Raw genomic sequence first — 115343 nt, forward strand, 5'->3', positions numbered from 1 at the left:
TCCGGCTGCACCCCCAGCGACAGCAGATGATGCGCAAGCTGATTCGCCCGCGCATTGAGCTCGCGATACGAAACCTGCTGCGCTTCAAACACCGCAGCCACGGCCTCGGGCGTCGCCTCGACCTGCTGTTCAAACAGCGCATGCACAAACGTGTCGCGCGGATAATCGACAGCCGTGTCATTCAACCCAACCAGCAAGCTTTCCCGTTCCTGCTGGTCGATCAGCGGCAACAGGCCGACCGGCACATCGGCCATCTCCAGCACGGTGGCGAGCAGCAGCGCCACGCGCTGCTGAATCTGCGCGGCCTCGTCGAACGTCAACGCTGCCGTATTGAAGTTGAAATCCACCACCACGTCTTCATGCGGATGATAATCGCGCACGAAAATCGACAGCGGCGTCTGCTCAGCGCCGTTATCGAGCGCTACCACGCGGCTCAACGCGCTACCGTACATATGGTCGCCATCGAGGCTCTCGAACGACAGCCGCACGTCGAACAACTGCTTGCGTCCCGCATGCGCGAGCTTCAGATCGCGATTGAGCTGCGCGATCGGAAAGCGTTGATGCCGGTAGCACGTGCGCAGCTCCGCGCCCACCTCGCCGATCAGATCGACGATGGTGGCCTGCTGGTCCACGCGCAGCCCAACCGGGCTGACCGACGAAAACATGCCGAAGGTGCGCTTCGCGCGCGCACTGCCGCGGTTGTGCACCGGCAACCCGATCACCACTTCGTCGACGTGGCTCGTGCGCGAAAAATACACGCCGAGCACCGCCAGAAACAGATTGGCGATCGACGAATCGTGGGCGGCGGCGAATGCCGCCAGCGAATCGAACAACTCGCGCGCAATACTCCAGCGCAGTTGCGCGCTCGGTGCAAACGCGCCGAGTGTCAACGTGCCGCTTCGCTCGAGCAGCGGGGGCGGCAAACTGGCGAAACGTTTGCCCCAGAACTCGCGGTCGCGCGCGAAGCGAGGCGACGCCAGATAAGCCTGATCGTCCGCGACCAGATCCAGATACGACGGACCCGTTTCGAGCGTAGCCGTCGGATCCTGTTGCAAGCGGTTATACAGGTCCGCGAATGCCAGACCGGTCAGCGACACGCCGATGCCGTCGGTAACCAGATGGTGATACCGGTGCAGCCAGTAGTAGCGCGTCGCGCTGACCCGCACCAGCTGGGTGTCCCACAGCAGTTCGCCGAGCTTCGTAAACGGGCGGCGGAACGCGTCCTTCACGAACGCGAGGGCGCGCGCATCGGCATCCGGTTCAGCCGAAAAATCCAGCAGCGGAATGCGGATCCGCACCGCCGGCAAGCGCTTTTGCCGCGCCAGCCCGTCGCCGTCGCACATCACGAGCCGCAGCGCATCGTTGGCCGCGACGACCTGATTGACGGCCTGTTCGAGTGTGACGAGATCGAGCTCGCCGTCGATCTGCAGCGCCATGCCGATGTTGTACAGCGGTGCATCGGGATGGGCCATCTGATCGATCCACACGACCTGCTGGGCCGACGACAGGTCGTAAATTTCACCGTTGTCCGGCGACGGATGAACGGCTGCGAAGACCATGCTGGGCGATGCCATATGCGATACCTTTCGACGATTGGGGCCAGCGGACCGCGTCGGCGTGGCGAGACGGCCTGCTGCACGAATGAGAATCACGGGTTGATGCGGGGTGGTACGAATGGGTGCAGGTTGAAACGGGTTGGCGCGATCGTCGCGGCACACGCGGTGCGCGCCCCGTGACGATCGTCTGCGCCTAACCGCGATCGACTGCGCGCAGGGCCTGCTCGAAGCGGTCGAGCACGTTGCCGGCATCCGCTTCGCTGATGATCAGCGGCGGCAGCATGCGCAGCACCGCGCCGTGGCGTCCGCCGGTTTCGAGAATCAGGCCGCGCTGGAAGCAGTCCATCTTGATTGCCTTGGCGCGTGCGCCGTCGGCGGCGCCGACACGGCCGTCGGTGCCCGGCCGCACCACTTCGACGCCGATCATCAGGCCGCGGCCGCGTACTTCGCCGAGGAACGGGTAGCGCTGCGCGAGCGCTTTCAGCCCGCCGACCAGCAGTTCGCCGATCTTCGCCGCATGCGCCGCGAGGTTGTCGCGCTGGATGATGCGCATCGTCTCGAGGCCCGCGACCATGCCGATCTGGTTGCCGCGGAAGGTGCCGGCATGCATGCCCGGCGTCCACGTATCGAGATGCTTGCCGTACACCACCACCGACATCGGATAGCCGCCGCCGATCGCCTTCGACAGCACCAGCGCATCCGGCTTGATGCCGGACTGTTCGATCGCGAACAGCGTGCCGGTGCGGGCGAAACCGGTCTGCACTTCGTCGATGATCAGCGGCACTTCATGCGCGAGCGTCAGCGCCCGCAGCTCGCGCAGCCATTGCGCGGAAGCGGGAATACAGCCGCCTTCGCCCTGGATCGGCTCGACGATCACCGCGGCCGGTTTCGCCACGCCGCTTTCCGGATCGGACAGCACGTTGCGGATGTAGTTGATCGACAACTGGTCGGTTTGCGAGCCGTCGGTGCCGAACGGGCAGCGCAGCGCGTACGGGAACGGCAGGAAATGCACGCCGTGGGTGGTCATGCCCGGGCGCGACTTCGGGCCGAGGTTGCCCATCGCCGCGAGCGAGCCGGCCGTCATGCCGTGATAGGCGCCATGAAACGCCATGATCGACGGGCGGCCGGTGTAGTGCTTGGCGAGCTTGAGTGCCGCTTCGACCGCATCGGAGCCGGTCGGGCCGCAGAACTGCAGCTTCGACGTGGTGCCCATATCGCCCGGCAGCATCGACAGCAGCTGCTCGACGAAGCCGAGCTTGGCCGGCGTCGCGAGATCGAGCGCCTGCTGCAGCTGGTCGGACGACAGGAACTGCAGCACCGCTTCCTTGACTTCGGGATGGTTGTGTCCCAGCGCCAGCGTGCCGGCGTTCGCGAGGCAATCGAGATACTCGCGGCCGTTGGCGTCATGCATGCGCATGCCGGTGCCGCGCGTGAACACCACCGGAAAATTCCCCGCGTAGGTGCGGGCGTTCGATTCGACAGACTGCAGATATCTGACCTGATCCATGAGGCGCTCCCGGGAACGAAAGACGAAACACGTTGAGTGGGCCGACCTCGTCTGAGCGGCGCCGCAGCGTCGAAGGCAGCGCGGGGCAAGGTCGATTGGGGCTTTGCGTGAACGGATTAAAGCAGCGGCACAAGCGAGCGTCTGTCACGGTAAAACCGGACATGGCAGCGTTTTTGCCCGGTTGGCTCGCGCCCGGCAGGCGGGACGCGTCTGCACGGCCCCCTATGAAAAATGAGGGTTGCGTGCGCGCCGCTTCGTATGAGCGAAATCCGCATTTGTCCCGGATAGGCGTGACAGATTTCCTCAGGACCCCATGCTTAAATCGGCTTACACCATCGCAAGCGGCGCAGCAGCGTGCCGACGCGACTCCGGTGATCCAACTTCACGTGACGTCCTCGATTGGGAGATCCCGTATGGCTATGTGGTTATGTCAGCTCGCACTGGTGATCAGCGCCTGCGCGCTGTGTGGATGGTTGGCCGAACAGGTCGGCCAGTGCCGGGTGGTCGGCGAAATCGTCGCGGGCATCGTGCTCGGTCCGTCGGTGATCGGCGCGCTCAGCCCTTCGTTCTATGGCCTGATGTTCAGTCCGGCTGCATCGGCCGGCATGGCGCAGCTCGGTGAAGTGGGTGTGGTGTTTCTGATGTTCGAAATCGGGCTGCATCTGGAGCTCGGCGCACAGCGTGGCGTCGGCGCGCTGAAAGCGCCGCTCGCGGTCGCGGCCGGCGGCATGGTGCTGCCGTTCGCGGTGGGCCTGGTCGCGTTCTATCTGTCGCATGCGCTGCTCGCGCCGGAAATTCCGCTGCTGCGCTATGTGCTGTTCGGCGGTGTCGCGCTGTCGGTGTCCGCCGTGCCGGTGATGGCGCGCATCGTCAAGGACATGCGCATCACGCAGTATCCGGCCGTCAAGCTCGCGCTGTCCGCGGCGATGCTGACCGATCTGGCAGGCTGGCTGATGCTTGCGGTGATCGCGTCAGTCGCGGCGGCCGACGGCAGCGCATCGACGTTGTGGCGCACCGTGATCGGGCTTTCTGCGTTCGTCGTCGTGTCGCTGGTCGCGATGCGCGTCGCCGTGCGCCCGTTTGCCGAACGCGCGGTGCGGGCCGGATCGATGGGCAAGCTGATCGCGGTGGTGGTGCCTTACATGCTGGTGTCCGCATGGGCCACCGCGGACCTCGGTTTGCACAGCGCGTTCGGGGCGCTGTTCGCAGCGGTCTTGTTGCGCAGCGTGCCGGGATTGAAGCAGCAGTGGGACAAGCATTTCGACGGCTTCGTGCGGGTCGTGCTGCTGCCGGTGTTCTTTGCGTATGCAGGCCTGCATGTGTCGATCAGTTCGCTCGACGGCCTCACGTCGTGGCTGTGGTTCGCGATCTTCCTGTGCATCGCGTTCGTCTGCAAGTTCGGCGGCTCGTATCTCGGCGCACGCTTTAGCGGCATGAACCGGCAGGACTCGGCCGTGGTCGGCTCGCTGATGAATACGCGTGGCCTGATGGAGCTGATCGTGCTGTCGATCGGTTTGCAGATGCATGCGCTGTCGCCGGGCGTCTACGCGATCCTCGTGTTCGTCGCGCTGGTCACCACGTCGATGACGGTGCCGTTCATCCGTCGCTGGGGCGGCATGGAAGTCGCGGCCGGCGAGCGTCAAGCGGCTGCAGAAAGAACCTGATGAAGCACTTGCCGTCTGGTCTGAACCTCCACCCGATGCGCTTCGCCAGCCATCCGCACCATCCGCACCATCCGCGCCGTCTGCAGCGCGGTGCGCTCGCGGCACTGGCGATGCTGCTGTCGGGCTGCATGCTCGGCCCCACCTATCACCCACCGTCGGCGCGCTCGCTCGGGGTGCCCGACGCGTGGCACGCGAGCCTGCCGCACGACGGCAGCGTCGCGGAACTGGCGCACTGGTGGCAGCAGTTCGACGACCCGGAGTTGACTGTCTTGATCGAAACCGCACAGCAGAACAGCCCGACCATCGGCATCGCCGCCGCACGGCTGCGCGAGGCGCGCGCCGTGCTCGGCAACAGCCGCGCCGCGCTGCTGCCGAAAGTGGACGGCTCCGCGTCGTTCAACCGCTCGAACGCGAACACCACGGCGGTCACGTCGGCCGACGTCAATCAGCCGGCTCAGGTGCAAAGCGGTGAATTGAACACCGGCTCGGCGCTCGCCGAAGCGTCGTGGGAGCTCGACCTGTTCGGCAAGCTGCGCCGTCAGAACCGCGCCAGCGAAGCGCGCGTCGCGGCGGGCGTGGCGGGTTGGCACGATGCGCGCGTCAGCGTCGCGGCGGATGTCGGCGATGCGTATGCGCGGCTGCGCGCCTGCCAGGCGCTGCTGCGCGTCCAGCAAAGCGATCAGCAGTCGCGCCAGACCGTGCAGGCGATCACCGCGCACAAGGTGCAGTACGGCTTTGCGTCGAGCGCGGATGCGGCGCTTACGCACGCGTCGGTGGCGGAAGCGGTCGATTCGATCGAAGACCAGCGCAGCCTGTGCGAGCAGGATGCGAACGAACTGACCGCCCTGACCGGTGTGAGCCGCGCCCAGCTCGATGCGCAGCTTGCGCCGGGCTTCGCGCAGATTCCGGTGCCGCGCGGCACGGCGCTGTCGAGCGTGCCCGCGGAGTCGATTGCGCAGCGGCCCGATGTGCGCGCGAGCGAACGCGAGCTGGCCGCGGCGAGTGAGGAAATCGGCGCGGCGATTGCCGCGCGTCTGCCGACGTTTTCGCTGACCGGGTCGATCGGCGTGAACCACTACCAGGCGGACGGCCAGACGCTGACGCTGCGGCCATGGGCCTTCGGGCCCGGCGTGACGGTGCCGCTGTTCGACGGCGGCAGCGGCGCGGCCAATGTCGAGAATGCGCGCGGGCGTTTCGACGAAGCGCGTTACACGTACCAGAAGCAGGTCCGCGAAGCGGTGCTCGAAGTGGAGAACGCGCTGACGCGGGTAGACAGTTCGGTGCGTCGCGAGGACGCGGCATCGCAGGCCGAGCAGAACTACCGCGTCTACTTCGAGTCCGCCGAGCGGCAGTATCGCGGCGGCACGCGCGACGCGCTCGATCTGGAAACCTCGCGGCGCCAGTTGCTGGATGCGCAGCAGCGCGTCGCGGCCGCGCAGCTGGAGCGCGCGCAGGCGTGGATCTCGCTGTATCGCGCGGTCGGCGGCGGCTGGGGGGATATTCCGGTGGCCGCGAACGCGTGTGGCGCCGCCGATTGCACCGATATGCACGACGCAGTGGCCAGCATTCCTGGCGCTGCACCCGCCAATACACCTGGCGTCGTACCAGCCGATAAACCTGGCACTGCACCCGAACCGGTCGAACATTGATGATGAACGCACGAAATCCATCACGAGGGGGCGCCGCGATCGCGGGGCTCGCGCTCGTGTGCGCCGTGGTTGGCGGCTGTAGCGAACGCGGCGGGGTCGCGCTCGCGGCGCCGGCCCCCGCGAGCGCCGAACTCAGCGTGTTCGCGGTCGAGCCGCACACGAAACAATGGGACCGGCGCATTGCCGCGAGCGGCAGCGTGCTGCCGTGGCAGGAGCTGACGATCGATGCCGAGATCGGCGGCTTGCCGGTCGAGCAGGTCGAGGTCGAGGTCGGCGAGCGTGTGCGCAAAGGGCAGTTGCTGGCGCGCATGGACGCGGCCAGCACGCGCGGCGACATGGCGCAGCAGCAGGCCGCGCTCGCCGAGGCGCAGGCCAACGACGAGCAGGCGCGCAGCACGCTCGCCGGCGCGCAGGGTCTCGCGGCGTCGGGCTCGATCAGCGGCCAGCAGCTGGCGCAGGCGCAGACCCAGGCCAAGGTATCGGCCGCGCGGTTGGCCGCCGCGCGCGCACAGCTGGCTGCCGTGCAACTGCAGCTGCGCCGCACCGCGATCGTCGCGCCCGACGACGGCGTGATCTCCGCGCGGCTCGTGACGCCTGGCACCGTCCTCAATGTCGGTACGCATCTGTTCAGGATGATCCGGCAGCAGCGGCTCGAATGGCACGCCGAAGTCGACGGCCGCGATCTGGCGCACGTGCAGAGCGGCCAGAGCGTGCGGATCCAGCGTGGCGACGGCACCTCGGTGACCGGTACGGTCCGCCAGGTCGCGCCGCTGATCGACAGCACGACGCTGACCGGCATCGTATTCGTCGATCTGCCGGCCGACGGCGGCATCGCGGCGGGCAGCTTCGTCAGCGGTTCGATCGGCATCGGCCACGGGCAGGCGCTGGCAGTGCCGCAGGCGGCGCTGGTCGCGCGCGACGGCTTCCAGTACGTGATGAAGATCGGCGCCGATCACCGCGTGCATCTGACCAAGGTGACGCTCGGCCAGCAGCAGGGCGGCGAAGCGGAAGTGCGTGCCGGACTGGCCGGCACCGACCGCATCGTCGCGGCCGGCGCGGGCCTGTTGCACGACGGCGATCTGGTCAACGTGCTGGCCACGCCGCCGCAGAGCAGTCACACCGATACAGGAGAGACGTCTTGAATATTTCTGCATGGTCGATTCGCCGTCCGCTGCCGGCAATCCTGTTTTTCGCGTGCCTGTGCATCGGCGGCGTGGTCAGCTTTCGCCTGCTGGGTGTGACCGATATGCCGGAGTTCGAGGTGCCGGTGGTGTCGATCGACGCGACCTTGCCCGGCGCGTCGCCGTCGCAGCTCGAAAGCGAGGTGACCGGCAAGCTAGAGAACAGTGTTGCGAGTCTCGGCTCGGTGAAAAGCCTCGTGTCGACGATCAGCGGCGACACGTCGAGCACCACCGTCGAATTCGAACTCGGGCAGGACCCGCGCGATGCGCTCGAACGGGTGCGCGCGGCGGTTGGCCGCACGCGCGCGCAGCTGCCGGCGGCGCTGGAGACGCCGGTCGTCGCCCCCGTCACGTTGCCCAATACGCTGCTCACTTACGCGGTGTCGTCGCCGGGCATGGATGCGCGAGACCTGTCGTGGTGGGTCGACAACCAGTTGACCAAGACCTTGTCGGCGGTGCCCGGTGTCGGGCGCGTCGAACGGGTCGGCGGCGTGGAGCGGGAGATTCATATCGATCTCGACGCGGTCCATCTGCGCGCGCTGAAGATCACCGCGACGCAGGTGTCGCAGCAATTGCGCGCGATGCTGGCGCGAGACCCCGCCGGCAAGCTGCGCAGCGTCGATGGCGGCGAGCAGCCGGTGCTGCTCGCGGACCGCGCGACCAGCCTCACGCAGATCGCGGCACTGCTGCTGCCGCTGGGCGACGGTCACACGGTGGCGCTCGGCGAGCTCGGCAAAGTGAGCGATACGAGCGCGCCGCAACGGCAGATCGCGTTGCTCAACGGCCACGAGGTGATCGCGGTGCGCGTCTATCGTGCGCCGGGCCGCGACGAGGTGTCGACTGCGGCCGGCGTGCGCGCCGCGATGGCCGCGGCGAGCCACGCGAACCCGCAGGTGCGCATCGCGCTGCTCAACGACCATGCGCGTCCGATCAAGCAGGTGCTCGACAACGTGATGCGGGCCTTGTACGAAGGCTGTCTGCTGGCGGTGCTGGTGGTGTGGCTGTTCCTGCGCGACTGGCGCGCCACCGCGGTGGCGGCGCTCGCGCTGCCGCTGTCGATCCTGCCCACCTTCCTTGCGATGTCGCTGCTCGGCTTCACGCTGAACCAGCTGACGCTGCTTGCGCTGGTGCTGGTGATCGGCGTGCTGGTCGACGATGCGATCGTCGAGGTGGAAAACATCACGCGTCATCTGCAGACCGGTAAATCGCCGCGCGAGGCGGCCATCGATGCGGCCGGCGAGATCGGTATCGCGGTGATCGCGACCTCGCTGACGCTGGTTGCGGTGTTTCTGCCGACCGCGTTTATGGGCGGCTATATCGGCAAGTATTTTCGGGAATTTGGCTGGACCGTCGCGCTGGCGGTGCTCGCGTCGCTGCTGGTGGCGCGGCTGCTGACGCCGATGCTGGCCGCGCAGATGCTGCGCCGCGCGCCCCGGCACAGCACGCGGCGCGCGCAGCCTGCGCAGGGCACGCAGCAGGCACTGTTGCGGCGCTATCTGCGCGGTGTCGAAGTGTGTCTGGCGCGGCCGCGCGTCACGCTGCTGGCCGGCGCGGCGTTCTGCTGCGGCTCGATGGTGCTGCTCGGCGCGTTGCCGAAGTCGTTTATCCCTTCCGACGACCGCTCGCGCATCGTGCTCGACATGACCACTGCGCCGGGCAGCGGACTCGACACCGCGCGCAACGCCGCCGAGGCGGCGCGCCGCACGGCCTCCGGTGTGCCTGAAATCACCTCGAGCTACGCGACGATCGGCACAGGTGCAGCAGGCGCAGGCTCGGCGGGCGGCGAACCGCACGCGGCAACCCTGAGTTTCGTGCTGCAGCCGCTGGCTGAGCGTCAGCGTAGCCAGGCGCAGATCGAAGCCGATTTGCGGCGGCGTCTGGTCGCGATACCCGGCGCGCGTTTTTCGAGTGCGGCGGAAGAAAGCGGCAAGACCGCTTCGCTGGTGCTGTCCAGCGACGATCCGGCACTGCTCGAGCGCACCGCGCGTGAGGTCGAGCAGCAGATGCGCGGGCTGCGCAATCTTGGCAGCGTCAGCTCTTCGGCGAGCGCGCTGCGCCCCGAACTGATCGTCAAGCCGGATGAGGCCCGCGCGGCCGCGCTAGGCGTGACCGATCAGGCGCTCGAAGAGGCGCTGCGCATGTCGCTGGAAGGGGACTATCTGGCGAACCTGCCCAGCTTGCATCTGCCGGCACGGCAGATTCCGATCCGCGTGCAGGTGGCGCAGCCTGGCGGCAGCAGCGGCGACTGGCCGGGACTGTTCGGCCAGCTGCTGGTGCCGGGCCGTAACGGCAACGTGCCGCTTGCGAATGTCGCCGATCTGACCAGCGGCAGCGAACCGGCGCGCATCGACCGCCAGGACCGCCGCCGCAGCGTGACGCTGAATGCGGAGATCGGCAACCAGCCGCTCGGCGACGTGGTGGCCGCGATCGACCGGCTGCCGGCCGTGCGCCATCTGCCGGCCGGCGTGGAGCGCGCGGCAAGCGGCGATGCGCGCTCGCTCGCGGATCTGTTCGGCAGTTTCGCGTATGCGATGGCGTTCGGCATTCTGTCGATCTACGTGATGCTGGTGCTGCTGTTCGGCGGCTTTATGGTGCCGGTGACGATTCTCGTCGCGTTGCCGCTGTCGCTCGGTGGTGCCGCGGCGGCGCTGCTCTGCATGAGTCTCGATCTGTCGCTCGCGTCGCTGATCGGCATCCTGATGCTGATGGGCATCAGCACCAAGAACTCGATCCTGCTGGTCGAATATGTGGTGGCCGCGCGGCGCGCCGGACAGCTATCGCGCGCCGACGCGATTCGCGACGCGTGCCGCAAACGGGCACGGCCGATCGTGATGACCACCTTCGCGATGCTGGCCGGCATGCTGCCGCTCGCACTCGAGTCGCGCGGCGACGGCTTTCGCACCGCGATGGCGGTGACGGTGGCCGGCGGCCTGATCACGTCGACGCTGCTCAGCCTGTTTCTGGTACCCGCTGCATACGTTGCCTTCGACGATCTGCAGCACTGGTTGCGCCGCCGCTTCGCCGCGGTCGCGCGCACCCGTTTGCCCCTGGCGCCAGGGGCAGCGCGGAAAACCCGGCGCACGCACCTGGAAAGCCGATGAACATGAACTTCCCGAACTACGCTCCGTATCCCGTCCCGCACCCTGCTGGACGGCAGGCCGAACGCAACGCCGTCGTACTCATGCGCGAGGGCAGTGTGAAGCGTTCGCTGTTTCTGATCGACGCGCATGACGAGGTCGAGCCGTGGCTGGCCTCGCTCGTGCCGTACCTCGAGCCCGGCATGTCGATCTATGGACTCGCGTGCCCGTTTCTCGGCGACCCCGCGTTGCCGACCGTCGAGGCGCTTGCGGCACGCCTCGTCGAGACGTTGCGCGACGTGCAGCCGGTGGGACCATACCGTATCGCCGGCCGGGGCTTCGGCGGACTGCTTGCGTACGAGGCGGCGATCCAGCTGACGGGTCTCGACCAATGGGTGCAGTTTGTCGGGCTGATCGATCCCGATCTGCCGGGCTTGCCCAGTTTGCCGAGTTTGCCTGAGCTGGCCGGCAGCAGCGCGCCGCGCCGTGCCTCGTGCGACGCCGCACGGCAGCCTGCCTGCGATCATGCGCGCGACCACTACGCGGTGTTTCCGCTGACGGTGCCTGTGCATCTGCTCAGTCTGCATGCCGGGCCGGTTGACGCGCAGTCCGCCCGGCTCGACGGCTGGCAAGGCTGGGGGGCGGTGATGACGGGCAACAAGGTCGAGCGCGTGTATCCGCCGCGCGGCGAAGGGCGCGTCGAGGCGGACGTCGCTGTGCACGGCGGCGCGCACATCAAGGCTGAGCGCACAAGCCACGTCAATGCGGACATCAATGTGCGCGCCGACGCGCACGCTGCCGTCGAGACCGCGCTTGCCACCGACGGTGCTGCTGAAGTTGCCACCGACGTTGGCGCCGAGGTTGCCACTGAAATTGCCACTGAAATTGCCACCATCGGCACGCTGCTCGCGAAGCTGTTGCGCGACGAAGCCGACGCGCGCCGCAGCCTGCCGCCCGATCTCGACTATCGTGCGCTGATGACGATCCAGAGCGGCGCGCTCGACGAGCTGTCGTTGTTCTGCATGCCGGGCGCCGGCGACAACGTGATCAACTTCCTGCCGTTCGCGGATGCCCTCGGACCGGTGTGGACCGTGCACGGCCTGCAACCGCGCGGGGTCGACGGCGAGCTGGCGCCGTACACGAACGTCGAGACTGCTGCCGAAGCCTATCTGCGCGGCATCGATGCCGCGCAGATGGCGCCGTCCGTGCCGCTGCATCTGGTCGGCCACTCGTTCGGCGGCTGGGTTGCGTTCGAGGTTGCGTTGCGGCTGCAGGCGCGCGGCCGCCGCATCGCATCGCTGACGCTGCTCGACAGCGAGGCGCCCGACGGCGACGGCATGCTCGGCCTGCCGTACACCTTCACCGAGGTGGTGAGCCGGCTGATCATCGCGCTCGAACACGGCACCGGCAAATCGCTCGGCGTGCCGGCGCAGAGTCTCGAACAGGCGGACGAGGCGGGCCAATGGCGTCTGCTGCACGACGGCATGAAGCGCATCGGACTGATGCCGGCGCGCTCGAAGCCCTCCGACGTCGCCGGCCTCGTGCGCACCTACGGTACCGCGCTGCGCACCGCCTACCTGCCATTGCGCGCCTACCAGGGCCCGGTGCGCCTTGCGTGGGCCAGCGACGATGCACTGGACGAGCTCGCGAACATGCGCGCACATCTGAAAACCTGCGCGCAGTGGCGCCGCTTCGCGCCGCAGCTGAGCAGCTGGCGCAGCCCCGGCAATCACTACACGATGCTCAAGCGGCCGCATGTCGCGGCGCTGGCCGAGTGGTGGCGCGACGCGCAGTGAAGCTTGCATGAGGGCGGATAGTCGGTGCATGGCGCAGGCGGCGTTCAGGCGAACTCGGGCAGCGGTTCGGCCATCATCCAGCGCGCGAGGCCGTGACGGCCGCGTACGTCGAGCTTGATCGCGGCCCGCTTGATGTAGGTTTCGACCGTGTTGGCGCGCAGTTTCAGTTCGGCCGCGATTTCGGGCACGGTATTGCCGGTCAGCAGTAAAAGGCAAACCGACATTTCGCGCGGCGACAGCACCAGCCCGGCACGTTGCAGGCGATCCGTGAAGTTCTGCCGCACCTGCTCGAACGCGGGTTGGGCGGTCTTGCCGGCCGCGATGATCTGCGGCACGGGCCGCTCGATGCGGCGGCGCGTCAGCGCGTGCCATTCGACCACCGGCAGCAGGATGTCGGACAGGTCCTTCAGGAACGCAAGCTCCTGCAGCGAAAAATCGCGGTCGCGCAACGGCCGGTACAGCGAGATCAGATAGCGGTGCGGCGCGCGCGGAAACACCAGGTTGCACTGCGCGAGCGCGCGGGCAGGATCGGCATCGGCGATGAACGGGGCACCGTCCGGCGTGTTCAGCACGATTGCCAGAATCAGTTGGGCATCCTGTGCATCGAGAATCTTGCGGACCGTCGTGTGGGCCGCCTGGTAGTCGCCGTACAGCGCGGGAACGCGCGCCGCCAGCTGGCCGGCGGCCGGCCCCGCGCTGCCCAGACCCAGCACGGTGGCAATCTGCTCGCCGGCTTCGTCGGTGGTCCACGCTTCGATCGACAGAAAATCGGCCGGCACCGAGCGGGCGATCAACTCGTGCATCGAAACCGGAAAGCTCGGTTTGCCCGCATTGGCAACCAGATTTCCCAAACTCGAAAACAGCGTTCTCAGATCCATCGTTTGCTCCTGTACGCGCTGTGCTGCACGGACTTCATGCAGTGACGTCATGGTCGTGCAAAGCGCGTCGCGCGAATACTCTAAGAATTAACAGGCGCTGCGACGGAATAGGTGATGGGGAGGAGATCCGGAGTGCGGATGCAAAACTGCCGGCAAGCCCGTGCAGGCTTGCCGGCAGGCGGCGCGGTCCGACGTTGCGTCAGGCGTTCGTGCGGTACGCGCTGCCGCTGCCGCTGGCGGTGCCGGTGGCGAGCGGCGCGTCGCTGCCGCTGGCGGGCTGCTGCGCCTCGTCGGGCACGCGCAGATCCAGTTGGCGCAGCGGCCGGCAGGCGAGCGCAATCGCGCACAGTACCAGCCCGATTGCGCCGCATCCGATAAACAGCAACGCGATGCCACGGCCATGCCCGGTGCCGAGCCATTGGCCGACCGAATGCGCGAGCGCGCCATCAGTCGCCAGCGCCGGTTCGAGCAGATGATCCACCGCAAAGCCGCCGCCGAGCATCATCGCCGTCATCATCGCAAGCGTCAGCGTGCCGACCAGCGAGAAGATGCTGGCGCGAAAACGCTCCGGCATCTTGCGCATCCACAGCGCATTCACGCAACCTTCCGCGGCACTCGCGCAGGTCAGCGCCATGAACGCCAGCGCGCAATAGGCCGCCATCGAATTCGCAAGGCCGATGCCCAGCACCGCAATCGACAGCAACACGTTGGCTGCAATCACGATCGGCATCAGCCGCTTCGGATTGCGCATCATGATCAGCAGCGCCGCGCCGGATGCGCCACCGAGCGCACCAAACGCGCTGATCAGACCGAGCTGCTCGATGTTGTGGCCGGCCAGCACCAGCGGCGTGACCATCAGGATGGCCAGGGAATTCAGCGAGCTTTGCACGGTTGCGTATACCAGCAGGCCGATCATCAGCGGTTGCAGGCGGAAGAACGCGGCGCCGGCCGCGAGATTTTTCAGCACCGCGCTGGTGAGCAGCGTCGGCTGCGCGCCGCTGCTGACGGCCCGCCGCAACGTCGGCAGGCGGGCGAACGATTTGAGCACGAACAGCGTGCCGCAGGTGAAGCAGATCAGGTTGATCGTCAGCACGCCGCCGAGCCCGACCGCGGCGACCAGCACGCCGCCGAGCAGCGGTGCGACCAGCCCCGACATGCTCCGGCTCAAACCCATCAGGCCGCTGGCGCGCGTGAATTTGTCCTTGGTCAGCAGGTCCGTGACCGCCGCCTGATAGGCCGGCTGCCGGAACGACGCGGCAATCGACGCGACAAAGTTGAACACGTACAGATGGATCGGCTGCAGCAGGTCGGCGGCGTACAACAGGATCAGCGCGACCACCAGCAGATCGAGCACGAGATCGGCGCCGACGATGATGTACTTGCGCTCGATGCGGTCGGCGAGGCCGCCGGCGATCAGCAGGAACAGGATCGGCGGCCATGTGGCGGCGACCAGCACGCCGGCGAACGCCGTGACCGAGCCGCTGTGCGCGTAGACCCAGGCGCCGAGCGCGAATTCCATCAGCGCGGTGCCGGCACTCGTCAGAGAATCGCCGATCCACAGCAGGTTGAAGCGCGAACCGGGTGCGATGCCGGCGACGCGGGTATTCATGGCGCAGCTCCTGAAAGTGCGCGAGCGAGCGGCCATGCGCAGGATGCGTCGGGCATCGCACGGGCTTGATGGACAGAGGTTGGGGGAAGCGGGGCTGCCGCAGGGCTGAGAGCGCCGGGCCAATCCCGCTGACGCTATTGGAGCATTCGGGCGGGGGCGACGTCTGTCCCGGGAAAATGGGACAGGCCCCTCCAACCGCGAGGGGCCTGTCGATGCCAGCCGCAGCGGGCTGCGATGCTAGCGGAAGCGTTTGATCAGGCTCGAGCTCGAACTGGAGCTCGAGCTATCGGGCGAGGCTCAGGCGTCGATCGTGCCCGGCACGTCCTGCATCACGATGGCCGTCGGCGACGACGTGATCGATGACGGCAGTTCCGTCACGACTTGCGTAGCGGCCGGATCGCTGAAGCTGGTCTTGCCCGTTTCCACGTGACCGGCAGCGCGCCATGCGAACGCGGCACCGTCGGACACCGTCAGGTCGTACCACGCGTGGCTGTGCTTCAGGGTCCACACTTCTTCGACGAAGCCTTCCGACGGCAGCGAGAAATGACGCGTCTGCGCGCCATACGCGTTGTCCACCACCGACAGCTTCACGGCCTTCGCGCCGTTGTTGGTGATCTTCAGCATCACGTTGCCGTTGGCTGCGTCGTAACCCACCACGACGACCGGCTTGGCGGACTTGTTCTGGGTCTTCTTGTCTTGCGGGATCGCACCGACGAACTGGCGCACGAAGCCGTTAGGACCATAGACCAGGAAGTTGTACACGCCGTCCGTACCTTCCAGGTTGAACGTATCGGCGATCGCCTTGCCGGCTTCGACCGTATAACGCCACGGACCGTCGGTACGGTTGGTCGAGTACACATAGAAGCAGGCGCCGACCGTGCCGGTGTTCGAGAAGTTGATCTGGAACTCGTTGTCCTTGGTCACTTCCTTGCCGTTCGCGTGCAGTTCGTACGGCAGTGCACGTGCGGCACGCACGCCGGCTTCCTGCGCCTTGATCGACTCGATGCTCGGCACGGCGGGAACCATCGCCTTCGGGTTCATGCACGATGCGTCGGACAGCGCCTGGAAGTTGGTCGTGTTCGGCAGCGTCGGGAACGCGGTGTCCGGCGTGCTGAAGTCGAAGCAGCTCAGCAGGTCGCCCGACACGGCACGGCGCCACGGGGTGATGTTCGGTTCCATCACGCCGAAACGTTGTTCGATGAAGCGGATCACCGACGTGTGATCGAACACCTGCGAGTTGACGTAGCCGCCCTTGGTCCACGGCGAGATCACCATCATCGGCACGCGCGGGCCCATCCCGTACGGCAGGTTGTCGACGGTGTAGGTGCCGCCGCGCAGCGGGTTCACGACGGTGTGGATTTCAGCGCTGACGTCGATGGTCGACAGACCCTGGTCGCGGCTTGCCGGCGGTTGCGGCGGCGCGATGTGGTCGAAGAAGCCGTCGTTCTCGTCGTAGTTCAGGAACAGCGCCGTCTTGCTCCACACATCCGGGTTCGACGTCAGTGCGTCGAGCACCTGGGCGATATAGGTCGCGCCGTAGCCCGGCGTCGCGCTCGGGTGCTCGGAGAAGTTGCCCGGCACCAGCAGCCACGATACCTGCGGCAGCTGGTTGGCCAGCACGTCGTTCTTCAGATCGACCAGGGTGCGCTGCGAGTTGCCGCGCGTGATCAGCGGCGAGCCGGCCGGTGCATTGATGTACTGGGTGAAGTTCATCAGCATGTTGGTGCCGAAGTTGCCGTTCACCGGGTCGCTCGTGCTCGTGCTTTGCTGATACACCTGCCACGAAATGCCGGCAGCCTGCAGACGCTCCGGATACGTGGTCCACGACAGCAGGTCCCACTTCGGCGGCAGGTCGCTGTCCACCGCATCGTTGTTGTCCAGCAGCGGGCCGCCTTGCTTGCCGGTCGGATCGACCATGCCGCTCATCAGATACGTGCGGTTCGGGTGCGTCGGGCCCGGCATCGAGCAGAAGTAGTTGTCGCAGATCGTGAAGGCGTCGGCCAGTGCGTAGTGGAACGGGATGTCCGCACGCACGTGATAGCCCATCGTCATGTCGGTCTTGTTCGCGGGCCACGCGTCCATGCGGCCGTTGTTGATCGCAAAGTGCGTCGGGTACCAGCTGTGGTCGAGGTCGCCCAGGCACTCGCTGACCTTGTTGACGTTGTAGCGGAACGGCAGCACCGGCGTCGCCGCATTTTCCTTCGACGGCTGGAACCACACCGGCTGGCCGCTGGCGAGCGGGATCGGGAAGCGGTCGTTATAGCCACGCACGCCGCGCAGGTGGCCGAAGTAGTGGTCGAACGAACGGTTTTCCTGCATCAGCACGACGATGTGCTGGACGTCCTTGATGGTGCCCGTGCCGGACGCGGCCGGAATGGCCAGCGCCTTGCGGATCGCATCAGGGAATACCGTCATTGCAGCAGCTGCGCCGGCCGTCGAAGCGGCGGTTTTTAGAAAGCGTCGGCGATCAAAAGTAGACATGAGTAACCCTCTCGTGAGAGATATAGGTACTGCGTTGGGGGGAGGCAATCTTCTTCTACTGCGAACTGCGGAGTGGCTCAGTTGCCGTTATGTGCCGTCAGTTGCTGGAGTCAGCAGGAGGCTCTGGCGGGTAATGAACGACAGGGGTGAGTTGCTCGGAGACAACCGACGCGGGTTCGGCGTTGGTTGGGGCAATGGTTTGCGCCAGCGCAGGGGACGCGCCCGGCGGATCGACCGTTTCCGTCACGCCTGCCGACATCGAAATGGGCGCGGAGGGGGGATCGATTGGGGGAGTTTGTAATGTATTGGTCACGCTTTGCTGGGCAACGTCCGGGGTGGATGCGGCGTTGTCGGGACTTGCGCTGATCGTGTTGTTCGTTGCCGGACTCGCGGCGGTCAGAGGCGATGCGGAACCTTGTTGCGCTGAAGCGTCGGTGCTGGTGGGTGCGGAACCCGCGCTGCTTGCGCCGCCATCGCCACAGGCAGCGATGACAAGCGTACTGCTTAATATCACAAAAAACACGGGTGATTTCATTTAGCCAACCTGTCGTTATCAGTGAATCTGCGATGGCGACATCATGATTGAATGGGGAGTCAGGTTCGTGAATGAAATCAAACAATTTCTGAATATATTCCTTTCGGAATTATGAATACGGCACGCCAATTCGTCTGGAATTCATCCGGCATGGTTTATTGGAAATTGGCATGGCCAATTCCGGCAGCAATGCCCTCTGGATAAGCGATCCGTGCGAAGCGATCCATTGTTGAATTGGTCTTGATCCTGATTGGCGATTTAATTGCCGGTCATTTGGATTGTTATAGTTTTTTGCGTAATTTTTTCCATAAAGATAAAAGAGAAGGTAAATAAACAGGGCGGCTCCCCGTGTTTTCCCTGATGCAGTCCTGGGTGAGACTTGCAGCAACTTCGGCGAAGTGATTGAGCATCACGCCGTGGATGCCATCACCGCTAAAGCTTGCCGTCGGGTTGGGGGCCAAAAGGCATTCGCGTGAATGCGATCCATCGTTCGCCGCGATCCTTGCTCCTGCGCGGCACTCACGAACTCGGCGCATGCGAGTGCCGCCTGCCTCTTGTAAGAGTGCGCAGAATCTGCGCTCTGTATATTTGCCCGTCGCACACTTCGCAGGCCGATTTCCCCCTCAAACCCATACGGGATAAGGATTACGCCGTGGCGAACGCGTGCACCGAAGATGGGCTTGAAGTATTATTTTTACAAGCATATAATTTAGCCCGTAAGCCCTGAAATCGACAAGAAGCGCGGGTCTGCGAGTCGCCCACAGTCGGAACTACAGCCTCGCCAAAGCTACGGAGGAGTGGAGTATGGAAGATCAGCTTGAAAGCATGCGTGGCCAGATTCTTGGTCTCGTCGGTGCCCTCAACGTCATCGCCGCGGTCTTGCCCGACAGCGCGTCGGCGGATGCGGCAGAAGTTCTGGAGGACATGATTGCTGCGACCAAAGATAGCGGATTAACGCCGGCAGCCACAGAGGGAATGCACTCTGCGATGCAACAGATCAAGGCGGCCTTGCAGGTGTCGCTGCATCGTTGAAACAGTGCGCTGTAACGGCGTTGCTTAAAGGTAAAGGCCAGGTGTCGCCTGGCCAGAGCGACTTGCAGGACGCCTGCGCCCATCCTGCACCGGCATTGCCGATATCGACGGGATCTTCGGTTTTCCGGTGGCGGTTGATTTGAACCATTTGGACTGTCGGAATGAAAGGCAAATTTCTCGCAGTTCAATTTAATTGTCTGGCCAAATAGTCTGTGTGACATGGCTGATTCGGGTCAAGCATTCAGCGGAGAGTAAAGAATGAGCAGAAAACTTCGGATTGGTGTGGTGGGTGGTGGCATCGGAGGCGTCGCCCTCACCACGGCGCTCGCGCAGCACGGGATCGAGGTGCGCACCTTTGAGCGCGCGAGCGCGTTCGGTGAAATCGGCGCGGGCATTCAGGTCACGCCCAATGCGGTCAAGGTACTGGAGGCGTTGGGGCTGGGTGAAGCACTACGCAACGTCGCGTTCGTGCCGCAAGCCATCGTCGGCCGAAACTGGGATACCGCCAACGAAATCTTCCGTATCCCGTTGGCAGAAGAGTGTCCACGCCTGTACAACGCGCCATTTTTCCACGTGCATCGCGCCGATCTGCATCAGCTGCTGGTCGAATCGCTGCCGGATGGCGTGGCAACGCTTTCGTCGGCATGTGTCGATATCCGGCAGTCGCAGAACAGCGCCGTCGCCATCTTCGAAGATGGTTCGGAGTTCGAGGCAGATCTGATCGTGGGCGCAGACGGTGTGCGATCCACCGTGCGCAGCAAGCTGTTCGGCGACGATGCGCCGAAGTTCACCGGCAACATGTGTTTCAGAGCGGTGGTGCCGGTCGCCGGGCCGTTTGATTTCGTGAGTCCGGACTCGTCGTTCTGGCTCGGGCCGAAGTCGCATATCGTGACCTACTACGTACGGCGTGGACAGGCGGTCAATATCGTTGCCGTGAACGAGACCGCCGAGTGGGTCGAGGAATCGTGGAATGCGCCGAGCAGCCGCGAAGAACTGCTCGCCGCTTTCGCCGGCTGGCATCCGAACATTACCCAACTGTTCGAACGCGTCGACTCGGTATTCAAGTGGGGGTTGTTCGACCGCGATCCGATGACGACGTGGTCGAAAGGGCGGGTCACCTTGCTCGGCGATGCGTCCCATCCGATGCTGCCGTTTCTCTCTCAGGGCGCGGCGATGGCCATCGAGGATGGCTACGTGCTGGCACGGTCTCTGGCCGCGCACGGCTCCGATGTGGCCGCCGCTTTGCGCGACTACGAAGCGGAGCGGATCCCGCGTACCAGCCGCGTGCAACTGCAATCCCGCGAGCGCGGCCGGACGTATCACCTGCCGACGCTTTTCGCCCAGCGCAAACGCGACCTCATCTACAAGTTCAAGTCCTGGATCAATCCGCATTCTTCGGGCATTCAGGCGGACTGGGTGTACGCGTACAACGCAGCGGATTTCCAGCCAAAAATCGCAGCGGCAGCTTAACGCGCAAGCATATCCACGGATTGAGGTCATTTCACATGAGCAAAACTTATCGCATCGGCCAGATCGTGCCGAGTTCGAACACCACGATGGAAACCGAGATTCCCGCCATGTTGCGACTGCGGGAGACCATTCGCCCGGAGCGCTTCACGTTCCATTCGAGCCGGATGCGAATGAAGAAGGTGGTCAAGGAAGAACTCGCCGCGATGGATGCCGAATCCGATCGCTGTGCGCTTGAGCTTTCCGATGCGCGCGTCGACGTGCTCGGGTATGCGTGTCTCGTCGCGATCATGGCGATGGGCCACGGCTACCACCGCACATCGCAGAAGCGGTTGACCGCGCATACCGCGGATAACGGCGCGGAAGCGCCGGTCATCACCAGCGCTGGAGCGCTGATCGATGCGCTGGGCGTGATCGGCGCGCGGCGCGTCGTTGTCGTGGCGCCCTACATGAAGCCGCTCACCGAACTGGTGGTCGACTACATCCGTAACGAAGGCTACGAGGTGCTCGACTATCGCGCGCTCGAGATCCCGGACAACCTCGAGGTTGGGCGCCACAATCCGGATCTGCTGCCGGGCATCGTTGCGCAGATGAACACGCTGCAAGCCGATGCAATCGTGCTGTCGGCCTGTGTGCAGATGCCGTCATTGCCTGCCGTCGCGAAGGTCGAAGCCATGACCGGCAAGCCGGTGATCACCGCCGCGATCGCGACGACCTACGCGATGCTGCGCGCGCTCGATTTGGAAGCGATCGTCCCCGGTGCCGGTGCGCTGCTCTCGGGCGCCTATTGACCATCGGCATTTCCCGCTGCAGACACCGGCTATCAACGGAGCTCCAATGTCCAGTACCTTCCTCTACGGCGCGAATGTCGCCGCAAACGGCATCCGGCAGCACTATCTGCGCTATGGCGGCACGGGCGGCGAGCGCGTCGCGCGTCCGGCCGTCATGCTGATTCCAGGCATCACGAGTCCCGCTGTCACATGGGGTTTCGTCGGCGAAGTGCTAGGTGCGCATTTCGACACCTACTTGATCGATGTGCGCGGTCGCGGTTTGTCCGAGGCTTCGCCGACGCTCGATTACAGCCTGGCCGCGCAGGGTGACGACGTGGTCGCGCTCGCGGCCGCGCTCGGCCTGAAGCGCTTCTCGCTGGTCGGTCATTCGATGGGCGCGCGCATCGCCGCGCGCGCGGCGCTGCACCAGCCGGCCGGCCTCGAACGCGTCGTCCTGGTGGACCCGCCGGTGTCCGGCCCTGGCCGCCGCGAGTATCCGGGCAAGACGCCGTGGTACGTCGACTCGATGGCGCTTGCGCGCGACGGTACGGATCACGAAGCGATGCGCGCCTTCTGCCCCAGCTGGACCGATCACGATCTGCGGTTGAGGGCAGAGTGGCTGCACACCTGCGACGAGCGCGCAGTACTCGAATCGTACAAAGGTTTCCACACCGACGACTTCCACGCAGATGCCGCGCAACTGCATGTGCCGTCCCTGTTGATCACGGCTGAGCGGGGCGACGTGGTGCGCGACGAGGATGTCGCGGAACTGCGCGGCGCGACACCGTCGATGCTGCATATACGCGTGCCGGGCGCCGGGCACATGATCCCATGGGACAACGCGGAAGGTTTCTACGCGGCATTTGGCGAGTTCCTCGGTGCACCGCTTGTCTAAGACCGTCTTTTTCTTCATGCCTTAAAGGAGCTGTTCATGCCTGTCAGCGACTATCAAATGGTGCAAGCGTGGAAGGAGGTGCTCAAGCTGTCTCGCCTCGAACGTGGACACACCGTCACGATTCTGACGAGTTCGTCGACCCATCCGCAGACGCTTGCCACTGCGCTTATCGCCACGCAGACCATGGGTGCCATCGTCAACCGGCTCGATCTGCCGCCGGTCAATGGTGAGAAAGCGTTCAGCCGCGACTCGCTCGCGTATCTGGGCACGACACCGCTGACGGGCAACCGCGCGGCCATCGCGGCGCTGAAAGAGAGCGATCTCGTGCTCGACCTGATGACGCTGCTTTTCTCGCCGGAGCAGCACGACATCCTTAAGTCGGGCACCAAGATCCTGCTTGCCGTCGAGCCCCCCGAAGTGCTGGCCCGACTGGTGCCGACGGAGGCTGACCGCGTACGTGTGCTCGCCGCCGCGAAAAAGATCGGTGCCGCGCGCGAGATGCGTGTCACGTCGCGGGCCGGCACGTCGCTGGTGTGTCCGCTGGGCGAATTTCCGGCTATCGCCGAATACGGATTCGTCGACGAACCTGGCCGTTGGGATCACTGGCCGAGCGGTTTCGCGTTGACCTTCCCGAACGACCAGACGGCCAGTGGCACGATCGTGATCGACCGCGGCGACATCCTCCTGCCACAAAAGCGCTACGTCAACGAGCCGATCGTGCTCACGGTGGAAAAGGGCTACGCGACGAAGATCGAAGGTGGGGTCGACGCAGCGCTGCTGCGCGATTACATGGAAACCTTCGAAGATCCCGAAGGCTATGCGATTTCTCACATCGGCTGGGGGCTGCAAGCTCGCGCGCGTTGGTCCACGCTGGGGCTCTATGACCGGGAAGCCACCATTGGAATGGACGCGCGGGCCTTCGAGGGTAACTTCCTGTTCTCGCTCGGGCCGAACAACGAAGGCGGTGGCAGTCGTACGACCACTTGCCACATCGATATTCCACTGCGTCACTGCACCGTAAGACTCGACGACGAGCTTGTCGTCGCCGACGGCCACGTGACGGATAACGTCCGACAATGAAGGGCTGCCATGACCGATATTTCGCATCATGCCGAGGTGGGCGTATACCACAGGCAAGGCTTCGGAACGCCGCTGCCAGTTCATGGCAACGTAGGCTTCCTCATCATCGACTTCGTGGCCGGCTTCGCGAATCCGAACGTGTTTGGCGGCGGTAACATTGGGCCGGCAATCGCACGTACGGTCGATGCCCTTGCGCTCGCGCGCCGTAATGGCTGGCCGGTTGCCCATAGTCGTATCGTCTATGCCGGCGATGGGAGTGACAGCAATGTCTTTTCGCTCAAGGTTCCGGGCATGGCGACGCTCACGGAGGACAACCCGGATAGCGCGATCGTAGACGAGCTCACGCCCGAAAAAGGTGAAGTGGTTGTACGGAAAACGGTCCCGTCAGCATTTTTCGGCACCCAGCTCGCCCCTTGGCTCACCGAGCGTGGCGTGCAGACGTTGCTCGTCGCGGGTGCCGTAACGAGCGGCTGCGTGCGCGCTAGCGTCGTGGATGCCATGTCGTACGGTTTCCGGCCGCTCGTACTTGCCGATTGTGTGGGCGATCGTGCAATTGCGCCGCATGAGGCGAGCCTGTTCGATATGGAGCAGAAATACGCAGCAGTCATGCCACTCACCGATGCAATCACGGCTATTGAAAAAAGCATCGGCAAGTGCGTTCGCTGACCTTTCGCTGGACAATCTGATACGTTTCCATCTGTAAGACGGGCCGGCCGCGCGGAGGCCTTCATGCGCGCCCGGCCGATTCGCTTCAAAGTCGCCCAAGGCTCTGGCGCACGACCTCCATGATCGCGGCAAGCTCAGAACCGATGCCGTATGCCGAAATTGATATTGAACTGCTTGTCGGTTGAAGATGCCGGCAGTTGACCGATCTGCATCTGGGTCGCGCCACCGCCTGCCGTTCCGTAGATGGCCCACATGTACAGGTCGGTACGCTTGGAGAGATAGTAGTCGGCAACCAGATTGTATTGCAGGTACTTGGGATGCTGGTTGACCGAGCCGATGCTGCCATTGATCACATCCACCGCAGCAGCGACACGCAAAGCCGGATGCACCCAGTAGTCAAGCTGCGCCATATAGATGTTGAACTGGGCATCGGCCCCGTTGATCGATTCGGTTAGATCCGAATGCGACATCGCAACGCGAGCGGTCAGCTTGCCGAATGTGTAAGCAACACCGCCGGCGGCAATATTCAAGTCTCGCGCGGTGGGCAAATACTTACCAAAGATCAATATGCTGGATGCTCCAGTGCTGTCAAACCACACGGCGTAGGGATCGCGCACAGACGTGTAGGCGGCACCGATCTGCAATGGGCCGTCTTTATAACCGGCGCCCACGCTGACCACGCTGTTCGTGGAAACCTGACCGGGAACCCCGCCAAACGCATACAACGCCGCCACCGAAAAGCCCCGGTAAGTCGGGCTGGTGTACTTGACCGCGTTGTTGGTAGTCCAGTCGTTGCCTGTATTGTCGATGTCGTAGACAGGCGCCGTGCCTCGACCATTCGCCATGATCGGTCCGACATAATCGACTATCTCGTCGTATTGCCGACCGAAGGTCAGGGTGCCATAGGGGCTGCCAAGTCCAACGAACGATTGCCGGCCGAATTCGCGGCCACCCTGCCCAAGCTTGCCAGTATTCAAATCGAAACCGTTCTCGAGGCGGAAGAACGTCCTGTAGCCGCCGCCGAGATCTTCGGTGCCGATCAATCCCCACTGCGAACCGATCCACGTCCCGCTTCGCATCCGATACGACGCACCGCCGCCGGCGTTATTAATGTACGCAATTGCCTCGTCGATCTGACCGAATAGCGTGACCGAGCTTTGTGCGCTGGCGTAACCAGTGGCGAGGCACAAGCCAAGCGCAACCAATGATTTAGTCATAGGTAATCCTAATTATGTGGAGAGCGATCCCGTAGCAACGGACCTGTTTACCGATCAAACTTCCTCGAGTAATTCTGGATGGGGAGTGGACCCCGGGAGGACAGGACCTCTCGCGTTCGCCTCTTCAGATGCACCACCACGGTGATGCAGGAAGAGGGCGATCGCTCGCAATGCGCCGTCTGGTCTTGCGGCGCTTGTCACCAGCGAGACGGTGTACGCCAGTGCCAGTCTGCTGCCCTGTACTCAGCTGGCGTTGTGCGCGGGCCTTTGAGCTCGGCCTGACTCACGCTCAGACGTCCCCAACGACGACCGAGGGCTGCAGCGATCTCGTGCCGCTGTACCGCCAGCCCATCAGGCCAACGCAGATCGCGGCAACGACGGCGGGTGCTGCCGCCACGCGAAAGATCGCATCGGGTGCCCAGTTGGCGGCATACAGCACGCCGGCGAGGTACGTGCCGGCGGCGCCACCGAGACGGCCCACTCCGTATGCCCATGCGACGCCCGTCGCGCGAAGCCCGGCCGGATAAAAAATAGAGCCGAGGGCGACTACACCTTTTTGGCCACCGCTGACGCAGAAGCCGCAACAGAACACCGTGAGCACGAGTATCCAATGCGCTGTGCCGAATGCGGCGGAGATTGCCAGCATGGATATGCTGCCGAACAGATACAGCACGGACAGGATCATGTACGGACCAATCCGGTCCATCAACGGGCCCATGGCGAGACCCGCGACCATGCCGCCGATGGTGCTGACCGCGGTTGCCCAGACGATGAGGTCGGGGGTGTAGGAGAGCGAGTGGAGTACCGTCGGCAACCAGCTTTGCAGGAAATAGAATTCCGCAAGGTTGATGACGAATACCGCCCACAGCAGAAAGGTGCCGACGCGCAGACGCGCAGAGAACAGCCCCTTGATTTTCGTTTCGCCTGTCTGGCCTTCGTTGGAGGTCAGAATCGCGCCGTCCGGCAGCGCAAACTTGGGAAAGAACCGCTGCGCCATTTGCAGCAGGTGGATTTGCGAGCGCCGGCGCGCAAGATATGAGGCTGACTCAGGCAGGAAGGGAATGAGCAGCAGCGTCAACGCAATGGGGCCGAGACCACCTACCCAGAGCGGACCGACCCAGCCAAAAGTCGGGATCATCGCGCCGCAGCAGAAACCTGCGATCGTGAAGCCGAGCGAGTACCCGACATAAATCAACAACACGAATGTTGCGCGCGTGCGCTGTGGACTGAATTCGGACGTGAGGCCGATAGCGCAGGGCGCGGCGGCGCCCAGGCCGATCCCGGTGAGGAGCCGGAGCACAATCAGCTGCGGCGCGTTAGTCACAAAGACGGTCAGGAGTGTGAAGAGGCCAAAGAGCGCGGTCGACAAGACAGTCATTTTTTTGGGGCCGAACCGATTCGCAAGTGGCGAGATGCCGAAATTTCCAATCAGCAGCCCCACGAAGGCCGCCGAAAAGATGGTGCCGAGGATCGACTTGGGAAGGTGCCACTCGTTCGCAAGGACGGGCACGATGTAGCTGATCGTCTGCGTATTGAAGCCGTCGAATAACATCAGCAATGCGCAGAGGCCGAGGCCGACGTACTGCGTTCGGCCGATGCGGTGACGGTCTATCACCTCGTGGATATTGATTTTTCGTGCTTCCATGACTTCTCTCTCCAGTGCGACGGGCTCGATCGATCTGTAGACCAAACGGGTTTGTTCAAATAGGTGGCCGTATAGCGGGGCTGCACGATCCGGAGCGAGCGAGGAGGCAGGTCGACTGTAGGATATTTGTACAGGAAACCGAAAGCTCTACGCCGTAAAAAAATATTATATGGCCATAAAATTACTTAAAGCTATGGTTTACCCTGGGGTGTTGTTGAGCTGACGGACGCAGCGTTCCCGTAAGCGTCGAGTGGGCTAGATGTTCCTCACGATCCACTTTCTACTGGTCGGTCTTATAATTAAGCCTTTCCGTCGGCTTGGTAGAGACGTGCCACGGTCGGTCCAGCCACAGATGGAGTTCAGAACTCACTGTTATGAATAGACAACCAGAACGCGCTCAGGGCGCTTTACGGCGTCGCGGGGCGCTCGGTCGGCCTGCCGGCGCCACCGAGAACCAGAAAGAAAGCATTCTGGACGCAGCAGAGGTCGACTTTTCTCATCGGGGGTATGCGGGCACGACGCTGCGTGAGGTCGCATTGTCATGTGGGGTGACGCAAGCGCTGATCACCTATTACTTCGGCACCAAGCAGCAGCTCTTCGAGGAAGTATTTCTACGTCGGGCGACGAAGATATCGGATGATCGGGTCAAATTCCTCGCGCAGATAGAATCGCGTGGCGCGGATGTCGACCTTGAGGAAATCGTCCGCTCGTTCCTGAAACCAATCATTGCGTTGCGCGCGACGGTCTCGGGGAGAGCTTTTATCCGGCTGCAGGCGCGCCTGCATACGGAACCGCCGGAGGTGTCGTACAAACTGCGCAATCTGGCTTATAGCGAGTCGACCAAGGCGTATGTGGACGCCATGCGCCGTGCGCTGCCGGGATTGCCGGAAAAGGATCTGTACTGGCGTGTGACACTGATGATCGGCGCCTATCTGTACGCATTCTCAGATAGTCACCGACTCGACGTGCTCGCCAAGGATATATGCAACCCGGCAGATTCTGCCGAGGTGCTCGAGCAGTTGACCGCCTTCGTGGTCGGCGGCCTGCAGGCTGCGGCTGCGAAGTGATCGCGCCGGGATAACTGCTTGCTAGGCAGGCGCGCCGGTCGCCGCCGTTTGCGCCAGCCCCGCATGGGTGAGCAGCTGGGCGCCGACGCCGAGCAGGTGGGCGCGCGCAAGCGCGAACGCGCGCTCGGGTTCGCCGTCGACGATCGCCCGCATGATCTCCTGGTGCTCTTCGCCGGTGCCCGCTTCGCGGCTGAACGGGCGGTCACGGTTGATTGAGTGCCGCACGCGATGCACGTGCCACATCAGGTGCTCGTGCATCTGCCGCATCACCGGGTTGTTGGCACCTTCGATGATCGCGTAGTGGAAATCGTCGTTGAGTTCGAAGTATCGGCGATGGTTGCCTTTTTCCAGCGCGATCTGCATCAGTTCAGACGTCTTGCGCAGTTTGCGTAGCGCTTCCGGGGCGTGGCTACGTGCCATGGTCTCGGCAGCCGCCGCCTCGAGCAACGCCAACACCTCGAACGCACCGATGATGTCCGACGCATCGGGCGCCGTCACCACCGCGCCGACGTGCGGAATCATCTCCACCAGCCCCTCGGTTTCGAGAATCCGGAACGCGTCGCGCAGCGGCGTGCGCGAGACGCCAAACTCCTCGCAAAGGAGCGGCTCGGGCAGGCGCTCGCCGGCCTGCCAGCGGCCTTCGACGATATCGAGCCGAAGCTGTTCCAGGATGGCGACATGCATCGACTCTCTGCGCACCAGCGCACGTCCCAACCGGGTTTTCACGGGCATTTCTCGCAATTGGACCTCGAGATGTTTCGTCGCGCGGAGCATGAAATGCAGCGACGGGACGGTGCGAAATTATACGGACTTGTTTCCTCACACGGAACCTGTGTTCTTCTGCTGACGCAGGCGATCTTGCCCGGCACCTGCTTGCCCGAGCCTACCGCTCCAACCAGTAACCGGGCTGCTTCTCCGGGGTGAAATCTTTATTTGTACATTCGTACAAATAAGCCGGCACCCCAATCGAAAGCATCGGATTTCACGGTTTCATGCGGGTTTAAGGCCTATTCTAGCGCACCCCGAAGGCTCGCGACGCTGAAATATCTTGCGATTCATAAAAATGCGATATACGATTTGTCGCAAGGTGGCAGCGCAAATCGGATGAGGTGTCGCTGCCGTTACGTCATGTTTGCCGCTACGCGGCTTTCTGGAGAGAGGTCAACGTGTCCTGGCTTAACGTAGCGAGACTGTCCGATCTGACGCCTGAGTATCCGGCGGCGTGCAGCGTAAGCGGGCATCGAATCGCGGTCTATCTCGTCGATGGTGCGGTCTATGCAACGTCGAACATCTGCACGCATCAGTTTGCTTTGCTAAGCGATGGATATCTGGAAAACGGAGAGATCGAGTGTCCGTTGCATCAGGGGCGCTTTGATGTCCGATCCGGTAAGGCGCTTTGCTCGCCGCTCACCGTCGACCTCGCGACCTATGAGGTGGAAGTACGGGGCGACGAGGTGTGGATTCGCATTCCGCACGCGGTCAATCAGGCATAAGGTCGGGCACTCACCAGCGAGTGCGCGACAGCACTATCGTGGGCGCGGATATCGTGGGGAAAGTCCGTGCTCAACGTAACTTCAGGAGGCGAGGATGAGCGACGTAGATTTTCAAGGCCAACATATCAAATGGCCGGAAGCAGGAGTGAGCCGGGTTCCGTTCGAGATCTATACGGACGCGGCTCTTTACGACGAGGAGCAGGAGTCCCTGTTCAAGGGGCCGATCTGGAACTTCGTTGGCGTCGACGTGGAGGTGCCTTCAGTCGGCGATTTCAAGACCAATTTTGTCGGCGACACGCCGGTCGTGGTCGTAAGGAGTTCGGCCGAGGCTTATAGTGCGTTCGTGAACCGTTGCGCGCATCGTGGTTCGACACTCTGCTATGAGAAAACCGGCAATCGCGATGCGTTTACGTGCGTCTACCATAACTGGTCGTACGATCTGGAGGGCAACCTCAAGACAGTCGCGTTTCACAAGGGCGTGCGCGGCAAGGGTGGCCTGCCGGACGATTTCCGCACCTGCGATCACAATCTTCAGAAGCTGCGTGTCCAGGAGCTGTGCGGACTTCTGTTCGTATCGTTCGATGAGGCCGCGCCGGATCTCGAGGAATTCCTCGGCCCCAAAATGTGCGCGCACATCCGTCGCATCTTTGCGAAGAAGATCCGGATTCTCGGCACATTTTCGCAGTACATGCACAACAACTGGAAGTTGTACATGGAGAACGTAAAAGACTCGTATCACGCGAGCCTTTTGCATACGTTCTTCACGACGTTCAAGCTGAACCGGCTTTCCATGCAGGGCGGCCTGATTCTCGAGGGGGACGGTGGCCACCACATCAGCTATTCGAAAATGGCCACCGACTCGGGCACGGGCACCGATTACGAAAGTGGTGCCATTCGCGCGCAAAACGACGAATTCGCATTGCACGACGGCCGGATTCTCAAAAGCTGGCCGGAATTCGAAGACGGCATCACGCACGCCATTCAAGGCATTTTCCCCAATCTGATCGTCCAGCAGATCCAGAACTCGCTCGCGTTGCGCCTGCTGATTCCGCGCGGCGTCAACGGTTGCGAGCTGGTGTGGATCATGTTCGGTTTCGAATCGGATACGCAGGAACAGACCGATATCCGCGTCGCGCTGAGCAATCTGGTTGGACCGGCGGGGCTCGTATCGATGGAAGACGGTGTGATCGGCAGCTTCGTGCAGCGTGCGATCGTCGGCAACCAGGGTCGTGAGACGGTGCTCGAGATGGGCGGGCGATCGGTCGAGAGCCAGGAATCGCGCGTCAGTGAAGCATCGGTTCGTGGGTTCTGGCAAACCTACCGCAAGTACATGCAACTGTGACCCAGCCATAGTGAGTTCTATGGTGCGCGTGGCGATGCTATGGCGCGCTGCGGATATAAAACCTGTTTAACCAAGGAAGACCACCGTGTCCGGATCTACCGAACTTTTCCATCGCGTGAGGCCGCTATACGATGCCTACGCCGACTGCATCGACGAAGAGCGCTATGAAGAATGGCCCAGCTTTTTCGAAGATGAATGTTTCTATCAGATTACGACGCGAGAAGCGCGTCTCAAATCGCTGCCCATCGGCATTATCCAGTGCAACAGCAAGGGTATGCTGATCGACCGGATCAACTCGATGAAGCGGGCCAATATCTTCGAGCCGCAACGCTATCGGCATCTGCTCGGCGCGCTCCATGTGGAACCCGCCCAGAATGGGGCGATCCGCGCCCGGATGGGATTTAGCATCGTACGCAATCTCGAAAGCGGAGACAGCATGTTGTTCCTGTCTGGCGTGTGGCATGACGAGATCGTCGAGACGCCAGACGGCTTGCGGTTTCGCGAGAAGATCGCCGTACTCGATTCGAGTCGCGTCGACACCTTGATTGTCATACCTGTCTAAGAGGGCAACACGATGACCCGCGGCACCGAATACCCTGTCGTTATCGTTGGCACCGGCTTCGCGGGTTACACCGTTGCCCGTGAACTGCGGCGCCGCGACCGGAATATTGGTCTGTTGATGCTCAGTCTCGACGATGGCAACCAATATTCGAAACCGATGTTGTCGAACGCTTTCGCTCAAAAGATGAGCGCTGCACAACTGGCGGGTACGCCGAGAGAGCAGATGGCGAAGCGGCTGAATGCCGAGATCGAGTCGAATCTTGGTGTCGAATGGATCGACCCGGTTGCGCACTGCCTGCATCTGTCGGACGGCAACGAAATCCGGTACGGCAAACTGGTGCTCGCGGTCGGCGCGCGCGCGCGGCTTCCCCAGTTCGGTGGAAATGCGGCCGGCCGGCTGCTATCCGTCAACAGTCTTGCGGAATACGAGGCGTTGCGCGCCGCGCTCGACGGCGCATCCAGGGTCGCGGTCATCGGAGCGGGGCTCGTTGGCTGCGAACTCGCGAACGACTTGCTCGCTGGTGGCTATAGCGTGGATTTGCTGGATGTGTCGATGCGTATGCTCGAACGCTTCCTGCCTCCTGATGCAGCTGATATCGTGACACAAGCCCTGGTCGCCGAGGGCGTGCGTTGGCATCCCGGCGCACGTATCGAGTCCATCGATACGGTGGGGGAGGACGGTCGAAAGTTGACGATCACAGGCGCCAACGGCCTTCAGATCGCGTGCGACGTGGTGATCACAGCAATAGGACTTGAACCGCAGACGGTGCGCGCTGTGCCGTCATTCGAGACACATCGGGGCATTGTCGTAGACCGCTATTTGCGGACCTCCGCACCGGACATCTATGCAATCGGAGACTGCGCAGAAATGGACGGCAGCGTGCTTCCATTTCTCGAGCCGATTCAACATGGTGCGCGGGCATTGGCCGCAACGCTCACTGGAGCGGCTACACCTGTGCACTATCCGCCGATGCCGATCGACGTCAAGACGCCAGCGCATCCGGTGCGCGTACTGTTGCCGCCTGCCGGTACGCGCGGCGGTTGGCAGGTGCAGAACAGCATGAGCGCAGGCGTATATGCAACGTTCGTCGATGAAGGTGGCGTTATCGCTGGCTACGCATTATCCGGCGATCAGATAGGCCGGGAGAATGAGCTAACCCACGTGCTGGAGCCGCACGCGGCCGGCTGACCGTGAAGCTCAACGCTCTCATCTCCGATCTGAATGCTGATGCGGGCGATCGGCCTGTTATGGCGATGCGCCTCGCGGTTAAAGAATACGAAGAAGAGATCCCGGTGCATCGACATAGCCAGGGCCAACTGGTTTTTGCGCTACACGGGGCAGTGACGTGTCAGGTGGAGGACGCGCTGTGGATGGTTCCTCCTCATTGCGGCGTATGGATTCCCGGTGGTTTGCTGCACAGCAACCGTGCGACTGCAAACGCAAAACTCTACTATCTGTTTGTCGAGCCTGGCGCGGTTGTTTTGCCCAGGCAATGTTGCACGCTATCGATCTCTCCGATGCTGCGGGAGATGATCCTGCACCTCGCGAGCGTTCCTCAAAACTACGAAATAGATGGGCATACCGACCGTCTGGCCCGCGTGCTGCTGCAAGAGTTAGCGTTAATGCCAATGGAAAGGCTTTGCTTGCCGGTCAGTAACCATCCAAAAATACTTCAGATCGAGCATTCGTTGCGCGCCGATCCGGGCGATCGCAGTACGATCAGGCAGTGGGCGAGGCGCGTGGCGATCAGCGAGCGGTCATTGTCCCGGCTGATCGTCGCGGAAACCGGGCTGACGTTCGGGCGTTGGCGCCAACTGTTCCAGCTGCTTTTCGCCATCAGAGAGCTTGCGGGCGGGGCATCGGTACAGCGGGTATCGGACGATCTCGGCTATGAGTCTGTGACCGCTTTCATCACGATGTTCAAGAAGGCGCTTGGGCAACCCCCTGCACGCTACTTCGCGTCGCTGTCGCGAAGGCAGGATGCTGAGTCGCTGATGAGGAAATAGCCGCTGTTCTGCTCGGCGCACGGTAATCACTCGCCACGGGCTGGCATCGAATTTGTGCTGGCAGAATCTGGAGATAAATTGGCAAACTAACGAAATCTTTCGAACTTGTCGATGAGTAACATGCGCAAACGGCAGCCGCGAAGGCGATAGCAATCGAGAACGGCGTCCGCGGTGCATGGAACACTCAACCTCTTCAAGTGATCTCGTGAAATTTCCCTTTCAAATTCTTGCTATCGCTGTTGCCATTGGCGCTCCTGTTGCTTCGTTCGCTCCGCCGTTAAATCAGCCGCTCCCGAAAGTCGAATCGACCACACAGAACCAGGCTGCAGATCAATGCTTCGGCATGAAAGCGAATGCAGGCGGCTACGGCGCGAGTATCAATGGCGGCACATGGGAGGCAGGCCATACCGGCAGCGGCACAATCAGCGCTTATTCGCCGCCCGCCCTCAAGTCAAAGTAAGCGCTATGCCCACACCTTTCTCACGGACCACACCGGTGCGTTCGTTCACTGTGCTCTGCTCGGCCATCGGCGAATGGTCGCGTACCGACGGGCTTACGTGGCTTTATCTGATCAAGGCGCTGGCCGCGTGCTTTCTGGCGCTGGGTGTCGCGATGAAGCTTGATCTCCCGCAACCGCGCACGGCAATGATCACCGTGTTTATCGTGATGCAACCGCAAAGCGGCATGGTGCTGGCTAAGAGCTTTTACCGCATTTGCGCAACGCTTGTGGGGCTCGCCGTGACGCTAGCTTTGGTTAGTGTGTTTTCACAGAATCCTGAAATGTTCGTCGCCTCGACTGCAATATGGGTTGGCATTTGCACGATAGGCGCGGCGCGTAACCGCAACTTCAAATCGTATGGCTTTGTGCTCGCAGGTTATACCGCTGCACTGATCGGCATCCCGGCGTCGCAACATCCGGACAGCGCGTTTATCGGTGCGCTCACACGGGTGGCCGAGGTGATCGTCGGCATCCTCAGTTCGGGATTGGTCAGCGCACTGGTTTTTCCGCGTCACACCGGCGATCAACTGCAGATCACCTTGCAAGATAGATTCGTGGCTTTCACGGAATACGTTTCCGTTGCGCTCTCTGGCCGTATCGAACGTCAACAGGTTGAGGCAACGAACGCGCGCTTGATAGCCGAGGTGGTCGGTTTCGAGTCTATGCGTAGCGCGGCAATTTTCGAAACACCGGACGTGCGCATGCGCGGCCGCCGACTCGCACGCCTCAACAGTGAGTTTATGACGCTCTCGACGCGTTTTTATGCCCTCTATCAGTTGATCAACCGGCTGCGTAGTGCACGCACGCGCGAGGCAAACTTCGCGATAGAACAACTGCAGCCGTATCTCCAGCAGATGTTGCCCCTGCTTGCCAAAGCGGGCGAGCCGGATGCGAACTCCGGGAGTGCGATGCATGTGGCCGCGCAACTCGAAGCGTACGAGGCACAACTACTGCAACGCATAAACGAGACACACGCCATCCTTGAAAATCGACGGCTTGAATTCGACACGGGAGTAGAACTGCTCTATCGCTTCATCAAAGAGTGGCGCGCATACACGGCGACCTATGCATCGCTGTCATTCGATACGCACGAGCGCGAACACTGGATTGAACGCTACGAGCCAAAGACCAACCTGATCGGAGCGGCGGCGGCCGGGTTGCGCACGATCGTGCTGACCATGTTGCTTGGAGCCTTCTGGATCGCTACCGCGTGGCCGAGTGGTTTGACCTTGACTGTCGGCGCGACGACCGTTACCGCGCTGATTTCGTCGTCGCCGAATCCAAAGCGAACTGCATTCCAGATGACCTGCGGGGCATTGCTATCGTCGATCACCGGCATGATCACAGTATTTGGCGTGTATCCGCATATCGACGGCTTTCCGCTGCTGTGCGCCGCGCTTGTTCCATTCCTGTCGATCGGCATTTGGCTGACGACCCGACCCGGGCTGGCTGGCTGCGGTTTGGGATACCTGATCTTCTTCTCTTTCCTGGCCGGACCGGACAACGTGATTCATTACGATCCAGATGCTTTCGTGAACGACGCGCTAGCGCTCGTGCTTTCGATGGCCGTAACGACGATCGCGTTTGCCGTGATGTTGCCGCCATCGACCCCGTGGTTGCGTGACCGCTTGCTCGTCGACCTCCGTCGCCAGATCGTGATGGCGAGCCGAGCCGGTATCCGGCAAGTGCGCTCGCGCTTCGAGAGCGGTACGCGCGATCTTGCCATGCAGATCCATGTCCTTGCCCAGACGGAACCAGAGTCGAAACGGGACGCGCTGCGCTGGCTTCTTTTCGTGCTCGAGGTGGGCAACGCTGTGATTGATCTTCGCAAGGAGATCGCGTCGCTGCCTGCCCACCTTCGGCATGCCGAGTCGATGCCGTGGCGTGTCTCCCTGCGCGCCGTGCGGGACGCGCTGACTGCGTTATTCGTTGTGCCGGGTTCCGATCGCCTCGATCGTGCGCTGAACGCGACTGTTGAAGCGGTCGCCGTCATTCAGCACAGCATTGCCGTCTCTGCACATCCGCGTGAGGAGGGACATCGGTTGCAACGCATCGTGAGCCAATTGCATTTCATTCGCACAGCACTCGTCGATCCGCAATCGCCGCTTGGGCCGTATGCGAATGAAATTGACGCAGCAATCTGATCCGCTGGCGCCCGATCCCGGCGATCTGCCATGGGCGCGGCTCGCGCCGGGCATCCGGACTCGTCCGAATGGTCCGGCGTTTGGTTCGCGCTGAGACGATGCCGCGGCTGGGCGTTTTCTTCACGGCCGCGCCTTGATCGAAGCGAGCATGGCAATCGGCCAGGCCGCTTCGACGATCATCCATAAGATACCCCGGTCAGGGTTTCGCAGAGATGCCACAGGCGCGTGGCATCGGCATCGTTGCGCGCGCGGGATGCAACCTTCGCTGGGCCGACACGTTGGCCGCGAGCCTCGAGAATGCCGAGCGGCCCATAGTAGCCGCCACTGACGACTTCGGGTGCGGTCGCGGCATAGAGTGTCGGTAGCGCACCGTCGAAATCGCTGTTGAGGAAGGTGCCGATGAGGCCGCCCAACGCAGCGCGGACGGCTCGCGTTGCGGGCGATCGGTCGTCGCGGAACAGATTCGTCGCGGCAACGCCGGGATGCGCCGCCACCGACATCACACGCGATCGCCGTGCGCGCAAACGTCGATCGAGTTCGAAGGCGAACATCAGATCCGCCAGTTTCGACTGCCGGTAGGCGAACATCGGCTGGTAACGGCGCGTTGCCTGCAGGTCTTCGAAATCGATTCGCCCGGTTTTGTGCGCGATAGACGCAATCGTTACGACCCTCGGGGGCTGCGCCGCGCTGTTTGCCGCCATCTCGAGCGCAGGCAGAAGCAGGGCGGTCAGCGCAAAATGCCCGAGCACGTTGACGCCGAACTGCAGTTCGAAGCCGTCGGCGGTTTCGACACGGTCCGGCGGCGCCATCACGCCCGCGTTGTTGACGACAATATCGACGGGTTGCCGCAGCGCGACCTGGCGCTCCGCGAAAGCGCGTATCGACGCGAGACTGGCGAGATCGAGCTGCTCGAGATGCAATCGGGCATGAGGCAGTTCCGTTTGCAGTCGGGCGACGGCTTCTGCGCCGCGTCGCTCGTTGCGGCATGCAAGGACGATCTCGGCGCCGCGGCGAGCCAGCATGGCGGCCGTGTGGTAGCCAATGCCGCTATTCGCGCCTGTGACGATCACGCGCCTGCCGTCTTGTGGTGCGATGCCGTCGACGCTCCACGGTTTGTTCATTGCTTGTGCAGAAGGTGAGGAGGATGTGCGGCGAGCTGATGATGGCGGCTTGCCGGGGGCTTTGACGCGAACATGGTAAGGCGATTTCAAGTTCGCGTGGCCATTTCATTCCGTTATTCGGCGGTGAATTCAAATGGCGAGAGGCCGGCCGCTACTTCCCGGCCGGCCCATCGACACGCTGCTGCGTCACATTTTTCCGTGCGCGCGGAGATTCGAGTAGTAGATGTTGTCGGACTCGACCTTGACCGGATCCTTCAGATTTTCCACCCACTCATCGGTCGACATCGTTGCCGCATAAGCGGACTCCATGATGACGGTGATGATCCGATGCATCTCCTCGGCGCTCGCGCGGCCCGCCTTGTTCTGATACGACAGTGAACCGGCGGCATCCGGCAGGAACTCAACCTGATAGCCCTTGTGCATGGCTTCGCGCATCGTCGAGTCGTTGCAGTTCTGCGTCATATAGCCGATGACAGTCAAGGTATCGATCTGGTGTGCTTTCAGCCAGTCCTCGAAGCCGGCGCCTGAAAAGACGCTTGGCAAGACTTTGGTAACGACGTGGTCGTGAGGGCGGTCCGCTACGTCAGGATGCAATTCCGCGCCAATGCTACCCTCTGCGAATATCGGCGCGTCGGCGGGCAAGACATGTTTCACCAGCACGACCGGGACACCATTGGCGTTTGCAGCATCAATCGCTTTCGCGATATTCGGCAGCGACGACGCGACCGGTGGGTATTCGATACGGAAGTTACCCGTCACGTACTCATTCTGTACATCAATGACGATCAACGCGCGGCGGGGTGCTTGCTGTGACATGGTGCTATCTCCGGAAAAGGGGGCCGTCGGCAGGCGACGGCCAATGATTGACGACAGTTAGATTGCTGGGGAACGTTGGATCGCGGCGCGATTCAGATGTTTGAAAGGTCGGGATAGAGACCACGCACCGGGCTTACTGCTTCCAGCAGCGAGGCGAGGTACAGGAGCGTCGACTCAGCCAGCCACGGCGCCACGAGTTGCACGCCAACCGGCAGCCCTTCGCGGCTCGTACCGAAGCGCAGCGACAGGCCCGGAAGCCCGGTCACATTGAGGGGCGCAGTGGCAGTCATCACGTGCAGCGACGACACCGACTGGCCATCGATGTTGAACTCGGCGGCGTCGTGTGCGTGTGCCGGCACCGGCGTCACCGGGCAGAGCAGGGCGTCGTAGCGCTGGAAGTACTCGGCAAAGCCGTCGCGCAGTTGCTCCGCCTTCTGCTCTGCATCGACGAAATCGGCGATCGACGTATCCGGCGTGTCATAGACTCCCTGGACGTGCTTGAAGATCTTGTCCTCGTGTCCGGCTGTCACCTTCCTGAAAGCCGGCTTGGTTTCCATGACCTGAAGTTTCCACAACAACTCGAGCGCGTTGATCTGCTCGAGCACCGGAATACGCACCGGCTCCACGGTCACGCCCAAACCTTTCAGCGCTTCGGCCGCGGCCTGCACGGTAGCCGCGACGTCGGCGTCCACGGGGGCGAAAGCATCGATCAGCAGGCCCACCCGAAGCGGACGGCCCGGTGTGGCACCCACGCCGGCATCCAGCTTGAGCGGGGCGGTCGAAAAACCGTCCGCGCCGTCAGGACCGGCCAGCAGCGAATAGGCGAGCGCGATGTCGCGAACGCTGCGTGCAATCGGTCCGAGGTGCCAGAAGCGACGCGGCACGCGCGGCCAGATACCCGTCATCGGAATCCGCCCGTGCGTGGCTTTGAGCCCGACCACACCGGTCAGGGCTGCCGGACCGCGCACCGAGATAGCGACGTCGGTTGCAAGACCAAGTGGCGACATCAGTGCCGCAATCGCCGCGGATTCGCCACCGCTTGAGCCGCCCGGCGTGCGGTCCAGATTCCAGGGGTTTCGCGTGCGCCCCGAAAGCAGATTGTCGGTTTCGATCCAGAACGAAAATTCCGGATGGTTGGTTTTCGCGAGCAGGATGCCGCCCGCCTTCTTCATGCGAACAATGCCGGTTGCGTCGGTGTCGGGTACGCGGCCCTTGAAGATCGGCGACGCGCGTTGCGTCATCACGCCGGCGGTGTCGATGGAGTCTTTTGCCGTGAAGGGCACGCCATGCAGCGGGCCCAGTTCTTCACCCTTCATCACCGCCTCTTCCGCGACTCTCGCGGCTTCGATCGCGTCGTCGGCGATCGTGACGATCGCGTTGATCCTGGAATCGACTGCGGCGATGCGCTCGAGGTGCGCCTGCACGACCTCTACCGGCGAGACTTCCTTGTTGCGAATCAGTTCGGCGAGTTTGGTTGCGTCCTGGGAGATGAGTTCGATGCTCATGGTGAGATCCTTAAAGTGTCGGAAAGTATGTGGAGCTGGATTATAACTAGCTAACGTTAGTTAGGTTTTAAGCCGGCGCCTGTTTGTTTCAGTGCTTGCAGTCTACGGGGGGAGGCCACTTTGATGGAGCCCCGCTGAAACAATTGAATGTTGTTGTTTTTTGTGCCAACCGGGGCGCGTGCGTGGCGTTTGCGCTGCACGTAGATATTCGGAAGCCATGCAGGCGAGCGTGCCGGCAATGGTCTCGGGAGGTTCGGGCGCCTGTCGCTGCCGCGCCGGCGTGATTCCGCAGCAGCGCTGGTTTGAATACTGACCAAACAGTGTGTGGAGGCGGAGGCGACCACAGCATACGATTTCGACCGCATCCTGCACACACCCCAGGCCGATGATCGAACACACCGCCGGGAAGGCCAGCCTGAAATCGTCATTCTTCAACTCACTCAAGGTAACGCAGAAGATGGACCTGAATCTGAATGGAATCGACGTTGAAGCGTTGAACAGTTTGGTCGACGAAGTGAGACACGACGCCGAAAAAGGGAAGGTGGCCTTCAAGGTCAAGACTAAATGGAAAGGGCAGACCAGAACGGTGTCGACCGTCTCTGCATACGAGCTCAATGGCATAGAGATCGACCGCAACTTCGAAATCCCTGCTGACGAACCGACTGAACTTCTAGGCAACAACACCGCGGCTAACCCGCAAGAGCTTTTGATGGCGGCGCTCAATGCCTGCATGTCAGTGGGCTATGCTGCAAATGCTACAGCGATGGGCATCAAGCTCGATTCGCTCGAAATCGAAACAGAGGGCAAGCTCGATCTCCGTGGGTTCCTCGGCCTCAATGCCGAAATCAAGCCCGGTTATGAAGTCGTGCACTTCGCGGTTCGCATCAAATCAGATTCCCCGCGCCAGCTGGTGGAGCAGTTGCACCAGCGGGTGATGAAAACTTCACCAAACTTCTCGAACTTTTCGACGAGCATCCGCATGGTTCCACGACTTGTAGTCGAAGGCGCGTGAGCAGCGGTCAGCGATGCTCAGGCATGACCTGCAACATCGGCTCCGACGTCCGCACGACTTCTCTTATGGACGACCGATTCCAGGATGAGTTGAAGTATCAAACTTGACCAACACCTATAATTCAAGAACGATGGCCGATGACGGTATTGCCTGGCATGCCAAGGCTATGTCGGGCTCGTCAAGTTGTTGCCCGCTAATGTGTTGGAACTGGCCCTTCAGCACTTTGACTGCGCAGCTTTCACACTGCCCCACCCGACAGCCGCTCGGCGCTCCAATGCCGAGACTTTCGGCAAAAGAGAGGAGACTTCCATCAGCGCTCTTCCATGTCGCGACTTTGCCGCTCCGTTGAAACGTCACCTCAAATGCGAGGCCCGGCGGGATTCCACCAGTTGCGGAGGCCTCAGATACAAACTGCTCGCTAAAAATCCTGAATGGCCTCACGCCACGCTCCCGTAGCATCGCGGTCACGTCTTTGACCATCGGAGCAGACCCGCACATATAGAAACGGGCGCCCTGACCGACGAGCTCTTTAGGGATCAACTCACCCGAAATGCGACCGTGACATTGATAATCTCGTCCTTCCAGGTCTGAATCCAGCGGAGCTGTGTAGCAGTTGATGACGTGAAGAGTGGATATGCGCCTTTGATGCTCATCCAATTCAGCCTTGAACGCGTGCGTCGAGCTATTCTTGTTGCCATAAATGAGGATGGTCTCATGTGTGCTTACAGTATTGGCGAGCGAGCGAATATAGGAGATGAACGGTGTGATGCCGATTCCTGTAGCGAGGAGAACCACTGGCTCACGAGTATGCAATGGAATTGCAAACGATCCCGCAGGTGCTGCAACCTCGACAAGATCACCGGCCTTCATTGTTTTATGAACAAAGGAGGACATCACGCCGGGGTTCTCTTTCGACCTCGAGTCCTCGCCGATACATATTTCATAGGTTGTGCGACCTTCGGCGTGAGCGGCACTGACTAATGAATATGCCCGCTCGAAAAATTTGTCGGAGCGTCCGCACGCACTGCGGATCTTCAGATATTGCCCGGCGACGAAGTCAGGAAGCAATTGCCCTTGCTGTGACTCCAGAAGCAACCATCTTGCATTTTCCCCCTCAAAGCGCGTTTCACTAACCCTCATTTCAGTGAATCCGGGCCACGAAAGATCCACCATCGGTTCTATACGGCACCGCACAGCCTTATGGTTGGTTGAACCGCTGATGGGGTCGCGCTGTCCGGCCGATACCAGGTAATTGAAATTCGTGTTTCCCTCTCCAAATAGCCTGGTCTCGGGAATCGCTAGCCCCTCCGATCCTTCCCAAAAACCAAAATCGGCCACCAGTACGTCATCATGTAGACGACCCTCTATCTGTGCTACGAAACAGGCAAAGCCTGACCTGGACGTAGCGCGTACCCATTGGCCAGCACGAATCCCCAGTTTCGAAGCGACTGCGTCGTTCATCTGCATAACGGGATTCCGTGACCGCTTGCGTAAACTGGTGATCGAGCGAAAGGAACTGTGGGTGTAGTAGCCGCTCTTCATGCAAGTCAGGAGGAGCGGATATTGATCATCCGTCTCGGTCTGCTCCAAATGAGATGGCAGCGGGGGATATCCGTATCGAAGAAATTTTTCTGAATACAGTTCAACCCTGCGTGTCTCAGTAGCAAAGCCAACGACTTTATTATCCTTCACTTCGGCATATTTTCGGTTGCGGTGCTCAAGTGGACGGACCATTCGGTAATTGTTTCGACGTAGATCATCCACAGTGAACCCTAGGGGTGCAAGCATATGGTTCCACCCAGCCTCGATGTTCCCACCAAAAAATTTGTCGCTGAATCCAAGCCTGCACGCGAGGTCAAAGACGATTTCCAGATCTGATCGACTTTCGCCTCTGGCCTTAACAAATGCAGGGCGAAGCTGGATGAGATTTTCCGCGTCCTCATTGATCTCGAAGCCGATCCGGAGTGACTCGCGTTCCCATGGTGTACTCACCGGCAGGACAATGTCTGCGTAGCGCGCGGTGGGGGTTTCGATCATTTCGCACTGGACGTGAAATTCAGTCTCTTCCAGTCCAGCCCTGATCTCGTCCACATCAGTCTGCGTTGCGAGTTGATTCGTGCCAAAACCCACCAGGGCTCTGATCCGATATGGTTCACCTGATTTGACTGCGCGAAAAACGTCGACAGGTTTGACTCGCCCCTCCGATGGCGGACCGATAGGGCGCTCAGAGAAGCCAACTGCTTTTTCAAGTTGAGACTTTTCGATCAGGTCAAGTTGATCGACCTTGTTAACCGGCTGCTTTGTATAGATACGATTGCAACCAACATCATCAAAACATCCGCGCAATGAATACAATGTGGCAATTGCTCTTTCGGTTTGCGTAGCGTTAGGGCCCTGTCCCACACCTGTCCAGGCGTGATAGGCGATCTTCTTGCTCGATCCGATCAAGTCTGCAGCCTGCAGCAGTTTGTCGATCGAAATGCCCGTCACTGCCGCCACTCTTTCAACATTCCATTGAGCGCATTGCGCTCTGAATAAGCTGAACGCTGTATCACAGTGGTGCGGCCCATTTGGAGTTTCAATCTTCAAGGAGGCATCCAGCTCAAAAGCTGCGCTGCCCTGCTGCTCGGCCGCCTTGCTTGTGTCGTAAGCCTGCGGCGCACATGACTTCTTGTCCCAAACGACAAAGGTGTCACCGCCATCAGTCCAGATGTCTTTTCCACGAAGGAAAAGCCCTGTGTGCCTGCTTACGAGAAGAGGCGCATTGGTCCAATTCCTGACAAACTCATCGTCGTAACGGGACTGACAAAGTATAAGATTCGATAAACCAAGAGCGAGTGCCGCATCCGTCCCGGGTTTAACCTGGAGCCAAACGTCGGCGGTCAATGCGAGGGGAGTCGGGCGTGGGTCAACCACAATAAGCTTCCCTCCGCGCTTGCGACCCTGAGAAATCGCTTCAGACTGCGCGAGCCAAGTGCTCGTAGGATTATGCCCCCATAGAATAGATAATTCGGAACGAGCATAGTCTGCGGTCGGTATCGAGACCCCAAAAGTGAATCTGTGTGCGTTGTCCTTGTGCCAGTTACAGATTTCCGTGGCGCCAGCGACGTTCGGACTACCGAAGACACGAACGAATCTATCGATCCACTCTATCGAATCGGCGATCGCAGTTCCGCTTTTCGTGGTGACCGCAAACGCCACGGACTCAGCACCCGACTCAGCACGAATCTGAGACAGCTTCAATGCCACTGTTTGAAGTGCCTCTTCCCATGATATGCGGACCCATCCTGGGTCGCTCGCAGTCTTGGGGTTCGTCCGCTTCATAGGATAGAGGATGCGATTCGAAGCCTCGATGATCTCTGGGCCGGCGCGCCCCTTCATGCACATGGCGGCGCCCGTCGGGTGGCTTGGGTCGTTTCGCACCGAGACGAGCCAATCTCCATCGACCGTGTTGATGGTGCCACATTGAGAACGACATAGTGTGCAGAAACCTCGAATCTCTCGCATAAATATCCTATTCCATGCTTTCCGTGCTCGCCCGATCAAAAGTGCCTTTCCTACGGGCGCGCATTGCAGAAAATTTATCCCGCATTCGCTTGCTGTTTAGTCTGGGAGACGGTGGTGACGTCCTTGAATCATAGGTTACGGTCCGAAAAGACCTGCTGTAAGGTGGCTCATCCTTGTAGCGAAGTGAACACCCATCCCGGGAAATTCGAAGCCTGATTTCCGTCAGAACCGATGTCGGAGGTTCACCCGAACGGCCACCTGACTCGACGTAACCGACGGCGTCAGTGAGGCAATGCTTGCTACTGCCGGTGCTCCCGTTGAATCAATTCCGATTGCTCGCTGCCAAACGCCGACGACGCTGACATTAGTCCCTTTCGAAAGTGCGTAGTTGACCCCAGCATTCCACTGAAGGTATTGGGCTGTACTTGTTCTTGAATATATGAAAGCGCCACCGAGCTGCCAGGCCGGAGTGATGCGGTAGAGTATGTTGGCTTCAACATCGTTAAACTGTGGCGTGCCTCCGTGATGCGGCGTGGTAGGCGTGAAGGCAACATTCTTAAACCGGGTGTTCGAATAGATCACTCCCAGCTCCAGGGCATCAATCTGATAAATCCCGCCGACAGCAATGATTTGCAGCGTCTCAGCCGAGGCAAATCCCCGGTAGACGGGGGATGTCACCGGTGACGTATAGCCGGCCTGACCCGGCAAAGTGGTGCCGCCATAAGCCGGTATTGACGGGTCATTGATGTTCAGATATCCGGCACCGAGAGTCAGATTTCCGGCCTTGTATCCTGCTCCGAAAGAGATTGCTCGCTGACTCGCGAGATTTCCCGATACCCCACCGGGAGCGTAAATCGCTTTGAAGGAAAATCCGTGAAAGTCGGGACTTGCGTATTGTATGGAATTGTCGAGCCTGATTGTCACCTGCATGTTGTCGACGTCACCGGGATGCGCTCCCGTCCAACCTGCCCATCTGATTGCGCTGCTTAGCGTACCGACATATTGACTTAATGGTTCAAGTTGTCGACCTGCAGTGATAGTGCCAAAAGGTGTCGTAATACCGACGAAAGCGGCGCGTCCAAACATACGACCGCCCTGGCCCAACTTTCCGGTTGAAAGATCGAAACCATTTTCGAGTGTAAAAATGGCTTTATAACTTCCGCCCAGGTCCTCCGTGCCAGTCAGGCCAAATCGGCTTGTGTTGGTTTGGCCGGTCGTTGCCTGGACAACGGATCCTCCTTTCTGATTATTCGAGTAAATGAACCCGTCTTCAACGATACCGTATAAAGTCACCGACGACTGGGCGAGTACATCACCGGAAAATGGAATCAAAAACGTAGCGGAGCAAAATTTAACAGTAGATGCAAGCCTTTTCATTGAGATCTCCAGATTCTGCTCATGCCGCCGCCTTAAACTTTATATCGTTTGTTTTTATCATTAAGATGACTAACTATACAATATCTGTATAAGCGAATTTATTATTAGCTTGGAAGCAGGTTGGGTAGGGAGGGTAGGGGATTGTCCAATCCGCCGTTACCGGTCTCTGTTAGTCACGACATCAACGTTCGGTTTGTGCTTTCGATGGTGCAGATACTCTGCCGCGGTCGGCGCTGTAGCGCCAACCCATGATTGCTACGCAAATCGATGCAACGAATGCCGGCGCGGCCGCCGCACGAAAAATCGCATCCGGCGACCAGTCTGCGGCGTACAGTACGCCTGCGACGTATGTGCCGCTGGCACCGCCGATGCGGCCAACGCCATATGCCCATGCGACCCCTGTGGCCCGAAGTCCCGCAGGGTAAAAAAGGGAACCTAGCGCGACAACGCCTTTTTGCCCACCACTGATACAAAATCCGCAGCAAAACACAGTAAATATCAGTAGCGAACTCCCGCCACCCAGCACAGCGGATATCGCGAACATCGTGATACCGCCAAGCAAATAGAGTGCGGACAGAATCATATATGGGCCGATGCGATCCATCAGCGGTCCCATGGCGATACCGGCGACCATGCCTCCTATCGTGCTTACCGCTGTCGCCCAGACGATGATGTCAGGCGGGTAGGATAGCGAAGTAAGAACCGTCGGTAGCCAGCTTTGCAAGAAGTAAAATTCGGCCAGGTTGAGGACGAATACTGCCCAGATCAGGAATGTCCCTGCGCGCAGATCCGCGGAGAAAAGACCTTTTACCTCGATGCTATTTGTTTGCGGATCATTGGACGTTACATTCGTCCCATGTGGAAGATCCATGCGGGGATAAAACCGCTTGAGCATCGAAAGAAGGTCCTCGTTGCCGCGCCGGCGTGCAACGTAGGGTGCCGACTCAGGAATCAAGGGCAAGAGGAAAAGGATTAAAACGAGCGGGCCGATTCCTCCGACCCAAAGCGGCCCACCCCATCCGTATTTGGGTATCAGGGCCCCACTACAGAAACCTGCAACAGTGAAGCCAAAAGAATATCCGACGTAGATAAGCAATACGAAGGTCGCGCGAACCCGTTTGGGGCTGAACTCAGACGTGAGCCCGATAGCACAAGGAACCGCTGCCCCTAGACCAATTCCCGTTACGAGTCTCAGGGCAATCAGTTCGTTGACGTTAGTCGCAAACGTCGTTAGCAAGGTGAACAGGCCGAACGCGGCGGTTGAGAGAACCGCCATTTTCTTTGGGCCAAAGCGGTTCGCGAGAGACGAGATACAAAAATTGCCTATGAGCAGCCCCACGAAGGCGGCTGAAAAGATGCTCCCCAGAATGGACTTGGGCAAGTGCCATTCTTTAGCCAGCACCGGCACGATATAGCTGGTGGCTTGAATGTTGAATCCGTCGAAGAGCAGCAGCAGCGCAAAAAGAGCCAGAGCGACAACCTGCGTTCTTCCAATAGGTTCACGATCGATCACGTCATGGATGTTGACGTTTGCTGCTGCCATCACGCCTCCAGGTTCAACTCAACGGTCATGTCGGCGGTCGGACTGTCGAGAGTACTACCAACTCCCGCAGACCGGCCCAAGAGACAAGTTTCTTACAGGTCTAGGAAAATATTATATGTCCATAAAAATAAATAAAGCGGTGGTATACCCTGACCATGGAGCCAGCGCTTTTGCGCAATTCGACGCGGCCCCTTGGCGGAACTCGAATTCACGCAGAACGTGCCTGCCGATGTTCAGTCCAGCATCGCGCGGCCAAAGTGCGTCAGGCGGTTGCCGGTCTTGCCCGGAACCGTGCCGCGGAACACGCAGGCCTTGGCGCTGTAGAGTCCGATTGGCTTGCCATGGCGCTGCAGGTACGTGCGTATCGCCTCGAAATAGCTGAAGGTCGATTCGGTCGCCGTGAAGTGCGGCGTCATCAACCGCCTCGTCGCGTCGTGGATGAACACCAGCAGCGTGCAGGCCGGCGCGCGGTTCTCGAACCAGTGGTGATCGCTGCCGTCGAGCTGGATCAGCTCGCCCAGGCGCGCGCGGCGGCTGCACGGCTGATAGATCTTCGGCGGCCGCTGCCGGCATGGAATCCACAGGCCGGCGTCGGTCATCAGCTGCCTGACCGTTTCCTTCGCCAGGATGCCGTGCACTCGCACAGCTTCTCGCAGGCCAGCGTCGGCCCAAAATCCCCGTAGCGGTCGCGGATCAGCGCCAGCGCCCGTTGCGCCTCGCCGGCAGGCAGTTGGTGGTTGATTTGAACTTTGGACCTACATCCAAAACGTTGTTAATTTATATTATGTTAAATTACAAATATCTAGATTACCGCAGCAACGACTCTGACCTCCTGAAACACTCGCTTGTCAGAATGCATCAGCACAGCACCAAGGTCCGGCCGCGCCGTGCGCGTGACGGACCCTGAACAGGCGGTCACAGAACCGACCGCCGTCACGGATTAACTACCCGTCAAAACGATTGACGTCGCCACCGCCCGCTGAGTGGGATTGGCGGGTGAATTATCCGATGGATGACCAACATCGATGCCGTTGACAACCATCGCGTTTGAGCCGCCGCCATCGAGATTCATCGCGGATGCCGCGCCTATCCACTCCATCAAGGCCGCGGTCTCCTGCATCATCGTGCCGATCGCGAGTCCCGGCTGAGTCCATCCGTCTCGGCCAGCAGAAACCCACGCGCGCCCAGCACAGGCTCTTGTCCGTCCATGAATTTTTCTTCATGCAGCTGCTGTTGAAGTCGCGCCGCGCGCAGCGCTAAGGTATCGGCACCTTGCCGAACCCTAAGGAGCGTGACGAATGCAACGTCCTCTACACATCGACCTGCTGCGCGACGACGAACAGAAGTTGCTGAAGATCTCGATCGGCGAGCAGACAAAGCTGCTCGACGCGGCACAGACGGAAGCACTGATCGAACAACTCGCGCTGTTCCGCGCAACGATGCGCGCCGCAGTTCCCGACCAGATGTCGAGCACGCACCGATATCACATCGAGATTGACCCTTGCTGGTATGCACAGCCCCACGGCACGGACGGCGGACTGATGCTGCTGATGCGTCACGAAGGTATCGGCTGGTCCGGATTCGCGCTGTCGGCGCAACAGTTGCGCGCGCTTGGCCGGGATCTGCGCGACGCCGCGCCCGCGCGTGCTCGTCCGGCTCTGGCCGAAGCGCTGCATTAATGCCGCTGCCGCCTGCCTTCTAATCGCTCGATATAACGCAGGAGTCGCTCATGCACCCCGACGTTGAGATGGAACTCGTCAACGAGTTCGGCATCCAGGAACTCAGCATCCGCCTCGGCGGCAACAGTGCGCTGCTCAGCGCATCCGAGCTTGACCGGCTGATCGGGCAACTCGGTCTGCTCAGATGCGAGTTGCTGCCCGAGGTCAATCGTGACGTGTCGCGCGACGATTGCTACGCAGTCGAAATGCATCCGCGCTGGAGAGCCATTCCGTACCCGATGATCGACGGCGTCGTGCTGTTTCTGCGGCATGGCGGCTTCGGGTGGACGGGCTTCGCGATTCCGCCGACGGCCCTTGATGAGCTGATCGGGATGGTCACGAATACCCCGTCCTTCGCAGGCAGCAAATAGCCACCGAAGCGCCACCGAAGCACCACCGAAGAAAACAACCGCAGCGGCATGACGTGCTGCGCATCACCCAGGCGCTGCGGCACATCCGCCGGCAGCGCCCTGTCCCACCCGCTATCCCGCGTTCGGCAGCGCGGCCGACGAATGCATGGCCGATGGATGCGGCGCACAGTAGCGTTGATAGTCCTGATTCAACTTGTCCTGCGCGGCCCATAGATCGTCGGGATACGCATCGCTATTGTCGTCGATCGAATAGCCCTCCGCTTCGAGTTCCTCGAGTTCGCGCATCAGGTCCTTGTGCGTGACCTTTTGTTGTCCCACCACGAACGGGTAACTGGTGCATTGCTGCGGAGTCAGATGGATCCCGGACGGCGCCGCATGCGCAGCCGCATTCACAAGCAGCAAGACCGTCAAAAAATAGCGTTTCATATCAATCTCCTTTTGAGTAGGCGGCAGAGCGCTCGCCGACGCGCTCGAACCATAGCGCCGCTCGTGCGTAACGAAAGCTTCGTTACGGTTAAAAAACTTTTAGGAAATTGAATGAAAACCCGTTCACCACGGCCTGCGGTGACAGACATTAAAGACAATTCATGTTGATCATCCCGCATCGCTAAGGTCGATGAACGATCATCGCTCATCACCTGCGCCGGGCAAGCTGCCGTCGCCGGGCCGTTTCCTTCCCTGCCCTGCTTCTACCGTATCGATCGATGAATGCGCTTGTTCTGATTGCGCTACGGCGCCCGCTGACCTTTGTGGTGATGAGCATCCTGATCGTGCTGTTCGGGATCACGGCGCTCAGGAAAACGCCCACCGACATTTTCCCGAACATCCGGATTCCGGTCGTCGCGGTCGTATGGACCTACAACGGTCTGTCGCCGCAAGACATGTCCGGACGCGTGATCTACTACTACGAGCGCGCGTTGACGACGACCGTCGAGAACATCGAGCACATCGAAAGCCAATCGCTGTATGGCCGCGGCATCGTCAAGATCTTCTTCCGGCCCGGCACCAACGTCGCGGCTGCACAGGCACAGATCGCATCGATCTCGCAGACGGTGCTCAAGCAGATGCCGGCCGGCATCACGCCGCCGCAGATTCTCTCGTACAACGCTTCGTCGGTGCCGGTGCTGGACCTGCAGGTGTCGGCCGCGGGCATGACCGCATCTCAGGTGTACGACATGGCGTCGAACCTGATCCGGCCGCAGCTCGTCTCGGTGCCGGGGGCCGCCATTCCGACGCCTTACGGTGGCGCGTCGCTGAACGTCGAAATCGATCTGGACCAGAGCAGACTGCTGGCGCACGGTCTCACCGCAGCGGACGTCGCCAGTGCGCTGAAGGCACAGAATGTGGTCCTGCCGGCCGGCGACCAGAAAGTGGGCGCGCTCGACTGGATGGTCGAAACGAACGCGAGCCCGGTGCGGGTTTCAACGTTCGACAATCTGCCGATCAAGACGGTCGACGGTGCGACGGTGTTTCTGCGCGACGTTGCCCACGTCTACCGCGGCTCGCCGCCGCAAACCAATGCGGTGCTCGTCAAGGGCCAGCAGGCCGTGCTGATACAGGTGCTCAAAAGCGGCGACGCGTCGACGCTCGCGGTCGTCGACGGCGTGAAGAAGGCATTGCCGGGCATCATCCGCACGCTGCCTGCCGGTGTGCATATCAAGGTGCTGAACGATGCATCGGGCTTCGTGCGCGATTCGGTAGCCGAGGTGGTGCAGGAAATGGTAACCGCGGCGCTCCTGACTGGACTCACGGTTCTGCTGTTTCTCGGCAGTTGGCGCTCGACGCTGATCGTCGCGACATCGATCCCGCTGTCGATCCTGTGCTCGGTGCTGATGTTGTCGTGGCTTGGCCAGACGATCAACGTGATGACACTGGGCGGCCTCGCGCTGGCGGTCGGCATTCTGGTCGACGATGCGACGGTCATGATCGAGAACATCGATACCCATCTCGCGGCCGGCGCGCCGCTGGAAGCCGGCATCATCGCGGCGGCCAACCAGATCGTCGTGCCGACCTTCGTCGCCACGCTATGCATCTGCATCGTCTGGCTGCCGCTGTTCGAACTGGGCGGCGTGGCGGGCTATCTGTTCCTGCCGATGGCCGAGGCGATCGTGTTCGCGATGATCGCGTCGTTCATTCTGTCGCGCACGCTGGTGCCGACCATGGCGGCGTGGCTGTTGCGCGGCCAGGCCGGCGGGCACGGTGGGCACGGCGGCGGGCACACCCATGCCGCCGCGGCGAGCTGGCCCACACGCCTGCAGCAGCGTTTCGAGCGCGGTTTCGAGCGCTTTCGCAGCCGCTACACCGAAGTACTGACCCAGGTCGTCGCGAAACGACGCGTGTTCGTACCGGTGTTCACCGCTGCCGCGCTGGTGTCGCTCGGGCTGGTCGGTCTGCTCGGCCAGAATTTTTTCCCTGGTATCAAATCCGGCGAGATCGACATGCACATGCGCGCGCCGATCGGCACGCGGCTCGAAGAAGCGTCGAAAACCGCGGTGCTCGTCAACGGCGCGGTGCGCGACATCCTGCACGGCAAGGTGACGAACATGCTCGACAACTGCGGTTTGCCGGCAAGCGGCATCAACGAGGCCTATAGCGCGACGGGTACGATCGGTCCGCAGGATTGCGACATTACGATCAGCCTGAAAAACGAGCGCTCGCCGGTGGACGACTATCGTTTCCTGCTGCGCCGCGAACTGCCCAAACGGTTTCCGGGTACGACGTTTACGTTCCTGCCGGGCGACATCACCGCAAAGATCCTCAATTTCGGCCTGCCGGCACCGATCGACATCCAGATTGCCGGGCGTGGCCAGCAGGCGAACTATGAGTATGCACAAACGCTGGCAGCGCAGATCCGCCGCATTCCCGGCGCTGCGGACGTCAATATCCAGCAGGCCTTCAACGAGCCGACGCTGAAGATCGCCGCGTCGCGCGCTTTCGCTTCGGGCATCGATCTTACCGAAGCCGACATCGCCGACAACACGCTCGCGACCCTTTCCGGGAGCGGCCAAACCGCCCCCACCTACTGGCTCGACACAGCGAACGGCGTGTCGCACCTCGTCAATCTGCAAACTCCTCAAAGCCAACTGACTTCGATGAACGACCTCGAAAATATTCCTATCGACGGCTCGGGCGCAGCGTCGCAACACCCGCAACTGCTCGGCGCGCTAAGCCGGATCACCCAGACCGGCACGCCGCTGCTGGCGTCGCACTACAGCATCCTGCCGGCAATCGATATCTTCGTAAGCAACCAGCGCCGCGATCTCGGCGGCGTGTACGCCGACGTCGCGCACGTCGTGTCCGGCATGCAGCGCACGCTGCCGCACGGCGCGTCGATCCACATCCGCGGCCAGGCGCAAACCATGAGCCTCGCCTATTCGCAGCTGCTGACGGGCCTCGCACTGTCGATCCTGCTGGTGTACCTCGTCATCGTCGTGAACTTCCAGTCGTGGCTGGATCCGTTCATCATCATCACCGCCCTTCCTGCTGCGCTCGCCGGCATCGGCTGGAGCCTGTTCGTCACGCACACCACGCTTTCCGTACCGGCGCTAACCGGCGCGATCATGTGCATGGGCACCGCGACAGCCAATTCGATTCTGGTCGTCTCGTTTGCGCGTGAGCGTCTCGCCGCGCACGGCAACCCGGTTCAAGCCGCGATCGAAGCCGGTTTCGGCCGCATCCGGCCGGTCCTGATGACCGCACTCGCGATGATCGTCGGCATGTTGCCGATGTCGTTCAGCAACACGCAGAACGCGCCGTTGGGCCGCGCCGTGATCGGCGGTCTGCTGTTCGCCACCTTCGCGACGCTGCTGTTCGTGCCTTGTGTGTTCGCGCTGCTGCATCGCAGCCAGCGGCTGGCCGGCGAGGTGCAGCCATGAGCGTGAATCCCGAAGCAACCCTGCCGCGCCGGCTCGGACCGCGCGGCTGGCTACTGGTGCTCGCGCTCGTCGCGGGGGGCGTGGTCGCGGTGGGCGTGGCACAACGGCATCTGCAGATGGTGAGTCTGCGCGACGTCGCCGCCGATGAGGCGGTGCCGCAAGTCCAGCTGGTATCTCCCGTCGACGGTCCGGTCACGCGCACGCTGAGCTTTCCCGGCACGGTGCGCGCCTACCATTCGGCACCGATCTACGCGCAGGTCTCCGGCTACGTGCAGCACTGGTACAAGGACTATGGCGCGCCGGTGAAGGCCGGCGATCTGCTCGCGACAATCGATGCGCCGACGGTCGACGAGCAGTATCAAAGCGCGCTCGCGGACCTTGGCGTCGCGCAGACCGACTACCGGCTCGCGCAGCTGACGGCGCGGCGCTGGCAGGCGCTGGCCGGCACGCAGGCGGTGTCGCAGCAGGAAGTGGACGTGAAGGCCGCCGACGCGCAGGCGCAAGGCGCGAAGGTGACGGCCGCGAGCCATCAGGTTGCCCGCTATCGGGTGCTCGAAGGGTTCACGAAGATCATCGCGCCGTTCGACGGTGTGGTGACCTCGCGCAAGACCGACGTCGGCAACTATGTGAATGCGGCGGGCGGCGATGTCAGTTCGCGCGGCGGCGCCGACGAACTCTTTAGCGTCGCGGACGTCCATGAAATGCGCGTGTTCGTGTCGGTGCCGCAGGACTATGCAGCGATCCTGCAGCCAGGCCTCACCGCGACGCTGACGTTGCCGCAGTATCCGCAGCGTCGGTTCAAGGCGAGCTTCGACACGTCGGCCAATGCATTCGACGCGCAAACGCGGACGGTGGTGGCGGAGTTGCTGGTGCCGAATCCGGACCACCTTCTGTGGCCCGGCTCCTACGCGGAGGTGCATTTCGACGTGCCGCTCGACCGCAAGACCCCGGTCGTGCCGGAGCAGGCGTTGCTGTTTCGCTCGCAAGGCACGCAGGTGGCGGTGGTCGGCGCGGATCACCGGGTACATCTGCGCAACGTCAAGCTCGGGTTGAATTTCGGCAGTACGGTGCAGGTGCTGTCGGGCGTATCGCGCACCGACCGCCTGGTGCTGAGCCCTTCCGCCGGGCTGCTGGACGGCGAGGCCGTGCATGTGGTGCAGGCTGTGTCGGGACCCGGGCACGACCTTGCGGCAAGCCCGCGCAACCAGGCCGCAGCTGCGGGCGGCGCGGCATGAAGGCCCGACGCGCAGTGTGGCGTCTGGGCGCGGCGTTTGCCATCGCGTTGCTGATGACCGGTTGCGAACTCGCGCCGGTCTATCGGCCGCCGCAGATGATACTGCCCGCCAGCTACCAGGGCGATGGGCCGTTCGTCAAGGCCGATCCTAGTGAGCAATTGCAGCATGGTCCGTGGTGGCGTATGTACGGCGACGCCCAGCTCGATGCGCTCGAGTCGCAACTCGACGCGGCCAATCCCGATCTTGCCAGCGCGGTGCAAACCTATGTGCAGGCCCGCGACGCGGTCGGCGAGGCGCGCGCGGGACTCTTTCCGCAACTGGGTCTCGCCGCGGGCGTCAGCGAAAACAAGGAGTCCGTGCACACGTTGTTTCGCCATACTGATGGCTCGCTCGAGCAGGCGTCCAACCAGTATGCGGCGGCGCTGGCATGGCAGCCGGATTTCTGGTCGCAGACGCGCAACATGACCCGCGCGGCCATGAGCGATGCGCAGGCAACCGCGGCACAAGTGGCCAGCGCGCGGCTCGGCCTTGAGATGGAACTGGCCGCCGACTATGCGCAAGTGCGCGGTCTCGACGACGAGCACGCGGTGCTCGGCCGCGCGATCGGGTTTTACCAGACCGCCGCGCAGATCACGCGGATGCGGCTCGCCGACAAGATCGCCGCCGGCCTCGACGTGGCGCGCGCGGAGAATCAGCTGGCGACCGCACAGGTGGCCGATACCGACGTGCTGGCGCGGCGCGAAGTGCTCGAACACGCGATTGCGGTGCTGGCCGGAAAGAATCCGGCTGATTTCAGGCTGCCGCCGCAACCCGCGCCGCGCATGGCAGTGCCGCAGATACCGCCCGGCGTGCCCTCCTCGCTGCTGCAACGCCGGCCCGACATCGCGGCAGCGGAGCGCACGATGGCCGCCGCGAATGCGCAGATCGGCGTCGCGCGAGCCGCCTTTTATCCGAACGTCCGCCTGAGCGCGGTCGGCGGCTTCGAGGACAGCGGCTTTGGCCTTGCGTCGCTGCCGGATAGCCTGTGGTCGGTCGGCGCCTCGGCGATGCTGCCGCTGTTCGAGGGCGGCCTGCGTCACGCACAGGTGCAGGCAAGCTGGTCGCGCTTTACGCAAACGGGCGACCAGTATCGCGCGACCGTGTTGCAAGCGTTCCAGCAGGTCGAGGACAACCTCGTGCTGTCGGGCCGGCTCGCCGACGAGGAGCATCAGCAGGATGACGCGCTGCGCTCTGCGCTGAAGGTGCAGAAGCTCGCGATGCAGCTTTACGAAGATGGTATCGACAACTATCTGAACGTGACAGTCGCGCAGATCGCGGCGCTCGACGCACAGGTCGCGCAAGTCGAACTGCACACGCGCCGCGTCGAAGCGTCGATCGGTCTGATCGGCGCGCTCGGTGGCGGTTGGCACAACACCGACTTGCCGCTACCGGAGCAAACCTTGCCGTCCGCCAACAACAGCGTCGCCCGCAACACCGCCGCGCCCAATGTGCAGGTAACGAGCCGATGAACACCTCAGTGCGCTGGCGCACCTCCGCAGCCCGCTGGCTCGCGATCTATGCGACGATTTTCTCGCTGTCGTTCATGGCGCTGCTCGGCGTGATCGACTACTCGGTGACGCGGGCGATGCTGCGCGAAACCGACAGCGGGCTACGCTGGCAGTTGCGCTATTTCGATTCGAAAACGGACGCGGAACTGGTCGAAACAATCGAAGCGAGGCTCGGTAAAACCGGCATTCATCGCAACTACTATGGCCTGTTCGCGGCAAACGGCGCGCACCTTGCCGGAGATATCCAGCGTTGGCCGGGCCCGTTGGAACTTGACCATTTCGGCCATTCGCACGAACACACGAGCGGCCATTCGCGGACGCTGCAGGTGGCTAACCTCGCACCCGAACTGCGCGTCATGGGCGAGACCCGTGACGACGGCACGCGGCTGCTCGTTGCCCGTACGCTTTCCGATGTGCGCCATGTGCGTGCCGAACTGTTGCGTGTGCTGATCGGCGGCGGGGTGATCTTTCTCGGCACCAGTCTCGTCGCCGCGCTGATGCTGAGCAGCCGGCAGCGGCGGCGCTTCACGACGATGCGCGATGCAACGGTACGCATCGCCAACGGCGAGCTGGCGCAGCGACTGCCGGTAACCGGCCGCGACGAACTCGACATGCTGTCCCAGCTGGTCAACCGCATGCTCGACGAAATCGAACGCCTGATCGGTGAAGTCAAGGGTGCCTGCGACGGGATTGCGCACGATCTGCGTACACCGCTGAGCCGCTTGCGCATGACACTCGCGAACCTTGCCCGGCAGATCGGTGACAACGGCGACGACGAAATGGCTGCCGCGGTCGGCACGGCGCGCGACAACACCCAGGCGATCCTGAACCGCTTCTCCGCATTGTTGCGCATCTCCGAGATCGGAGCGATGCGGCGCCGCAGCGGTTTCTCTCACGTCATGTTACCGTCGCTGGCGGACGAACTGCGCGAACTGTACGAACCGTTGGCAGAGGAAAGGCACATCCGCCTTGCGGTGACGGTTGCAAGCGTCGAACCGACATGGGCCGACCGTGAGCTGCTGTTCGAAGCCTTTACCAATCTGCTGGACAATGCGATCAAGTTTGCGCCGAGCGGCGGCAGGGTTGGCATCGAGGTACGGCGCGACCCGCGCGGTGCACAGTTCGTCATCTCCGACGACGGGCCTGGTATCCCGCCGCACGAGCGCGGCGCGGTGCTGGGTCGTTTCTATCGCGGCGAGCACGCGAGCCACGTGCCCGGCACGGGGCTCGGGCTCGGTATCGTCGCCGCGATCGCACGCCTGCACGGTTTCGAGCTGCGTATCGGCGGTGCCTCCCAGGGAACCACCGTGGTCGTCAATTGCTGGGCCAACGAAGTGTGAAGCCGGTGGCCGTCGACGACGGCCACCTGTCAGAACGACTGGAATTTGAGAGTGTTGCAACATGCGGGTGCTACTGGCTTGTCCTTCTGATGTCGAACGAGGTTATCTGTTGAAGGCATTGAGTGAAAGCCTCAACAGCATCGAGGTGGTCGACGACGTCGGCTATGCGCTGACGATTGCCGAGCCCGAACCTTTCGATTGCGTGATTCTTTGCGTCCCCTCAGCGGATTCGTACGATGCGCTTGCCGGTCATATCGATCGCCTTGCGCGGCTTTCTTACACACCTTCCATCATCGCGATGCTGACGCGCGCAAACCGCGACGAGCGCGTGCGGCTGCTGCGCGCCGGCGCCGACGTATGCTTCGTGCAGCCCTGGTCGATGCTCGAAATCCAGGAGCGCATGCTGGTGCTACAACGCACGGCACCGGCCTGGGCGCGACAGCGCGGCGGCACCGTGCAGCTTGATCCGCTAACCCGCGAACTGGTCGAGGCCCCGCAGCGGGTGCTGCTGACCCATCGCGAGTATCTGCTGCTCGAATGCCTGCTGTACGACGCCGACGCGCCCGTGATGCGCGAGCGGCTCATACGCTATGCGTGGCCGGAAAAGGAAAGTGTCGAACCGGCGAGCGTAAATCTGGTCGTATCGAGGTTGCGGCACAAGCTGCAATCGCACGGCCTGCGCGCACGCATCGAAACCGTCAATCGCCTCGGCTACCGTCTGCATACCGGCTAGCGCGGCCGCTTGCGGTGGCGGCTGTTTTCCTGCCGCAAGTTAAATTTCTTTTCATGAAGACGATCAGAAAATTACGCGGCATCGGCGATACACTTACATCTCCCCAATGTGTCGCGCCAGCAGACGCGACGGAGTGCTTCGTAAATGACCAAGGTCCGCGTTCTGGCGGTGGAAGACGATGCTGTCACCGCGAACGAAATCATCAGTGAACTGACGCAGCGCGGCTACGAAGTCGACTGGGTGGACAACGGGCGCGACGGCATGGCGCGCGCGATGGAAGACGGGTACGGCGCAGTCACGCTAGACCGGATGCTGCCCGGCGTAGATGGTCTTTCGATTCTTACTGCAATGCGCACGGTGGGGATTCAGACCCCGGTGCTGATGCTCAGTGCGCTGGGTGACGTCGACGAACGCGTGCGCGGCCTGCGTGCGGGTGGTGACGATTACCTGACAAAACCTTTCGATCCCGAAGAGCTTGCCGCGCGGCTCGAGGTGCTGCTGCGCCGGCGCCTCGCGGCGTTCGCTTCGCGTGAGACGTCGCTGCGCGCCGGCGCGCTCGAGATGGACCTGATCGCACACAAGGTGTACCGCAACGGCAATGAGATCGCGTTGCTACCCACCGAGTACAAGGTGCTCGAATTCATGCTGCGTTACCCCGGCAAGACGATCACGCGCACCATGCTGTTCGAGGCCGTCTGGGGCTATCACTTCGATCCCGGCACCAATCTGATCGACGTGCATATGGGCCGGCTACGAAGAAAGATCGATCAGCCCGGCGAGGAACCCACCATTCGCACGGTGCGCGGTTCGGGATACATCCTCGGATAGGGGCCAGGCTGTGAGAAGTCGATCTATTGCTGCCGAACTGCGCAGCAAGAGCCGCAGATGGCATACGGCATCGTTTCGCTGGTTGTATGGGTACACCGCGCTGTTCGGCATTTCGCTGACCTTGCTGGTCGGATTCGTCGCGTGGGTTGCCAGTGGTGCGATCGAGCGCGACACCGATTCGATCATGGGTTGGCAACTCACCTATTTCGAGTCGATCCCCGACCGGCACCTCGACGACGCGATACGCATGCGGCTCGAACACGAGCACTTGCACACGAACTACTACGGTCTGTTCCTCGCCAACGGCACCTACGTCAGCGGCGACATGCTGGTGCCGCCTGCGAACCTGCCGCTCGATCGCCGCGGGTACACGCTGTACCGCTCGTTGAGCCTGCGCGATGCCGGCCCGGCGCCGATCATGCGCGCGATGGGCGAGGTGCGCGCCAATGGCATGCACCTGATCGTCGCGCGCGACATGACATCGGTGCTGAAAATCCGCGAGGTGGTCGTGCGTTCGCTGGTGTTCGGCGGACTCGGCGCGCTCGCCGTTGCGACCGCCGGCAGCATCGTGCTTAGCATGCGGCAACTGGCGCGCGCGCGGGAGATCCGGCGCGTGACCGAAGGGATCGCGCTGGGCGATCTGAGCCAGCGGGTTCCGGTCGGCGGCCGGGACGAACTCGATATGCTCGCGCATCTGGTCAATCACATGCTGGATGAAGTCGAACGCCTGATGAGCGAGGTCAAGGGTGCATGCGACGGCATCGCACACGATCTGCGTACGCCGCTCGTGCATGTTCACACGCTGCTTGGCCGTCTCGGCGAGCGGCCGATCCTTGCGGCCGATCCGCACGGCGCGCAACTGCTCGAGTGCGCACGCGCGGAAACCGACCGTCTGCTCGAGCGGTTTCGCGCGATGCTGCGTATCTCCGAGATCGGCACGTTGAAGCGCCGCGGCGGCTTTGCAATCGTCGACCTGCAGGAACTCGTGCTGGAACTCGGTACGCTTTACGAGCCGCTGGCCGAGAGCCGCGAGCTTGCGTGGCATGTCGAAGCGGTGCCGGTCGAAGCGATACACGGCGACCGGGCACTGCTGTTCGAGGCGTTCAGCAATCTGATCGACAACGCCATCAAGTTCGCGCCACACGGCGGCACGGTCAGCGTCACGCTTGGCAAGACCGCGCTCGGCCCCTTGCTCGAAGTGACCGATGACGGCCGCGGCATTCCGCAAGGCGAACGTGCCGCGGTGTTGCAGCGTTTTTATCGCAGTCACGAGGCGCGCCATACGACGGGGTCGGGCCTCGGGCTGAGCATCGTCGCCGCAGTCATGCGCGTCCACGACTTCACGCTGCGCATTGCCGATGGCAACGTAAAGGCGCGATCGGGCACGCGGATGAGCGTTGCGTGCTGGCCCACCACGCTGGTGAACGAGGCCTGACTGGCCGCGCCGGCCGCGAATTCACGCTCGACCATTCAGTGTGCGTAGATCGTCGAGTTGAGGTAGGCAAGCTGGCCGTCCTTCTCGGCCTCGACGAGTTCCTGATACACCTGTGCGCGGGTTTTCTCCGCGACCGGCTGACCATACGGGGGAACCCATCCGCCAACCTGTGGGCTCGAATAGCTGGGACTTGCTGCGCTCGGTGCGGCACTTGCCAGGCTCGCGGACGGGCTCGCCGACTGGCTCATCGTATTGCTTTGGGCAAATGCCGAAGACACACAACATGCACATGCGGCGATTGCAAAGAAGATCTTCATATCGGTCAACTCCATCAGGCAGGTAAGAGGTTCGCCGGCGACTCAGCGGTTAAGCGCAACCGGTAAGTTCAGGATATCTATGCGTGCCTGTCGGACTGACCTTCCAATCGTTAACTAATCTTCATTCACCCGGGCGGCCTGCCCGGGACACCGGCGATTCCTATGCGACTGCGCGCAGCGATGCCGTCATGCCGGGCGCGATACCCGACGCACAGCGGAATTGCTCGACGGTAAAGTCGATGAAGTTGCGTGCCTTGGTAGCGAGATAATTGCGGCCGGAATAGACGATCGAAATGTGTAAAGCGCCGCCATTCACCTCATACTGGTTCAGCACGGTTTTCAACGTGCCACGCTCGATGTCGTCGCTGACGAGCGGCAGCGGCAGCAATGCAATGCCCAGATCGGCGAGCACGGCCGAGCGGACCGTCATCTGGCTGCTTGCGCTCAGCGGTGCGTTGGCATTGATTCTCTGTACGCCGTCGATGCCGGAAAACTCCCATATGCGCGATTGCTCGGACAGCGTAACCAGATCGTGCCTCGCCAGGTGGTGCGGCGTTTGCGGCACGCCGCAGCGCGCGAGATAAGCCGGCGACGCGACCGCGACTTCCCTGACCGTCAGCACCTTGCGGCTCACAAGCGACGTGTTCACCGCGTAGCGATCCGTTGCGAAGCAGATATCGAAGCCGCCTTCTATCATGTCGATGTGCGTGTCGTAGGCGGTCACCTCGAATTCGACGCGCGGATTGATCGAACGGTAGGCCCGAAACAGCGGGGCCAGTTCCGTGCTGGCGAACATCGCGGGCGCGGCAATGCGCAACATGCCGCTTGGGTCGCGAGTCGAGCGCAGCAGTTCCGATTCCACTTCGTCGAGCTTGTCGATGACCGCTCTGCACCCTTCCAGATAAAGCCGTCCCGCTTCGGTCAGAGACAGGCTGCGGGTCGAGCGATTCAACAGGCGCATGTTCAGGTGCGCCTCCAGCATGCTGACGCTTCTCGTCACTGCTGCTGCGGACATTCCCAACTGTCTGCCCGCAAGACTGAAGCTGTTGAGTTCGACGACGCGCATGAACACACGCATGGCTTGCAATTGATTCATCTGCCACCCTTTTCGGAAAAGGCCGTGCTGTTTGACTGACGGGGAGTTGGATGGGGCGTGCCGCGAGACAGGCATGTGTCGCCCGCGCGTCGCGGCCGGATGCGCCAATCGCCGCGCGGCGGACGACAGCCCGCTCGCGCACAATAACGGCGCCGCCCTCGGCGGTTTAAGAACGTTGAAATTATCGGGTAACTGCAACCGCGCAATCTAAAGAAGCGCCACGGTGAACATTAAAGATTGTTTAAGCACCGTGGCGATGTGCGTGGGTTTTCTGGCGCACGTCAGCACACGCGCCACGGTTTCGTGTCATCCGTCTTCATCAGGCTTCGCGATGCCGTGCCGCGGCGGTGTCGATCCGGCATCTCCGATACGCTTCTAGAACGTCGTGCGGATACCCGCTGCGGCGATGTAGTTGGTCGACTCGTCGCCGTTGAATGCGGCACCGTTGAACTTGGAGAACATGTAGCCGGCGTACACGTCGGTGCGGTGGCTCAGCCGGTAGTCGGCGAGCAGCGAATACTGCAGCTGGTTGCCTCCCGCGACCCCAGCCGACTGCATGGTTTGCGTATCGTAGAAGCCGGCAGCGATGTCGAACGTCGGCGTAACCTGATAGTCGCCGCCGACGAAATACAGGTTGTTCTTCGACGGGCTCACGTTATTCGTAAGATTGCCCGCGAAACCGAAGTAGTCGACTGTCGTGCCTGCCGCGGCCGGGTTCGACGGTGTCTTCAGTTCGAAGCGCTCGTAACCGGCCTTTACGGTTGCGGAACCGATTCCGTACTTGGCGGCAAGCATAAAATCTTCATCGTTGTTCAGGGTCAGTGCGCCGACATTCGTGCCGGTCAGCGGCGAGTTCGCTGCATTGGCGCCAGTCAGTGCGCCCGAGTGGATGATGTCGCGCGCGTCGTACCAGGTGGCCTGAACGCCGAATCGCCCTGACTCGTAGCCGACGTTGGCGCCATAAGTCGAGCCGTAACCGAACGCGCCGGCGGTGCCGCCAAAGCTGTACGAAAGACCGACATTAACCGGACCGATCTTGTTCACGTATTTGATGTTGTTGTCGGTGCGCGAGCCTTCGGTGATGCCGCCTGCCGAATACGAACCGGAAAAACCGAGCGGCGAAAACAGTTGTGCGTCGAACAGCGGGTCGTAGTTGGCGATCGTATCGAAGCCGAGCGTGGTCGAGCGGCCGAACGACACCGCCCCGAGTTTGTCGTCTTTGAGCCCGACATACGCGCCGCGATTGAAGAGCTGACCGTCTAGTGCGGACGCGGCCGCTACGCTGTTGTTGTTGCCCGCGATCGCGCCGGCTGCATTGTTCAGCGTTCCGGACGGTACGTTGATCCCCGATTCCAGATCGAAGAATGCTTCAAGTCCGCCCCCCAGATTTTCTGTGCCCCTGATACCCCATCGCGGATCGGAAATGCCCCCGTTGAACACACCGGTAACGGGATTGTTAAAGCGCGTGCTGACCTTGCTGACGGGGTTCACGGTGGCGGGAAACAGCGAGTTGGCGTTCGCGCTATGTTCGACCGTGCCGACCGCGACGTCGAGTATTCCGTATAGCGTGATCGTGTCTCCGTCCGCGGCGTGCGCCTGGCAGGCAATCGAGCCGAGTGCCACTGCGGAAATTAAATATTTCTTCATCGTTTCGATGCTCCAATTCGAATAACAGACGTCCGCATCAGGATGACTAATAAATTCTTTAAGACTTCAGGTCTTGTCATTTTTGATGGCCCGATGCGTGGACACCAATATATCTGCGAAGCATCGAGAATCGCCCTGGAATTCAGTCTTTCAGAAATCGGGTTGTGTGCGTCCGACACTGGCATTCAGGCGCGACATGAATGCCGTAGCATGGCGCGGCTTCCAGGCGGAGCACCCTGACAATGAAGTTTCTTTCACGTTTATATGGGCCTGAAAGACGGCCCGCATCTCTATGCTTGATTCACCTGCTTTAGCAGGCGCGTCGCAGCAGATCGGCGTGACACTGGAACATCGAATCGATATGAGATCGCACAACATCAAGGCCGCCATACGCTCGGCGCTTGTCATCGCGGCATCGGGCGCACTGGCCGCGTGCGCCAGTTTGCATCCGTCGCCCAACGGGCCAGGCGACTGCGTTGGGCCGCCGGACTACTGCGTCCCCTACTTCGGGGCCAGTCAGGCGGTTCCGGCTGACCGGGCCACGGTGTCTCTAGCGAGTATCGACGAGCCTGGGATGGCGGGAAATCTGACGTAGGCGCCAGGATTCGCAGCGTGCCTCGAAAACTACCGGCGCCCTTGCAACTCGGCAATCCGCCTGTCGATCGGCGGATGGGTGGAAAACAGCGCGAGCCAGCCCGCCTTGTCAGTGATACCGGACGCCTTGAAGGATTTCGGAAGCTCGCCAGGTGCGAGCCCCCCCAGACGGGCCAACGCGTTGATCATCGGTTGCGGCGAAGCCAGCAGGTGTGCGGAGCCTGCATCGGCGCGAAACTCGCGCTGGCGCGAGAAGTACGCGACGATTACCGAAGCGAGAACGCCAAAGACGATGTCGCAAACAATCACGGTAACGTAGTACCCGGGACCCACGCCGCGTTCGGTACGAAACACGGTTTTGTCCACCAGGTAGCCGACCACTCGGGCGAAGAAGATCACGAAGGTATTGACCACGCCTTGAATCAACGTCAAGGTCACCATGTCGCCGTTGCTGATGTGCGAAATCTCATGGCCAAGAACCGCTTTGACTTCATCCGCGTTCATCGATTGCAGCAAGCCAGTGGAGACCGCCACCAGCGCGGAATTTTTGAAAGCACCTGTCGCGAACGCGTTCGGCGCTCCTTCGAAAATTGCGACTTGCGGCATACCGATTTGCGCCCGCTGCGCCAGATCCCGTACCGTATCGACCAGCCATTGCTCGGTCGAATCCCTTGGCGAATCGATGACGCGCGCGCCGGTTGTCCATTTCGCCATCGGTTTGGAGATCAGCAGTGAAATGAACGATCCCACAAAGCCGATCACCAACGAAAACACCAGCAAGGCAGTGACATCGAGACCGCTCCCGGTCAAAAAGCGGCCGATGCCCAACACGTTCAAGACAATCGAAAGCACTAGCATCACCGCGAGATTCGTCGCGAGGAACAGCAATACCCGTTTCATTTTTCAGTCTCCCGCCGGCTGAACAAGCGCGCCAAAATGCGACAACCGGCAGCAGCAGCTGCCGGTTGTGCCCCCTTCTTCTCTAGTGGTCCTTTAGTCGGTCCTTTAGTCGGTCCTTTAGTCGGTCCTTTGGCCGGTCGTTTGGCCGGTTCTTTTATCGGTCGATTTGCTGGATCCCAGCCAGTCGCCACGTCTGATCGCCGCGTGCGTCCTTAACCATATTCCAGATCTCCTGGAACGACTCGGCGGTCGGGTTGTCGTCCTCCCGCATCTGACCGTGAAAGCGCACGCTGACCAGCGTTTCGTTCGCATTGCCTTCGGTCGACAGGACCTCGGCCTCGAGCTGCGTGACTTCCGTCACGCTGCGCTCGCGGCCGCGCGCTTCGAGGTCTTGCTTGAGCCGCATAAACATTTCCGGCGTCGTCAACTCGAACATGTCACCCTGCTCGTTCCGGTCCCACGCGCCCTGAAGACGCATGAACATGTCTTTCGCCGACACCAGGAAGGCCGCCTGATCAGCCTTTGACGAAAGCTCCGTGGCCGTCACCGCACCCGCAGTTGCGGCCGTCCCCATTGCCGGGCGCCCCCAACCGCCCGAATCGGCTGCCTGACGCTGTTGCCCGATCCGGTTCAGGAACGAGCCGTTCGTTTGCTGGCGGCTTGCCGCGCCCTGCCCGTAAGCGAGATCCGGGCGACGCCGGCTGGCGATGAAGCGATAAAGCATCATGCCGCCAAAAATCACCAGCCCGATCAGCAGCGCATTCGACAGCATTTGCGCGAGCCCTTCGCCGAGGCCAAACGACGACAGCAACGCCGCGATGCCGAGGCCGGCGGCAATGCCGGCGAGCGGTCCCATCCAGCGGTTGCCGGCCGCTGCGGCAGGCGTTTGCGCGGTCTGCTGCGCAGGCTGGGCTTGCTGGCTTCGTTGCGTCTGACCAGACTGCGGCGCCGCTTGCGACTGGCGCCCGATGCTTTGGCTGCCGCCCACCCGCTTCGCTTCGGCGTCGTTCGAAGCCACCGCGCCGAGTGCGAGCAGACCTGCCAGACCGAGCGCCGCGGTTCCGCGCGTTATCGCACCGGCTGCATGCCTGATGTGATTGATGAATTGCTTGAACATAAGAGACCTCTTCTGTTGATTCGGGGTACTTTCGTCATCACGCGTTTCTAAAATCCACGTGACGACAATACGGATAGCAAAATTATTGGCTGGTCATACTTGCCGCCGATCGCGTTTGCAATTCGCTATGGCCAGGCTGAAAACCGTTGCCGTGGATGTAGTGTTCCAGCTGCTGGATCGTGTGCTCCTGCTCTGCAATCTGGTTCTTCACGAGGTCGCCGATCGACACCATGCCGATCACCTCGCCTGCCATGATCACGGGCAGATACCGTATCCGGTACTCGGTCATCAGCGCCATGCATTCGTCGGTTGTCTGCTGCGGGCTGACGTAGCGCACCGTGCTCGACATGATTTCGCGCACCTGCGTATTCCTCGATGAACGGTCCATCAAAACGATTTTCCGTGCGTAGTCGCGTTCGGTGACGATGCCGGCCAGGCGCCCTTCGTGCGCGACGATCAGCGCGCCGACCTGCCGGAGCGCCATGGTCGCTATCGCGTCGTAAACCGATGCGGATGCCTGGGTAGACCACACTGTCTGCGAATGTTTTGAACGAAGGAATTGCCCTACCGATGCCATATGTCACCTCTCAGCTGTCGTTAGCGCTCGCTGGCGTCCGGGCGCGATGTCTGAATCTAACCGAACCTGACAAAATGTAAAATTCGTATTTTTGTTGTCAATCATTCGGAAAAACCGTAGCGTCGATTGATCGACGGAGGCCATGTGAACTTTAAGCATCTGCATTACTTCTGGGTGGCGGCGCACGCAGGCGGCATCGCCCGTGCCGGCGAGCAGTTGCACATCTCGCCGCAAACGCTCAGCGGCCAGATCAAGCTGCTCGAAGAAGCGCTGGACAAGAAGCTGTTCAGAAAAAATGGGCGCACGCTCGAACTGACCGACGTCGGTCGCCTGACGCTCGGCTACGCAGACGAAATATTCTCGTTGGGCTCGGAGCTCGAAAGTGCGGTGCGCCGCGAGAGCGAATCCGGCGCGCAAACGCGGTTTCGCGTCGGGATTGCGGATTCGGTGCCGAAGGCGATTGCTTACCGGCTGCTGGAGCCGGCGCTGGGCGCCTCGGTATCGCTGCGGATGATCTGTCACGAAGGCAAGCTGCATGCGCTGCTCGCGCAACTGGCGGTGCACCGGCTCGATCTGATCATTGCCGATGCTCCGATTCCTGCCGACGTGAACATCAAGGCGTTCAATCACCGGCTCGGCCGTTCGTCGCTGGGCTGTTTCGGCGCGCCTGCGCTGATGCAACGCAACAAACAAAGCTTCCCGAAGCTGCTCGGTCAGGTGCCGGTGTTGTTGCCCGGTACCGACTCCGCTGTGCGTCGCAAGCTGGATCACTGGCTGGCCTTGCATGCGATTGCGCCACATATCATCGGCGAATTCGACGATGGCGCGATGACCATGGCGTTCGGTCGCGAAGGGCGTGGCGTGCTGTTCGCGCCTACCGTGCTGGAAAGCCAGCTACAGGCAGAACACAAGCTGACGATGGTCGGACAGATCAGCACCATCGTCGAAGAATTCTTCGCGATCTCGATCGAGCGCCGCATCAGTCATCCGGCGGTCGCGATGATCATGGACGCGGCGCGCAGTGAACTGTTCAATGCATAGACGGGGGTATTGCTGGAGACAGCGCCATGCGCTGATGACAGTCGCATTGTCCGCGAAACGCGGATTCTGATTCGCCTCGGCATGGGCTTATCGCGAGCGGCCTCGTTGCGCACAATCAACGCAACGATCTAGCCGCCGTATAACCCCTGCCAAGGACGAACATGAAACTCTACAGCTTCAAGCTTTCCGGACATTCGCACCGCGTACGCCTGTTCCTGTCGCTGCTCGCGATCCCGTACGAACATGTCGAAGTCGACCTCGCCACTCGCGAACAGAAGTCGCCGGAGCATCTGCGTCTGAACCCGCTCGGACAAGTGCCCGTGCTGGCGGACGGCGACGTCGTACTGGCCGATTCGACGGCGATCCTGGTGTACCTGGCAAAGAAATATGCGCCGGCTGGCTGGCTTCCCGACACGCCAGCCGAGGCCGCCCGCGTCCAGCGCTGGTTATCGATCGCCTCCGGCGAAATCACCTACGGTCTTGCGGCCGCCCGTCTGATCACACTGTTTGGCGCCGCGCGTAACGCGGAGGAAGTGACAGGACGCTCGCACGCCATTCTCGCGGTACTCGATGCCGAACTGGCGCAAACCGACTGGCTGGCAGGTTCGACAGTCACGATCGCCGACATCGCCGCTTATAGCTATGTGGACCGCGCGCCAGAGGGCAACGTCGACCGTTCCCGCTATTCGAACGTCAGCCGGTGGTTGCGCCGGGTCGAGGCGCTGCCGGGTTTCATCCCGTTCACGCGGTCGCCGGTCGGCCTGGAAGTGGCGGCCTGATCGCCGTCAGGACATTGGCAAAACACCAGGAGAAAATCATGCAAGGCAAACTGCTCGAACACAAACAGATCGATCTCGACGCGGCGCCCGGTCACGCATGCGCGGTCACCCATCTGACCGACGAGGCCGAACCACGCTGGGCCGGCATCGTCGACCTCGGGCCGTCGCAGCGCTACACACTCGACACGGGCATGCGTTACAACGTGTACGTATTGCGCGGCGCCGTTGAGATTGACGGCCTTGCGCTGAATGCCGACGACTTCGTGATCCAGTGCGGCCACGCCACAATCCGTGCAGGCCAACATGGCGCACGTGTGCTGGTTCATCGCGAAGCCTCTGTTGCGGTGTGTGAGCCGACGCTCCAGCCTGCGTCCGAGCGGTCGTGGCACACCGGGCGCAACCCGCAAATGCGCGTGGCCCTTCTTTCGGACAGCGGTTATCGCGTGAGCCTTGTCGAGTGGCAGCCCGGCGCGCATACCGTCGATCATGGCCATTCGAAAGGCGAAGAAATCTTCGTATTGAGCGGCGAGCTTCGGGACGCGGACCAGCACTATCCTGCCGGCAGCTGGTTGCGCCTGCATCCGGGCGCGCGGCACGAACCGTTCGTGGCGAAACCCACCGTCATCCTGCTGCGCAACGGTCATTTGCCGCAGTGATGCCCGGCCAGTCGCCAGCAGCGCCCGTTGCCGTGCGCACTACACGGGCACCACACGGCAACGGCCTGCAGCCGCCCGCGCGCTTGCGTCATGCTTTCCCGACATGCGCTCTGAGCATATCGACGAACGCGCGAATTTTCGGCGAAGTATGTTTGCCAGGTGCCAGCAACGCGTGAATCGGGATGGTGTCGGTTGCCCAGTCGGCATAGAGGCGCACTAGCCGGCGCCCTTCTATATCCGCCTGCACCGAGAAATCCGGCAACAGCGCGATACCCGCGCCCTGAGCAACGGCCGCGCGGCATGTATAGACGGTGTCCGCCACCAGGCTGGCTGCGAAGTCGAGTTGCAGCGGGTCGTGCACGGCGTGACGCAGATTGCAGCGCGACGGATGCGGTAGCACCGAAAGCCCGACGAACGGCAAATTCACCGCGTCCGTGATATCCGCCGGCACGGCGTTGTGCGCCACGAAGTCCGGGCTCGCAACCAGCCACTTCGAATAGTCGCCGATACGTACCGCACGATGTCTCGAGTCGGCCAGCTTGCCGAGCCGGATCGTGACGTCGACCCCTTCCGCAACCGTATCGATCAGACGGTCGCCCGACACCATGTTGATGCGCAATCCCGGATGAACCTCGCGCATGTGTGCAACCACCGGAGCGAGCACAAACGCGCTGTACTCCAGCGACGAAGCGACTTTCAACGTGCCGCGCAGGTCATCCGGTGAAGGGCTGACCACGGAAACGGCTTCTTCCGCCAGCGTCACGATCGCGCTGCACGCGTTGAAAAAAGAAGTGCCCGCTTCCGTCAGGCTGATGCGCCGCGTGGTCCTGACTATCAGGCTGGCGCCCAGTTCGAACTCGAGCCGCTGAATGTTCTTGCTGACCTTCGTCTTGCCCATGTCGAGCCGTTGAGCCGCTCGCGTCAGCGAGCCGGTCTCCACCACTGCGATAAAAACCAGAAGATGTTCGAACGTCAGCTTGTGTACGGGAGACATCGCGAGATCCGCGCGTCAGACTTGAGGCGCCAGTCTGTTCAGCGTGCAGTGGTCACTGCCGGGATTCAGCCTTGAGTATGACGCGAATCGCCTGCAGGCAAGTTTGCGTGATCGTGCGGATCCTCCTGCGGCACGTGATTGGCGCCCGACTCAGACTCCAGACCGCATGTTCAGGAAGCTACGCCGAATACACGCGTCGACACATGCTCCGCCAGCATCATCGTCGTGACGTTGGGCGGCGCGCTCGGTACGAACGGCATGATCGATGCATCCACAACCATCAGCCCGTCGACACCGTACACACGCCCCGACGAATCGACGACGCCTTTGCCGCGAGGCCCCATTCGCACCGTCGAAGTCGGATGCGCATACACATCGAGCTGCTCGGCGAGCGCTTGCCTGAGTGCGTGCTCGCCGGTGACGGACGAACCGGGGAACATCTCCGTTTCCACGCATCGGGCAAAAGCCGGATCCGCACCGATGCGTCGCGAGATGCCGATGCCCTCCAGCATCCGTGCAAGATCGCGATCCGTCGCGAGCAGGTTGTAATCGATAATCGGCGCCGCGCGCGGATCGCGGCTGGCGAGGCGAAGCTGGCCGGTGGATTCGGGTTGCGTGAGCGCGACGGCCAGCACCATGGCGCCGCCAGTCGGCGTTTTAGTGGCGTCGAACAGATGCGTCGCGGACACATGCAGGTCGAGATCGCCCGGCTCAGCCTGCGACGAAGCAGCCCACAGAATGGCGCCTGCAGCGGGGTGCATGCTATTGGCGCCAGGCTTTAACGCATACACGTTGTAGTAGAACGGATGCTCCTGCAGCCCCTCGCCGACCGGCAAGCCGGACACCAGCGGGATCTGCAACTCGCGCAGGTGGTCTGCCGGCCCGATGCCTGAACGCATCAGGATCGCGGGACTGCCGAATGCGCCAGCCGACAGGATCACCTGATCCGCCCGGTATTCGTTCCCGTCGGCATCGACCACGCCGACTGCGCGGGAATTGTCGAACAGCACGCGGTCGACCTCGACGTTCGAAACGATGGTCAGATTCGGCCGTGCGCGTACGCCGTCGTCCAGAAATGCAATACCGGTGTTGATTCTGCGGCCTGAGATCACGTTCAATGGATACGGCGCCACGCCGTGCTGGCTTGCCCCGTTAAAATCGCTGACGCGATTGAACCCTTGGCTCACCGCTGCATCGACAAATGCATTCAGCGACGGCGTCAGTTCGTCGTGTCGGCGGCCGCGAATCGGCAGCGGACCATTGCGACCCCGGTAGTGATCGTCACCGTCCGGGGTATTCTCGATCGACTTGAATGCCGGTAATACGTCGTTGAACGACCACCCTTCGATGCCCGATGCCGTCCATTTCGCGAAATCGGCTTCGCGCGAACGGATCGCCACCGCGGCGTTGACTGCTGAGCAGCCGCCCAGCACACGGGCGCGCAGCGCGGGAATGGTACGGGCGCCGAAGCCGGTGCTGGCCTGGTAGCCCCAGTCGTGCGCGGCATCGCCGCCGGCGCGATCGGCATCGGCCAGCACGGCTGGATAGAGGTTGGGTGCGTAGGCGTTGCCGGCTTCGAGGAGCAGCACGCGCCGCCTGGTGTCTGCGCTAAGGCGATTGGCGAGCACCGCGCCTGCGGACCCGCCCCCAACGATGATGACGTCTGCGTCGCCCTTCATTTCCAGGACCCCGCTGCCCGTGGCGTGACGCGCATTGCGCAACGCATATTCATCGTGTGGACGCGGGTGATCTTCGTGCGCAGCATATTCGCCATTTGCTTCTCCATTTGCGTTGAGGAAACGGGAGATCCAAACGGCATGCTAATGGCGAATGGTGTCCTAGGCGGGCAAATGCGCCTGGACAAAGCGTCCATATCATTGGACTGCCTCGACCGGGCAATTGCCGCGCGAGCGCTTCGCTCAGAGCCGGCGCAGCGGCGCGCCGACGATCTCAGCGTTGACGAGACGAACGGCCATCAATGAAGTTGAGATGCCCGCTCCGTTCGCTTACTGGGCAGGGACAGGAACAATCGACGCAATCCGTCAGCCGCCCGGCGTGCGCAGAGTCCCATCGGACACGGTGGCCATTTCATATGCGATCCGCGCGGTCGCCATAGCACCAGTCACACACGCGTAACGGGCCTGTCTCCTCTGCGCTGCCAGGACGAATCGCGGGTAGCGCCACGGTCTGGGTATGACTGCTGCAGGCCGCGCAAAATACGTCTCCACACTCCCGGCAATGGTGCCGCCGGGTAAACAGGGTAAATCGGGTATTGCAGCGAGCGCACACGTTGATCTGGTTATCGTCTAGCCACTCGGGACGTCGTCCAGGCCTTTTGAGCGTACGTCGATGCTGGATCGCCGGCGTAACGCCGGTATCCAGAATGCTTTGTGTAGCGTGCCTGAACGGAGCGGAGGAAGACGCCGCCGCGATCGGCGCGGCTCGCGACGCCAGCATCGCAGGGTGCGGGCGCGATGGCGCCATGGTCATTTTGCCGCGCACGGGTGCGGTGACGTAAATGCGGCCGTTGTTGATCAACGTTGCAAGGGTGGTGCTGTAGGTGTCCACCGTCTGATTGTCGTAATAGAGCTGGAGCGGAATATTGCACAGTCGATCCACCTCGGGGTCACGCTGCAATGCCCCGAGATGCTCGCAGCACAGCTCAACCAGCCTGCACATGAACTGAAGTACGTTTTCGGTTTGAGGTTTGTAATGCCCGCTATGAAAAAAAATCGAATCGTATTCCAGCATTCCCGCGCAATAAACTGGCCGGCCATGCACGAGGAAAGGATGTCCACCTGTTTCGCGACTGCGTAATACGCAAACGGTATTCGCCCCTGCCCACACGAACTCACGGGTTCCACCAGGGCCGACATGGTGTAGCAATGCGGCATTCATCGGGACATCTGCCCCGCGATCAACGGATACCTCGTCTCTCGTGGCGTTGTCCATTCCTTCGCTGCTAGCCATCAGCAAAGGGAGTTCGTCTCCCATATTCAAAGCTGCTTTCCCCGCCACAAATTCTACCCAGTTCATTGCGACTCCTGGCGTTATCGATTTTTCATCTTAAAGCGCGCTGGTTACGCCACGTGCATTTCGATTCGAAGCGGAGTCACTCTGGTTGCAAACCGGCGAGGTGTCAAGAATTCGGGGGAAACTATGCGGATCGGCTGCGCTCGTATGCAACCCTCAATAAAGTCGGCTACCGGAACGTGCAACGGCGCACGGTATCGACCGGCACCGACGCCCATCGCATCGGTGCCGGCGGCGCATATCGCCTACTTCCCTTTCGTCATCTGTTGCGCGAGCGCCTTCAGACCGTCATCGTAAATCCCATGGAACAGCTGCGAAACTTCGCTATCGCTCACGCCTTTGGGCGTGAAGATCCCCGACCATTCGACCTCGCAATGGCCGCCACCCTGGTCGACCACTTTCAGCGTAGCCACGTAATCGACCGCAGGAAACGGCGCCTTGAGAATCGCGTAGCTGTAGCTGCGCGCCGCGTGATCGAACGCGATCAGCCGCTCGACGATTTCGTCGCCATCCGGCGTCGCCAGATGACGAACCCGACCGCCTTCGCTCAGCTCGCTCTTCGGGATGTAAGGCAGCCAATCCGGCAGCGATCCGAATCCGCCGATCAGCTGCCATACCTGGTCAGCCGGATACGGCAGGTCGATACTTGCAGATGCTTGAGCCATGCTCTCTCCTACTGGTTGTCGATCGGCAGCGGCGCGTGCGCCGAGACCAGGCCTTCAGCGCGCATCTCGCGCCAGAAGTCGGCCGGAATAATCTGTTTGACCGCGGCGTGGTCTTCGGCAATCCGCTCCGGCCGGCTCGCGCCCGGGATCACGGCGGCGACCGCCGGATTGGCCAGCGAGAACTGCAACGCCGCCGCCTTCACACTGACGCCGTAGCGCGCGGCAATCGCCTTGATGCGCTCGACCTTCGCGACGATCTCCGGCGATGCCTGCTGGTATTCGAAGTTCGCACCGCCCGCCAGCACGCCGGAGCTATAGGGCCCACCTACGACGATCTCGACCTTGCGTGCCGCCGCGGCCGGCATCAGCCGCTGCAGCGCACGTTCGTGGTCGAGCAGCGTGTAGCGGCCGGCCAGCAAAAAGCCGTCGGGCTGCACCTCGGCGAGATCGAGCGTCAGCTCGCACGGCTCGACGCGGTTGACGCCGAGGCCCCATGCCTTGATCACGCCTTCGTCGCGCAAGCGGGTCAGCGCGCGAAACGCGCCCTTGCGGGCTGTCTCGAATACCGACAACCATTCGTCGCCATAGAAGTCCTGTGCGACGTCGTGCACCCAGACGATCTCGAGATGGTCGGTCTTCAAACGCTTCAGGCTGTCTTCAACCGAACGTAGCGTGGCATCCGCCGAGTAATCGTTGACGATCCGGTTCGGGCGCCCAAACGCGAACACACCGCCCTTTTCGCCGAGGTCGCGCGCGCTCACGTCTTCGACTTCATCGAGAATCACGCGGCCCACCTTGGTGCTCAACACGTATTCGTCGCGTCGATGCCGGCCGAGCGCATCGCCCAGGCGGATTTCCGACAGGCCGGCGCCGTAAAACGGCGCCGTGTCGAAATAACGCACGCCCTGCTGCCACGCGGCATCGACGGTGGCCAGCGCTTCGTCGTCGGGGATCGCGCGGAACATGTTGCCCAGCGGCGCGGCGCCGAAACCCAGCTGGGTGCCGGCAGGCAATTTGTCCTTGATGCTCATGTGATGTGCTCCACAGGTTGGGGGTCAGTGGAAACGAGTCTAGTTTGGCAACTTGAGTCTGTCCAAGACATAATGTGAAACATCTGAGTCCGTGGAGGTCTTAAGTGCTTGACATTCGCCAGTTGCATTATTTCGTCGCAGTCGCTGAAGACGAGCATGTCGGCCGTGCCGCCGAGCGTCTGCATATCTCGCAGTCGCCACTGAGCCGGCAGATCGCGCAACTCGAAGAGAAGCTCGGTCTGACGCTGTTCGAGCGCTCGCAACAGCGTATTCGCCTGACCACCGACGGCCGTACGTTTCTCGAGGAAACCCGTGCCTTCCTGACGCACGCAAACCGTCTCGAATCGATGGCACGCCGGCTCGGCCGCGGCGACGAAGGCGGCCTGTGCATCGGCTATCTGGAAAACGCGATGCATTCCGGCGTGTTGCCGACCGCGCTGCGCACGCTGCGCGAGGGCCGGCCCGACGTGCATATCGCGCTATACAGCTACCATTCGGCCGAACAGATCACCGGTTTGCGACAGCGCAGCCTCGACCTCGCACTGGTGAGCGAGCCGCCCGCCGCCGACGACCCCGAACTCGAATCCGCCCAGGTGCTCGACGATCCGATGCTGCTGGCGATTCCGGACGGACATCCGCTGGCGAGAGCCGACCACTTCACGCCCGCCGACCTCGCCGCGCAACAGTGGATCGGCGTGATGCACAAGGAAAGCGCACTGCGGCACGATCATTTCATCGCGGCCTGCGCGAAGGCGGGCTTTACGCCGGACATCGCAATGGAGGCGACCGAGCCGCTCACCGCACTGGGTCTCGTCGCCGCCGGGCTCGGCATGACGATGGTGCAGCAGAGCCTGCGCCATCAGGCGCCCGCCGGCGTGGTGCTGCGCGAACTATCGTGGTTCAGTTTTCGCAGCGCGCTGTGGGCGGTATGGCATCGGGTCAATCTGCGGCCACTGGTCGAGCATTTCCGCACTGTGCTGCTGCAAACCGGCGCGCCGTCGCCCGGCATCGCAGCACGGGTACAGCAAGCCGACGCCGCCGCCGACACTGACACACCCGCATACCTCAACTGAAGCACCGCACGGCCATGCGTGTCGCGCCAGGTATTTCTGAAATCGGGCGTTCGATCGTGCAAAACCTCACGATTACCGGGACCTGACAATGCGGCATCGAGGATGCGCGCCGCTGCTAAAAGCCGGTCAGAGAGGAGTCTTCTTCATCGAAATCAAATGCTGATGCCGTCTGTGGTGGAGCGGCGCCAGCACCCGGTCAATCCACCCGCGTGAAGAGCAGGAGCCTATCGTGCTGGAAAATTCGTGGTCGGTCTGACTCGAGCCAAGGACGACACGGACCGCGCGACGGTCGCTTTCATGTTCGCCAATGCCGACCTCGCAAGCGAAACGGAGAAAGCAGCATTCCTGACCATCGGGAGCGGCGCCACGCGCGCCGAATTCATGGGTGACACCTGCCCCAGTCTCAGCTACTGAGGTTCCGATGACAACTCGCAGAATGTTCATTGCCGGCGCGGCCGGCCTCGCGTCATCGTGGGCGCTCGCGCCGCTCGCTGATACGCAAACCCACAAGACGCTGCGCTTCGGCGTCGGCCCGCTGCTGCCCACCACCGAGGATCGAAGTCGCCGGGGTTCCGGTGGCAACGCTGCGCCATCGCGCACGCCGCCAGCTCGCGGTGATCTTTCAGCGCTTCAATCTCGTGCAGCGAATCAGCGCGCTCGACAACATTCCGGCCGGCAGGCTGGCGCACATCGGCGCATGGCGCGGCGTCGTGCACCGCTTCGCGCAATCTCCTGAAAACAGTTCGCGCCAGTAAAACCAGACCGGTCGCAAGTGGACGTTGCCTTACCTTTCTCGACGCGTACCGCTTTGCAGATTGCCCTGCCGGTGCCGATGAAGCTAGACTCGCATCCTGAGAAGCGAGTCGACTCGACACGGCGCCACGCACTCAATGCGCCCTCTCATCATCGTTCCGGTTTGCGCGTCGCACGACTTTGCTGGTCGGCGTGTGTCGCGATGTGTGTCGCAAGCACAGTTCTTCCCGATGTCGTTTCGCTTACCGCTACACTGAAGAAAACCGCGCGTCCCAGGTCTCGACAATGAACGACACCCGCAGTCCCCCTCTTGCGCGACAGCAGCCGATCGCTGCGCGCATTGTCGCAATCGGCGCTTCCGCCGGGGCCTTGCATGCGCTTACCCGCTTTTTCGGCGCCGCGTCGAAGGTGCCGGCCGACACCGCTTTTGTGGTTGTGGTCCACCTGTCGCCGCATTCCGAAAGCCACCTGGCCGAACTGCTGTCGAACTCGACATCCATCGCCGTGTCAGCCATCGTCGACAACGCACCGATCGCAGGCGGAAACATCTATGTGATTCCGCCCAATGTCTCGGCGACCGTTGCGCACGGTGTATTCAAACTTGCGCCTGCGGTCGGTCGGCCCGACATCCCGATGCCGATCGACCGCCTGTTTGCATCACTGGCCGCCGACCAGCACGAACGGGCAATCGGCATCGTGCTCACCGGCGCCAATGCGGATGGCTCCGCGGGTCTGCGTGCGATCAAGGCCGAGGGTGGCATGGTGATGGCTCAGGACCCGGAGACGGCTGAGCACAGCACGATGCCCAGGCATGCGATCGCGACCGGCCTGGTCGACTACGTGCTGCCGGTCGAGAAAATGCCGGCGGCGCTGATCGATTACATCGATGGGACAAAGCGGGTGATGTTGCCCGAGCCCGATGCCGACGGGCATGCGGCCGATCTCGAGCCGGTGTTCAGAGCGCTTGCTGCGGCCGGCGCCGAGTTCAGGGGCTACAAGCGCGGTACGCTGGAGCGTCGTATCGCGCGTCGCATGGCGGTACACCGCGTAAGCAGCCTCGACGCCTACTGCGAAATACTGAAGAACGCGCTCGAAGAAGCGGAAGCGCTCAGTCTGGACATGATGATCGGGGTCACGGAATTCTTCCGCGACCCGCAAGCCTGGCAAGTGTTCGCGGAGCGCGTGCTGGCCAGTCTGCTTGCCGAACCCGAAGGCGACCAGCCGTTGCGCGTGTGGGTGCCGGGCTGCGCGACCGGCGAGGAAGCCTACTCGATGGCGATGCTGCTTACCGAGGAACTGGAAAAGCGCAAGCTGTCGCGCAAGTTCATGATCCTTGCGTCCGACGTCAATCGCGCTGCGCTCACGCGCGCCCGCGCCGGCATCTATGCGCCGGGCGTGGCGTTGCAGCTCGATACGAAACGCCTCGCGCGCTTCTTCCATGTCCACGAGGACGGATACCAGGTCCGCCAGGATCTGCGCGAGACGATTCTCTTCACGCTGCAGAATCTGATTGCCGACCCGCCCTTCTCGCGGGTCGACGTCATCAGCTGCCGGAATCTGCTGATTTACCTCGAACCGGAAGCCCAGCAGCGCGTCTTCGAGCTGTTTCATTTTTCGCTGAATCCGAAGCGGTATCTGTTTCTTGGCCGTTCGGAAAGCACCGATCCCGATTCCGTGCAGTTCGAAGAGGTATCCAAGGCCTGGCGCATCTACCAGCGCAGCCCGGTCGCCGCGTCGGGTTTCTCCGGCTACCGCTTTTCGGCGCGCACGATTCGCCGCGACGATTTCCAGCCGGCCAGCCGCGCGGGCGCCCGCAACAAGGGATACGCCGAGCTGGTGAATGCCACGCTGCTGGCCGAGCATCACGCGGCGTCCGTGCTGATCAGTCCGGCGCACCAGGTGTTCTACATGAGCGGTTCCGTCGATGAATATCTGGGGCAACCCGCGGGTGAGCCGTCCGGCAATATTCTCGACATGGCGCGCGAAGGCCTGCGGCTGAAGCTGCGCATCGCGCTGCGCCGGGCCACCGGGAACGGCCCCGCGTCGCCGGTCAGCGAAATCGTGTCGAACGGCGATGCGCCTGCCATCAAGATCACCGTGACGCGGCCGTTCGACACGCTGCATTCCGGCCGCGCACTACTAGTGATCTTTGCCCGCGTGCCGGTGATCGATCGTCCGGCCGCGCCCACGCCCACGGGTGTCGACTCGGACCTCTGGCATCTCGAGAGCGAACTGCGCACGACCCAGGCGGCGCTCGGCAGCACCATCGAGGAGCTGGAGGAAAGCAACAGCGACCTGCGGGTGTCGAACGAAGAAATCCTGTCGATGAACGAGGAGTTGCGTTCGGCCAACGAAGAACTCGAATCGTCGAAAGAAGAGCTGCAGGCGGTCAACGAACAGCTGAACCAGCTGAATTCGCAGCTCGAACTGAAAGTCGGCGAGATGGCAGCACTGACCGAAGACCTGACCAACCTGCTCGCCAGCACCGAGATCGCCACGCTGCTGCTCGACCAGCAGGCCCTCATCAAACGCTTTACACCGGGCGCGGGCAGGCTCTTCGGCCTTGCCCCTACCGATACCGGGCGTGTCATTGCCGACGTGCTGAATGGCGCGCTGGGCGATGTGCTGATGCCAGACGTGTCACAGGTGCTTTCCGGTGTGGCCGAACACGTGGAACGAGAAATCGAAACCGCTACCGGGCAGTGGTATGTGCGCCGCGTGTCGCCCTACGCGGTGGTTCGCGGCAGGCCGCCGGCCGGCGCCGTGCTCACCTGGACGGACATCACCCACGTGATACGGTCCGATGAGCGTGCCCGGCGTCTGGCTGCCATCGTGCAGGACTCGAACGATGCGATCACGGTATTCGACCGCACCGGCCGTTTCCTTGCGTGGAACGCGGCCGCGGTCGGCATGTATGGGTACAGCGAGGCGGAAGCGCTGCAGATGTCGGTCTCGGATCTGCTGCCGGCCGGTGCCAGGCAGGACCACCTCGATTTCATCCAGCAGGCATTGCGCAACGAAGCGTTGCATTCGTACGAAACGCAGCGCGTCGCCAAAGATGGACGCGTGGTCGATATCTGGCTCACGCTGTCGATGCTGCGCGACGATGCGGGAAACCTGACGGGCGTCACGTCGACCGAGCGCGACCTCACCGAGCGCAGCCTGAGCAATGTCTATCTTCGCGAACGGGCCGAGCAGCTTGCGCTGGCCGACCGGCGAAAAAACGAGTTTCTCGCGATGCTTGGCCACGAGCTACGCAATCCGCTCGCAGCGCTCGTGTCGGCGGCAGAGCTGCTCACCTCGGAGGCCACCGCGGAAGCGGGCAAGACCTGGGCTGCCGGGGTCATCGAACGGCAGGGCCAGGCCATGATGCACCTTGTCAACGACATGCTCGACATGACGCGCATCGCGAGCGGCAGTATCGAACTGAAGCGCCAGACGGTCGCGCTGAAGACGATCATTCATAGCGCCGTCGAGGTGTGTCAGCCGATCGTCGAGGAACGGCATCACAGCCTGTCCATCTCGCTGCCGGACGAACCGATCCTGCTGTACGCGGATCCGACCCGTCTGTCGCAGGTGATCGAAAACATCGTGATCAACGCGGCGAAATTTACGGCGCCGGGTGGCTCGATCAACATCGGCGCATCCGTCGTGGCGGATCGGCTGTCGCTCAGCATCAAGGACAATGGGCGCGGTATCGCGCCCGCAATGCTCGGGAACCTGTTCGACATGTTCGTCCAGGGGCCTGCGTCGGGTAGCCAGCGCAACAATGGGCTGGGTGTGGGACTGTCGGTGGTCAAGCGCCTGGTGGAGTTGCATGGCGGCGCGGTCAGGGCGATCAGCGACGGCATCAGCGGCAGCGAGTTCATCGTCGATCTGCCGGTCGATACGCCGCCTGTCGCCGGGAGCGGCAGCGATGCAACGGCACCGGCGGCGGCGCCTTCCGGGCGGATTCTGATCGTCGACGACAACACCGATGCGGCGCAAGCGCTCGCAATGCTGCTCACCATCAAGGGATACGAGGTCGAGACACGTGCCGACGGCATGTCGGGCATCGCTGCGATCGAGCGTTTCAGGCCGGGCATTGTGTTGCTCGATATCGGGTTGCCCGACGTCGACGGTTACGCGGTCGCGCGGCAACTGCGCGCGTCGGTTGACGGTCGCGACGTTACGCTGATCGCGGTCACCGGTTATGGACTGCCGTCGGACCGCATCCGCTCCGCCGAAGCAGGATTCGATCATCACCTGACCAAGCCGGTCAATGTCGAAGAGTTGGCCCGGTTAATCGATGCACGCACCTCCTCCCTGTCATAAGTTCAGTTTGCAAACGACGGCCGCACAGGAAAATGGGGCGGACCGTTCGACCGGTCGCCCCAATGCGCCCACGACGCGCTGTTCAGGCGTTCGTGTTGCCGACGCAGGCCCGGCTTACCAGTTAAAGTTCCTGAATGTCCTGAGCGACCAGATCATGTAGTTTTCGCGCCAGCGCGCGACCGACGCCGACTTGTCCGACTGGATCAGGTTAAGGCTGTCGCCGTGATAATGGACCAGAAGGAAATGGGTCGGCACGCTGTCGCGCACATCCCAGATCACGTCGTCTTGCTGCTTGCGCGGTTCGTCGCCGAACTCGAACAGGCGGCATTCGCCCTTCCTGTAATCGCCTTGCAGGCAGGCGCCCGTTTCGAAATTGATGAGAATGTGCGGATGCTTGATCTCGCCGTAGGGTGTCGACCACGGCAACAGATACCAGAACTGTCCCAGGTAGGCCTCCTCCCCATCCTTTTTCGGATTGGCATCGACCATTTCGATCCGCGTTTTGTCGCTGCGGTCCGACGCAATCGCCAGCCCGGCACCGTCGTTATTCTTGATGATGTGCAGTGTGGTGTTGGTTTCCTCGGTCCAGCGGGTAACCAGCGTGCGGGTTTCCTTTTCGGTCACCACGAAGCGCGCCGACACGCTGATGCTCGGACAGATGTTGTCCTGGTCCGGCGTGCCGAAGCCGGCCACCACGAAATCGGTAGGCTGTGACGTCAGTCGCTTGCCTGCCAGCACGTAGGTGAGGCCCGCAATGCGGCAGGGCTGCATGTGCGACACCAGCTTTTTCCAGCGTTTGAGCGTCAGCGTGTCTGCACCGTGCGTGCACAACTGGTCGTACATCGCTTGCGACGGGTAGTAGCGCGCATCGCGCGGCCAGCGCTCGGTGGCGAGCAGCACCACGTCCTGTTGCGCGTTGGCATCGGCCAGCATCTGGGTGGCCTGCCGCCAGAAGGCCGCAAACGCGTCCGCGCCTTCGTTGCGGCCAGGCGCATGCAGCCACGTATCCACGCGCTTATGCCGGTCGTTGGCGACGATCACAATATGCAGCGCGGGTTTGCCGTGAGCGTGGAGTTGTGCCCCGTGATCCGCTGCCTTGCGCGACGCGCCGTCCGTCAACGCGATGTACGAGGTCTGCCAATCGGCTTCGATCGTCACTTCGTATTGCTGATACCACTTGCGCGCTTTTTTCAACGCCTCTTTTTGCTTTTCGAGGCCGCTGGGCACGAATTCATAAATGGGCTTCAGCACGATATCGACGACACGCGGTGCCTTCGGCAAGCTGGCGCGCCACTGCTCGAACTCCGCGTTGCAGTTGCGCGGCTGGCTCAGGTTGAAACTGAACGACGCCTTGCCGCCGGCGGTTTTGATCGTGACGTTCTGCTTTTGCGCTTCTTTCTTCTGTTCCTCGGAAATCGACGTCGACGCGCTGCCGCTGACGAATGTACCGTACGACGCCTTGACCGTGGCGCTCAGGTCGGTTGTGGTGTGCGTCGAATTTTTTTCGACCACGATCGAGTACGTCAGACTTCCGCCCATGGCAACCCGCGTGACCACGTCGGCGCCGTATTTGGTGAAGAAGTCGACGAACTCGCCGATATTGCCGTAGTCGTCCTGCAATTCCGGCAGCCGCTTGACATCTGCGACGAATTCTTCGCAGAGGTTCTTTTCCACATTCTTGATTTCGAGCATCCACAGTTGCTCGGCGTAGCTATAAACCGCCGCGAATTTCTCATTGAGGATATCGACGCTCTGATCGAAGGTGCCCTCGAAACCCGCCGAAAATGCGCCATAGCTGCCGGATGCATTGGCTTTCAGGCTGCTCTTCGCGTGGTATTCGGCGCTCGACTGGAAAGTATGGGTCTGGGTGTAGGTTTGGGTCGCATTCGAGAACTCGACGTTCTCGCCTACTTCGTAATCGGTCGCGTCGATCTTCATCGAGCGAGGCTTGCTGGTGGCATCGAGCACGTGGTTGCTGGTGATCCCGGCCCGGGTCCAGTCGAGTTGCCTGAGTCCGCAACCCAGCACATGAATGCCGTCCAGCACGTTGAGACCCGGCGAGGTTTGCGACGCGGCGGGAGCGCGATCGTTCATAACACTTCTCCTGAATAAGACGACGACAAGACGAGATGGCCCGCACGCCTCATTAAAGAAAGGCGTGTACGGGAATGCAAAACCCACGTGGCGCGATCAGCCTGCAATCGCGTTCCTTTCGGGCTGGGAACGGTTAAACGCGGGTTAAAGTCGGGTCAGGCGCTGGTCAGGCGCACGCGTAGTGCCGTTTTAAAGCGTGGCTTTGCGGTTTATGCGTGGCATGGTGGATTCCCCGTTTCAATGTCATTTGAAACGAGTATATTCAGAGGAATGCGCGTTAATCTGTAGCACAAACGCGCTACATGGGCGGCGGCTTTGCGTCCTTTACCATTCGCCACCATGCAAACCGATCGCTCCGATTGTTCGGGTTCCGAGCCAGCCGCCATCCATGTGATGATCGTCGAGGACGACCTCGCGTTTTGCGACGACCTGCGCCGCATCATCGAGGCCGCGCCCGATATGCGGCTGACGGGTATCGCCGGCACGCTGGCCGATGGCCTCGCGCTGCTGCAACGCCAGCCCGCCGATGTGCTGCTGGTCGACCTGGGCTTGCCGGACGGCTCCGGCATCGACATCATCAGCGCGGCCGCGCTGCGCTGGCCGAGTTGCAGCATCATGGTCAGCACCAACTTTGGCGACGAAACCCATGTGATGCGCTCGATCGAGGCGGGGGCTGCCGGCTATCTGCTCAAGGACAGTTCTCCAGCGCGAATCGCCGATGAAATCCGCAGCCTTGCGAGCGGCGGCAGCCCGATCAGCCCGATCATCGCGCGGCAGATCCTGACGCGCTTCCAGCGCGACAGCCACAGCCCCGCACAGCGCGCCGTCACGCTGCCCGCGCCACCTCCATCGCCGTCGCCGCCGTCGCCGCTGTCGACCCGCGAGACCGAGGTGCTGGAGTTCATTACCAAGGGCTTCACGACACAGGAAATCGCCAAGCTGATGGATCTGTCGCACTTCACGGTACGAAGCTTCGTGCGGCGCATATACAGCAAACTGAAAGTCACATCGAAAGCGGAAGCGATTTATGAGGCGAGAACACTCGGGCTGCTGCGCGACTAGCGCACTTTCCGCTATGCATCGGCGGTCGGGCGTTGGCGTGGCCGGCTGCGCGAGGACGCGAAGGTGAGAGATCGCCGCGTCTGGTTTGCAGCTTTGTTGCTGGCTGTTTCGGTCGCCTTGCTGGTCGGCGCGGGCATGTGGTACACGTCCGGTTACGGTTCAGAGCCGTCCGCGGCGAGCGCGCATCTTGTGCACGCGCAGTGGCAGGTCACGCAAAGCACCGGCATGAGCGCGCCTGCGCCGACCGTAGAGAGTCGCGCGCTGCCGCAGGCATGGCAGCCCACCACGTTGCCGCATGCGTTGTTGCCGACCGCGCAAGCGCGCGCGAATGCGGCAGACTTGCCGGTGAACACGATCGGCAGCGTGACGTGGATCAGGGTGCCGGTGCAGTTGCCGGTGGCTCTCCATGCCGGGCCATTGATGCTGTACGCGAGCCGCATCAAGACCGACGGCACGATCGCGATCTACGCCGACGGCCGTCTGGTCTATCGCGCGCAGCAGCAAGGGCCGCTGTGGGACAGCCTGTTCACGCCGCTGTGGGTCGAACTGGAGCGCCGCGACGGCGCGCCGCCGCTGCACGAGATCCTGATTCGACTCGAGCATACGCCGGCGACCGACGTAGTCTTGACGTCGCTATGGCTAGGCACCGCGGACGTACTGCAGGCGCGCTATTACATGCGCCGCTGGCTGCAGCGCGAATTGCCGGCGACGCTGAGCACCGCGTTTTTGCTGGTGGGTACGTTCGCGTTGTTCGTGTGGTTCCGGCGCCGGCACGAGACCGGCTATCTGCTGTTCTTCAATCTCGCGGCCACCTCGTTTGTCGCGCATCTGCACTACTACGTCAGCCTGCCGGTCAGCAACGACTGGTTTGCGTGGCTGACGATCAATGGCCTGTTCTGGCTGATCGTGGTCGTGCATTTCTTCCTGTGCCAGATGCACGGGCGCTCGCTCAGATGGCTGACGTGGTCCGTGGTCGGCGTGACCGCGACGATCACGGTATTGACGCTGCCTGGCGTAGCGGTATTGCCGGTGCTGCCGAATACACCGGTAATCGTGCCGCTGATTTACGCCGTCGGGATCGTCATGGCGACGGTGGTCGGCGGCGTGGGCATCGTGGCCGCCTGGCGCTACTCGTGGGAGGCGCGGCTGGTCGCCGCGGGGGTGGGCGTCTGCACCTTGCTGGGCGTGTCCGACTGGCTGATGTACAACAATGTGGTCAGCGGCCAGGGCTGGTTTCTCGGTGCATACATGAATGCGGTCACGTTCGGCATGTTTGGCTTGCTGATCTATCGGCGTTATGTGAATGCGATTGTCGAGGTCGAACAGCTCAACCTCAGTCTCGCGCAACAGCTGCAGGAGCGTGAAGCCGAGCTCGAGGAAAGCCACCGGCTGCTGCGCGAGGCCGAGCGGCGCCGCACCATCAGCGACGAACGCCGGCGCCTGATGCAGGACATGCACGATGGCCTGGGCTCATCGCTGATCAGCGCGATCCGTTCGGTCGAGCGCGGCGATAGCAGCGGCTCCAGGGTTTCCGGCATCCTGAAGAGCTGCCTGGACGATCTGAAACTGACGATCGATTCGATGGAACCGGTCGAGGCCGACTTGCTGCTGTTGCTGGCCACCTTGCGTTTCCGGCTGGAGCCGCGGCTGGAGGGCTCGGGCACGGCGTTGCGCTGGGACGTGCAAAAGCTGCCCACGCTGAGCTGGCTGGACCCGTCGAGCGCGCTGCACATCCTGCGCATCGTCCAGGAGAGCATCGCCAATATTCTGGCTCACACCCGTGCCAGCGAGATACGGGTCAGCACCGCGGCCGATACGGACGGCGTGCAGGTGATCGTCGAAGACAACGGCCAGGGTTTCGATGTCGAGCGTGCGTTGAGCGCAGGCAAAGGGCATGGCTTGCACAACCAGCAGCGCCGTGCGCGCGCCATCGACGGCACGGTGACATGGGTGGCGCACGCGCATGGCACCCGTTTTACGCTGTGGCTGCCGTTGGAGCGCAATGGCGAAGTGGGCGCGATCGATGTCGGCTCGGGCCGCAGTGAGGCGACGTAAATGAGCGGCCTACCCCAGCGACACAGGCCTGCGGCATTAGCACGCTAATGATCCACCGCGCGATCGATCAGCTGGGCGATCAGCGCCTTGGTCGCCGCTGTCAGGTTTTCACCGCGTTTCGTGCCGATGCAAACCTGCCGCAGCGCCCACGGCTCATCCAGCGGCACGATGCTCACCTTGTCGAAATCCTCTTTGGCCAGCATGCTTTCCGGCTGGATCGTCACGCCGAGATTCGCCTTGACGAGCGCACGCGCCGCTTCCATCGTGTTCACGCCGTATTTCATCTGCAGCTCGCGGCCGAGCGCCGCGGCGGCGTTGCGTAACTGCGTCATGATCGACGTGGCCGGCGAAAATCCGACCACGCTCTGTTCCAGCAAATCCCGGGTCGTCGCGCTTGCCCGCTCGCCCAGCGGGTGTCCGTGCGGCACGACCACCACCAGACGGTCGGCGCGGTATTGAACGATGTCGAGTTTTTCGCTGTCGACGTCGTCGGTGTCGTAGAACACCGCAACATCGGCGCTCCCCGATACCACGGCATTCACCACGTTGACGTTCGCATCTTCCTGCAACTCGATTTCGACTAACGGGAAGTCTCGCGCGAACCCGGCAATCTCCCGCGCAAGAAAATGGACGATGATCGTGCTGGTCGCGCAAAGACCGATACGGCCGCGCACACCCTCGGTAAACTCGGTCAGCTCGCGGCGCATCACGTCGAGATTCGCGAACAGCAGACGCAGGTGCCGCGCGAGGACTTCGCCCGCAGCGCTCGTTACCATGCCGTTCGGGAAGCGGTCGAATAACTGCGTGCCGGCCACTTCCTCGAGATCCTGAATCCGTCGGGTCGCCGCAGACGGCGTGATGTTCTCCCGCAGCGCAGCACGGCGGATCTGCTGTTCCTCTACCACGGTCAGAAACAGCCTCAACGTGAACAGGTCGATGCGTCTCGTCAGGGTATGGACGCTGAGTCCGGTCATGGTGTCTCCTTGTGCAACGTCTCGCGCCACCGTTGATAAAAGATCAACGACAGATTCGAAAAACAGCAATCGCCTTTTGTCGGGCCAGTTCGTACTATAGCGAAGCAGATATGTGGCACACAGCACACCTTGGTCCATCGGCCGTCAATCGGCCGGCGCTCGCGTTTCGACGAACCGGCACCGGCACTGGAACCAGAGCCGGAACTCACCCGAAAGGTCATGAACAATTCTTCCTCACAGTCCCGTGCAATCGGGCCGCTGCCTTACGTGGTGGCCGCCACCTTTTTCATGGAGTATCTCGACACCACGGTGATCGCGACTGCGCTGCCGCAGATGGCGCACTCGTTCGGCGCGAGCCTCAATTCGCTCAGCCTCGGCATGAGCGCTTACATGATCGCACTGGCGATTTTCATTCCGGCGAGCGGCTGGGTTGCCGATCGGTTCGGATCGCGCAGCGTGTATTTCGCCGCGATCGTCACGTTTACCGTTGCTTCGCTGCTGTGCGCGATGTCGCACAACGTGGCGGAGTTTACCGCCGCACGGGTGCTGCAGGGTCTCGGCGGCGCGTTGATGGTGCCGGTCGGACGCCTGATCGTCGTGCGCACCACCGACAAGCAGCACCTGATGAAGGCCATCAACACGATCACCTGGCCCGGCGTGGTTGCGCCGCTGATCGGGCCGCCGCTCGGCGGCTTCATTACCACGTACGCATCGTGGCGCTGGATCTTTCTGCTCAATCTGCCGGTGTGCGTCGCCGCGCTGGTCGCCGTGCTGAAATGGGTACCCAATCTGCGCAGTGCCGAACGACGCCCGTTCGATATCGTCGGCCTCGCGCTGAGCGGCCTCGCGTTGACGTCGATCGTGTATGGCGCGGATGAGGCCAGCCAGCCCGGCACGAACCCGCTGATGGGTGTCGGCATCATCGTGGCAGGCCTGCTGGTCGGATGCATTGCGTTTTATCACGCGCGTCACCGGCGGCATCCGCTGATCGACGTGAGCACGCTCGCGATTCCGACGTTTTCGGTGACGGTCGTCACCGGCACGCTGACGCGTATCGCCGTCGGCGCGGTGCCGTATCTGCTGCCGCTGATGTTCCAGATCGGCTTCGGCTTGTCGGCGTTCAAATCGGGGCTGTTGCTGATCGTCAGCGCCGCCGGCAATCTCGGCATGAAGACGCTGATCACGCCCACCTTGCGGCGCTACGGCTTCAGGCGCGTCGCGATAGTCGATTGCCTGGCAGGCGGCGTTTTCATCATCGCGTGCGGACTGCTGACGCCCGAATCTTCGCTGGTGTGGATTCTGTTCGTCGTGCTGGTCTATGGGGTCACGCGCTCGATGCAATTTTCCCTGCTGGCCATCCTCGCCTATGCCGACGTCCCGCCCGAGCAGACGAGTGCGGCCAATACGCTGTGGAACGTCGCGTACCAACTGGGCATTGGGCTCGGCATTGCATTTGGCGCGCTGGCCTTGCGCGCGGCATCGGCGATCAACCACCACGACGCTGCGGGCGCACAAGGCTTCACGCTCCACGATTTCCGCTTTGCGTTTCTGTGCACCGGCGTTCTGATGCTCGCGTCGACCTACGGATATACGAGGCTCGCGCGCGACGCCGGGCACCGCGTGAGCGGCACGCCGGCGACCAAACCGTAACCGGCCGCGGGCAAGAACCGTCATACCGTGTCGGTCGACTGCTGGGCGACGCGAAACGACGAAAAGTGTTCGCGTAGCGCGCCCTCGGCCCGCGCTCTCGCGTCGGCGATCGCATCCGCTCCTGCACCGGTTCCCTCAACGGAGACGAACGTGAGATCGCGAAGACCGATCATGCCGAGAATCGTTTTCAGATAGGGCGTCAGAAAATCCGGCTGGTGTGCGTGCTCGCCCGAAAAGCGCCCGCCCGACGACACCGCGATAAAGACCGGACGGTCGCGCAGCATCCCGACCTTGCCATGCTTCGTCAGACTGAAGGTGCGCCGCGCGCGCACCACATGGTCGATCCACGCCTTTAGCGCAGACGGTATGCTCAGGTTATGCATCGGCGTGCCGATAACGATCACGTCGGAACGTTCCAGTTCGGCAATCAGTTCATCGGACCGGGCGATCGATCCCAGTTGCGTGACTTCCGCATCGGCCGATTGTTGCGCTTCGGCATAATTCGCATCGATGTGTGCAAGCGTTGCGCCGCCGATCACCCGCCTGACCAGCAGCGCGTCCGGCTCGCGCTCCAGCAGACGTTCGATGATCCGCAGAGACAGCCTGTGACTCTCGGACGCGTGCCCGCGAGGGCTGCAGCTAACATGCAGGATTTCCATGATCTCCGGCTCCTGATTTTCTCTAAGGACAGTTCGAGCCACTACTCTATGAGTGCGATGGCCTAACAAAAAGAGCCATGAACGTTGTTTGATGCCAGGCCATGAATGGAGCACCGCGCCGGATTGCGACATCGCGCCGGTCCGGGTCATCATGGCGTGTCTGCCAACCCGCAACCTCGAGTCACACACGCCCATGGCCAAAGCGCAAACAGGCAGCATCTCGCCGCTCGATCCCGCCGCAACCGGGCCGCTCTATCGTCAGGTCTACGACCGGATTCGCACGGCCATCGTCAACGGCATGCTGAAGCCCGGCGACCGGATCCCGTCGGCACGCGCGTTGACGAGCGAACTGGGACTGGCACGCGGTACCGTCGATGCAGCCTATTCACTGCTGGCCGCCGAGGGCTACATCGTCGCGCGCGGCCAGGCAGGGACGATCGTGACGCCGGATCTCAAGCCGCGCGCGCCGGTCATCGGCATGCCGCAGCGTTCGGGCGAGGCGCCGCCGGTGCCCAGTTTTCGACCCGATTCGATCTTGCCGTTCCAGATGGGCTTGCCCGCTCTCGATGCCTTCCCCCGAAAGATCTGGGCACGTCTTGGCGCGCGCAGCGTGCGGGCGATGCAGGCAGCCAATATGGTTCATCCGCCGGTATATGGTCTGCAGGCGTTGCGCACGGAGATCGCAACCTATCTGCAGGTGTCGCGCGGGATCGCCTGCTCTCCTTCGCAGGTGTTCGTGACGTCCGGATACCGTCACTCGATCGCGTTGATCGCACACGCATTGCTGAAAGACGGAGATCGCGTCTGGCGCGAAAATCCCGGCTATCCGCCGACCCGGGAATTGCTCGAGAGCCTGAACCTCACCGCCGTTCCGGTCCCCGTCGACCACGAAGGCATGCGGGTATCCGAAGGCGTCAAACTGGCGCCGCGGGCGCGCGCCGCGGTGGTCACGCCCGGACATCAGAGCCCGCTTTGCGTGTCGCTGTCGTTGCCACGGCGCCTCGAACTGCTCGACTGGGCCACGCGCAACAACGCATGGATCGTCGAGGATGACTACGACGGCGAATACCGCTACGTCAGCCGTCCTTTACCTGCCTTGAAGAGCCTCGATCGCGACGGTCGGGTGATTTATGCGGGCACCTTCAGCAAGGTGCTGCTGCCGAGCCTGCGGCTTGCGTACCTCGTAGTGCCGCAAACGCAGATCGAGCGATTCGGACAGGTGATCGAGGTCCTTGCCGGAGGGAGCCCCGAGTTGACGCAGGCGATGGTGACGTCGTTTATCACCGAAGGCCACTTTGCACGTCATATCCAGCGGATGCGCGCGCTCTATGCCGAGCGGCGCGCCGCAACCATCGCCGGACTCGAAAGCGTGCTCGGAAAGCACCTGCGCATCGACCTCCAGCCGGGCGGCATGCACCTGATCCTGCGCCTGCAAGGCCGGCGCTCGGACCGCCGCCTGGTGGCACGGATGCGCGAAGACGGCCTGTATGCCGAAGCGTTATCGGATTGGACCACCGGCAACGCGAGCCCGCCGGCCTTGCTGGTTGGCTTCACCAACATCGACAGCCAGCACAGCGCGGAGAAATTCGCCAAACGCATGCTGAAGCTGATCTGAGCGCCCCACCCGTTTCACGCATCGCGAAACATGGCCTGCAATGGATGCCTGTTCTTGGCTCTTTCTGAACCGGCCAGCATGCAACACGATGGAGTCTCTCAACCAACCAGCATAGGGATTCATCGTGAGCGATCGCATCAACTACAGCAAGGCATCACCCGAAGGTTACAAGGCGCTGGCAGCGGTACACGCCACGCTTCAGAAGTGCGGGCTTTCACCGGAACTGGTCGACCTCGTCTACCTGCGCGTGTCGCAAATCAACGGCTGCGCATTCTGCATCGATATGCACACGCGCGATCTGTTGAAACGCGGCGTCTCGTCGGAAAAGCTCACGCTGCTGCCGGTCTGGCGTGAAGCAGGCGGCTGGTTCGACACGCGTGAGCGAGTCGCGTTCGGCTGGGCGGAAACCGTCACGCGCGTGGCCGATACGCATGTTCCCGACGCCGACTATCAGGCCGCTGCCGCCGAATTCAACGAGAAGGAACTCGCCGACCTCACCTACGCAATCGGCTTGATGAATGCGTTCAACCGGCTGGGCATCGCGTTCCGTACGCCGCCCACCGCGGCCAACGCCTGATCCTTCCATCTCGCCACGGAGTTGTCACTGATGTCATGGGCACTACTTGGACTCGCCGGTATTCTGGAAATCGCCTTTGCTTTTGCGATGAAGGCTTCAGACGGTTTCACGCGACTGGCACCCGCATTGCTGACGATCGCCACCGGCTTGTCGAGTGTGGCCCTGCTATCGCTGGCGCTGCGCAGCTTGCCGGTGGGGACCGGCTACGCCGTGTGGACCGGTATCGGTGCGGCGGGCACCGCGATTCTCGGTATGGCGCTGCTGGGCGACTCGGTCGCGCCGCTGAGAATACTGTGCATTGCACTGATTCTCGGCGGCGTGATTGGACTCAAGCTGGTCTCGCCAGCCTGACGCCTGCGACTGCGGCCACTCAATGCAACGCAACGCGGCCGCGCCTGCCACCTTATTTGCGGTGCCCCGCCGCCATTTGCGCAACCAGCGTAGCGAACGGCATATCGAGCGCGGCGTACACGTCGCCGGCTTTCGGGTCGGCGTTATCGCCCATGATTTCGACCATGCTGGTGGCGTAGTCCGTCACCTCGATGCCCAACGTGCCGAGGCGAGCGATGCCGGCTTCGCGCTTGTGGTGGCTGAAGGTGCCGCACGCATCGATCGCGACGATCGGCTGGAAGCCTTCTGCGCGGCACGAAATGGCCGGCAGCGATGCGCAAACTTCGAAAGAGAGGCCCGCGATCACCAGATGGTCACGCCCGGTCGCCTTGACCTTCTCGACGAAACGGGGTTCGTCCCACGCGTTGACCGTCGAGCGGTCGAGAATCTCCGTGTTGCCGAGCACCGCCTTCAGCTCGGGGATGGTTTCCCCCCACATGCTGTCGCGCGCCGTGGTCACCGCGACGATCGGCAGCCCCAACACCTGCGCAGCTCTCGCCAGCCCGACCACGTTGTGCTTGAGCTCAGCCAGATCGATATCGCGCACTCCCGAGAACAACCCCACCTGATGGTCGATCAGAAGCACGGCCGTGTTGTTCCGGGTCATCTTCGTGCGCTGCGTGTTCGTCATTTGCCTCTCCATTTACGTGAGCTGGAGCGTGCATGCTAATGCGGAACGGATGCGCAGATCGGCAAAAACGCCTGGACAAAGCGTCCATGCCGTTGGACCACCGTGCACGTCGATGCGCGGTCATTCCATCGCGACAACGCCAGGCATTTCCTCGACCAGAAAGTCGAGCAGCGCGCGCACCGAAGGCAACTGGTTCTGACCATACGGCACCAGCGCGGTCAGCCTCGCGTCGCCGCACGTCCATTCAGGGAGCACTCGCATCAGACGGCCTTTTTGCACTTCCGCCTTGCAGATGTAGGCCGGCAATGCGGCGATGCCAAGCCCGCCTGCGGCCGCCTCTCTTAGCGTCAACATGCAATCGGACATGATGATGGGCTCCACGCGCATCGAATGAACCGTGTCACCGCGTCGAAGTATCCATTCGCAGGGAACGCCGTCGCGCGCCACGAACAGCGACGGATAGCCCGCCAGGTCCTCAGGCTGCTGCGGTACTTCTTTTCCGTCGAAGAATCCGGGATGGCTGAACAGCATCCATGGCGTTTGCGCCAACGGACGCTGGATCAACGTCGAATCCTGCAAAGGCAGCGTGTGGCCGCGTATCGCGATGTCATAGCCGTCTGCGACGACATCCACCTCGGCATCCGAGGTGCGCTGCATGATCCGCACGTCCGGATAGCGCGCGCAGAATTTCGGCAGCAGGCCGTGCAGCGCAAATTGCGACGTCGCAATCGCCGTGGAGATACGCAGCAGTCCGCTTGGCGCAACCATGCGCTGGCGCACCGCGGCTTCCGCAGCAAGCGCCTGCTGCAGCATCGATCGTGCGTGAGCATGGAATTCCGCGCCGATCTCCGTCACGGCGAACTGTCGCGAGGTCCGGTTGATCAGTCGTACGCCGAGTTGCGCTTCGAGCTGGTTCACACGATAGCTGATGGTCGATTTCGGCAAGGCAAGCGCCCGGGCTGCAGCGGTGATGCCTTTGTGGTCGACCACCTGCACAAAGTAATACATGTCGTTGAGATCCAGCATGGCAAATCCAGGGTTCACGCCGCGCTGTGCTGCGGCCTCAGTGAGAGAAATCGTCGGGCAGGTTGGGTCGCGGTGGTCCGGCGATCTTCCAACCTGTTGAATGCAGCGTCCCGCAAACGCATGCTGTTCCGTGTGATGAACAGGCTAAGCTTTGAGCATCTTCCGTCATGGTCGGCAATGTCCGCGCTCCTAACGATGCCCGAACCCGATAGTCTATCCGTCGAAGTCATTCCGATCTCCGGTGCCGACCGCGACGCGCTGCCCGAGCTTCATCAGAGCTTCACGCGCTTTTGGTCCGGGCCGCTCGTCAAGGCTGCTCCGCGTGTCGGATACGACGCGTTCTTCGCCGCGACCGCGCCGTTGCCCAATGTGTCGCTGCATCCGTCCACCGACCCTGCCGTGCCCGGTTGGGTCTGCGTGCCCGACGAGCGGATCGACGATCAGGCGCTGCTCTATCTGCACGGCGGCGCTTATGTGATGGGTACCGCGCCCGCGTATCGCGGTTTCGTCAGTCAGATCGCGTCGCGTGCACGGCGCACCACCTTCATCCTCGAATACCCGCTGGCGCCGGAAACCGCCTTGCCGGTGGCAATCGATGTCGCCACTGCGGCAGCGCGGCGACTGCGTGAGACGTTCGCGAAAATCGGCGTCGTCGGCGACTCGGCGGGCGGCGGATTGACGCTGGCAACCCTGGCGAAATTCGACCAGGCTTGCGCCGCGGTCGTGTTTTCACCGTGGACCGACCTGACGCTCAGCGGCGACAGTATTCGCGATCGCGCCGCGCGCGACGTCCTTCTCGACGCCAGCAATCTGCGCGATGCCGCGCGTGGATATATTGGACCTGCGCCGGCACACGACCCACGGGCATCTCCGTTACTCGCCATCCCGGAACGCCTCCCTCCACTTCTGATCCAGGTCGGTTCAGAAGAAATCCTGTATGACGACGCATTGCGATACGCACAACGCGCACATGCACTTGGCCATAACGTGCAGTTGCAGGAATGGACGGGTATGCAGCATGTTTTCCAGCAGAGCGTCGAGCAGCTGGAGGCTGCACGACACGCGCTGGACAACGCCGCTGCATTCCTGCACACCCGCATGGGCCGCTGAATGCGTAGCGCGTCGCGCCCCGCATCTACACAATAAAGAAACGCTGGCGACACAGAAATGCCTGTGAGGCTCAAATCGATGCTCGTCCGGCTCATTCGTATCCGGCCAACCGCAACGCGATATAGGTTCGCTATGGCCGGGCGTCCGCCAATGGGTTGTAGGCAAGGTTCCACAAACATGGCTTGTCTTTGGCAATCAGCCGGATAAGCTCGGAGCTTCCCATCAAAGAGATGGACTGCGAGTCGTGTGGAATGGATTTCAAAGAAGAACGTTGGGTCTATGTCGTTGACGATGATGAAGGCATAAGGCTCGCGCTAGGCAGCCTCTTGAAGTCGGTCGGCTTGTGGGTGGCGACGTTCGACAGTACGCAGGCATTTCTGGAGGCCAACCGGCCTGAAGTCCCGAGTTGCCTGTTGCTCGACGTTCGCCTGAAAGGCGAAAGCGGGCTGGCATTCCAGCGGCGCGCGCAGGCGTGGAACATGCAGATTCCGATCGTCATTGTGACCGGCCATGCGGACGTTCCGATGACAATCACCGCCATGAAGGCTGGCGCGAGCGACTTCCTGACCAAGCCGGTTCGCGAGCAGGATCTGCTGGATGCCGTTCACCACGCATTGACCGCGGATGCGAAGCGCCTGCAGCACTTGAAGCGAAGCCGCGAATTCCGCGATCGCTACGAGTCGTTGACGCCCCGTGAGAAAGAAATCCTGTTGTGCGTGATAGCGGGGCAACTCAACAAGCAGATCGCCGGCCAGTTGAACCTGAGCGAAGTGACGGTGAAGATTCATCGTAGCGCGGCGATGCGCAAGCTCGGGATCAAATCGCTGGTGGACCTGGTGCGCGAAGCGCAGGGGCTTAGATTGTTGCCGGGGTATGCCTGAACACAGCGAATGCCGCTTGCCATTCTCAGGCGCCGCTGATTTTGATCCTTGACGTGCGAACCCGACGCAGCCCGCGCCGATGTGCGCAACCGGCGATAAGGCTATGATCCGGAGCAACGCAATCCGCTCACTGATCCCCGGCCCGCCATGACCACTGCTCCGTTACGAAAGCCTGTCTCACCGTACCTTCGGTTAACCATTGCGGCGAGCCTCGCATGCGCCGTGCTATCCGGCCTGCCTGCGGCGGCGTCTGCGGCGGCCGCCCATGCGACGGGCCCGGTCTCCCTTGCGGCGGCGATTGCCGGCCCACAGCGCAGCGACGCCGAGCGCATGCGCGACGCGTATCGGCACCCCGAACAGACACTGCGCTTTTTCGGCCTGACCGACCGGCAGACCGTGATCGAAATCGCACCCGGCGGGGGCTGGTACACAGAAATCCTCGCGCCTTATCTGCGCACGAACGGCAAGCTTTACGAAGCCCCGTACGTGAGCCCCGATGCACAGGACGCCGACCGCGAAGCACCCTACCTCGCGCGTTACCGGCAGAAACTGGCGAAAGACCCGGACAACTACGGGCGTGTGGTGGTCGGTTCGCTGGATGCGGGGCAACTGAACGGCGTAGGCACGCCCGGCAGCGCCGACATGGTGCTGACCTTCCGCAACATCCATAACTGGATCAAGGATGGCTATCTCGATGCCAACCTGCGCGCGTTCTACGCGGCGCTCAAGCCGGGCGGCGTGCTAGGTGTCGAGGAGCATCGCGCGAAACCCGCCACCACGCTGCAGGAAACCATCGATTCCGGCTACGTGACCGAGGACTACGTGATCGAACACGCGCGCGCCGCCGGTTTCGAACTGGCCGGCCGCAGCGAAATCAACAGCAACCCGCGCGACACGAAGGACTACGCGAAGGGCGTGTGGGCGCTGCCGCCTACTTACGCGGACGGCGACAAGGACAAAGCCCGTTACACCGCGATCGGCGAATCCGACCGGATGACCTTGCGCTTCGTGAAGCCCACCACCGCTGCGCATTGAATCCGAATCCGGCGCCGCCCGTCCCGGCGGCTGCCGGTTCACCGGTCTGACAACGGCGACCTGCTCGCAAACGACTGACGCGCGCGATCGACGAACTCGTTGAAACTGGTGGAGGTACGCACGATGCCGTCCAATGCGCTTCTGGCTTCGTCGAGATTGGGCGGATTGGCCGACAGCCAGCGTGTCGCCGCCTGCGCATAGATAATCGTCGCGGCGATGCGCTGTTTCATCTCGTGCGACATCAACGCAGTGACCTGTTCGAGATCGACCATCCGGTTCGCCTGCGCGAGATATCGTTCGATCTCGCCATCGTCGTATTTGCTTTCGGGTATTGTCGCGCCGGTTTTCATGCTCGTCGCCTTTACACGTTAGAAGTTAAGTTTGACAGCGTGGACGAAGTCTAGCGCAGAAGCATTTGCCGGGATAATCGCTATCTGAATCATACAATTGCTTATTCGTACAACTTCCAGCTAAATCGCTTTTCTGTTTCGGGGAGAGATTTTGTCGTTTTTGCCGGATGTGAACGTTATTGTTATTAACGCACGGCGTGGCGTTGCTAATGAAAAGCGGATGTTTCCCATTGTGTGCGCAGCACGGGAAACCGGCCAGATCCAGACGCATGAACAGACCGAAAACGTGGTTTGCCGGGGACGCGCTCACCGAGGCTTCGCGTGAGCGCGGATGCGTTGGCAGGTCGCTGCGCAGTGCCCCGTTACGGCTGTTCGCACACCCGTGCCAGCGCACGGTCCATCGCCGTTGCGTACAGCGCGCCCAACGCATGGCGCGCCGCGTACAGCTGCGTCGCGCGTGCGAGTTGCGCGCTGCAATCCGGTTGTGCGCGCAATGTCCCGGTCTCGGCCAACGCGTCGATAAAGCCCCGTTGCAGACGGTCGAGTTCCGGCCGGATGTCTCGCGTGAGATCGACCCGCTTGTCGTCGGGCGCACGGCCCGCCCGGCGCCATTGCGCAAGCAAGCCGTATTGCACCAGCTTGTTCGCTTCGATCTGATCGGCGAAGAAGTGAGTGGCAAGCAGCGGCGGCACACCACGCGCACGCGCGTCGTCGACGGCCGCCTGGATGACCTGCGCCTCGCGCGGCAAATCTTCTACCGGCTTTTGCGAATCCCACTTTGACAGCGCGACTTGCCGCGCGATATGTAGACGCGCCACCGTCATATCGAGCAGCGGCAGAAAAGCGGCATCGCCCGGTTGCGCACTCCATGATGGCGGTGCGGCAAACAATAACGCGGCCGCGAGTGGACTGATAATAAAGCGTGATTTTTCAAAGCAGAACTTCAGCATCGGCTCAATCCTTTCATGTGTAGAAGCGATCGTCATATACTCGACAGTCGCTGGTCGGCTGTTCTTTTCACAGAAGATTTCGTAAATCCTGCTTTAATTTTCCGATAAAAATATCACAGCGACTGAAAATTATTATGGGTTAAGCCCGTGCATGAAGACTCATGCGAAGCGCCGACCGGGCCGGCGAAACGCCGTGGATTTTCGCCTGGCAAGCGGGATCCGACATGAATTTTTATTCAATTCAGTTTTGAATTGCGGTCAATAGCTTCGTCAGTTTCGATGCCGGAAACCGGTATTGATTTTAGTGATCCGGTAAAATCCGATTTGTAGTCGATAACGAGCGGCAGCGCGCGAATGCCGCTCCGAATGCCGCTCCGAATGTCGCTTCATATGTCGCGCACTACATCATTTCGTTTATTGGCTTCGATGCCGCAGCAATTCGCCCAGCACCTGCTCTATCTGCTGCCCTCGCGTTTCCTGGTCGCGTTGCAACTGATCCAGTTCCGAACGCAGCCTCGCCAGGTCCTGGTCGATTTGCGTCCGCTCCGCACGCGGCCCAGAGAGTACCGGCCCCCAGATCTCGTCTGGCAAGCCTCTGGACGTCATGCCCGAGATTTCATCTTCTGCCCGGCGCTTGCTCGTCTCCTTGTCCGCGATCCGCAGCAGCAGTTCCTGCTTTTTCGCGCTGCCTTCCTGATGAGCCCGCGTCAGCTGCTCGTGCTGCCGTTCGAGTCTTGCCTTGTCTGCCGCATCATGCCCGGGTTGCCCGCCGGGCGCGCCCACGTCCGCGTGAGTGCGCCACATGCCATCGGAACCGATTCGTATCGGAATGCCTGGCTTTTCCGGATGCGCCAGCTGGATCGCGCGCCATGTGTCGTTGGCGGTATCGAATCTGGCCGCGTAGTGGCGCGCGCCGTCCTGCGCATAAGCTTGATTGTGTGCGTCGAGCCAGATTCCCGCCTCGGTAGCATGGCGCCGCAGCTCGCCTCGCGGTGTGCCCAGATACCGATCCGGCAGCGGTGGCGGCTGTGGGCCGGGCTCGCGCCTGTCGACGTGCATGCCGATGTGGTGTTGCGCGCTGACCCGCGCATCCGCGCGTCCGGTTGGGGTGTCGTCCGCGTGAGTGCTTGCGCTTGCCTGTCCTGCTGCGCGACGGCCAACGGTGCCGGCGCCGGGATCGGTCGTCCGGGCAGCCCGTCCTGATTCATGCGCTGGCTCATACCCCGAACCTCGGTGAAACGAATCTGCAACCCGGATTTCGAACATGGCGCCTCCTTTCGTCAATCGCCGTTCACGGCCGCGTCGTGCGGTTCCGAGCGCATTACATCAGCGCGCAGCGCGCGGCGTGTGGTGTCAGGCGATAGCGACGAAGGCGGCGGAGCAAGCTCGCCAGCGCCCGCCGACGGCCCCGCAAAGCGGTCGAGTGGGTGGCGTGTCGTTATCCACAGTTTTTGTTCATAGCCCTGTTGATAACACCAGGACAGTGCACCCAAGTCGTTGAACGCGCATCGAATTCGGCGCGCGCTGCACACAAGGTCGCACGCAATAAAAAAAGCGCGTTGCGGCGATACGCCGCGAACGCGCTTCACAACAAACCCCAAGCTCTCAGAACATCAAGGCTTGTTCGATTCGAACAGATCCATGATCTCTTTCTTCTCGGTCGACGACACGGTCGGCTGCGCCTGTTGCTGCGGCGTCATCCCTGCCGGCCCGATGCCGCCTTGCGCATCGCTCGCACCGGCCAACGCCGCCGCGCCACCGTCAAGCCCGATACTCGCGACGAAGCCCATGCCCGGCACCATATCCGCGTAGTACAGCTCGCCGGCCACCGTCGCGACACCGGCCGGCATCTCCGGCTCCACTTGCGGCACGCCGCGCAACGCACGGCCCATGTAGTCGATCCAGATCGGCAGCGCGAGCTGCGCGCCGAATTCGCGGCTACCGAGGCTCTTCGGCTGGTCGTAACCCATCCACGCCACTGCGACCAGCGATTGCTGATAGCCGGCGAACCAGCCGTCCTTCGCATCGTTGGTGGTACCCGTCTTGCCCTGCAGGTCCGAGCGCTTCAGCACGTTGCTGCCCGCCCCCGTGCCGGCCGTCGCAACCGAATGCAGCAGGCTGTTCATGATGTACGCGTTGCGTGCATCGACCGTGCGCGGCGCATCGCGCCCGGCCACCAGCGGTTGCGCGCGCAACACCGCCACGCCGCGCGCATCGGTCACTTCCGCGATCAGATACGGATTGACCCGATAGCCGCCATTCGCGAACACGCTATACGCGCTGGCCGACTGCAATGGCGTGACGAGTCCCGCGCCGAGCGCCATCGGCAGATACGGCGGTGTCTTGTCCGCGTCGAAGCCGAAGCGCTGCGTCACGTAATCCTGTGCGTATTTGGTGCCGATGTACGACAGCAGACGGATCGACACCAGGTTCTTCGATTTCTCCAACGCGACGCGCAGCGGCATCGGACCTTCCGGCTGGTCGTCGTCCTTCGGCTCCCATGCCTCGCCGCCGGGCGACGTGGGCGGGAAGTACAGCGGCGCATCGTTGACGATGGTCGCCGGCGCGACGCCCTTGTCGAGCGCGGCTGAATAGATGAACGGCTTGAAGCTCGAACCCGGTTGCCGCCACGCCTGCGTCACGTGGTTGAACTTGTTCTTGTTGAAGTCGAAGCCGCCGATCAGCGCGCGGATCGCGCCGTCCTGCGGTGTCAGCGACACCAGTGCGCCCTCCACCTGCGGCAGTTGCGTGATCTGCCAGTTGCCGTTCGCGTCGGCGACGAGGCGCACGATCGAGCCCGGCCGGATTTTCTGCGCCTGGGCCGCGCGCGCGGATAGCGCGTTCGCCACGAAGCGCAGCCCTTCGCCGCTGACGGTGGCCTTCGTGCCGTCCTGCATCTGCGCCTCTACCTGCTTCGGCGTTGCGGACGTCACCACCGCCGAGACGATCTCGCCGTTGTCCGGGTGATCGGCAAGCGCGTCCTCGATGGTTTCCTCGCGGTCGTCGGCATCGGCGGGCAGCTCGACAAAGCCTTCCGGACCGCGATAGCCGTGACGGCGTTCGTAATCCATCACGCCTTTGCGCACTGCCTTGTACGCGGCGTCCTGATCGGCCGAGTCGATCGTCGTCACGACATTCAGGCCGCGCGAGTAGGTTTCGTCCTTGTACTGCGCGTACATCATCTGCCGGACCATTTCGGCGACGTACTCGGCGTGCACGCTGTATTCGTTGCCGGCAACCCGCGCGTGAATGTCTTCCTTCACTGCCTGGTCGTATTGATCCTGCGTGATGTAGCGCAGCTCGAGCATCCGCTTCAGGATGTACTCCTGGCGAATCTTCGCGCGCTTCGGATTGACCACCGGGTTATACGCGGACGGCGCCTTCGGCAGGCCCGCGAGCATCGCCGCCTGCGCCAGCGAAATGTCCTTCAGGTCGCGGCCGTAGTACACGCGTGCGGCTGCCGCAAAACCGTAAGCCCGCTCGCCGAGATAGATCTGATTCATATACAGCTCGAGAATCTGATCCTTCGACAGCGCGCGTTCGATCTTGTACGCGAGCAGCATTTCGTAGATCTTGCGGGTGTAGGTTTTTTCGCTCGACAGGAAGAAGTTGCGCGCCACCTGCATCGTGATCGTGCTCGCGCCCTGCGACGCGCCGCCGTGCGACAGGTCGGCGAAACCCGCGCGCAGGATGCCGACGAAGTCGACGCCGCCGTGCTCGTAGAAGCGATAGTCCTCGATTGCGAGCACCGCTTTCTTCATTACGTCGGGGATGTCCTGGAAGCGCACGAGGCTGCGGCGCTCGTCGCCGAACTCGCCGATCAGCACGTGGTCGGCCGTATAGACGCGCAGCGGCACCTTCGGCCGGTAGTCGGTCAGCGCTTCGAGCGACGGCAGTTGCGGGTTCATCACCACCAGCGCATAGCCGACCACCAGCGCGCCGACCACGCCACATGCGACGATCAGGCCGAAGAACCCCAGCACGAGGCGGCCGAAGATCGAACGGCGCCGCGGTGGCTCGTTATCGTCGTAACGGTGATACGGATTGTCGCGATCCGGATCGGGGCCCCGGTCGCCTGAATTGCCCGAAGGGCTGGAGGATGGCGGCTGCTTGATGATAGGCATGACTCAAATGTCGGCACATCGTGGTGCGCCGTATGGTCACGCGCTGCATTGAACCGCGTGAATCTGCGGTTGCCGCGCGTGAATCGTGTGGGTAGCGAGCGTGTGCGCGCCAGCTCCGGCGCGCCTCGCACGGCGCGGCACAGCGGCCTGTGGCGCAATGTAACAGCGCATTTTAAAGAAATCGCGGCGGGTGCTACCGGATTTTTTTGTAAGAAATGTACCGTCGGTGGCCTGCTCCGACGATAAAAGACGAACAAACCGCCGGAAAATGCAAAAGCACGCCGATCTCGCGTGGCCGTGCGGTTATCAACAGATTTTGTTCATATACCTGTGGACAATGCGGCTGGAACGGCGCCAAACCGTTGATGTCACACGAGATTCACCGTGCGCCCGGTTTCGCGCCCGGGCCAGTCGTTTTATGATGGTCTGCATGCGCCGTGCCCTGCACGCGCGCGACGGGGTCTTGAGCCATTGTGCCGCGGAAGTTCGAAGCCTGATTCGAAGCTGTCAACCACACGAGCCGCCTTATGAACAAGCCTAGCGAACGCATCGTCGTCTTCGTGTCGCCTGCCCAGAAACGCGCCATCGCCAGCACCGCCGAGGAGCTCGGCATCAGCGTCAGCGAACTGATGCGACGCGCGGTGCTCGCGTTCGGCGCCACCAGCGAACAGGTGAAGGCAGCCAGCATCGTCGACCGGCTGCGGGCGCCACGCGAGCCCGATGCGCTGAATGAAGCGCTGCGGCGCGTCGCACGCTCGACGCGTCAGGTGCGTGAAAGCACGCATCCGGCGTTGCAGACGAAAGCGGCCGTTCCCGCAGCGGATGCGCAGACGCGAGATGCACAGGCGGACCCGGTCGCGCGGCGGGCATTGGACGATGCGGCGCATGAAGCACAGGAAGCGCGCGCGGTGCCGGCTATACCGGTCGATCCGCTACGTGCGCTGGCGGGCGAGGCCAGTGCCGCGTCCGCATTGGCGAGCGAAGGCCGCACCGAGGCGGATGCACAAGCCGCGGCCGAAGCAGCCGCACGCGTGGCTGCGGCGAAAGCGGTCGCGCTCAAGGCGAAGGCAAGATCGAAGCCGGATAGCGCCGGCGCCGATGACGCGCCGTGTATCGACCCCAGCGAAGGTCGCGGCCGCTTCGCGTGATATCAGCCTTCTATTTCCATTGCTGATTTTCCGTTGCCAATGGCGACCAGTGCCGGCACCGGCACGCCGACTACGTGGCGCAAACGTGTCGCGTTGTCGGCGATCCGAAAGCATTGAAATACCGCTGGCCTGTCGCGTCTTCCTTTTTCACGGACGGCTCTTCACTGTCGTCATGTAAGCTCGCCGCAGCAATGTTTAAGCCGTTTTTAAGAGAGTACGTGGTGTAATATCCGCGAACTGGCCGCCTGGCTGTTGCACATCGTTCGCAATGTCACGGTGTTGCCGCACAATCTGTTTGCCACGGCCTCTTGCAATGCGTGCAGCAGCCCCGATGTTTGGTCGCGCCGGTTGCGCAGCGTGGCGCGCGGCGGCCTAAACTATCGATGAACCGCGCCGGTCCGAACCGTGCCGATTTCAATCATTGGAGGTATTTCATGTCGCTTTTTGACAGCATCTCGCGGACGCTCAAAGGTCTGCTGAACGACGCAGCCGATTCGGTGCAAGACCCGTCGCGCGATGCACGCCAGATCGTGCGCGAACTCGACGAAAGCATCGCGAAGGCCGAGAACTCGCTGATCGAGATCCAGGCGCAGGTCGCCACCCAGCAAAGCAAGCGCGACGTGGCAGCCGACAAGGCGAAGAAGTACGAAGACGGCGCGAAGCGCGCGCTGCAATCCGGCGACGAAGCGCTCGCACGCGAAGCGCTCGGCGCCCAGTCCACGGCGGAAACCGAGCGCGACTCGCTGGCGCGCGAACTGGCCACGCTCGAACCTTCGGTCGCACAGCTGAAATCGCAGATCGACGACATGCGTCAGCGCCGCAACGATCTGTCGGCCCGCTCGAACATCCTGCAGGCCAAGCAGCAGATCGCGCAGGCGAAAGACACGGCAGCCACCGCATTGGGCGGCATTGGCGGCAAGAATCTTGCTGAAGACTTCCAGAAGCTGGAAGACAAGGTTGCGCTATCGAATGCGCGCTCCGATGCGCGGCTCGGTTCCGCCGATACGAAGAGCGGCAAGGCACTCGACGACAAGCTCGCGGACCTGAACCGCGGCCCGTCGGTCGACGACCGTCTCGCCGCCTTGAAGAAGCAGTTGAACACGCCGGCCGAGTAACGGCAGGCCACATGCGGTACGTAATGCGCTGCCGTACTTGCATTGCGCACCGCGGCGATTGCCATGGAGACGGGCGTTTGCGCGCCCGGCCCGCATCATGAAAAAACTAGTTGCAGCAGCGTTCGTTTCACTGATGCTCGTGTCGGGCGGCGCATTTGCCGCGCCGACCGCCACTCAGGTCGAAACGGCAATCCAGCAGCAAAACTGGTCGAAGGCCGATAGCGAACTGCGCGAAGTGCTGCAGGCGCATCCTGACAATGCACGTGCGCATTATCTGTACGCCCAGGTGCTGAGCCAGGAAGGCCGTCATGCTGACGCGCTCACGCAGATCCAGCAGGCCAAAACGCTCGATCCGCAAGTGCGCTTCACCGACCCCAGCCGCTTCGCGCAGACCGAAGCGCGCATTCGCAGCGATGCTGCGCGCGCGGGCGCGGTGGCCAGCACAAATACCACGGGTACCACGCACAATCCGTTCGCGCAGCAATCGTCGTCCGGCGATTCGCAGCAGGCCGCGTTTGCGCAAGAGGCACCGGCGCGTCACGGGCCTTCGATGGGCATGTGGATCGGCATCGTGATCCTGATCGGCGCGATTGCGTTGGTGTTGCGCTGGACCTTGCGGCGCGCGCGCTCGCAAAGCGATGCGACCTCGGATGACGAACGCCGCACGCAACTCAAGCGCGCCACCGATCTGCTGAACGACGTACGCTCGCTGAAGCTCGACGTGCGTTTGTCTACGACGCCGGGCCACGAGCAGCTGGAGAAAGAAGTCGAAGGCATGGAGACGCAATTGCGCGACCTCGTGCAAGGCTTGTCCGATCGCAAGAATCCGGTGCCACCGTATCAGCTCGACGATCTCGAGCGGCAACTCGGCAGTTTGAAGGCGCGTGCGGAAGGCCGGCCGGATCCGAATGCAGCCGCACCGAGCTATGCGTCGAATCCGAACGATTCGAGCTATGCGCGTGAAGCCGATGCGCAGTTCGGCAGACAAGTGCCGCCCGGGCAAGCGCCCTACCCGTATTCGCCGCAATATCCGCCTCAGCAACAGCCGCCGGTGATCATCCAGCAACCGGGTGGTGGGTTCGGTGGCGGCATGGGTGGCCTGCTGACGGGTGTGCTGCTTGGCGAAGCGCTGAACTCAGGCCGTGATCGCGTGGTCGAGCGTGACGTAATCGTCGACGACGAGCGCCGCCGCGGTGGCGGCGATGGCGGCGGCGACAACAGCCAGGTCGATTTCGGTCAGGGCTCGAACGACTGGAGCGATGACGGCAGCGGTGGCGGCAACGTCGACATGGGCAGCGACGATTCGAACAACTGGAACGACACGTGAGCGGTCAGCGGTTCTGAGCGTGAACTCGCGTTGAAACGACAAGGCCTCATCGAGTAATCGGTGGGGCCTTGTTTTATGTTGATCTTGCGTCGCTCACGCGTGTTGATGCTGAGCCAGCACCGTCGCTCCCGCAAACAGCCTGACGACAAACCGCTCCGAATAGTCGAGCAGCGCATCGCGTTGCTCCGCACTCGCAAGATATTCGGATGACAGATGAAACAGATGCAGCACGATCTGCGTACAGATTTCATCCACTGTCGCGCGCGGCAACCCTGGCATCAGCTGTAGCTGCACGACGTCATCGGACATTTCCGCCGACACGTCGCGCAGATTCTCACGCACCGCTGCGCGCAGCGTCGCAGATGTGCCGTGATACTCAACGAGTGCTCTCAGAAACGCTTCGGGATTCTCTAGCACGAACGCAAAGTACGCCACGCATGCGCGACGCGCCACGTGATGCGGCTGGCCGTACGGCTCGTCGTGTGCGGCCAGCCAGCGTGCACGGCGCAGCATCGGCCGCAGCTTATGGCTCACCGATTCGATCGCTTCGAGTGCGATGTCGTCGAGCGTTTCGAAGTGCCGGTAGAACGTGTTCGGGTTGAGCCCCGCTTCGCGTGCGAGTTCGCGCAAGCCTAGCGTCGTCAGGCTGCGGCCGCCGGCTGTCAGACGCAGCGCCGCTTCGATCAGTTTGCGTTTGCCCGGAGCCACGTCCGGGTCGAGAGCAGATTCCATGTGCGTCGGGTCGTCACCAGAAGTCGGAGCGCGTGTCGCGATGGCACGCGGCCGCCCTGCACTTTATACGAACTCGCCCACGAGATAGATTGACGAGCGCACGGCCGTTCTGTGCCTCACGGCCTAAACAGCGGCCGAAGCATACCCCACGTACACGCGCGTCTCGTACGTAAACTCGGTCATCCCGTCGCGCTGCGTGCGTTCGAACAGTTCGCGCAGCGCGGCGAGCGTCGGCTCATGGTTCGGATGCCCGACCTTCGGTGCATACGACGACGACATCAAGCGCCCTTCCAGTCCGCCCAGATCGAGCAGTTGCTTATTCGGGAAATACGCGTTGTGCGCGAACGAGTCGCCGAACCACGCGGCCATCGATTCATCGTCGCCGTAGCGCTCCGCCACCGCCTGATAGTCGGTGCTGTAGCGCTGCAGCAGCGCTTCATAGTCTTCGAGGAACTTCGATCCTTCGAGTAACCGGCTATTCCAGAACAACGCAATGAGCCCACGCGGCTTCAGAATGCGCGCGAACTCGCGGCGCGCGGTGACTGGGTCGAACCAGTGGAACGCTTGCGCCGCGATCACCAGGCCGACGCTGGCATCGTCGAGCGTCGTCGCCTCGGCCGTGCCTGCGACGCTTGAGAAGCCTGGGTAGTCTGCCAGCAGCGTATCGGCCGCGGAACGCATCGCGTCGTTCGGTTCGACCGCCACCACCGGATGCCCTTCGTCGAGAAACACCTTCGCCGAAATGCCGGTGCCCGCACCGATGTCGGCCACTTTCGCATCGGGCGCAAGCCCGCATGTGTCGTGCAGAAACGTGACGATCTCGCGCGGATAGGTCGGCCGGTACTTCACGTAGTCCGCGACGCGATCGGAGAAGCGCTGGGTGGAGTTGGCAAAGGTCGGCATGGTGGCGGATCGCATCGGGTCGTGACGGGAGCCTTACGTTACCCGACTTCGATGGGCAATGCATGACGCAATGCTTTCAACCGCCGCTTAACCGCCACCCAACAGCCGCAGCAGATTCCACAGGAACTTGCAGACCATCACGATCAGTTCCCACAGGCGGATCAGCTGTTCCCATCCAGATACCTCCATCGTTACCCCGTTTGCGCTCACGCCGCGTTGAATGGCTACTTCGATGCGCAAGCTAGCGTTGCAGATTGCGCATTAGACCACGCGCAAGCCTCAGGGATTTCGATGCTTCGGTCGTGGCGTTGCACCGTCATTGCAACGCCGCACCGGCTAACGAGAAAACCGCACAGACGAAACCGTCAGTGTTGCGCGGCCATCTCAGGTGCGCCTGCTCCATCCATCGGGTCGCTCAGGCGCTCTTCGATTTCATCCCACTCTTGCGGCGGGCATGCGCAGAAGTACTCGATGGATTGCCTGTCGAGCGCCGCGTCCGATTCGGCCGTCGACGCGATCTGCTCGACCAGTTCGATCATCGCAACGCGGTCGATCAGCGAAGCGCCTTGCCGCCGGATCGCGCGCGCCAGCGCCGCAATCGTCGCGGCTTCGTTGCTGAAGCGCTCCGCGTTTTGCATCGCGGTGGCATTCACGCGGCCGAGCAGAATGAGACGCCGCGCGAGCTGGTCGTGCGTCAGCGATTGCAGGGTTTCGAGCGTGAGTTGTTGAGTCATGGTGCAGCCTCCCTTCGAACGCCCGGACCACCCGTTTGGAAAGGGTGAGCGGGCACAGTGGAAAGGTGGGAAGACCGGGCGGACGAGCCGGCGAGCCTTGCGGCTCCCTAACCACGGCCCGCCCATAAGCAACGAACGTACGTAGGTTAAATGCACAGCCTGCGTGAACAGGTGTGCATCGTCCGGCCCGGGCTTCCCAACCCGACCGTCGTTGTTTCGACGGCGAGGCAAAGTATAGGCACGGACTTTTTTTGAGAGTTCACCTGAACCGGCTAAAACCACGCCTGCCCGCGATTTTCAGAGTTTTCGCATGCCCAATCGACAAACAAACTCCAACTCCTAAGCCACGCGAAATTCCCACAGCACATCGAGCACATGTTGAGTGGACCGTTCGACGTACTCCGTGCGATGCGCAATGCCAAGACGACGCCACAACGAAGGACGCAGCGCTCGCATCGCAATGCGTTCATCCGGTGACGGCGTGGTTGCTTCATGCGGCAACAACGCCGCACCGTAACCCGCAGCAACCAGACTCTTGATTGCGTCGTTGAAATTGAGCTGAATGCGCGGCGTCGGATGATGCCCTCCTGCCGCAAACCACTCGGTAGTGAGGCGCGAAAGACGCGTCGTGGTGTCGTTCAGAATAAGCGGTTGCGCAGCGAGCCACTCCGGCGTAACCCGAGCCGGACTCTTCCAGTGCAATGGCACGAAAGCCATCACAGGGTCGCGCCGCCACGGCTTGATCGCGAGCCCGGCCACGGCTGACTGAGGCAGCGCAACCAGCCCGACATCGAGCGTGCCATCGGCCAGCCGGGTTAGCGTTTCATGCGACGTCAGCACCGCAACCTGAACATCGATGGCCGGATGATGTTCGCGCAGCACCTCGAGCGCCTGCGGCAGCAAATGCGCGATCGCACCAGTCGACGCACCCAGCCGCACGCGCCCGGCGAGCCCCTGCACCTGACGCTGCACGTCGTCCAGCGCCTGCTCCGCGTCGGCCAGCAGACGCCGCGCGCGCTCGACCAGCACCTCGCCTATCGCCGACGGCCGCACATCGCCGCGTTTGCGCGACAGCAGCGGCGCCCCAATGCGCTCTTCCAGCTCGCTGATGTGCAGGCTGACCGTCGGCGGCGCGAGGTTCAGCGCGCGGGCCGCGTCGGCGAAGGAGCCACGGTCGGCAATCGCGACCAGCGTGCGCAAGCGGTCCAGGCTGATCTCTCGCATCTCGCCATCCTGATTCAGAAAATCTGAACGTCAACGTTATGAAAATCAACTTTTCCTATTCTAGCAGCGCGCGGATGATGGAGACCTTCGAATCGCAACGATCTGTTCACGGGAGGATTTCCGCGCATGAGCAAGCCCCTGGTTTTTATCGACGGCGACCAAGGCACCACCGGGTTGCAAATCCACGAACGGCTGCGCGGGCGCACCGACCTGCGACCGGTGACGCTGCCGGCGGCCGAGCGCAAGGACCCGCGGCGTCGCGCCGAGGCAATCAACGCCTGTGACATCGCGATCCTCTGTCTGCCCGACGAGGCCGCGCGCGAAGCCGTGGCCGCAATCGTCAACCCGGAGGTCCGGGTGATCGACGCAAGTTCGGCACATCGCACGCAGCCAGGCTGGACCTACGGCTTCCCCGAAATGGCGCCGGGACAGGATGAACGCATTGCGAATTCGCGGCGTGTCACCAATCCCGGTTGCTATCCGACCGGGGCGATCGGCTTGTTGCGTCCGCTACGGCAAGCCGGGCTGATACCGGACGAGTACCCCATCAGCGTCAATGCAGTGTCCGGCTATTCAGGCGGCGGACGGGCCGGGGTCGAGAAGTACGAGGGGCAGGACAGCATCAACGCGCCCGGCTTCCTGGTCTATGGCCTGGAGCTCGCGCATAAGCACACGCCGGAAATCCAGCAGCACGCCGGGCTCGCGCAACGGCCTGTTTTTGTGCCGTCATATGGTGCGTTTCGCCAGGGCATCGTGCTGACCGTGCCGCTGGCGCTGCGGCTGCTTGCGCCCGGTGTGGACGGCGCAGCGCTACATGCATGCCTCGCGCAACACTATGCGCAGGCGCCTCACGTGCAGGTGTTGTCGCTGCAGGAGTCGAGCGCGCTAAAGCAACTCGATCCGCAAGTGTTGAACGGCACGAACGACATGCGCGTCGCCGTATTTCCGAACATCGAGCACGGACACGTGCTGCTGTCGGCGGTGTTCGACAATCTCGGCAAAGGCGCATCAGGCGCCGCGGTTCAGAACCTGGACCTGATGCTCGCGCGGTAGCGGCAATAGCGTTCGGCAGATCGAATGGAGATGGTCAGACCGCCATCTCCATCCGCTTGCGTTCCGCCCGCTGCATGTAGATATTCGCGCCGATCACGCCCACCGAAACCACCGCGATAAACAGCGTCGCCAGCGCATTCATCTCCGGATTCAGGCCGAGCCGTACGCGCGAAAACACCACCAGCGGCAGCGTCGTCGACCCCGGCCCCGACAGGAACGCAGACAGCACCAGATCGTCGATCGACAACGTAAACGACAGCAGCCATCCGGCCACCAGCGCCTGCGAAATCAGCGGCAACGTAATCGAGAAAAACACTCGCAACGGCGTCGCGCCCAGATCGAGCGCGGCCTCTTCCAGCGCCGGATGCAGATCCCGCACACGCGACTGCACGATGATCGCGACATACGACATGCACAGCATCACGTGCCCGATCCAGATCGTCACGAGCCCGCGCCCAGCCGGCCAGCCGAGCCACTGTCCCAGCTCGACGAACAGCAGCAACAGCGAGATGCCCTGAATCACCTCGGGAATCACCAGCGGCGCGTTGATCATGCCGGTATATAGCGTGAAGCCGCGAAAGCGCCCCATCCGCGCCAGCACGAAACCCGCCCACGTGCCGATCGCCACCGAAGCAAACGCCGTCAGCAAGCCGATCCGCAGCGACAGCCACGCCGCGTTGATCAGTTCATCGTCCTGCAACAGCGCCGCATACCAGCGCGTCGAGAAATGCGTCCAGACCGTCACCAGTTGCGACTCGTTGAACGAGTACACGATCAGGCTGGCGATCGGGACATACAGGAACAGAAACCCGATCCCCAGCGCAATAAACTGCAAAACCCGGTTCGGCTTCATCCGCGCCTGTCCTCCAGCGCTTTCGCCTGCGCATGCTGGAACAGCGCCATCGGCACCAGCAGCAGCAACACCATCGCGCAGGTCACCGCGGAGGCCATCGGCCAGTCCGCGTTGTCGAAGAATTCATTCCACATCACGCGGCCGATCATCAGCGTGTTCGCGCCGCCGAGCAGTTCCGGAATCACGTACTCGCCCACCGCCGGAATGAACACCAGCATGCAGCCCGCGATAATGCCGTTCTTCGACAGCGGCAGCGTGATTTGCCAGAACGCCTTCCACGGCCGCGCGCCGAGGTCGTAGGCCGCTTCGAGTAGCGTCAGGTCCATCTTCACGAGGTGCGCATAAAGCGGCATCACCAGAAACGGCAGATACGAATACACCATGCCGATATACACACCCGTGTTGGTTCGATACAGCTCGATCGGCGTATGGATCAGCCCGATCGACAGCAGCATGTTGTTCAGCAAGCCGTTGTTCTTCAGAATGCCGATCCACGCATACACACGAATCAGAAACGACGTCCAGAACGGCAGCATCACCATCATCATCAGGATGTTGCGCGACGCCGGATTCGAACGCGCGATGTAGTACGCCATCGGATAGCCGATCAGCAGACAGATCAGCGTCGTGACCGCCGCCACCATCAGCGAATTCACGTAGGTCGCGAAGTACAGGCTGTCCTGGAACAGAAACGCGTAGTGCGACAGGTCGAGCGCGATGTTGAGCACGCCGTCCTTGAACGCCAGCAGCTGCGTGTACGGCGGAATGCCGAGCTGCTGGTCCGCGAAGCTGATCTTCACGACCAGCAGGAACGGCACGAGGAAGAATGCCAGCAGCCAGATGAACGGCCCCGCCACCACGGCGGTGCGGCCGGTCAGATGGAAGCGCCGTGCCGGCCATGCGGCGAGCGTCTGCAGGGAGGTCTTCATGCCGTCAGCACCACCCCGGCCGACGCGCTCCAGCGCACGTACACTTCGTCGCCCCATGTGGGCGTTTCGATTTCGCTCAACGCGAGGCTCGATACGTTCGCCACCACCGTCTTGCCGCTGTCGAGCTTCACGTGGTACAGCGAGTAGCCACCCATGTACGCGATGTTCATCACGTTGCCCTTGCCCCAGTTGAACGCGCCTTCGGGCGGCTTGCGCGTTAGCGCAATGCGCTCGGGCCGCACCGAGATCGTCACCGGCATGCCGAGCGGCCCGGTGATGCCGTGGCTCACGTACAGGCGCACTGGCAATTCCGGGGTCTCGATGTACACGTAGTCCGGCTCGTCTTCGACCACGTTGCCGTCGAACAGATTGGTCGAACCGATGAACTCGGCCGAGAAGCGGCTGTTCGGATACTCGTACACTTCGTTGGGCGTGCCGATCTGCACGATCTCGCCTTCGCTCATCACCGCGAGACGACCGGCCATCGTCATCGCTTCTTCCTGATCGTGCGTGACCATGATGCAGGTCACGCCGACCTGGTCGAGGATGTTGATCAGTTCGATCTGCGTGCGCTGGCGGATCTGCTTGTCGAGCGCCGACATCGGCTCGTCGAGCAGCAGCAGCTTGGGCCGCTTGACGAGGCTGCGCGCCAGCGCCACGCGCTGCTGCTGGCCGCCCGACAGCTGGTGCGGCTTGCGCTTCGCGAAGCGCGCCATCTGCACCAGTTCGAGCGCCTGCTGCACGCGCTCGCGAATCTCGGCCTTCGGCACTTTCTCCTGCTTCAGGCCGAATGCGACGTTCGATTCGACCGTCATATGCGGGAACAGCGCATACGACTGGAACATCATGTTGGTCGGGCGCCGGTACGGCGGCATGTTCGCGAGGTCCTCGCCATCGATCAGGATCTTGCCCGACGTGATGGTTTCGAGGCCCGCCAGCATGCGCAGCAGCGTGGACTTGCCGCAGCCCGAACTGCCGAGCAGCGCGAACAGCTCGCCCTTCTTCACCGACAGATTCACGCCTTTGACCGCTACCGTGTCGCCGAACTTCTTTACGACGTCGACGATCTGCACGAAGTTTTCCGCTGTCGCGGCGGCTGCCGCAACGGCAGGATTGCCCGTAGGCTGCGTGCCGGCCCCCGCCGGCGCGCCAGTCTGATCGCTCATGGTGTGCTGCTTTTCCTGCTGCATTGGATGAACAAAGCCCCCGGCGGACACCGGGGGCTTGAGAATGACAAGGTCTACTGCACTGCTGTACGCATTGCCGCGCTCGTTGCTACGCTCAGCGGCCGGACTTGAATTCCGTCCACAGACGCGTCTGCAGGCGCTGGATTTCAGGCGGCAGCGGCTTGAGCAGGAACAGCGTCTTGACCACGTCGGCCGGCGGATAAACGGCCGGATCGTTGGCGACGTCCTTGTCCACGTACTTGCGCGCTTCCGCGTTGGCGCTCGGATAGTAGACCGCGTTCGTGATCGCCGCGTGTACCTGCGGCGTCTCGATGTAGTTGATCCACTCGAGCGCGGCTTCCTTGTTCTTCGCGTCCTTCGGGATCGCCATCACGTCGAACCACACCGGCGCGCCGCCCTTGGGCACGTAGTACTCGATCTTGTACGGCTTCTTCGCTTCCGCCGCGCGATGCTTGGCGATCACGACGTCGCCCGACCAGCCGTACGCGAAGCAGATGTCGCCGCCGACCAGATCGTTGATGTAGCCCGACGAGTTGAACTGCGTGATGTACGGGCGGATTTTCTTCAGCATCTCGAGCGCGGCGCGGTAGTCGGCCGGGTTCGTGCTCATCGGATCGCGGCCCATGTAGTGCAGCGCGGCCGCGAACATCTGGTCCGGCGCGTCGAGCACCGATACGCCGCAGGCCTTCAGCTTCGACAGGTTCTCGGGCTTGAACAGGATGTCCCAGTTGTTGAGCTCGGCGTTCTTGCCGAGAATCTGCTGCGCCTTGTTCACGTTGTAGCCGAGGCCGGTCGTGCCGTACGCCCAGGGCACCGTGTACTTGTTGTCCGGATCGGCGCCGGCCACCAGCGCCATCAGCGCGGGGTCGAGGTATTTGAGGTTCGGGAGCTTCGATTTGTCGAGCGGCGCGAAAATGCCGGCGGCGATCTGCTTGCCCGCATAGTTGCTGGTCGGCACGACGATGTCATAGCCGGAATTGCCGGTCAGGAGCTTGGCCTGCAGCGTGTCGTCGCTGTCGTAGTTGTCGTACTTGACCTGGACGCCGCTTTGCTTCGTGAAGTTCGGGATTGTGTCCTTGGCGATGTAGTCCGACCAGTTGTACACATTCAATTGCGTATCTTTTGCCACAGCCGTCAACCAGGGCGCCGCGCACACGACAAGCGCGGCCGCCAACCGGCCCAACACCCGTTTTTTCATTCCGTTCTCCGATCCTGGCCCGCCGACGCCGGCCGCTACCCCGCTTATGCCGCGGCCATGCTGCCCGTGGCTTCCCTGAAAACCCCGAAAACTACCATTAAACCTGGTGCGTCACAAAAAAAATGCCCCAATGTCGCGCAAACGGTACAGCGGGCAAGGCCCGCGCGGCCGGTGCGTGCACGTTGCCGTGGACGACAAAATGGGCGCAATTTTATCGGGTTATCGGCGCGTGTCCACCCGTATACGCCCGGCTGGCGATGTTTTCGCCGCGCGGCGGGCGTTGGGCGCGCCGGCGAACGCGTGAAGCGGTTCACCACGCGTGTCGCATCGCCACTATAGACGGTCATAAAACCGCTGGGCGCCGGTAGCGTGGGTTGCGCGAGTTGAGCGCCGGGCCTCGCATGCGGGATGGATGCCATCGCGACCATACCCGGTGAGTCGCGATCGGCCAGAAAGCGAACGGAAATGATCTCAAGCGAACGAAGCCGTTCATTGCCTGTCCTTTCTTCTTGTAAGCCGACCTTTACAATGAAAAACGGGCGCACCGCTTCCAGCACGGCGCGCCGGCAAGCAACCAACAAGGGACGCCTCGCCTATGCGCTTCGATCCTTCGCTATGCGGCTCTGGTTTTGTGTGCGCGCTTGCCGGCCCCGCCCGCCCGCGGTTATTCGGCCTCGTGGGCGGCGCACGCGCTGCCGCGGCCTGCCTTGTGTCGTTGTGCGCGGCGATATGCGCGCTGTTTGCCGCACCCGCCGATGCCGCGGTCGCGATGCTGCAGCCGCCGCGCGAAGCGCGCTTTTCCGAACCGCTGCAGATCACCCTGCTCTACTCCGCCGACGACACAGCGCCTCTCACCGTACGGCCGCCCGCCACCCTCCGCGTGACGCTGACCGACGGCGACCTGTCGCCGCAGCCACTCGAACTGGTTCGCGAGGCGGACGTGCCGGATACGCTAGCGCTCGGCGCCGGACAGTACCGCAAGGTGCGCTATACGGCGCCGTGGCCGCAGTGGGCGCGTGGCGAGGTCAGGATCAATCCGGTGGATTTCGATGCGTCGCCGGCGATGGTGGCGCTCAACCGCACGGCGCAGCCGGCTGAACTGGCGGGCGCCGGAACCGCGTCGGCCGCCTCCGGGGCCTCGCCGAGCACCCAGGACGTTGCAAGTGGCAGCGCAACGACCGCATCCGCATCCGCACCCGCGCCCGCGCCCGCGTCCGCATCAAGCAGCGAAGTCTGGACGGCGCCTGGCGATTCGCTATCTACCGCCGGTCACGGCACACAGTCGCGCATTTCGTACTTCGAGCCGATGTACTTCGGCATCGGCCATAACGGCGATACCAGCGCGCGCCTGCAACTGAGCTTCAAATACCGCGTGCTGATGCCCAACGA

96 protein-coding genes and 1 pseudogene (1 of these 97 running past the window's edge) are annotated in these 115343 nt (G+C 62.2%); 50 read left to right on the forward strand and 47 right to left on the reverse strand.

Annotation, left to right across the window (positions count from 1 at the left end; all coding sequences use genetic code 11):
- Both ACYVNQ_RS02565 and ACYVNQ_RS02570 read right to left on the reverse strand, forming a co-directional pair.
- Positions 1-1574: condensation domain-containing protein (locus ACYVNQ_RS02565; RefSeq protein WP_460900642.1), on the reverse strand; the 1574-nt coding region annotated here is incomplete at its 3' end.
- A 175-nt stretch (positions 1575-1749) separates the two neighbouring features.
- The gene (locus ACYVNQ_RS02570; RefSeq protein ID WP_460900644.1) at positions 1750-3063 is read right to left on the reverse strand and encodes a diaminobutyrate--2-oxoglutarate transaminase family protein; all 1314 of its coding nucleotides are present in this window, start codon (positions 3061-3063) and stop codon (positions 1750-1752) included.
- A gap of 413 nt (positions 3064-3476) precedes the next feature.
- Between ACYVNQ_RS02570 and ACYVNQ_RS02575 the strand changes: the two genes are divergently transcribed.
- Genes ACYVNQ_RS02575 through ACYVNQ_RS02595 form a run of 5 tightly spaced genes read left to right on the forward strand, consistent with a single transcriptional unit; the run spans position 3477 to position 12430 of the window.
- Positions 3477-4727, forward strand: a complete 1251-nt coding sequence (locus tag ACYVNQ_RS02575; RefSeq protein ID WP_460900646.1) for a cation:proton antiporter — start codon at positions 3477-3479, stop codon at positions 4725-4727.
- Entirely contained in the window at positions 4727-6376 is a 1650-nt protein-coding gene (locus ACYVNQ_RS02580) for an efflux transporter outer membrane subunit (RefSeq protein WP_460900648.1), read from the forward strand. Before ACYVNQ_RS02575 ends, ACYVNQ_RS02580 begins: the two co-directional genes overlap by 1 nt.
- The gene (locus tag ACYVNQ_RS02585; RefSeq protein WP_460900649.1) at positions 6376-7518 is read left to right on the forward strand and encodes an efflux RND transporter periplasmic adaptor subunit; all 1143 of its coding nucleotides are present in this window, start codon (positions 6376-6378) and stop codon (positions 7516-7518) included. The genes ACYVNQ_RS02580 and ACYVNQ_RS02585 overlap by 1 nt, the downstream gene beginning before the upstream one ends.
- On the forward strand, positions 7515-10658 hold the full coding sequence (locus ACYVNQ_RS02590; RefSeq protein ID WP_460900651.1) for an efflux RND transporter permease subunit: 3144 nt from the start codon (positions 7515-7517) through the stop codon (positions 10656-10658). Before ACYVNQ_RS02585 ends, ACYVNQ_RS02590 begins: the two co-directional genes overlap by 4 nt.
- Positions 10655-12430, forward strand: coding sequence for a thioesterase domain-containing protein (locus ACYVNQ_RS02595; RefSeq protein ID WP_460900653.1), 1776 nt, complete (start codon positions 10655-10657; stop codon positions 12428-12430). Before ACYVNQ_RS02590 ends, ACYVNQ_RS02595 begins: the two co-directional genes overlap by 4 nt.
- 44 nt (positions 12431-12474) lie before the next feature.
- On the opposite strand, the gene ACYVNQ_RS02600 is transcribed toward ACYVNQ_RS02595, so the two are convergent.
- The 5 genes from ACYVNQ_RS02600 to ACYVNQ_RS02620 form a co-directional block, all read right to left on the reverse strand.
- On the reverse strand, positions 12475-13308 hold the full coding sequence (locus tag ACYVNQ_RS02600) for a response regulator transcription factor (protein ID WP_460900655.1): 834 nt from the start codon (positions 13306-13308) through the stop codon (positions 12475-12477).
- A gap of 199 nt (positions 13309-13507) precedes the next feature.
- Entirely contained in the window at positions 13508-14917 is a 1410-nt protein-coding gene (locus tag ACYVNQ_RS02605) for an MFS transporter (RefSeq protein WP_460900657.1), read from the reverse strand.
- A 297-nt stretch (positions 14918-15214) separates the two neighbouring features.
- On the reverse strand, positions 15215-17398 hold the full coding sequence (locus ACYVNQ_RS02610) for a phosphocholine-specific phospholipase C (protein WP_460900659.1): 2184 nt from the start codon (positions 17396-17398) through the stop codon (positions 15215-15217).
- Positions 17399-17495: 97 nt separating this feature from the next.
- Positions 17496-17933 (reverse strand): hypothetical protein, encoded by a 438-nt coding sequence (locus tag ACYVNQ_RS02615; protein ID WP_460900661.1) that lies wholly within the window; start codon positions 17931-17933, stop codon positions 17496-17498.
- Positions 17934-18214: 281 nt separating this feature from the next.
- Positions 18215-18469: a hypothetical protein gene (locus ACYVNQ_RS02620; RefSeq protein WP_460900663.1), complete on the reverse strand. Its 255-nt coding sequence runs from the start codon at positions 18467-18469 to the stop codon at positions 18215-18217.
- Between the two features lie 268 nt (positions 18470-18737).
- On the opposite strand from ACYVNQ_RS02620, the gene ACYVNQ_RS02625 reads away from it, so the two are divergent.
- The 6 genes from ACYVNQ_RS02625 (at position 18738) to ACYVNQ_RS02650 (ending at position 23843) form a co-directional block, all read left to right on the forward strand.
- Positions 18738-18965 (forward strand): hypothetical protein, encoded by a 228-nt coding sequence (locus tag ACYVNQ_RS02625; protein WP_460900665.1) that lies wholly within the window; start codon positions 18738-18740, stop codon positions 18963-18965.
- Between the two features lie 258 nt (positions 18966-19223).
- Positions 19224-20435, forward strand: coding sequence for an FAD-dependent monooxygenase (locus ACYVNQ_RS02630; RefSeq protein ID WP_460900666.1), 1212 nt, complete (start codon positions 19224-19226; stop codon positions 20433-20435).
- Positions 20436-20470: 35 nt separating this feature from the next.
- Entirely contained in the window at positions 20471-21223 is a 753-nt protein-coding gene (locus tag ACYVNQ_RS02635; RefSeq protein WP_460900668.1) for a maleate cis-trans isomerase family protein, read from the forward strand.
- 46 nt (positions 21224-21269) lie between these two features.
- Complete coding sequence (locus tag ACYVNQ_RS02640; RefSeq protein ID WP_460900670.1) at positions 21270-22097, forward strand: alpha/beta fold hydrolase; 828 nt, start codon at positions 21270-21272, stop codon at positions 22095-22097.
- A gap of 36 nt (positions 22098-22133) precedes the next feature.
- The gene (locus tag ACYVNQ_RS02645; RefSeq protein ID WP_460900672.1) at positions 22134-23177 is read left to right on the forward strand and encodes a M29 family metallopeptidase; all 1044 of its coding nucleotides are present in this window, start codon (positions 22134-22136) and stop codon (positions 23175-23177) included.
- 9 nt (positions 23178-23186) lie between these two features.
- Entirely contained in the window at positions 23187-23843 is a 657-nt protein-coding gene (locus tag ACYVNQ_RS02650; RefSeq protein ID WP_460900673.1) for an isochorismatase family protein, read from the forward strand.
- Positions 23844-23977: 134 nt separating this feature from the next.
- Here the strand turns inward: ACYVNQ_RS02650 and ACYVNQ_RS02655 are convergent, their stop codons facing one another.
- Together ACYVNQ_RS02655 and ACYVNQ_RS02660 are read right to left on the reverse strand one after the other, a co-directional pair.
- Positions 23978-25060 (reverse strand): porin, encoded by a 1083-nt coding sequence (locus ACYVNQ_RS02655; RefSeq protein WP_460900675.1) that lies wholly within the window; start codon positions 25058-25060, stop codon positions 23978-23980.
- Between the two features lie 289 nt (positions 25061-25349).
- Positions 25350-26705: an MFS transporter gene (locus ACYVNQ_RS02660; protein WP_460900677.1), complete on the reverse strand. Its 1356-nt coding sequence runs from the start codon at positions 26703-26705 to the stop codon at positions 25350-25352.
- 374 nt (positions 26706-27079) lie between these two features.
- On the opposite strand from ACYVNQ_RS02660, the gene ACYVNQ_RS02665 reads away from it, so the two are divergent.
- On the forward strand, positions 27080-27772 hold the full coding sequence (locus ACYVNQ_RS02665; protein WP_460900836.1) for a TetR/AcrR family transcriptional regulator: 693 nt from the start codon (positions 27080-27082) through the stop codon (positions 27770-27772).
- A 21-nt stretch (positions 27773-27793) separates the two neighbouring features.
- Here the strand turns inward: ACYVNQ_RS02665 and ACYVNQ_RS02670 are convergent, their stop codons facing one another.
- Positions 27794-28498, reverse strand: a complete 705-nt coding sequence (locus ACYVNQ_RS02670; RefSeq protein WP_460900679.1) for a GntR family transcriptional regulator — start codon at positions 28496-28498, stop codon at positions 27794-27796.
- Positions 28499-28938: 440 nt separating this feature from the next.
- Between ACYVNQ_RS02670 and ACYVNQ_RS02675 the strand changes: the two genes are divergently transcribed.
- The 7 genes from ACYVNQ_RS02675 (at position 28939) to ACYVNQ_RS02705 (ending at position 35818) form a co-directional block, all read left to right on the forward strand.
- On the forward strand, positions 28939-29265 hold the full coding sequence (locus tag ACYVNQ_RS02675) for a non-heme iron oxygenase ferredoxin subunit (protein WP_460900681.1): 327 nt from the start codon (positions 28939-28941) through the stop codon (positions 29263-29265).
- Between the two features lie 94 nt (positions 29266-29359).
- Positions 29360-30607 (forward strand): aromatic ring-hydroxylating oxygenase subunit alpha, encoded by a 1248-nt coding sequence (locus ACYVNQ_RS02680; RefSeq protein WP_460900683.1) that lies wholly within the window; start codon positions 29360-29362, stop codon positions 30605-30607.
- A gap of 85 nt (positions 30608-30692) precedes the next feature.
- Positions 30693-31169 (forward strand): aromatic-ring-hydroxylating dioxygenase subunit beta, encoded by a 477-nt coding sequence (locus ACYVNQ_RS02685; RefSeq protein ID WP_460900685.1) that lies wholly within the window; start codon positions 30693-30695, stop codon positions 31167-31169.
- A 12-nt stretch (positions 31170-31181) separates the two neighbouring features.
- Positions 31182-32357, forward strand: coding sequence for an FAD-dependent oxidoreductase (locus ACYVNQ_RS02690; RefSeq protein WP_460900687.1), 1176 nt, complete (start codon positions 31182-31184; stop codon positions 32355-32357).
- A 59-nt stretch (positions 32358-32416) separates the two neighbouring features.
- A complete protein-coding gene (locus ACYVNQ_RS02695; protein ID WP_460900837.1) occupies positions 32417-33175 on the forward strand; it encodes an AraC family transcriptional regulator in 759 nt (252 codons plus the stop codon).
- Positions 33176-33350: 175 nt separating this feature from the next.
- Positions 33351-33635, forward strand: coding sequence for a hypothetical protein (locus ACYVNQ_RS02700; protein WP_460900689.1), 285 nt, complete (start codon positions 33351-33353; stop codon positions 33633-33635).
- A gap of 5 nt (positions 33636-33640) precedes the next feature.
- Positions 33641-35818 (forward strand): FUSC family protein, encoded by a 2178-nt coding sequence (locus ACYVNQ_RS02705; RefSeq protein ID WP_460900691.1) that lies wholly within the window; start codon positions 33641-33643, stop codon positions 35816-35818.
- Positions 35819-35994: 176 nt separating this feature from the next.
- On the opposite strand, the gene ACYVNQ_RS02710 is transcribed toward ACYVNQ_RS02705, so the two are convergent.
- The 3 genes from ACYVNQ_RS02710 to ACYVNQ_RS02720 form a co-directional block, all read right to left on the reverse strand.
- Complete coding sequence (locus tag ACYVNQ_RS02710) at positions 35995-36939, reverse strand: oxidoreductase (RefSeq protein WP_460900693.1); 945 nt, start codon at positions 36937-36939, stop codon at positions 35995-35997.
- Positions 36940-37125: 186 nt separating this feature from the next.
- On the reverse strand, positions 37126-37755 hold the full coding sequence (locus tag ACYVNQ_RS02715) for a cysteine hydrolase family protein (RefSeq protein WP_460900695.1): 630 nt from the start codon (positions 37753-37755) through the stop codon (positions 37126-37128).
- A gap of 92 nt (positions 37756-37847) precedes the next feature.
- On the reverse strand, positions 37848-39260 hold the full coding sequence (locus tag ACYVNQ_RS02720; protein WP_460900697.1) for an amidase: 1413 nt from the start codon (positions 39258-39260) through the stop codon (positions 37848-37850).
- A gap of 457 nt (positions 39261-39717) precedes the next feature.
- Between ACYVNQ_RS02720 and ACYVNQ_RS02725 the strand changes: the two genes are divergently transcribed.
- Positions 39718-40272: an OsmC family protein gene (locus ACYVNQ_RS02725; protein ID WP_460900838.1), complete on the forward strand. Its 555-nt coding sequence runs from the start codon at positions 39718-39720 to the stop codon at positions 40270-40272.
- Between the two features lie 114 nt (positions 40273-40386).
- Here ACYVNQ_RS02725 and ACYVNQ_RS02730 read toward each other — a convergent pair whose 3' ends face one another.
- The 5 genes and pseudogenes from ACYVNQ_RS02730 to ACYVNQ_RS02750 form a co-directional block, all read right to left on the reverse strand.
- Positions 40387-43779, reverse strand: a complete 3393-nt coding sequence (locus tag ACYVNQ_RS02730) for a molybdopterin-dependent oxidoreductase (protein ID WP_460900699.1) — start codon at positions 43777-43779, stop codon at positions 40387-40389.
- 222 nt (positions 43780-44001) lie between these two features.
- On the reverse strand, positions 44002-45156 hold the full coding sequence (locus ACYVNQ_RS02735; RefSeq protein WP_460900701.1) for a porin: 1155 nt from the start codon (positions 45154-45156) through the stop codon (positions 44002-44004).
- A gap of 181 nt (positions 45157-45337) precedes the next feature.
- Positions 45338-46699, reverse strand: coding sequence for an MFS transporter (locus ACYVNQ_RS02740; RefSeq protein ID WP_460900703.1), 1362 nt, complete (start codon positions 46697-46699; stop codon positions 45338-45340).
- A gap of 236 nt (positions 46700-46935) precedes the next feature.
- A pseudogene (locus ACYVNQ_RS02745) lies at positions 46936-47438 on the reverse strand (transposase family protein); the annotation flags it as partial.
- A gap of 201 nt (positions 47439-47639) precedes the next feature.
- Positions 47640-47912, reverse strand: coding sequence for a phosphodiester glycosidase family protein (locus ACYVNQ_RS02750; RefSeq protein ID WP_460900839.1), 273 nt, complete (start codon positions 47910-47912; stop codon positions 47640-47642).
- Between the two features lie 85 nt (positions 47913-47997).
- Here ACYVNQ_RS02750 and ACYVNQ_RS02755 point away from each other — a divergent pair, with 85 nt between their 5' ends.
- A complete protein-coding gene (locus ACYVNQ_RS02755) occupies positions 47998-48378 on the forward strand; it encodes a hypothetical protein (RefSeq protein WP_460900705.1) in 381 nt (126 codons plus the stop codon).
- Between the two features lie 68 nt (positions 48379-48446).
- Entirely contained in the window at positions 48447-48788 is a 342-nt protein-coding gene (locus tag ACYVNQ_RS02760; RefSeq protein WP_460900707.1) for a hypothetical protein, read from the forward strand.
- A 111-nt stretch (positions 48789-48899) separates the two neighbouring features.
- On the opposite strand, the gene ACYVNQ_RS02765 is transcribed toward ACYVNQ_RS02760, so the two are convergent.
- The gene (locus ACYVNQ_RS02765; RefSeq protein ID WP_460900709.1) at positions 48900-49214 is read right to left on the reverse strand and encodes a DUF4148 domain-containing protein; all 315 of its coding nucleotides are present in this window, start codon (positions 49212-49214) and stop codon (positions 48900-48902) included.
- A gap of 278 nt (positions 49215-49492) precedes the next feature.
- Between ACYVNQ_RS02765 and ACYVNQ_RS02770 the strand changes: the two genes are divergently transcribed.
- From ACYVNQ_RS02770 to ACYVNQ_RS02800, 7 genes are all read left to right on the forward strand, one after another.
- Entirely contained in the window at positions 49493-52663 is a 3171-nt protein-coding gene (locus ACYVNQ_RS02770; protein WP_460900711.1) for an efflux RND transporter permease subunit, read from the forward strand.
- Positions 52660-53898 (forward strand): efflux RND transporter periplasmic adaptor subunit, encoded by a 1239-nt coding sequence (locus ACYVNQ_RS02775; RefSeq protein WP_460900713.1) that lies wholly within the window; start codon positions 52660-52662, stop codon positions 53896-53898. Before ACYVNQ_RS02770 ends, ACYVNQ_RS02775 begins: the two co-directional genes overlap by 4 nt.
- Entirely contained in the window at positions 53895-55406 is a 1512-nt protein-coding gene (locus tag ACYVNQ_RS02780; RefSeq protein ID WP_460900715.1) for an efflux transporter outer membrane subunit, read from the forward strand. Before ACYVNQ_RS02775 ends, ACYVNQ_RS02780 begins: the two co-directional genes overlap by 4 nt.
- Positions 55403-56785 (forward strand): sensor histidine kinase, encoded by a 1383-nt coding sequence (locus ACYVNQ_RS02785; protein ID WP_460900717.1) that lies wholly within the window; start codon positions 55403-55405, stop codon positions 56783-56785. The genes ACYVNQ_RS02780 and ACYVNQ_RS02785 overlap by 4 nt, the downstream gene beginning before the upstream one ends.
- A 109-nt stretch (positions 56786-56894) precedes the next feature.
- Positions 56895-57518: a winged helix-turn-helix domain-containing protein gene (locus ACYVNQ_RS02790; RefSeq protein WP_460900719.1), complete on the forward strand. Its 624-nt coding sequence runs from the start codon at positions 56895-56897 to the stop codon at positions 57516-57518.
- Between the two features lie 144 nt (positions 57519-57662).
- Positions 57663-58346: a response regulator transcription factor gene (locus tag ACYVNQ_RS02795; protein WP_460900721.1), complete on the forward strand. Its 684-nt coding sequence runs from the start codon at positions 57663-57665 to the stop codon at positions 58344-58346.
- 10 nt (positions 58347-58356) lie between these two features.
- Positions 58357-59781: a sensor histidine kinase gene (locus ACYVNQ_RS02800; protein WP_460900723.1), complete on the forward strand. Its 1425-nt coding sequence runs from the start codon at positions 58357-58359 to the stop codon at positions 59779-59781.
- 35 nt (positions 59782-59816) lie between these two features.
- Here the strand turns inward: ACYVNQ_RS02800 and ACYVNQ_RS02805 are convergent, their stop codons facing one another.
- The 6 genes from ACYVNQ_RS02805 to ACYVNQ_RS02830 all read right to left on the reverse strand — a co-directional run bounded on the left by ACYVNQ_RS02805 (position 59817) and on the right by ACYVNQ_RS02830 (position 66029).
- Positions 59817-60098: a DUF4148 domain-containing protein gene (locus tag ACYVNQ_RS02805; RefSeq protein WP_460900725.1), complete on the reverse strand. Its 282-nt coding sequence runs from the start codon at positions 60096-60098 to the stop codon at positions 59817-59819.
- A 160-nt stretch (positions 60099-60258) separates the two neighbouring features.
- Positions 60259-61194 carry a LysR family transcriptional regulator gene (locus ACYVNQ_RS02810; RefSeq protein WP_460900726.1) on the reverse strand — a complete coding sequence of 312 codons (936 nt, stop codon included), beginning with the start codon at positions 61192-61194 and terminating at the stop codon, positions 60259-60261.
- A 375-nt stretch (positions 61195-61569) separates the two neighbouring features.
- A complete protein-coding gene (locus ACYVNQ_RS02815; RefSeq protein WP_460900728.1) occupies positions 61570-62841 on the reverse strand; it encodes a porin in 1272 nt (423 codons plus the stop codon).
- Between the two features lie 624 nt (positions 62842-63465).
- Positions 63466-64335, reverse strand: a complete 870-nt coding sequence (htpX, locus tag ACYVNQ_RS02820) for a protease HtpX (protein WP_460900730.1) — start codon at positions 64333-64335, stop codon at positions 63466-63468.
- A gap of 154 nt (positions 64336-64489) precedes the next feature.
- On the reverse strand, positions 64490-65452 hold the full coding sequence (locus ACYVNQ_RS02825) for a Tim44 domain-containing protein (RefSeq protein WP_460900732.1): 963 nt from the start codon (positions 65450-65452) through the stop codon (positions 64490-64492).
- An 82-nt stretch (positions 65453-65534) separates the two neighbouring features.
- Positions 65535-66029 carry a CBS domain-containing protein gene (locus ACYVNQ_RS02830; RefSeq protein WP_460900734.1) on the reverse strand — a complete coding sequence of 165 codons (495 nt, stop codon included), beginning with the start codon at positions 66027-66029 and terminating at the stop codon, positions 65535-65537.
- A 144-nt stretch (positions 66030-66173) separates the two neighbouring features.
- Here ACYVNQ_RS02830 and nhaR point away from each other — a divergent pair, with 144 nt between their 5' ends.
- The 3 genes from nhaR to ACYVNQ_RS02845 all read left to right on the forward strand — a co-directional run bounded on the left by nhaR (position 66174) and on the right by ACYVNQ_RS02845 (position 68505).
- Positions 66174-67070, forward strand: coding sequence for a transcriptional activator NhaR (gene nhaR / locus ACYVNQ_RS02835; protein WP_460900736.1), 897 nt, complete (start codon positions 66174-66176; stop codon positions 67068-67070).
- Between the two features lie 161 nt (positions 67071-67231).
- Positions 67232-67849: a glutathione S-transferase family protein gene (locus tag ACYVNQ_RS02840; protein WP_460900738.1), complete on the forward strand. Its 618-nt coding sequence runs from the start codon at positions 67232-67234 to the stop codon at positions 67847-67849.
- 38 nt (positions 67850-67887) lie between these two features.
- Entirely contained in the window at positions 67888-68505 is a 618-nt protein-coding gene (locus ACYVNQ_RS02845; RefSeq protein WP_460900740.1) for a cupin domain-containing protein, read from the forward strand.
- Between the two features lie 88 nt (positions 68506-68593).
- Here the strand turns inward: ACYVNQ_RS02845 and ACYVNQ_RS02850 are convergent, their stop codons facing one another.
- The 5 genes from ACYVNQ_RS02850 to ACYVNQ_RS02870 all read right to left on the reverse strand — a co-directional run bounded on the left by ACYVNQ_RS02850 (position 68594) and on the right by ACYVNQ_RS02870 (position 74228).
- Entirely contained in the window at positions 68594-69499 is a 906-nt protein-coding gene (locus ACYVNQ_RS02850) for a LysR family transcriptional regulator (protein ID WP_460900742.1), read from the reverse strand.
- Between the two features lie 170 nt (positions 69500-69669).
- Positions 69670-71178: a GMC family oxidoreductase gene (locus ACYVNQ_RS02855; protein WP_460900744.1), complete on the reverse strand. Its 1509-nt coding sequence runs from the start codon at positions 71176-71178 to the stop codon at positions 69670-69672.
- Between the two features lie 409 nt (positions 71179-71587).
- Positions 71588-72535 carry an FYVE zinc finger domain-containing protein gene (locus ACYVNQ_RS02860; protein ID WP_460900746.1) on the reverse strand — a complete coding sequence of 316 codons (948 nt, stop codon included), beginning with the start codon at positions 72533-72535 and terminating at the stop codon, positions 71588-71590.
- Positions 72536-72777: 242 nt separating this feature from the next.
- On the reverse strand, positions 72778-73197 hold the full coding sequence (locus ACYVNQ_RS02865) for an SRPBCC family protein (protein WP_460900748.1): 420 nt from the start codon (positions 73195-73197) through the stop codon (positions 72778-72780).
- Between the two features lie 8 nt (positions 73198-73205).
- Entirely contained in the window at positions 73206-74228 is a 1023-nt protein-coding gene (locus tag ACYVNQ_RS02870; RefSeq protein ID WP_460900750.1) for an aldo/keto reductase, read from the reverse strand.
- Between the two features lie 104 nt (positions 74229-74332).
- On the opposite strand from ACYVNQ_RS02870, the gene ACYVNQ_RS02875 reads away from it, so the two are divergent.
- The 4 genes from ACYVNQ_RS02875 (at position 74333) to ACYVNQ_RS02890 (ending at position 80368) form a co-directional block, all read left to right on the forward strand.
- Positions 74333-75301 (forward strand): LysR family transcriptional regulator, encoded by a 969-nt coding sequence (locus tag ACYVNQ_RS02875; RefSeq protein WP_460900752.1) that lies wholly within the window; start codon positions 74333-74335, stop codon positions 75299-75301.
- Positions 75302-75544: 243 nt separating this feature from the next.
- Positions 75545-75715: a hypothetical protein gene (locus tag ACYVNQ_RS02880; RefSeq protein WP_460900754.1), complete on the forward strand. Its 171-nt coding sequence runs from the start codon at positions 75545-75547 to the stop codon at positions 75713-75715.
- Between the two features lie 161 nt (positions 75716-75876).
- A complete protein-coding gene (locus ACYVNQ_RS02885) occupies positions 75877-76056 on the forward strand; it encodes a hypothetical protein (protein ID WP_460900756.1) in 180 nt (59 codons plus the stop codon).
- 283 nt (positions 76057-76339) lie between these two features.
- Positions 76340-80368, forward strand: coding sequence for a CheR family methyltransferase (locus ACYVNQ_RS02890; RefSeq protein ID WP_460900757.1), 4029 nt, complete (start codon positions 76340-76342; stop codon positions 80366-80368).
- A gap of 114 nt (positions 80369-80482) precedes the next feature.
- On the opposite strand, the gene ACYVNQ_RS02895 is transcribed toward ACYVNQ_RS02890, so the two are convergent.
- Entirely contained in the window at positions 80483-82462 is a 1980-nt protein-coding gene (locus tag ACYVNQ_RS02895) for an MAC/perforin domain-containing protein (protein WP_460900758.1), read from the reverse strand.
- Between the two features lie 339 nt (positions 82463-82801).
- Between ACYVNQ_RS02895 and ACYVNQ_RS02900 the strand changes: the two genes are divergently transcribed.
- Positions 82802-83524: a response regulator transcription factor gene (locus ACYVNQ_RS02900; protein WP_460900759.1), complete on the forward strand. Its 723-nt coding sequence runs from the start codon at positions 82802-82804 to the stop codon at positions 83522-83524.
- A gap of 63 nt (positions 83525-83587) precedes the next feature.
- Positions 83588-85579, forward strand: coding sequence for a sensor histidine kinase (locus ACYVNQ_RS02905; protein WP_460900760.1), 1992 nt, complete (start codon positions 83588-83590; stop codon positions 85577-85579).
- Between the two features lie 44 nt (positions 85580-85623).
- Here the strand turns inward: ACYVNQ_RS02905 and ACYVNQ_RS02910 are convergent, their stop codons facing one another.
- Positions 85624-86553: a LysR family transcriptional regulator gene (locus ACYVNQ_RS02910; RefSeq protein ID WP_460900761.1), complete on the reverse strand. Its 930-nt coding sequence runs from the start codon at positions 86551-86553 to the stop codon at positions 85624-85626.
- A gap of 219 nt (positions 86554-86772) precedes the next feature.
- On the opposite strand from ACYVNQ_RS02910, the gene ACYVNQ_RS02915 reads away from it, so the two are divergent.
- Positions 86773-88203, forward strand: coding sequence for a DHA2 family efflux MFS transporter permease subunit (locus ACYVNQ_RS02915; protein ID WP_460900762.1), 1431 nt, complete (start codon positions 86773-86775; stop codon positions 88201-88203).
- Between the two features lie 20 nt (positions 88204-88223).
- On the opposite strand, the gene ACYVNQ_RS02920 is transcribed toward ACYVNQ_RS02915, so the two are convergent.
- On the reverse strand, positions 88224-89081 hold the full coding sequence (locus ACYVNQ_RS02920; RefSeq protein ID WP_460900763.1) for an FMN-dependent NADH-azoreductase: 858 nt from the start codon (positions 89079-89081) through the stop codon (positions 88224-88226).
- On the opposite strand from ACYVNQ_RS02920, the gene pdxR reads away from it, so the two are divergent.
- The 3 genes from pdxR to ACYVNQ_RS02935 all read left to right on the forward strand — a co-directional run bounded on the left by pdxR (position 89056) and on the right by ACYVNQ_RS02935 (position 91405).
- Entirely contained in the window at positions 89056-90477 is a 1422-nt protein-coding gene (gene pdxR, locus ACYVNQ_RS02925) for a MocR-like pyridoxine biosynthesis transcription factor PdxR (protein WP_460900764.1), read from the forward strand. The two genes, ACYVNQ_RS02920 and pdxR, sit on opposite strands and share 26 nt — an antisense overlap.
- A gap of 124 nt (positions 90478-90601) precedes the next feature.
- On the forward strand, positions 90602-91054 hold the full coding sequence (locus ACYVNQ_RS02930; protein ID WP_460900765.1) for a carboxymuconolactone decarboxylase family protein: 453 nt from the start codon (positions 90602-90604) through the stop codon (positions 91052-91054).
- 30 nt (positions 91055-91084) lie between these two features.
- Positions 91085-91405 carry a DMT family transporter gene (locus ACYVNQ_RS02935; RefSeq protein ID WP_460900766.1) on the forward strand — a complete coding sequence of 107 codons (321 nt, stop codon included), beginning with the start codon at positions 91085-91087 and terminating at the stop codon, positions 91403-91405.
- A 52-nt stretch (positions 91406-91457) separates the two neighbouring features.
- On the opposite strand, the gene ACYVNQ_RS02940 is transcribed toward ACYVNQ_RS02935, so the two are convergent.
- Both ACYVNQ_RS02940 and ACYVNQ_RS02945 read right to left on the reverse strand, forming a co-directional pair.
- Positions 91458-92075 carry an isochorismatase family protein gene (locus tag ACYVNQ_RS02940; RefSeq protein WP_460900767.1) on the reverse strand — a complete coding sequence of 206 codons (618 nt, stop codon included), beginning with the start codon at positions 92073-92075 and terminating at the stop codon, positions 91458-91460.
- A gap of 120 nt (positions 92076-92195) precedes the next feature.
- Entirely contained in the window at positions 92196-93101 is a 906-nt protein-coding gene (locus tag ACYVNQ_RS02945; RefSeq protein WP_460900768.1) for a LysR substrate-binding domain-containing protein, read from the reverse strand.
- On the opposite strand from ACYVNQ_RS02945, the gene ACYVNQ_RS02950 reads away from it, so the two are divergent.
- From ACYVNQ_RS02950 to ACYVNQ_RS02960, 3 genes are all read left to right on the forward strand, one after another.
- Positions 93054-94211, forward strand: a complete 1158-nt coding sequence (locus ACYVNQ_RS02950) for an alpha/beta hydrolase (protein ID WP_460900769.1) — start codon at positions 93054-93056, stop codon at positions 94209-94211. The two genes, ACYVNQ_RS02945 and ACYVNQ_RS02950, sit on opposite strands and share 48 nt — an antisense overlap.
- 251 nt (positions 94212-94462) lie before the next feature.
- Positions 94463-95092 carry a response regulator transcription factor gene (locus ACYVNQ_RS02955; RefSeq protein WP_460900770.1) on the forward strand — a complete coding sequence of 210 codons (630 nt, stop codon included), beginning with the start codon at positions 94463-94465 and terminating at the stop codon, positions 95090-95092.
- 147 nt (positions 95093-95239) lie between these two features.
- A complete protein-coding gene (locus ACYVNQ_RS02960) occupies positions 95240-96127 on the forward strand; it encodes a class I SAM-dependent methyltransferase (RefSeq protein ID WP_460900771.1) in 888 nt (295 codons plus the stop codon).
- A 38-nt stretch (positions 96128-96165) separates the two neighbouring features.
- Here the strand turns inward: ACYVNQ_RS02960 and ACYVNQ_RS02965 are convergent, their stop codons facing one another.
- From ACYVNQ_RS02965 to ACYVNQ_RS02980, 4 genes are all read right to left on the reverse strand, one after another.
- A complete protein-coding gene (locus ACYVNQ_RS02965; protein WP_460900772.1) occupies positions 96166-96477 on the reverse strand; it encodes a hypothetical protein in 312 nt (103 codons plus the stop codon).
- A gap of 362 nt (positions 96478-96839) precedes the next feature.
- The gene (locus tag ACYVNQ_RS02970) at positions 96840-97427 is read right to left on the reverse strand and encodes a chorismate mutase (protein ID WP_460900773.1); all 588 of its coding nucleotides are present in this window, start codon (positions 97425-97427) and stop codon (positions 96840-96842) included.
- Between the two features lie 414 nt (positions 97428-97841).
- Positions 97842-98486, reverse strand: a complete 645-nt coding sequence (locus tag ACYVNQ_RS02975) for a hypothetical protein (protein WP_460900774.1) — start codon at positions 98484-98486, stop codon at positions 97842-97844.
- A gap of 554 nt (positions 98487-99040) precedes the next feature.
- Positions 99041-101551 carry a penicillin-binding protein 1A gene (locus ACYVNQ_RS02980; protein ID WP_460900775.1) on the reverse strand — a complete coding sequence of 837 codons (2511 nt, stop codon included), beginning with the start codon at positions 101549-101551 and terminating at the stop codon, positions 99041-99043.
- Between the two features lie 527 nt (positions 101552-102078).
- On the opposite strand from ACYVNQ_RS02980, the gene ACYVNQ_RS02985 reads away from it, so the two are divergent.
- From ACYVNQ_RS02985 to ACYVNQ_RS02995, 3 genes are all read left to right on the forward strand, one after another.
- On the forward strand, positions 102079-102699 hold the full coding sequence (locus tag ACYVNQ_RS02985; protein WP_460900776.1) for a hypothetical protein: 621 nt from the start codon (positions 102079-102081) through the stop codon (positions 102697-102699).
- Between the two features lie 434 nt (positions 102700-103133).
- Positions 103134-103814, forward strand: coding sequence for a PspA/IM30 family protein (locus ACYVNQ_RS02990; protein ID WP_460900777.1), 681 nt, complete (start codon positions 103134-103136; stop codon positions 103812-103814).
- Positions 103815-103911: 97 nt separating this feature from the next.
- Positions 103912-105141: a tetratricopeptide repeat protein gene (locus ACYVNQ_RS02995; RefSeq protein WP_460900778.1), complete on the forward strand. Its 1230-nt coding sequence runs from the start codon at positions 103912-103914 to the stop codon at positions 105139-105141.
- A 93-nt stretch (positions 105142-105234) separates the two neighbouring features.
- Here the strand turns inward: ACYVNQ_RS02995 and ACYVNQ_RS03000 are convergent, their stop codons facing one another.
- From ACYVNQ_RS03000 to ACYVNQ_RS03015, 4 genes are all read right to left on the reverse strand, one after another.
- Positions 105235-105873: a TetR family transcriptional regulator gene (locus ACYVNQ_RS03000; protein WP_460900779.1), complete on the reverse strand. Its 639-nt coding sequence runs from the start codon at positions 105871-105873 to the stop codon at positions 105235-105237.
- A gap of 123 nt (positions 105874-105996) precedes the next feature.
- Positions 105997-106776: a class I SAM-dependent methyltransferase gene (locus ACYVNQ_RS03005; RefSeq protein WP_460900780.1), complete on the reverse strand. Its 780-nt coding sequence runs from the start codon at positions 106774-106776 to the stop codon at positions 105997-105999.
- Between the two features lie 365 nt (positions 106777-107141).
- Positions 107142-107510 (reverse strand): hypothetical protein, encoded by a 369-nt coding sequence (locus ACYVNQ_RS03010; RefSeq protein ID WP_460900781.1) that lies wholly within the window; start codon positions 107508-107510, stop codon positions 107142-107144.
- Positions 107511-107849: 339 nt separating this feature from the next.
- Complete coding sequence (locus ACYVNQ_RS03015) at positions 107850-108734, reverse strand: LysR family transcriptional regulator (RefSeq protein WP_460900782.1); 885 nt, start codon at positions 108732-108734, stop codon at positions 107850-107852.
- 126 nt (positions 108735-108860) lie between these two features.
- Between ACYVNQ_RS03015 and argC the strand changes: the two genes are divergently transcribed.
- Complete coding sequence (argC, locus tag ACYVNQ_RS03020; protein ID WP_460900783.1) at positions 108861-109787, forward strand: N-acetyl-gamma-glutamyl-phosphate reductase; 927 nt, start codon at positions 108861-108863, stop codon at positions 109785-109787.
- Positions 109788-109821: 34 nt separating this feature from the next.
- Here the strand turns inward: argC and ACYVNQ_RS03025 are convergent, their stop codons facing one another.
- From ACYVNQ_RS03025 to ACYVNQ_RS03040, 4 genes are all read right to left on the reverse strand, one after another.
- Positions 109822-110640 carry an ABC transporter permease subunit gene (locus tag ACYVNQ_RS03025; RefSeq protein ID WP_460900784.1) on the reverse strand — a complete coding sequence of 273 codons (819 nt, stop codon included), beginning with the start codon at positions 110638-110640 and terminating at the stop codon, positions 109822-109824.
- Positions 110637-111569, reverse strand: a complete 933-nt coding sequence (locus tag ACYVNQ_RS03030) for an ABC transporter permease subunit (RefSeq protein ID WP_460900785.1) — start codon at positions 111567-111569, stop codon at positions 110637-110639. Before ACYVNQ_RS03030 ends, ACYVNQ_RS03025 begins: the two co-directional genes overlap by 4 nt.
- On the reverse strand, positions 111566-112735 hold the full coding sequence (locus ACYVNQ_RS03035; protein WP_460900786.1) for an ABC transporter ATP-binding protein: 1170 nt from the start codon (positions 112733-112735) through the stop codon (positions 111566-111568). The genes ACYVNQ_RS03030 and ACYVNQ_RS03035 overlap by 4 nt, the downstream gene beginning before the upstream one ends.
- A gap of 115 nt (positions 112736-112850) precedes the next feature.
- Positions 112851-113954 carry a polyamine ABC transporter substrate-binding protein gene (locus tag ACYVNQ_RS03040; RefSeq protein ID WP_460900787.1) on the reverse strand — a complete coding sequence of 368 codons (1104 nt, stop codon included), beginning with the start codon at positions 113952-113954 and terminating at the stop codon, positions 112851-112853.
- A 595-nt stretch (positions 113955-114549) separates the two neighbouring features.
- On the opposite strand from ACYVNQ_RS03040, the gene ACYVNQ_RS03045 reads away from it, so the two are divergent.
- Positions 114550-115343, forward strand: the 5' portion of a protein-coding gene (locus ACYVNQ_RS03045) for a phospholipase A (protein ID WP_460900788.1). It continues 604 nt past the right edge of the window; only the first 794 of its 1398 coding nucleotides appear in the window; the start codon lies at positions 114550-114552; the stop codon falls past the right edge of the window.

The sequence above is a fragment of the Paraburkholderia jirisanensis genome, from assembly GCF_054782355.1.

Excerpts from the sequence above, each read along its gene's own strand:
- ACYVNQ_RS02570 (WP_460900644.1), bottom strand. The coding sequence starts at position 3,063 with ATGGATCAGGTCAGATATCTGCAGTCTGTCGAATCGAACGCCCGCACC.
- ACYVNQ_RS02575 (WP_460900646.1), top strand. The coding sequence starts at position 3,477 with ATGGCTATGTGGTTATGTCAGCTCGCACTGGTGATCAGCGCCTGCGCG.
- ACYVNQ_RS02580 (WP_460900648.1), top strand. The coding sequence starts at position 4,727 with ATGAAGCACTTGCCGTCTGGTCTGAACCTCCACCCGATGCGCTTCGCC.
- ACYVNQ_RS02585 (WP_460900649.1), top strand. The coding sequence starts at position 6,376 with ATGATGAACGCACGAAATCCATCACGAGGGGGCGCCGCGATCGCGGGG.
- ACYVNQ_RS02595 (WP_460900653.1), top strand. The coding sequence starts at position 10,655 with ATGAACATGAACTTCCCGAACTACGCTCCGTATCCCGTCCCGCACCCT.
- ACYVNQ_RS02600 (WP_460900655.1), bottom strand. The coding sequence starts at position 13,308 with ATGGATCTGAGAACGCTGTTTTCGAGTTTGGGAAATCTGGTTGCCAAT.
- ACYVNQ_RS02605 (WP_460900657.1), bottom strand. The coding sequence starts at position 14,917 with ATGAATACCCGCGTCGCCGGCATCGCACCCGGTTCGCGCTTCAACCTG.
- ACYVNQ_RS02610 (WP_460900659.1), bottom strand. The coding sequence starts at position 17,398 with ATGTCTACTTTTGATCGCCGACGCTTTCTAAAAACCGCCGCTTCGACG.
- ACYVNQ_RS02615 (WP_460900661.1), bottom strand. The coding sequence starts at position 17,933 with ATGAAATCACCCGTGTTTTTTGTGATATTAAGCAGTACGCTTGTCATC.
- ACYVNQ_RS02620 (WP_460900663.1), bottom strand. The coding sequence starts at position 18,469 with ATGCGCCGAGTTCGTGAGTGCCGCGCAGGAGCAAGGATCGCGGCGAAC.
- ACYVNQ_RS02625 (WP_460900665.1), top strand. The coding sequence starts at position 18,738 with ATGGAAGATCAGCTTGAAAGCATGCGTGGCCAGATTCTTGGTCTCGTC.
- ACYVNQ_RS02630 (WP_460900666.1), top strand. The coding sequence starts at position 19,224 with ATGAGCAGAAAACTTCGGATTGGTGTGGTGGGTGGTGGCATCGGAGGC.
- ACYVNQ_RS02635 (WP_460900668.1), top strand. The coding sequence starts at position 20,471 with ATGAGCAAAACTTATCGCATCGGCCAGATCGTGCCGAGTTCGAACACC.
- ACYVNQ_RS02640 (WP_460900670.1), top strand. The coding sequence starts at position 21,270 with ATGTCCAGTACCTTCCTCTACGGCGCGAATGTCGCCGCAAACGGCATC.
- ACYVNQ_RS02645 (WP_460900672.1), top strand. The coding sequence starts at position 22,134 with ATGCCTGTCAGCGACTATCAAATGGTGCAAGCGTGGAAGGAGGTGCTC.
- ACYVNQ_RS02650 (WP_460900673.1), top strand. The coding sequence starts at position 23,187 with ATGACCGATATTTCGCATCATGCCGAGGTGGGCGTATACCACAGGCAA.
- ACYVNQ_RS02655 (WP_460900675.1), bottom strand. The coding sequence starts at position 25,060 with ATGACTAAATCATTGGTTGCGCTTGGCTTGTGCCTCGCCACTGGTTAC.
- ACYVNQ_RS02660 (WP_460900677.1), bottom strand. The coding sequence starts at position 26,705 with ATGGAAGCACGAAAAATCAATATCCACGAGGTGATAGACCGTCACCGC.
- ACYVNQ_RS02665 (WP_460900836.1), top strand. The coding sequence starts at position 27,080 with ATGAATAGACAACCAGAACGCGCTCAGGGCGCTTTACGGCGTCGCGGG.
- ACYVNQ_RS02680 (WP_460900683.1), top strand. The coding sequence starts at position 29,360 with ATGAGCGACGTAGATTTTCAAGGCCAACATATCAAATGGCCGGAAGCA.
- ACYVNQ_RS02690 (WP_460900687.1), top strand. The coding sequence starts at position 31,182 with ATGACCCGCGGCACCGAATACCCTGTCGTTATCGTTGGCACCGGCTTC.
- ACYVNQ_RS02695 (WP_460900837.1), top strand. The coding sequence starts at position 32,417 with ATGGCGATGCGCCTCGCGGTTAAAGAATACGAAGAAGAGATCCCGGTG.
- ACYVNQ_RS02700 (WP_460900689.1), top strand. The coding sequence starts at position 33,351 with ATGGAACACTCAACCTCTTCAAGTGATCTCGTGAAATTTCCCTTTCAA.
- ACYVNQ_RS02705 (WP_460900691.1), top strand. The coding sequence starts at position 33,641 with ATGCCCACACCTTTCTCACGGACCACACCGGTGCGTTCGTTCACTGTG.
- ACYVNQ_RS02710 (WP_460900693.1), bottom strand. The coding sequence starts at position 36,939 with ATGAACAAACCGTGGAGCGTCGACGGCATCGCACCACAAGACGGCAGG.
- ACYVNQ_RS02715 (WP_460900695.1), bottom strand. The coding sequence starts at position 37,755 with ATGTCACAGCAAGCACCCCGCCGCGCGTTGATCGTCATTGATGTACAG.
- ACYVNQ_RS02720 (WP_460900697.1), bottom strand. The coding sequence starts at position 39,260 with ATGAGCATCGAACTCATCTCCCAGGACGCAACCAAACTCGCCGAACTG.
- ACYVNQ_RS02725 (WP_460900838.1), top strand. The coding sequence starts at position 39,718 with ATGGACCTGAATCTGAATGGAATCGACGTTGAAGCGTTGAACAGTTTG.
- ACYVNQ_RS02730 (WP_460900699.1), bottom strand. The coding sequence starts at position 43,779 with ATGCGAGAGATTCGAGGTTTCTGCACACTATGTCGTTCTCAATGTGGC.
- ACYVNQ_RS02735 (WP_460900701.1), bottom strand. The coding sequence starts at position 45,156 with ATGAAAAGGCTTGCATCTACTGTTAAATTTTGCTCCGCTACGTTTTTG.
- ACYVNQ_RS02740 (WP_460900703.1), bottom strand. The coding sequence starts at position 46,699 with ATGGCAGCAGCAAACGTCAACATCCATGACGTGATCGATCGTGAACCT.
- ACYVNQ_RS02755 (WP_460900705.1), top strand. The coding sequence starts at position 47,998 with ATGCAACGTCCTCTACACATCGACCTGCTGCGCGACGACGAACAGAAG.
- ACYVNQ_RS02760 (WP_460900707.1), top strand. The coding sequence starts at position 48,447 with ATGGAACTCGTCAACGAGTTCGGCATCCAGGAACTCAGCATCCGCCTC.
- ACYVNQ_RS02765 (WP_460900709.1), bottom strand. The coding sequence starts at position 49,214 with ATGAAACGCTATTTTTTGACGGTCTTGCTGCTTGTGAATGCGGCTGCG.
- ACYVNQ_RS02770 (WP_460900711.1), top strand. The coding sequence starts at position 49,493 with ATGAATGCGCTTGTTCTGATTGCGCTACGGCGCCCGCTGACCTTTGTG.
- ACYVNQ_RS02775 (WP_460900713.1), top strand. The coding sequence starts at position 52,660 with ATGAGCGTGAATCCCGAAGCAACCCTGCCGCGCCGGCTCGGACCGCGC.
- ACYVNQ_RS02780 (WP_460900715.1), top strand. The coding sequence starts at position 53,895 with ATGAAGGCCCGACGCGCAGTGTGGCGTCTGGGCGCGGCGTTTGCCATC.
- ACYVNQ_RS02785 (WP_460900717.1), top strand. The coding sequence starts at position 55,403 with ATGAACACCTCAGTGCGCTGGCGCACCTCCGCAGCCCGCTGGCTCGCG.
- ACYVNQ_RS02795 (WP_460900721.1), top strand. The coding sequence starts at position 57,663 with ATGACCAAGGTCCGCGTTCTGGCGGTGGAAGACGATGCTGTCACCGCG.
- ACYVNQ_RS02805 (WP_460900725.1), bottom strand. The coding sequence starts at position 60,098 with ATGAAGATCTTCTTTGCAATCGCCGCATGTGCATGTTGTGTGTCTTCG.
- ACYVNQ_RS02810 (WP_460900726.1), bottom strand. The coding sequence starts at position 61,194 with ATGAATCAATTGCAAGCCATGCGTGTGTTCATGCGCGTCGTCGAACTC.
- ACYVNQ_RS02815 (WP_460900728.1), bottom strand. The coding sequence starts at position 62,841 with ATGAAGAAATATTTAATTTCCGCAGTGGCACTCGGCTCGATTGCCTGC.
- htpX (WP_460900730.1), bottom strand. The coding sequence starts at position 64,335 with ATGAAACGGGTATTGCTGTTCCTCGCGACGAATCTCGCGGTGATGCTA.
- ACYVNQ_RS02825 (WP_460900732.1), bottom strand. The coding sequence starts at position 65,452 with ATGTTCAAGCAATTCATCAATCACATCAGGCATGCAGCCGGTGCGATA.
- ACYVNQ_RS02830 (WP_460900734.1), bottom strand. The coding sequence starts at position 66,029 with ATGGCATCGGTAGGGCAATTCCTTCGTTCAAAACATTCGCAGACAGTG.
- ACYVNQ_RS02840 (WP_460900738.1), top strand. The coding sequence starts at position 67,232 with ATGAAACTCTACAGCTTCAAGCTTTCCGGACATTCGCACCGCGTACGC.
- ACYVNQ_RS02845 (WP_460900740.1), top strand. The coding sequence starts at position 67,888 with ATGCAAGGCAAACTGCTCGAACACAAACAGATCGATCTCGACGCGGCG.
- ACYVNQ_RS02850 (WP_460900742.1), bottom strand. The coding sequence starts at position 69,499 with ATGTCTCCCGTACACAAGCTGACGTTCGAACATCTTCTGGTTTTTATC.
- ACYVNQ_RS02855 (WP_460900744.1), bottom strand. The coding sequence starts at position 71,178 with ATGAAGGGCGACGCAGACGTCATCATCGTTGGGGGCGGGTCCGCAGGC.
- ACYVNQ_RS02860 (WP_460900746.1), bottom strand. The coding sequence starts at position 72,535 with ATGAACTGGGTAGAATTTGTGGCGGGGAAAGCAGCTTTGAATATGGGA.
- ACYVNQ_RS02865 (WP_460900748.1), bottom strand. The coding sequence starts at position 73,197 with ATGGCTCAAGCATCTGCAAGTATCGACCTGCCGTATCCGGCTGACCAG.
- ACYVNQ_RS02870 (WP_460900750.1), bottom strand. The coding sequence starts at position 74,228 with ATGAGCATCAAGGACAAATTGCCTGCCGGCACCCAGCTGGGTTTCGGC.
- ACYVNQ_RS02890 (WP_460900757.1), top strand. The coding sequence starts at position 76,340 with ATGAACGACACCCGCAGTCCCCCTCTTGCGCGACAGCAGCCGATCGCT.
- ACYVNQ_RS02895 (WP_460900758.1), bottom strand. The coding sequence starts at position 82,462 with ATGAACGATCGCGCTCCCGCCGCGTCGCAAACCTCGCCGGGTCTCAAC.
- ACYVNQ_RS02900 (WP_460900759.1), top strand. The coding sequence starts at position 82,802 with ATGCAAACCGATCGCTCCGATTGTTCGGGTTCCGAGCCAGCCGCCATC.
- ACYVNQ_RS02910 (WP_460900761.1), bottom strand. The coding sequence starts at position 86,553 with ATGACCGGACTCAGCGTCCATACCCTGACGAGACGCATCGACCTGTTC.
- ACYVNQ_RS02915 (WP_460900762.1), top strand. The coding sequence starts at position 86,773 with ATGAACAATTCTTCCTCACAGTCCCGTGCAATCGGGCCGCTGCCTTAC.
- pdxR (WP_460900764.1), top strand. The coding sequence starts at position 89,056 with ATGGCCAAAGCGCAAACAGGCAGCATCTCGCCGCTCGATCCCGCCGCA.
- ACYVNQ_RS02920 (WP_460900763.1), bottom strand. The coding sequence starts at position 89,081 with ATGCTGCCTGTTTGCGCTTTGGCCATGGGCGTGTGTGACTCGAGGTTG.
- ACYVNQ_RS02935 (WP_460900766.1), top strand. The coding sequence starts at position 91,085 with ATGTCATGGGCACTACTTGGACTCGCCGGTATTCTGGAAATCGCCTTT.
- ACYVNQ_RS02940 (WP_460900767.1), bottom strand. The coding sequence starts at position 92,075 with ATGACGAACACGCAGCGCACGAAGATGACCCGGAACAACACGGCCGTG.
- ACYVNQ_RS02945 (WP_460900768.1), bottom strand. The coding sequence starts at position 93,101 with ATGCTGGATCTCAACGACATGTATTACTTTGTGCAGGTGGTCGACCAC.
- ACYVNQ_RS02955 (WP_460900770.1), top strand. The coding sequence starts at position 94,463 with ATGGATTTCAAAGAAGAACGTTGGGTCTATGTCGTTGACGATGATGAA.
- ACYVNQ_RS02960 (WP_460900771.1), top strand. The coding sequence starts at position 95,240 with ATGACCACTGCTCCGTTACGAAAGCCTGTCTCACCGTACCTTCGGTTA.
- ACYVNQ_RS02965 (WP_460900772.1), bottom strand. The coding sequence starts at position 96,477 with ATGAAAACCGGCGCGACAATACCCGAAAGCAAATACGACGATGGCGAG.
- ACYVNQ_RS02970 (WP_460900773.1), bottom strand. The coding sequence starts at position 97,427 with ATGCTGAAGTTCTGCTTTGAAAAATCACGCTTTATTATCAGTCCACTC.
- ACYVNQ_RS02975 (WP_460900774.1), bottom strand. The coding sequence starts at position 98,486 with ATGCACGTCGACAGGCGCGAGCCCGGCCCACAGCCGCCACCGCTGCCG.
- ACYVNQ_RS02980 (WP_460900775.1), bottom strand. The coding sequence starts at position 101,551 with ATGCCTATCATCAAGCAGCCGCCATCCTCCAGCCCTTCGGGCAATTCA.
- ACYVNQ_RS02985 (WP_460900776.1), top strand. The coding sequence starts at position 102,079 with ATGAACAAGCCTAGCGAACGCATCGTCGTCTTCGTGTCGCCTGCCCAG.
- ACYVNQ_RS02990 (WP_460900777.1), top strand. The coding sequence starts at position 103,134 with ATGTCGCTTTTTGACAGCATCTCGCGGACGCTCAAAGGTCTGCTGAAC.
- ACYVNQ_RS02995 (WP_460900778.1), top strand. The coding sequence starts at position 103,912 with ATGAAAAAACTAGTTGCAGCAGCGTTCGTTTCACTGATGCTCGTGTCG.
- ACYVNQ_RS03000 (WP_460900779.1), bottom strand. The coding sequence starts at position 105,873 with ATGGAATCTGCTCTCGACCCGGACGTGGCTCCGGGCAAACGCAAACTG.
- ACYVNQ_RS03005 (WP_460900780.1), bottom strand. The coding sequence starts at position 106,776 with ATGCCGACCTTTGCCAACTCCACCCAGCGCTTCTCCGATCGCGTCGCG.
- ACYVNQ_RS03010 (WP_460900781.1), bottom strand. The coding sequence starts at position 107,510 with ATGACTCAACAACTCACGCTCGAAACCCTGCAATCGCTGACGCACGAC.
- ACYVNQ_RS03015 (WP_460900782.1), bottom strand. The coding sequence starts at position 108,734 with ATGCGAGAGATCAGCCTGGACCGCTTGCGCACGCTGGTCGCGATTGCC.
- argC (WP_460900783.1), top strand. The coding sequence starts at position 108,861 with ATGAGCAAGCCCCTGGTTTTTATCGACGGCGACCAAGGCACCACCGGG.
- ACYVNQ_RS03025 (WP_460900784.1), bottom strand. The coding sequence starts at position 110,640 with ATGAAGCCGAACCGGGTTTTGCAGTTTATTGCGCTGGGGATCGGGTTT.
- ACYVNQ_RS03030 (WP_460900785.1), bottom strand. The coding sequence starts at position 111,569 with ATGAAGACCTCCCTGCAGACGCTCGCCGCATGGCCGGCACGGCGCTTC.
- ACYVNQ_RS03035 (WP_460900786.1), bottom strand. The coding sequence starts at position 112,735 with ATGAGCGATCAGACTGGCGCGCCGGCGGGGGCCGGCACGCAGCCTACG.
- ACYVNQ_RS03040 (WP_460900787.1), bottom strand. The coding sequence starts at position 113,954 with ATGAAAAAACGGGTGTTGGGCCGGTTGGCGGCCGCGCTTGTCGTGTGC.